Source organism: Pseudomonas sp. URMO17WK12:I6, assembly GCF_003253625.1.
Lineage (GTDB): Bacteria > Pseudomonadota > Gammaproteobacteria > Pseudomonadales > Pseudomonadaceae > Aquipseudomonas.
Genome location: NZ_QKYZ01000004.1, coordinates 301497 through 411211, shown reverse-complemented (window position 1 = coordinate 411211; position 109715 = coordinate 301497). Strand labels below are relative to the sequence as shown.

Here is a 109715-nt window from a genome sequence, read left to right as displayed (position 1 = left end):
CCGATTAATGTCACATTGACCGGGGATGGCACCACCACCTACTTTTGCGTGCAAAATTATGGCGAGCCCATTCCTCCCAGCGCATTGCCCACTCTCTTCGATCCGGAAGGACGTTATTCCAGATATACCGACAGTGAACCAGGAACCTCCTCTGGTCTGGGGCTTGGATTATTCATCGCCGCTCAGATTGTAGAGGGCCATGGTGGAAAGATGGAGGTCGAGTCGACGCTAGAGGACGGCACGATTTTCCGTGTGACTTTACCTGTTTGCCAATAATCGAGTTTCGACTGTAAATACCACAGAGCCTGTAACCCCTACGGCAGATTGATTGCTGCCCTCTGCGACAGGGAGCGCGATTTTCGTTCCAGTCCTGATTGTCAAACCTGCTCCAAAACTTTTTCACACAGCCTGGGCCAAAACGGAAGATCACGTTTCGCGTAATATGCAATGGAGCACTGGATAGTTGTAGAAAATATCCTCCCTTGTTGCTTCGACAAACCTTTTTTTACCGCAATGCGCGCCTTAGGGTTTGGCCCCCAACGAAACATATCGTTGTTTGCTCGGCGCGCATCACTCTTCATTTCGGACATGGATATTAGCTTTGTCGACACTTTATCTCAGAACAGTATCGTAAACGAAGGGTTTAGTTCCATAGAAAGAATGAATTTCTGTGGCCCAAGACTCGTCAGCCATATTAGGCCAACTGTCCTTGTCAAAACCTGGTGCATTTTCCAAGCGCTCTTTCTCTACATTGAGTACGAAGCGCTTGTTTACTGTATCCAGTGTCAATGCATTCCAGGGCACTGCAAACAGTTTTTCTCCCATGCCAAGAAACCCACCAAAAGATAGAACAGCATAACTCACTCTTCCGCTGCGAACATCTAGCATGATTTCCTTAATATCCCCCAAGTCTTCGCCATTATGGTTATAAACATCATTTCCAATGAGTGTGTCTGCCCCCATCAGGTCGGGGCCAGGCCCCTGTTCCTCGGAGCTGGTATCTCGCAGGAGGTTGGTTTTGTATATGCCATAGGTATCGCGATCTACGTAGTTCATTACTATCTCCTATCAGCAATCGTCAATCAATCAGAAAAATACACCCACCGCCTTGATGGTTGTATTAGTGGGAGTCACCCGCTTTCGAAAAAGTTGAATTTTTTTTCTGCATGACGACGAATGGTAAATTGGGGTAAAAAGTCAATCAATTCGCATCCATGTGTAATACTTGTTTTTATTTTAGGCATTAACCAGATCGATATCATAGAGACGTGAATGAAGCGATTTCTCATTATGGCAACTGACTTGCATATGACCTCATAAATATGACGATTAAGTTCGGATCGCTACTGCGACAAACTTATTTGAATGATAATTAATATAGGGGAAAGTCCGGCACAATCTGGAGCAGGACATAAAATTGGCAGGTGAATGTCTGCTTTTGGCCGTTACTTGCCTGTCACGACCGCAGCCGACTGCTGCTTGATGCGAAGAGCCACCCGAGCTTGTATTAATCGGAGATTGTTCATTAGCGATGTGCCCGCGCGAGGTCGACTGACTCACCGGCATCGCCCCACAAGCCCTCAAATCTGAAATGGCATTTAATTTTCTGTGCCTGCCTCTCATCTCTAAAATCATCGATTCTTTGAAAACACACCACCCATGTATTCATTTAAATCGCGCAGATCTTTAATCCTCCAAGCGTACGGCGATAGCTTTACACCATTCTCTCGCAACGTTCTTGGAATCAAGTCTCCATTTGGACGAAGTATTATCGATGATACAATTACGCCCGGATAATCATTTAATCGCTTTTTGAAAGCGGATGTTGTTAGATCAGGCGTAGGAGGATTGCTTTTATTAGCCAATGGTCCTGTTGCTTTAAGATCTACTCCGTGGCACATGCTGCATCGCTGTAAATAGAGATTTTTTCCATTAACATTATCCGCGAAGGATAGTGATGCTTGAATTAGCGATGCAATTCCTAGCGAAGCGATGAATAACACTTTCATTGTTTCTATCTTCCTTGATGGGATCAGCGCCGACTGGAGGCGATTTGGTGCGCAGGAAAGATATCAGCCATCGTGTCCGCACGCACCGTCATTTCTGATGCCCATTGAATCAACTCGTTTTCCAGGCGCATCCCGCTGACCGCTTCTGGCCGTTCTCTGCCGTACATGGTTGCAAAGCATGCTGCTCGAATCCGATGCAATCGGTGGTCAGAACGAATGCAAATGACTGGTCAGGTCGAATGATCATTCGCAACCACCATAAAATAACTCGGTCCCATAGCGATCCACAGAACCTTGCAGAGGTATTTCGCAAAGCCGATTGGATCGACGTCTCCCGCGGTGCGGTTGCTTTTGGACTCTCACGACAGAAGCGACGTGAGATATTCTCGGCCTTTCCAGATGCAGGATTTCACATTCGCTTAGTTCAGCTTTCGCTCAAACGACTGCTAACAAACCCACTGAGCCCACTGCCAATGATACGGCTCTGAATTTAGTGAGCCCACCCAGGCTGTGGTGATCACAATGCTTCCAGACATTGAGCGCTTTTTTTTTTGGGGGGGCCGCCCATACAGGAACACCCATACCACATAAATATAGGAATACCGACTTGCAAGAGTATGGGAGCGCCCGTAATACTTCGCGGATGGAATTTAAAGAAAGACTCAAAATCGCCCGTCGCCATGCCGGTCTAAACCAGACCGAGCTTGCCGAGCGCGCCGGCCTCACGCAGACATCAATTTCCGACCTTGAGCGCGGCAAATCGAAGGCGACAGCCTTTGCTGCTCAGATTGCTTCGGTCTGTGGTGTCTCCCCTATGTGGCTCGCTGAAGGCAGTGGCGACATGCTCAAAGGTGTTGCAGTAACCGCTGAGCGCACTCAACCAAACGTGGCAATGTCAGACATTGAGACATGGGATGACGAAACCCCGCTCGATGACGACGAGGTTTACGTGCCATTTCTCCAGGAAGTGGAGTTAGCAGCGGGCTCCGGCCGATTCGCGATTGCCGAAAGCGCCAGCGCCAGGCTGCGCTTCTTCAAGAAAGACCTTCGCCACAACAACGTTCAGTTCAGCAACGCGAAGTGCGTCGCGGTGAGCGGCAACAGCATGCTGCCGGTGCTGCGCGACGGCGCCACGGTTGGCGTGAACGTTGGCAAGAACACATTGAGCGATATCGTCGACGGCGAGATGTACGCGATCAACCACCACGGCCAGCTAAGGGTCAAACAGGTGTACCGCACGCCCACCGGAATTCGCCTGCGAAGCTTCAACCGAGACGAACATCCGGACGAGGACTACACGTTCCAGCAAATCCAGGAGCAGCAGATTTCGATTCTGGGACATGTGTTCTGGTGGGCGATGTATTCGCGTTGAAGGGCTGAGTTGGCTCCAACGGTTGCAGCCTTGGCAGAACAACGCTCTGCTGGACGCCACTCCTCAATGCCTGGACGAGCTTGAGGCGTTCGTCGTACTGCGCGTGGCTGCACTCCCAAGAAGAATTTCAGCGCATCCAATCTCACCAAATACAGACCCCCTCTCCATAGGAATGTGGGAGCGGCTGAATTATGGGAATGCCCATTGACATAAATTACGGGAATACCTATATTTCAATTCAAGCCAACGCATCACTGGCCCAGCAGCACCAAACGTAAGGCTCAACTGAGCAAAGGGTGACATCAAATGAAATAGGGAAATGACCATGACCGTAGACATCAGCAACTACACAATCGCTACACCGCTTCCAATCTCCGACACCAACCCGATCGCGCTTGAATTGATCGGCTGGCGGGCACTGCTTGAATGCCCGGAAGTTGTTTCGATGCTTCCAGATGGCTCGCTGCAAATGACGGCGCCGACGCTCGGTGCTTCGAGCAAGAGCACCCTGCGGACGCGCTGCGAGTGGAAAGAGCCGGGCTATTGGTTGTTCGCCAGCGCTGCTGACCACTGGAACCGACAAGAAATGCGAGTCACGAAGGTCAACTCGCTGCAGAAGGTTGTGATCAGCCAGATTCATGTTCAGGGTTCGGAAAGGCCACCTGTAAAAGTGTTTTGGAACAAAGGCCGAATCACGATGGGATTTCGGTCGAGCTATCTCCAGGAAGACCCGGTGAACACGACGATTCTGGAAGACGTGCCACTCGGTGCACTTTTCAAAATCAACATTCACGCCAATTCGAGCGGCGCTGTATCCGTCTCGGCGAGCTGTAATGGCGTCAAATCCACCTCTGCAATCATGCGCCTCGACAACACCTGGGACACGAAAACTCTCGCCTTCCACGGCGGTGTGTACAACCAGATCGATTACTCCGACACCACTGACCCGCAAGACGGTTCGGTCTGCATCATCAGCGACCTTTCCATCACCCACCTCTGAAATCGCGCATTTCGTGCGAGCAAGACAACCAGCGTCACGTCAGCCTGACGATAACTGCCCGCCCCTCTCAATGAGAGCGCATCGGAGTGTGATCTGTAGCAAAGCAGGCACCTGACCGGTAATCAGGCCAGCCACTGAGTACGCCGGGCAGAGACCGGCGCAGGCAGAGCCAGAGGTGACGACCTCGCGCAGATCACCCCGATGCGTACGGCACGGATGAGTGCAGCCGAGTAGATATCCGAGCGAAATGCTCAACACGTCTCGAACTAAACAGACCACAAAAAGACTGCCCGGATGGGTCAATCATCACGACCTTGAAAACGCAAACGGTATTGCCCCGGGCTCTCCCCCGTCCATTTTTTGAAGGCGCGGTGAAACGCACTCGGCTCCTGAAACCCCAACTGTTCGGCAATATCACTGATGTTCGCCTTAGTCTGGCGCAACCGTTCAAACGCCACCCCGCGCCGCACTTCATCCTTGATTTCCTGATACGAACAGCCTTCACGTCCCAGTTTGCGGCGAAAGGTACTGGGGCTCAGATGCTGTTCCAGGGCGAAGTCCTGCAAGGTCGGCCATTCGCTGTAATGGCTATGGCGCAGGCGCTGATGAACCTGCGATGCCAGCCCATGCTGGTTGCGGAAGCGGATCACCAGCCATTGCGGTGCGGTGCGCAAAAACACTTTCAGCGAGGCAAGGTCCTGAACCACCGGCAGCCGCAAGTAGTGACTGGCGAACTCGATTTCGGTGTGTTCGGTGCCAAAGGTCAGGTTGGGCCCCCAGAGCAAGGCATCATCACGCAGCGACAAACGCTGATGACGAAAGTCCGCACGATCGATGGGAATTCGCCGCCCGCCCAGCCAACACAGCAGACTGATCATCAACACCAGAAACGTTTCTTCGCCCAGCCGGCTGACCTCGCTGTTCTGCGAGCGGGTCTGCAAGCTGATGACCGCACGCTTGCCACGCACACTCAACGTGCCGCGAAAATCACGCAGGAACAAGGCGAAATTGGCCAGGCACTGACGCATGGCTTTTTCCAGCGTCGGCTCCTGAATCAATGCCCGACAGATCAAGGCAAAACTGCCCGGCGGCATACCATGGGAGTCCAACTGGAAAAACTCATCGTTCAACTCACGAATCTGTGCCAGCCACAACGCGGCGAAAGCCGTGGCCGGCACCCGTGCTGTCGGCTGATCCATCAGTGCCGGATCAATTCCCACCTGTTCAAGGAGTGACCGCAGACGCTGCGGCTTCTCACGCAACGCATGGATCATGGGATACATGAAGTAAACCGCCACCGAATCCGTTTCCCGCATTTGAATGCCTCTCTCGTCACATCTGAACATGGCAAAAAACGCCATCACCCTTGAACAGTTTTGGCATAGGCCAGCGGCGCTGCTGATTCTAGACTCGTGCTCAACAAAAAAGACCTGTTCAAGAGAGCCAACATGAACCATTCCGATATTTTTGTAGTGAGCGCCGTCCGCTCTGCCATCGGCAGCTTTGGCGGTTCACTCAAGGATGTACCGCCTATTCAGTTGGCAACCGATGTTTGCCGCGCTGCTATCGAACGATCTGGCCTGGCGCCCGAGCACATCGGTCATGCGGTGATGGGACATGTGATCCCGACCGAGGCACGCGATGCCTACATCTCCCGGGTCGTAGCGATGAATGCCGGCCTGACGAAAGAGACCCCCGCCTTCAACGTCAACCGCCTTTGCGGTTCGGGTTTGCAGGCGATTGTCAGTGCCGCGCAAAGTTTGATGCTGGGGGATGCGGGCGCTGCATTGGCCGGTGGCGTCGAGTCCATGAGCCGAGGCGCGTACCTGTTGCCGCAGGCGCGCTGGGGTGCACGAATGGGCGACATGCAGGCCATCGATTACATGCTTGGAGTACTGCAAGACCCGTTTGCCGGTTTCCATATGGGGATCACCGCTGAAAATATCGCCGAGCACTATGGCATCACACGTCAGGCGCAGGATGAATTGGCGCTTCTCAGCCAACAGCGTGCTGCCCGGGCGATTGCCGAGGGGCGTTTTTCCGGGCAGATCGTGCCGATCGAAGTCGCGACCCGCAAAGGGACGGTTTCGTTTGCGACGGATGAGCATGTACGGGCTGAGGTCAACGTCGAGCAATTGAGCCGCATGAAACCGGCGTTCAAAAAGGACGGTACCGTCACCGCCGGCAACGCGTCTGGTCTCAATGATGGTGCCGGCGCACTGATCATGGCCACCGGTCAAACTGTTCAGGAACGGGTCCTCAAGCCCATGGCTCGACTGGTGGGTTATGCCCACGCAGGCGTTGAGCCCTCAATGATGGGGCTGGGACCGATTCCCGCCACCCGTTTGGTACTCAAGCGCGCCGGCCTGACCGTTGCCGACCTTGACGTGATCGAGTCCAACGAAGCCTTCGCCGCCCAGGCCTGTGCCGTAGCACAAGAGCTGGGCTTCGATCCGCAGAAGGTCAACCCCAACGGTTCGGGCATCTCGCTGGGCCATCCGGTGGGCGCCACTGGCGCGATCATCGCCACCAAAGCCATTCATGAACTGCATCGCTGTCAGGGCCGTTATGCCCTGGCGACCATGTGCATCGGTGGCGGCCAAGGCATCGCCGTGTTGTTCGAACGGGTTTGATCACAAGGACATACGCATGAACCTACAGAACATTGGCGTTATCGGCGTCGGCACCATGGGCAATGGCATCGCGCAAGTCTGCGCCCTGGCCGGCTTCAACGTGACCTTGATCGACATTTCCGAGAGCGCTCTGCAAAAGGCAATCGCGACCGTCGATAAAAACCTTGATCGGCAGGTCGCCAAGGACGCGCTGACGCAGGAGCAAAAGCTCGCCGCCCTCGACAAGATTCGCACCAGTACCGATTACAACAGCCTGCAAAGCGTACAACTGGTGATCGAAGCCGCCACCGAAAACCTCGATCTGAAACTGCGCGTGTTGCAACAGATCGCCGCTCAGGTCAGCGCCGAGTGCGTGATTGCTTCCAACACGTCGTCGCTGTCCATCACCCAACTCGCCGCCAGCGTGAGCCAGCCTGAGCGTTTCATCGGCCTGCACTTTTTCAACCCGGTGCCGGTGATGGGCCTGATCGAAGTGATTCGTGGCCTGCAAACTAGCGATGCCACCCACGCCCTGGCGTTGGACATGGCAAAGACCCTCGGCAAGACCGCAATCACCGCGGGCAACCGTCCGGGCTTCGTGGTCAACCGGATTCTGGTGCCGATGATCAATGAAGCGATCCTGGTGTTTCAGGAAGGCCTGGCCAGCGCCGAAGACATCGACGCCGGCATGCGCCTGGGTTGCAACCAGCCGATTGGGCCACTGGCTCTGGCGGATCTGATCGGTCTGGACACGGTGCTGGCCATTCTTGACGCGTTTTACGACGGCTTCAATGACAGCAAATATCGCCCTGCACCGCTACTCAAGGAAATGGTCGCCGCCGGTTACCTGGGGCGTAAAACGGGACGTGGCTTCCATGCCTATGCCTGAGCGTTGCTCACGGTTTGCCGAGTACCGGGGCAAGGTGCTGGAGCTGTTTGCCAGCAAGGGTTTCGGTCAGGTCGGCATGCGTGAGCTGGCGACGAGCCTGGGGCTCACTCCAGGCTCGTTGTATCACCATTACCCCAGCAAACAGCACTTGCTGCTCGACTTGATCGAGGAGTTCTACGAAGAGCTGTTGGCAACCTTGGGGCGCCTTGAACAACAGGCGCCGGCAAAACGCGACAGGCTCAACAGCCTGATCCGCGCCCACCTGAATCTGCACCAGGAAATGCCCTGGCATTTTCGACTGGCGGAGCGCGACAGTGGCTGTCTCAACGAGGAGCAGCAAGAACAGGTTCGCCACTTGCGTGAGCAATACGAACGCAAATTGCTGCTGATGCTCGGAGCCAAACCCCGCGTGAGCGAACCGGCGCAACGGGCCGCGGGTCGAGCCATTGCAGCCTTGCTCAACAGCGCGCCCAGTTGGCTGATGCAACATTCGCTGGATGAACAAGAGCGCGATAATTTGATGGAAAACATGGTGAGTGGCGCCATCGAGCGATTATTGGCGCCAAAGACGCGTAATTGGGCGACGACTGCCAACGCGGGCGACAGTACGAAGCAGCCAACTACGAAATAACAAACCTGAGCGGCGCTTCCTCGAACTGCGTCGTCAGCAGATTCCGTACGACAAAGCCCCGATTATTCGGGGCTTTGTCGTTTCTGGGGATACCTGCTGGTTGAGCCGGCAGACGTCGGAACAGTCGAAGGCTGCGGTCTTTTGACCTTCCAGCGCCCTTTGTTTACTGGGTGACCACAATCTTCCCGATCATCTGCGGGTGCAGCGCACAAAAATACTCGAACTCTCCCGGCGTATTGAACACCCAGGAAAAACTGTCATTCGTATCCAGCGCCCCCGAGCGAAACACCTTGTGGGTTTCTGCCACCGTGTGCGGAATCTGGTCGTCATTCACCCACGTCACTTTGGTGCCCACGGCCACGGTCAAATCCTTGGGTGCAAACATGAACTCCTTGATATCGATCTTCACCTCCTGAGCCCACGCCGGCATCGACAGCATCAGGCACACCACCGCCAACAGTCGCGTTTTCATCTGACCGCCCTCCCCTAGACCAGTGTCGAATCAATCAGCGCCAGCGGATGATCGCCCTGTGTCGCTCGCACATCGGTGATCCCCAGGTAATTGCGCAATTGATCGGCGGCCACCGTCATCGGCCCCGGTGCCGGCGCCGCACCCGGTGCAGGTTGTGGGTAAGCCGTGCCACGAGCGGTGTGGAAGGTGATGTTGCCTTCGACCTTCTGGATGACTTGATGGATATGGCCGTTCAATACCGTCACTGAACCGTACTTGCGCAGCATCGCAATCGCTTGATCACCATCCTCGGTGCCCCAGCCCCACGGCTGATAAATCGTCCACAGCGGAATGTGGGTAAACACGACGATGGGTGTACTGGTCGTCACCGCCCGCAAATCATCGGCCAGCCAGGCCAGTTGATCGGCGCCAAGGGTGGCTTCGTGACCGGCCTGGAAGTTGAAGACGTTTACCAGTGCGATGAAATGCACGCCGTGGTCATCGAAGCTGTACCAGCCATTGCCTTTGGTGCCCTTGCCGTATCGCTCCAGGTAAAGCTTGCCGCCGCCCTCATCGAGGGTGTCGTGTTCACCCGGCACGTAATGCACGGTGGACGGCAGCCCCTTGAGCAACTGTGCCGCAGTGTCGAACTCCTCAGGCTTGGACAGGTGCGTGATGTCGCCGGTATGCAGAATCAGCGACGGTGGTTTTGGCAGCTTGATGACCTTGTCGATCGCCACCTGCAATGTCTTTGCCGGCTCCGGGTTGGCTTCCTTGTTGAAGCCGATGTGCGAGTCGCTGATCTGCACGAAGTGAAACGTGCTGGCCAGTGCCTTGGGGTCGGCGACGTTGCCTGCCTCATCCAGCGCAAAGGCCCGGGGAATGCCGCCGCTCAGGGCCCAGATAACCCCTGCCCCGGCCCACGCCGAGCACTTGAGCAGCGTTCGGCGGTCAGGGTTCAGCAAGTCGTCGGTGCGCAATGGGTGTTTTGATTGAATGTCCATCGGTATGTCCTCGCTGGCGGACTACAGTGATGTAGCTGACACGAGGTAAACCTTGCGGGATGAGTGTTTATTCCGTGCGGGAAAACAAATTCTTTTCAGGGAATAAAAGACCACGCACCACGGTTATAGGGGTGTGACAGTGCGGAAGCCACTATGAAGCGATTTGAGGATCTGATTGCGCCCCATCTGGACGCCGCTTACAACCTCGCGCGCTGGCTCACTGGCAACGACGCCGCCGCACGCGATGTCGTGCAGGAAAGTGCCCTGCGCGCCTTCAGGTTTTTGCAGCGTTTCGCCGATGGCAACGCCAAGGCCTGGTTTCTGACCATCGTGCGCAATGAAAGCTACACCTGGCTCAAAGCCTCGGCCGGGCGCCATTGGGTTGCTTTCGATGACGACATCGGCGATGACGAAGGCGCACTGAGCCACAGCCAGACCCCGGAATTGCTGGCTATTCACACCGAAAACGCGGCGCTGATCCAGCAAGCGCTGTGCGCCCTGCCGCCAGTGTTTCGTGAGGTGATTGTGCTGAAAGAACTCGAAGACATGCCTTACAAGGACATCGCTTTGGTGGTCGATATCCCCATCGGCACCGTCATGTCGAGACTGGCCCGGGGGCGCGCGATGCTCAAGCTCGAACTACTGAAGTTGCACGATCATGAATGAACTCGACTGCACGGTTTGCCAGACACGGCTGCATGGTTATCTGGATCACGAACTCGATCCTGCGACGGCTGCGGATGTAGCTGCGCATCTGGCCGCATGCCCCGAGTGCGCGCGGCTGCATGATGAAGTGAAACTGCTGAAGGTCAGTGTGAAGCGCCAGGCGCCGTATTACTCGGCGCCGGCATCGTTAGCGGCCAGCGTGTTTGCCGCGGGTGCTCCCGCGACTCGCGCCGTCGAACGCTGGCAGAAATGGTTCGCACCGACGTTTTCCGCGGCGGCGCTGGCCTTGGCGGCAGTGCTTTATGTGATGACGCCGGGCAGCGAGCAACCTCTGATGGACGAGGCTGTTTCCAGCCATGTCCGCTCGTTGATGGGCGAGCATCTGAACGATGTGGTGTCCTCCGACCGTCACACCGTGAAGCCCTGGTTCACCGGCAAACTCGACTTCTCACCGCCGGTGTTCGATTACTCGGCGCAGGGATTTCCATTACTGGGCGGGCGGCTGGATTATCTGCAACACCAGACCACGGCAGCGCTGAGTTATGGGAGGGCCAAACACATCATCAATGTGTTTATCCTGCCCGTGCCGGAGGCAGACAAGCCGCGGCAGACCCAGACGATTCGTGGCTTTAACGTGGTGTCCTGGCAAGCCAACCACATGCGCTTCGTGCTGGTTTCCGATGTGGAAAAAAGTGAACTGGAGGCGTTCAGCCAGTTGCTCAGGGACGGTGCCTGAAGGGAGCACGGTTTCGCGTGCGCCGCCATTCTCCCTGTCGAGAACAATCAAAAATGGGTGCTCGCCCAACCAAGGCCTAGCACTCCGTGCCTGGTAAAGAGCCGAAGCTGGGTGAGCGGTGAGAACTCTATCCAGAGTTGCGCCCTGTGTCCCGAACACAATTCTGAATAAACCTGAACAGCCCGCGTCCGGCATAATCAGGTTTTACTCACTGCCAGTGCGCGACCACTCATCATCCATAGCGCCTGCTGTGCTGGCGACTATCCACGCCACTGCACAAGCCACTAACGAGAACACGGCAAAAGCACCCATCACATGCAAGTAAGGCAGCACGTGATTCCACGCTCGAGCCACCCCCAGGAATGCAGCAAATGACCAGCCACTCATTGAGAGAGCGCCCAACAGGGCAAGGCGAGTCCGGGCGCAGCTGTTTAACAAAACAAAGGGAGCTTTCTGCAGCAGCGGAAAACCGATTCGATGCAACAAAGCGCCGTTGAGGCTAAGCAGCGCGACAACACTCACCTTGGCCCAGAGCTTTTGATTGAGCAGATACGTGGTCCCCTCATAGAGGTAACCCTGGAGCACCAGCAGCAAGCCACTTCCCCAAAGAGCCAATAGCGCGAGCATGACGATTTTTTGAGTCTCGTCGAGATACTCACGTTGCACTTGGCTCAACACCTCCTTGCGCCAGCTCCATAGCTTTTGATCTGCCTGCAGCACCCTCCCCAGAGCAATACAGGTGGCAATCAGATGACCGTACACGAGTAGCATTTTGAGCATTACCTGAACCTTATTTTTATGTGGGCAATGCACTCCCTCGCACCCTTGATTTGAAACTAAATGATACGGATTATTATTTGTATCGAGCAAGTTACAAACTCAACCATCCATCCGAAGCCGCCTGCCCTGCCGCACGTTTGCGGTGTTGCGCTGTTCCTTGAGCAACGCCGGAATACGAAAACGCCGCTCAATGAGCGGCGCTGGAGAATCCCGGTTCCCCACGATGACAAGCGGAGACAAAACATTCTGAACCCTGTACATCCCCTCCAAGTCGAAAATAGACAGTCAGTAATCACTGAAGCATCCCTTTAAAAGGAGTCTTTTTCATGAAGATCTCGGAAGTTATGACGAAAGATGTTTTAACAGCCAAACCAAGCCAGACGATCCAGGAGGCTGCAAGCATGATGGCCAGGATCGATAGCGGCGCCATTATGGTTGAAGAGCAAGAGCGCCTGATTGGCATGATCACGGACCGGGACATCGCCATCAGAGCAGTCGCCGAAGGACTCACCGGAACAACCCCTATCAGTAGAATAATGAGTGGCGGCATCCGCTATTGCTATGAGGATGAAGACATCGAGCATGTCGCTAGAAACATGGCGGACGTCCACCTCCGTCGCCTGCCCGTGCTTAACCGAGACAAGCGTCTGGTTGGCGTCGTATCGCTGGGAAACATTGCCAGCACACGATCTCAGTCCGCCGCCGCGACTGTTTTGTGCGGCGTGGCACAGGCTCATTAACCGATTGGATAATGAGCCGTTCAAGTGTTCATCAGGATTAAAGCCCCATGGATCCGACACGCTCGCCTGACCTGGAATCCGTTGGAAATTCGGCTTCAAGGCCAGGCGAGTCCTTCTGTAAATAGTCGCTGCCCCTTCCCCCACGCAACGCACCCTTCGCTGAACTGCATTCGCTTTGCGCGACACATTAGCCCGGCTCGATGAGTAGGTCTTTGTCTTCCGGGCCTAGCGCCGGCTCTTGATCCTCCAATTTGCCGGTTTCACGCTTCTTCTTCAGGCGGGTTCGAGCGCGCTCGGTGTCATAAGACTTTCCTTCAGCCAAGGCATGCAGGGTCGATGAAATTCGATAGAAACCACCACACGGTTCGCAATGAATGCGCAATCCGCCCCCGAACGAAAGATCTTCCAGCGCATTGGTATTGCCACACAGCGGACAGTTCATAGCCACCTCCTGAACATTCAGCTATAGCCGCTTTCAGCCCGCCATAAACGCTGGCAACCTGGACAGGTGTGATGACGAATAGCGCGGATATGTTTATATCGACACGGGCGATCCAAGGAGGTTGCTTGTTTTTACATGACAGTCGAACGTTAGGCGTCGCTCGGCAGCTGCAGCATCTCTTGGATCGTTCAGAAGCCGCTGAAGATCAAAAGATCGCAGCCTTGGGCAGCGCCTACCGAGGGTGGCGTTACAGCCGGGGCGGAATCTAATCCGAAGTCAGCGGCTGCCTGGAGCGACTCGGCGCGATGGCCGACTTCTCCCCGGTGTCGCGATGCAACAAGGCAACGTTGTAGTCATAGCGGGATATCAACGGCACCGGCTCGTCATTGCGGGACATCTTGAGCCATTGTCTTGTGCGCTCGATGTCAAAGGATTCGTTCCTGCCCTTCATGCTTTTAATCAGGTTGGCCGAGACCCTGAAGCGTCCACATCCAGCCGAGCATGCAACTTCTGACCAGTCTTCAGCCACATGAACAGTGTTAGAGACAGCGTGACAAATTAAGCACTTCATGTTCGATCTCCGTATCCATGAATTACCAACTGTAGACGATCCACGAACAAAGAACTCAGCGCCCAAAAAAACCGGGGCAGTCCATCGCGCCACCCAGTGACAGCCTGGCCAGGTGACCTGTCAAAGGGGCGATAAGTGAAGAGCCCGGCCGCAATGGCCGGGCTCCGTTTTATCTTCTGTTTTCAAGCATCTTGTCGGCGAGCGCTTTGGCTCTTTGGATCAGCATGTTTTGCCTGTCTTCGTGGGTGGTTTCTCCTACCACCGGTGCCGTCAGATGGCTTTCGGCAATCAGCGCAGCACAGAAATATTGGTCCCAAACAGTGCTTTGCTCCGACGCCTGTCTAATCGTTTGGTCGGCGATCATATGCGGCTCCTTTTGATGAGGTAGCCTTTTCAGTTTACGCCCGAATCACCAACAACCTACGTTGTGCAGGACAGTCGGCACTGCCAATCGCTGGCGACAAATCGTTTCCTCGACTAGGATCTTTATCGCACAGGACTTCGCCCACTGTGTTGTCGGGCGACTCACAAGGGAGAGATAGATGACGCCTACTCGTATTACCGAGCAAACCTATCGTGGCTGGTCCAGCCCCATCTTGCTTGAACTCAAGGAGAGAGAACATCAACTGGATCCTTCGGCACGCCAGGCCCTGCGAAATGTCCTGGTCGAGAGAAGGCTTATAAACACTGGCAATCCTTCTGGCAGTGATCGGCGCAAGGCTGATCCGGCCGGGTAACAACAGGTTTTAGCAATAGCGCTTACCCACCTCATCACCGACGCTGCTGGCGCTTTGCCGGCAGCGTGCTTGTAAGTCATCCCCAAATGCCAGGCAAAAAAAAGCCCAGGCAGCTGATGGACGCCTGGGCTTTAAAAATGCATAAACCGTGGTGGTGAACGCGGGGCAATATTACCCAATCAATTGATCTGTAACAAGATATTTTTACTCACCATCCAGTTACTAAATCTCGCAACCCATTAAATATCCACACTATTTTTGAGTAATCTACTGAAGAAACCGTTACAAACAATCCCGGACAGCCTTGCGCAGCGTTCCTGACTTGGCCCATGGCGGCCCTTGGTAAAGCGATACCCGGCTGCCATCCTTGGACTTCACGATATCCAGAATTTCGTCAGCTGTGATGACGCTCGGTGCAGTAATCCGATAGCCATTGGAAATCGCAGTTTGCGTCGTTCCAGCAATCTCCTGGCGCCACAATGGCAATACACACCCGGCATATTCCTTGGGCGCCTTATCGCTGTATTTGCTGACATTAGGCTCACCGGGCACCAGGGATGCGGGCAATGAACAGCCCGCCAACGCAGCCAACGCTACTCCCGCTATCAACATCCGCATGATGCTTCTCTATCCTGAAAAACGGGAAATGTAGCCTGTACTTGCGCAGACATCCAGCAAACGCTGGGGCTACGCCGCTATAAAGCAGCTTTTTATACAAAGGCTTCTATACAGAGGCTTCGCCCTGCCCCGGATCGACCCCCGAGCCGGAATCGGTATACGAACTCGCATTCAGATACTTCATCCACCGCTCGTACGCTTCATGCTGCCATTTCGTGACCCGTTCCCATTCCGGCCCAGTGAGCTGATGAGCTGAAATCAACTTCATCATTTCCGTTGTGGCCGCATCCAGGTCCGCGATCAGATCATGCGCATGGTGTCTGAAATCATCAGTCGCCGTCATTTGAGATACCTCGCCCCAGCGAATAGATCACTACCTCCATACGACAGCAGAGCTGTCCACTCCCGTTGATTTTCCCGACCAGCGGAATACCTCCCATCCCTACCCCTTCACGCACACCACCTGTCGCAACGTATGCAGCACTTCCACCAGATCACGCTGGGCGTGCATGACTTTGTCGATGTCCTTGTAGGCCATCGGGATCTCATCGATGACCGCCGCATCCTTGCGGCATTCCACATGGGCGGTCGCGCGGATCTGGTCGGCGACGGTGAAGGTGTTCTTGGCTTTGGTGCGGCTCATGGTGCGACCGGCGCCGTGGCTGCAGGAACAGAACGATTGCTCGTTGCCGAGGCCGCGAACGATGAAGCTTTTGGCCCCCATGGAACCGGGAATGATCCCCAGCTCGCCCTTCTTCGCCGACACCGCGCCTTTGCGGGTGACCAGGATGTCCTCGCCAAAATGCCGCTCTTTCTGCACGTAATTGTGATGGCAGTTCACGGCCTCCAGCGCAACCTCGAAGGGCTTGCGGATCACCTGCCGCGCCGCATGAATCACCGCTTGCATCATCAAGGCACGGTTCTGCCGGGCGAAGTCCTGAGCCCAGCCCACCGCTTCGACGTAGTCATCGAAGTGCCGGCTGCCCTCCTTGAAGTAGGCCAGGTCACGGTCCGGCAGGTTGACGATGTGCTGGCGCATGTCCGCCTGGGCCAATTGAATGAACAGAGTACCGATGGCATTGCCCACGCCGCGAGAGCCGCTGTGCAGCATGAACCACACGCGATTGGCCTCGTCCAGACAGACCTCGATGAAGTGATTACCGGTGCCGAGGGTCCCCAGGTGCTGGCGGTTGTTGGTGCTGGCGAGTTTCGGGTACTTGTCGGTGATCGCCTTGAACCGAGGGTTCAGCGCCGCCCAGGCCTGATCGGCCTGCTGCGGAACGCGCTCCCAGGCGCCTTCGTCACGGCGGCCATGGCTCAAGGTGCGGCCATGGGGCACGGCCTTTTCAATGGCAGTGCGCAGACCATGCAAGTTATCCGGCAAGTCGGCAGCGGTCAGCGAGGTGCGCGCGGCGATCATGCCGCAGCCGATGTCCACGCCCACGGCCGCCGGAATGATCGCGCCCACGGTGGGGATCACGCTGCCGATGGTGGAACCTTTGCCCAGGTGCACGTCCGGCATCACCGCCAGGTGCTTGAAGATGAACGGCATCTTCGCGGTATTGATCAGTTGCTGCCGGGCTTCGCTTTCAACCGGCACGCCTTCGGTCCAGAGTTTGATCGGCTTGCCGTTGGCGACTTCCAGCAGTTGGTAGGCAGGTTGTTGCATGATTTCGACTCTCTTTGGATCAGACGAACATAACGCTCCATCGAGGTAAATGGGATTACTATTTCGTAGCGGGGAATTGCAGGAGGTCATCATGTGGCTTAACGAATATGAACAGCAACTACGGCGCGACCTGCAAGGTGTGGCGTCGGATCTGAGGTGGTCGGCGGTAGAGCTTTTGCGCATCGCAGAGCAGTTGCGCCTGGCCGGCAATGATGTGGACGCAGAGGCGACGCTCAGGCTGTGCTCCTTGTTCCAGGGCGATGAAGAGCGGCTGGCGGGCTATGCTGAAGAAGTGAAAGCAAAAACCATCACGCGAACGAAAGTTCACTAGAGAGCATTGCCATGAACAAGCCTCTATGCGCGCTAATCGCCGTGCTGGCGGCGACAGGTGGCTGTAACACGGAATCGCATATCTACCGGGACCAACCGCTGGTCGCCAAGGTCGAAGCCGGCATGACCAAGGATCAGGTCGAGCAGATTGGCGGCAAGCCGCTATCGATCACCGATCGCACGGTGGAGCCAGGCGCTTGCTTTGATTACAAGTTGACCCAGGCCGGCAATCAGCAGCCGTACAGTGTCAGTTTTGATGGCAGGGGCCAGGTCGACCATAAAGCCTTCATGACCTGCGCCGAGTGGAGTCGCGTCCAACAAAAAGCCAGAGCGTATTCCCCGTCCACGGGCGGGATGGGTGGTGGTTACTGAGCCCACGACTTTAATAACGAGAAGCCCCGGCGTACCGGGGCTTCAGGCACACTATTTGTCTGATTTGTGGCTACGCGATGATCTGCCCGACCGGGCTCTGTAGGCGGGAAGCGCAGCCGCATAGGCCAGTGCTTCTTCTCGGCTGCCAAAGGATCCAAGCCGGTCACCTTTGGTGCACACCCGCCACGGGCCACTGTTCACGCTGAGTACGTCATAGCCGTTCATGTGCATTTTGGTCAGCATCGGAACGCTCATTAGTCACCTCCATTTCGGCAGTGATAGTCCAGGGTCCACTTAGCTACCTTACACCCGACCTTCACTGAAGTGCCGACCAGACGTCGCGTCAGGATTCCGGCATTCCATTGCACTTTCAACCGCCCTGTCGACTCTAACCCTTGAAGCAGACACGTCTGCGGATTGCGGTCTGAATATTGCATTTTTATGACTGTTTTATGACAACCGGCAGTCAGGTAATCCATGAAAGTACGCGCAACCGTCATTTGCGAGCAGGACCGGCACATTCTCCTGGTGCGCAAACCCAGGGGGCGCTGGACCCTGCCGGGTGGAAAAATCGAGCCTGGCGAAACCATCGCGGGCGCGGCCACAAGAGAGCTTTATGAAGAAACCGGGCTTGGGGTCGACAGCCTGCTGTACTTGATGGAGTTGGACACGACCAGCACCAGGCATCATGTCTACGAGGCATCGGTCATAAACGTGGCCGAGGCGCGGCCCCAGAATGAAATCTTCGACTGCATCTGGTACCCGCTGGACGCCGTCCAGAACCTGAACACAAGCGACGCCACACTCAGAATCGTCAGAGCATTTCAGCGTCGCTTGTAGCTCAACACAGCCGACGCCCTCCTGAAAGGTCAGCCCAGATCGCCGCCACCGACCGGCATGACCATGCCGGTGATATAGGAGGCTTCGTCGCTGGCCAGAAACAGGATAGCGCTGGCCTGTTCATCCAGTGTGCCGTAGCGCTTCATCAAACTGCTGTCGAGGGTCTGGTCGACGATCTGCTGATACCACAGCTTTTCCTGAGCGCTTTGTTCCGCGGTGTTGCGCGGGATCAGCCGCGGCGGCGCTTCGGTGCCACCGGGAGCGGTCGCGTTGACCCGTACCCCACGGCCGGCGGTTTCGAACGCCAGGCACGCGGTCAACGCGTTGACCCCACCCTTCGCCGCACCGTAAGGCACGCGATTGACGCTGCGGGTGGCGATGGATGAAACGTTGACGATGGCGCCGTTGCCTTGCTCAAGCATGAACGGCAGCGCGGCATGGCAACACCACAGCGTCGGGAACAATGAACGTCGGACTTCGGCCTCGATCTGCGACTCTTCATAGTGCTCGAAAGGCTTGGCCCAGATCGTGCCGCCGACATTGTTGACCAACACATCGAGGCGCCCGAAGCGCTCGACGGCGGTGCGCATCACCCGGCTGCATTCGCTGTATTGCTCAAGGTCGGCGGTCAGGGCGAGCACCTGGCTGTCCCGCCCCAGTTCTTTCTGCAACTCGAACACCAGATCGGAGCGGTCGACCAGAATCAACCGCGCACCTTCAGCGGCCATGCGTTCCGCCACACGCCGGCCGATGCCTTGGGCGGCACCGGTAATCAGCGCGATTTTTTCGTGGAATCTATTCATGTATCTCTCCCACAACAGCGCGGCTCAGGCCGCGCTGGCGGCAAATTTCTCGTAGTAGAAGTTCGCAGGCGCGATGCCTTGCTCGCGAATGAACTGGCTGACCGCTTCGACCATCGGCGGCGGGCCGCACAGATAGACATCGACGTCGCCATCGTTCAGATGCCGTGGCTCGATGTGCTGGGTCACGTAGCCCTTGAGCGGGTGCCGACTGTCGGGGTTGGCCACGCAGGCGCTGAAGCTGAAGTTCGGGATTCGTGCGGTAAAGGCTTCCAGTCGATCGATTTCCACCAGGTCGAAATCGTTGGTCACGCCATAGATCAAATGCAGCGGATGCTCGCTGCCCTGCTCGGCGATTTTTTCCAGCATCGCGGTAAACGGCGCCAGACCGGTGCCACCGGCCAGCAGCAACAACGGCCGGCGGATATCGCGCAGATAGAAACTGCCCAACGGTCCGGCCAGGCTCATGCTGTCGCCGGCCTTGGCCATGCCGGTCAGGAAACTGCTCATCAAGCCGCCGGGCACGTTGCGAATCAGGAAACTGACTTCGCCGTCACGCTGCAACGAGCTGAACGAATACGCGCGGGTCTGCTCGCTGCCCGGAACCCCGAGGTTCACATACTGCCCCGGCAAAAACGCCAGTTTGCTCAGGGCTTCGCCCTTGATCGACAGTGCGATGGTGCTGTCGGACAGCTGACGCACGGCGCTGATGGTCGCGTCGTAACTGGCCTGACGAGTACGGCAGACATCCGATGAAACCGGCACCTGCACCACGCAATCGCTCTGCGCACGCATCTGGCAAGTCAGGACAAAACCCTGCTGCGCTTCTTCGGCGCTGAGGGCGTCTTCGATGTAGTCCTCGCCCAGGTCGTAGCGCCCGGCTTCGGCGAAACACTTGCAGGTGCCGCAAGCGCCGTCGCGGCAGTCCAGCGGAATATTGATGCCCTGGCGGTACGCAGCATCGGCCACGGTTTCGCCGGCGTTGGCGTCGATGAACCGGGTGACGCCGTCTTCGAAATTGAACGCAATGGAATGAGTCATGACGGCCGCCTCAGAGGTGGTAAACATCAATGACCTGGCGAACGTAGTCGTTCTTCAGGATCACTTTCTTGGCCAAGATCAGCGGGTTCTCGCCGCGCACATCCAGGGTGTAGAAACTGCTGCCGAAATAGCTGTCGACGGTCTTGTAGCGAAAGCTCAGGGTGTGCCAGTTGAAGCGCACCTTGCACAGGCCGTCGGCCTGTTCGATCAGCTCGATGTTGCTGAGGTTGTGCGAGGTGCGGGTGTCCGGCACGCTGGCACTGGAACGCTCGGTCTTGATGCGGAAGATGCGATCTTCCAGGCCCGTGCGGTTGCCGTACCAGATCAGCGAGATTTCCCGCTGCGGATCGATGGTCAGCTCGTCGTTGTCATCCCAGGACGGCATCCAGAAAGTTGCGTCCGGCGCGTACAACTCCAGCCAGTCGTCCCATTGCTTGTCGTCGAGGTAGCGCGCTTCGCGGTAGAGAAAATCGCGCACCGCGTCATAGGTCATGGTCATTGCACGGCCTCCACTGCAATCAGTTCGGACTGTTCGGCGGCCAGGGCCTTGAGCATGGTCTGCTGCCAATATTTGTGTTGCAGCACGAACAGGCCTTCGTCTTCGGTACGCACCCCGCTGAGCAATGGGTGCAGGTCAATTTCCTTGGCCGCGTCATCGGCGCCTTCAATCCAGTGTTCGGCACCACGGGACATGTCGTTCCAGGTGGTGACGCTGCCCTGGTAACCGGTCTGGCAGGAGCGAAACTCTTCCAGATCGTCTGGAGTGGCCATGCCACTGACGTTGAAAAAGTCCTCGTACTGCCGAATGCGGCTCGAACGGGCGTGGTCGCTTTCACCTTTGGGGGCGATGCAGTAAATGGTGATTTCGGTGCGGTTGACCGAGATCGGCCGGGCGATGCGAATCTGCGAGCTGAACTGGTCCATCAGGTACACGTTCGGGTACAGGCACAGGTTGCGCGAGTTCTCGATCATCCAGTCGGCGCGAGCCTGGCCGAAGTCCCGGGCCAACTCGTCGCGACGCTCGTACAGCGGACGGTCCTCGGGGTTGGACCAACGGGTCCAGAGCAGCATGTGGCCCTTGTCGAAGGAATAGAAACCACCGCCCTGCTTGGCCCAGGTGCCGGCGCTCATGGTGCGGATGTCTTCGCCCGCTTCGCGCTGTTTGCGCTGATTCTGGGTGGCGGCGTAGTTCCAGTGCACGGAGCTGACGTGATAGCCGTCGGCGCCGTTTTCGGCGGTGAGTTTCCAGTTGCCTTCGTAGATGTAACTGGAGGAACCACGCAGCACTTCCAGGCCATCGGCGGACTGGTCGACGATCATGTCGATGATCTTCGCCGACTCGCCCAGGTGCTCCACCAACGGCACCACGTCGGCCTTGAGACTGCCGAACAGGAAGCCGCGATAGGACTCGAAACGCGCGACTTTGGTCAGGTCGTGGGAGCCTTCGCAATTGAAGCTCGCCGGGTAGCCGGCCGCCGCCGGGTCCTTGACCTTGAGCAGCTTGCCGGAGTTGTTGAACGTCCAGCCGTGGAATGGGCAGGTGTACGAACTCTTGTTGCCGGTCTTGTGCCGGCAGAGCATCGCCCCGCGGTGGCTGCATGCGTTGATAAAGGCATTCAACACGCCATCCTTGTTGCGCGCGATGAAGATCGACTGGCGCCCCATGGTGGTGGTGTAGAAATCGTTGTTGTTGGGGATCTGGCTTTCGTGCGCCAGGTACAGCCAGTTGCCTTCGAAGATGTGTTCCATCTCAAGGTCGAACAGCCGCGGGTCAGTGAACATCTCGCGCTTGCAGCGATAGATACCCTGTTCAGGGTTTTCTTCAAGCAGGGAGTGAAGGTATTCGGGTCGCAGGGACATGGCCGCCGCCTCCATTGTTTTTATTCAGGCAGGGCCATGCTAGGACGTGGGGATGGGGCGGACTATCCGCGGGGTGCAGACCTGTATCCGTTTTGTGCAAGGGGCGGTTGATGGTTGCCAATGTGGCGAGGGAGCTTGCTCCCGCTGGGCTGCGAAGCGGCCCCCGGCATTCTGTCAGGCACACCGCGTCGGCAGGATTTACGACTGCTGCGCAGCCGAACGGGGGCAAGCCCCCTCGCCACAGGTTATTCGTCAAACGTCTTGGCAATCAGTGACGGCGCTTGAGGGTGTCGGAAGGCAATTCGCCGAACTGTTTGCGGTAGCTGTCGGAGAATCGGCCCAGGTGCAGGAAGCCGTAATCCATGGCCACCTCCGTGACGTTGCGCACGTTGCAGGTCGGGTCGCTCAGGTTGGCGTGAATGCGCTCGAGCTTCTTCTGCCGGATGTAGTTTTTCGGCGTGTCCCCCGCATTGCGTTCGAACAGCCCATACAGCGAACGCAGGCTCATCCGCGCCTGGCGCGCCAGTTCTTCGCTGTCGATGTCTTGCTTGAGGTTACAGGCGATGTAATCGACCAGCGCCTCGAACGTGGCCGAGGCTGAGCCAGGGTCGGTGCGCATGACGTTGGTTTTCATCAGGCCCAGCATCTTGCTGACCACGATTTGCGCATAGTGCTCCTGCACGCGAGGAATCGGCTCGGAAGCCTCGGCTTCCTGGCAAATCATCGCCAGCAGACCGACGAAACCTTCCAGTTGATTGAGCTGATAACGGTTTTCCAGAAACCGCACGCCCTGCCCCGGATACCGCCAGCGCTGCTCCTCGCACACCGACTCCAGCAGCCGGGTGGGGACTTTCAGGATGAATTTTTCGCAATCACTGGAATAGGTCAGATCCACCGGATCGTCCGGGTTAATCAGCAGCAACTCCCCGGGCGCGAAGTAATGTTCCTGACCGTGGCCACGCCACAGGCAATTGCCGCGCAACAGCACTTGCAAGTGATAGATGCTGTCCAGCGCGCCAGAGGTAACCCGCACGCTGGCGCCATAACTGATGCGGCACAGATCAAGGCTGGCAAACTTGCGATGATCGAGGCTGGCCAGCGGCCGGCCGGCCCTGGGCATCTGCAGGCAATGGTTGCCGACATGCTGATTGACGTAGCCCGACACCGCATACGGGTCGGCATGGTCGAAGATTCTGCTGCGATGACTCAACAATTGCGCTTGCATCATCGGTTCACTCTCATTGTTGTTATCAGTGGCGCCGCCATTCTAGTGTCCTGCCCGAAACACAGAAGGCCACGAGATAAACGGTCGGTTATCTCGTGGCCCGGTTCGGCTGCTCGAGAGGTATCAGTCCTCGAGTGCGCGGACCCGTTCGTGGCGTTGCTGCTCCTCAGGCTGGGCGGACGACTGCAGGGTGAAGTCGAAATCGATTTCGGCAAAACGACCACTCACGCCATGAGCCGCCGCACGCTGCGGATCGTCGCTGAAGGTGATTTTGGCGATCAGTTCGTCACGGGTGGCGTAGGCGAAATCGTCATGCAGGTACTGATCGCCATCGAGGTTGATCTGGGTGGTCAGGTGACGATGATCCGGTGCCGAAATGAAGAAGTGAATGTGCGCCGGCCGCTGGCCATGACGGCCCAGTTGATTGAGCAGTTGCTGGGTCGGACCATCCGGCGGGCAGCCGTAGCCCGACGGCACGATGCTACGGAAGCGATAACGACCCTCGGCATCGGTGACGATCCGGCGACGCAGGTTGAACTCGGACTGGGTGGTGTCGAAGTACGAATAGGTGCCGCCGGTGTTGGCGTGCCAGACATCCACCACCGCCCCGGCCAGCGGTTCGCCAGCGGTGTTGAACACCCGGCCCTGCATGAACAGAGTCACACCCGGATCGACGCCGTCATCGAGACGCGCTTCGCCTTGCGACAGCGGCGCACCCGCCACATACAGCGGCCCCTCGATGGTTCGCGGGGTGCCGCCGGATTTGCCGGCCTGCTCGTCTTCGGCATCCATCAACAGGTCGAGGTAATGCTCAAGACCGAGCCCGGCAACCAACAGACCGGCCTCCTGCCGCGCGCCCAGCACGTTGAGGTAATTGACGGCTTTCCAGAATTCTTCCGGGGTCACGGCCAGGTCTTCGATGATGTTCACCGAATCACGCAGGATGCGGTAAACCAGCGCCTTGACCCGCGGATCGCCGGCTTCATTGAGCAGGCCGCTGGCTTCTTCGAGAAACTTCTGGACACTGGCGGTGTGGGAAATCTTGACGTTCATGGTGGATCCTCATCTTGTATTTATTAGCGTAGCGAACTGAACAGGCTGGATTCAGCGGTCATCCTCGCGAATGGAAGAAGGATGCCGGCACAGCGCGTTGACCTCGATCGCCATGTACGGGTACAGCGGCAATTGCATCAGTAGGTCGTGCAGTTCTTGAACGCTGTCGACATCGAACACGCTGTAATTGGCATAGAGCCCGGCAATGCGCCACAGATGACGCCACTTGCCTTGCTCTTGCAGGCGCTGGGCCAGGGCTTTCTCGTCGGCCTTGAGTTGAGCGGCGCGCTCCGGGTTCATGTCGACCGGTAAATTCACGGTCATTTTTACGTGAAACAGCATGATGCCCTCCTCAGGCTTGATGAACGACAGTGGAACTTTTGTCCCGACGGAAAAACGCCAGGCGTTCTTCATCCAGAACCAGGCCCAGCCCCGGTGTTGACGGGACGTGCAGTTGAAAATCGCGGTAGACCAATGGCTCGCTGAGGATGTCTTCGGTCAGCAGCAGTGGGCCGAACAATTCGGTATCCCAGCTCAAGGTATTCAGTGTGACAAAGGCATGGGCCGAGGCCAGCGTGCCGATTCCGCCTTCGAGCATGGTGCCGCCGTACAGGCCGATACCGGCCGCCTCGGCAATCGCGGCGGTTCGCAGCACGGCGCGCGGGCCGCCGTTCTTGGCGATTTTCAGAGCGAACACCGAAGCGGCGCCTTCCCGTGCCAGGTTAAAGGCATCTTCCACGCATTCGATGGATTCATCGGCCATGATCGGCGCCGGGCTCATGGCATTCAGGCGCACCATCCCGGCGCGGTTATTGCGCGAGATCGGTTGTTCGATCAGGTCGATGCCGTTGGTGCCGAGGATCCGGCAGGCCCGCAGAGCGACTGCTTCGTCCCAGGCCTGATTGACATCGACCCGCACGCTGGCGCGATCGCCCAAGGCCTTTTTGATCGCAATAACGTGAGCCAGGTCGCGGTTGACCTCTCCGGCGCCGATTTTCAGCTTGAAGATCCGGTGGCGGCGCAGGTCGAGCATTTTTTCCGCTTCGGCAATGTCCTTGGCGGTGTCGCCGCTGGCCAGGGTCCAGGCCACCGGCAATGCATCGCGAACCCGTCCACCCAACAGTTCGCTGACCGGCAGGCCAAGGCGCTTGCCCTGGGCGTCGAGCAAGGCGCTTTCGATACCCGATTTGGCGAAGGTGTTGCCACGAATGCTGCGCTCCAGGCGCAACATCGCGGCATTCACATTGCCGCAGTCCTGGCCGATCAGCAGTGGCGCGAAGTGTTTGTCGATGTTGGTCTTGATACTGTCCGGGCTTTCGTTGCCGTAGGCCAGGCCGCCAATGGTGGTCGACTCACCGATACCTTCAATGCCATCGGCACAGCGCACCCGAATGATCACCAGAGTCTGGTTCTGCATGGTGTGCATCGCCAGCTTGTGTGGGCGAATGGTCGGCAGATCGACGATGATCGTCTCGATCGATTCAATGGCTGTTGCAAGCATGTCGCGATACCCGTCAGGTTCTTAAAGTTCTGGAACCGATTCTGGTACGGCTTTTTTCGGGAAGCCAATATAGAATTGGTCTGACTCGATACCTTAAAGGTATTTAACAGATCGACGTCCGGAGGCCCCATGGAACTGCGTCACCTGCGATATTTTCAGGTGTTGGCTCAAACCCTCAACTTCACCCGCGCCGCTGAACTGCTGCACATCGCCCAACCGCCGCTGAGCCGGCAGATCCAGCAGCTGGAAGACGAACTCGGGGTACTGCTGCTGGAGCGCGGCCGACCGTTGAAGCTGACCGACGCCGGGCGTTTTTTCCATGAACACTCCACCGCCCTGCTCGAACAACTGGGCAAGGTCTGCGACAACACGCGGCGGATCGGCCTGGGCGAAAAGACCTGGCTGGGCATCGGCTTTGCGCCCTCGACCCTCTATGGCGTGCTGCCGGAACTGATTCGCCGGTTGCGCAGCGGCGAGCCTCTGGCGCTGGAATTGGGGCTCTCGGAAATGACCACGTTGCAACAGGTGCAGGCGCTCAAGGCCGGGCGTATCGATATCGGCTTCGGGCGCATCCGCATCGACGACCCGGCCATTCTGCAGACCGTGCTCACCGAAGACCGACTGGTGGCCGCCCTCCCCGCCGGCCACCCGCTCCTCGCCAGGCCCATCAGCCTTCGGGAACTGGCCAAGGAACCCTTTGTGCTCTATCCCGGCAACCCGCGCCCGAGTTACGCCGACCACGTGATCGCATTGTTCGAAGCCAGTGGCGTGCACATCAAGGTGGCGCAATGGACCAACGAGCTGCAAACGGCGATTGGTCTGGTGGGGGCGGGAATCGGGGTGACGCTGGTACCGGCCTCGGTGCAGTTGCTGCACCGCGACGACATTGGCTTCACTCCAGTGCTGGAAGACAACGCGATCTCGCCGATTATTCTCAGCAGGCGCGTGGGCGATGTGTCGCCGGGGTTGAATCATTGCTTACAGATGATTGATGAACTGCTGCCGCGCGACAGTTGAGCCGTAAATGCAATCCGTAGCAGCTGTCGAGCCCCAGCGAGGCTGCGTAGCGGTCGTGAATCCGGCTAATGCGGTCTGCCTGATGTATCGCGATCTCCGATTTTACGACTGCTACGCAGCCGAACGCAGCCTTCGGCAGCTGCTACAAGAAGTCGCGGTTAGGCCACGACACCGGCGAACGCTCGGCGACCGGCACGCATTTCTGTACGAAGTTCGCCAATCAGGTTGGAAATATCGCGAACACTGATCAGTTTGTCGGGGGATACGCCGGTGATCAACAACTCAATCCGCCCGGTGCTCTGATCGAAAACCTTGATCCGCAAGGTTTCATCATGGTTCACGGTGCATTCGCAGGAGAGCGGCTTGAAGCCGGACTCGACAATCTGGCAAAGCTGCTCAATAGGAACCATGACAGACGCCCCTCCATGGACGGTTTTCCGATTGGATCCACTGAGATTAGTTCAGCTTGCGCAATGCGCCAGCGGGTTCAGTGAGCATCCCCATCCCATATCCAATTCCAGATCCCCGGCAAACGAACAGGCTCGGAACTCTGCTTGACGGTGCGCGCCATGGCCGCCCGCTGTAGCGCTGCCGTGTCGTCGTAAAACGGTTTTTGCGCCATGGCCAGACCGGTGGCGTTGGCACTGTCGAGGAGGATTTGCAGGTATTCGCGGGCATGCCGGGCGGTGTAGCGGTTGAGGTCGTGAAAGGTCACCACCACCGGGATCACCCCGTCCACCGTCGGCAACTCGCCAAGGGCGATGCGCTCGCGGACTTCGGACAGCTGCCGCAGCATATTGGCCCGCCGCCGAGGGCTGGCGTTGAAGCCCCAGATCTTGCCGTCATTGGCGCTCAGGTCGGTCAGCAGTACATGCATGCCGTGCTGCTGATAGGCCGCGAAAGTGCGCTTGTCATAATTCCAGAACGGCGGACGCACCAGAATCGGCGAGGCGCCAGTGATCGCAGCGATGTCTGCGCTGCCGTTGGTCAGCGACTGTTCCAGTTGTTCCGGCTCCAGGGAGCGATGGTTGGTGTGGTGGGGAGTGGCCGTGTGAAAGCCCAGTAGATGCCCTTCGGCCTGTTCGCGCCGCATGAGTTGGCGCCCCACGTCACTGCCGCCGGCGCCCGAGGCGCGGGTCTGCACGAAGAACACGGCTTTGATGTCCGGTTGCAGCGGATTGTGCGCCAGGCTGTCGAGTACAGTGGCGGTCGGGTTGTAAAAACCGGACGCGCTGGGCCCGTCGTCGAAGGTCAGCAGAAAGCGGATCGGCGCCTGCGCTTGCAGACGCTGTTGCGTCTGCGGCGTCATCTCAATGGGCGCGGCGATGCAGCCAAACAGGCCGACGGCGATGGCGAATACGGATAGAACCTTGATCAACTGCTTCATGTTTTGCCTTGGGCCAGACCTTGCGACCGTCACGTTTAATGGCAAAAACCCCTCGCCCATTCATCCTTCGACCGACCCGCCAATCGCTGCGAGCCGAGGTTGGATAAGGGTACACAGTGTTTGGTTCCAGCGCCTGCTCCCCAGGTGATTGCATTTCAAGCTACAAGAACTAAAAAGCCCCGCCATCAATTGGCGGGGCTTTGGGGATGTGCAAACCGATCAGGGCTTCAGCGGGTGTTCCTGGTCGCGGTCCGACAGCTCTTTGCCGTCGTCGGGGTGCTTCCAGTCCGGCGTCGAACGCTTCTGCCGCTCGATTTCTTCCTCCGTCGGTTCATCGGTCTCATCATCCAGGTCCGGACGCTTTGGTTCAGTGGCCATGTCCACCTCCCGTCCTCAAGGGATCATCCGTTAAGCGTAGAACAGTTTCGCCTCGGACGACTCAGAGCCACCAGCGCAGCAAAAAGAAAAAGCCCATGCTCAACAACATGCTGAGCAGAGTATTGCGGGTGTAAAGCACCAGGCCCACGGCCACCAGCGAACTGATCAGGTAGGGGTTGTCCCACTGCAGGTTCAACTGTTTGTCGGGCATGAACACAATCGGCCCGCAGATCGCGGTGAGCATGCCCGGCACCGCAAAACCGAGGAACTGCCGGGCATTGCTGCTCAAGCGCACCGGCAGCCGAGGTTCGAGAAAGACGTAGCGGTTCAGGAACACCAGCAGGCCCATCCCGATAATCACAGCCCAGACCATCATGTGCGCCCCACGTAGAGTTTGTTGCAGATAAAGCCCGCCGTCATGCCCGCCAACCCCGACAGCACCAGCGCCGAGCCCCATTGCCAATAGCTGAACAGCACCGAACAGAACAGCGAGACCGCCACGCAGACCACCGTCGGAACGTTGCGCACCACCGGCGTGATCAAGGCGATAAACGTCGCGGCGATGGAGAAATCCAGCCCCAGGTGTTCGAGGCCCGGAATGCTGCTGCCCAGCACAATGCCCGCCAGGGTGAAGAGGTTCCATGCGATGTAAAACGTCAGGCCCACGCCGAGGGCGTACCAGCGGTTGAACTGCTGTTTGTCATGCTGGCTGGTCAGGGCGAACAACTCGTCGGTGAGCAAAAAGCCCAGCCCGATACGCCAGCGGCCCGGCAACGGGGAAATCACCGAACGCATGCTCATTCCGTACAGCAAATGCTGGGAGGTCAGCAGCAATGTGGTCAACAGAATCGAAAAGACCCCGGCGCCGCCCTTGAGCATGCCGATAGCGACCAATTGCGCCGCGCCGGCAAACACGATGCTCGACAGCCCCTGGCCTTGCAGGGGCGTGAGGTTGGCCTCGATGGCCATGGAACCGGCCAGCAATCCCCAGGGCGCGGTCGCCAGGGACAACGGCATGATGGCCGCGGCGCCACGAAGGAATGCAGTACGCGGCATGAATGAGTTGGACATAACGCTCTACAACCAGGAAAAGTCTTCAGACTGTGCCAGCAGTCATGGCCGATGGCTTGAACAATCTTGCGCACTTGCAACGACTTCACGATTGACAAATACCCCGTCGGCTTTTAAAACTGGGCGCCTCATTCAGGGTGTAAGCAACCATGTCCGCAACCTTCAACCTCAACACTGTCGTCATTGGCTTGATTGCCAAGGCGCAAGGTTGCGTTGCGCACGCCCCTAAATCGAAGAAACAGTCGCTCATGTGACCGGGGCGCGCTGTCCCGTCAGATGAGCTGACAGGACATTGAGCGCGACGGACACCCCTCCTCTTGCTGACTTCCTTCTACGCTTCTGACGGTGACGAAATCGGTCAACCTTCAGGAGAAAGTGCATGTCATCGTTTCAAGGTATCTGGGTTCCCATCGTTACGCCGTTTCACAACGGTGCGATCGACTTTGCCGGATTGCGGCGGCTGGTCAGTCATCTGCTGGAAAAAGGCGTCGATGGCATAGTGGTCTGCGGCACCACCGGGGAAGCCGCGGCGCTGGCCAAACATGAACAACTGGCGGTGCTCGATGCGGTGCTGGAACAGGTTCCACCAGAACGCGTGGTCATGGGCCTGGCCGGCAACAACCTCACCGAGTTGCTGCAATTTCAAAGCGAAATCCTGAAGCGTCCCCTGGCGGGCTTGCTGGTGCCGCCGCCCTACTACATCCGCCCTTCCCAGGCCGGCCTCGAAGCCTTTTTCAAGACCGTCGCCGATGCGTCCAGCGCCCCGATTATTCTCTACGACATCCCCTATCGCACCGGCATAGCCTTCGAGCAGGCGACCCTGCTCCGGATCGTCGCCCATGAGCGGATCGTCGCGATCAAGGACTGCGGCGGCAACCCAGCCAACACCTTGGCACTGCTCTCCAGCGGTAACGTCGACGTGCTGTGCGGCGAAGATAATCAGATCTTCGGCGCGCTATGCCTGGGGGCCAAAGGCGCAATTGCCGCCTCGGCCCATGTTCATCCCGAGCTGTTCGTGACGCTGTATCAACAGCTTCGCGACAACCGCTTAGCGGCCGGCCGAACGACCTTCTTCCAGTTGCTGCCACTGATCCACAGCCTGTTCATCGAGCCCAATCCCGCCCCGGTGAAAACTGCCCTGGCCCTTGAAGGATTTATCCGCGACGAGCTGCGAGCGCCGATGCAACGCAGCAGTGAAAGCACGACGGTGCGTTTGAAAGAAGTACTGACAGCGCTTGAAGGCGGCAATCGATAGAGCACAAGCGTCCAGCCCGAGTACCATGGAGCGATTCACCCAACACGTCAGGGAATCGACATGCTTTACCGAATCGCCGCCGACGGGCTGGTGCTGTCTCACTTGTTGTTCATTCTGTTCGTGCTGTTCGGCGGGCTGCTGGTGCTCAAATGGCGCCACCTGATCTGGTGGCACCTGCCCGCCGCTGCATGGGGTGTGATCGTGGAAATCTTCCACCTGGCGTGCCCACTCACCGAATGGGAAAACCGCATGCGCCACGCGGCCGGGCAAACCGGTTACGGTGGCGGTTTTATCGAGCATTACGTGTGGCCGATTATTTACCCGGCCGGGCTGACGCCCACGATTCAACTGGCACTGGGCAGCGTGGTGTTGGCGCTCAACGTGCTGATCTATGCGCGGCTGTTCCGGCAATGGAAGCATCCGACCCGTTCAGGCAGTAACCACCGGTCCGGTTGAACTCAGTTGGCGATAACACTCATGTTCCGGCCACTGGCCTTGGCCACATACAGCGCCTTGTCCGCGGCGCCGACAATGTCGTCGGGCTGGGCTTGCGAGGCCGGGTCGTAGGCGCAGACACCCACGCTGACCGTGACCACGCCCTCCACACCCTCAACGTGTTTGATGCCGGCCTGCTGAACCGCACGGCGGATGTTTTCTGCTACCAGAAACGCCCCCACGTAGTCGGTACCGGGCAGCACCACCGTAAACTCCTCACCACCGAAGCGAGCCGCGAGATCGCCGGGGCGCTTGATGTTTTCGGTGATGATCGTGCTGATTTTGCGCAAACACTCATCGCCCGCCAAATGACCGTAGTGATCATTGAAGTTCTTGAAGTGGTCGACATCGATCATCAACAGCGCAAGATGGGTCTGGCTACGCCTGGCGCGGCCCATTTCCGCGAGAATGAACAGGTCGAATTGACGCCGGTTGGAAAGCCCGGTCAGTGCATCCTCCAGCGCCAGCAACTCCAGGCTGCGGTTGACCTCAATGAGTTTGTCCTGAGTCTCCAACAGATTGTTCTGAATATGATTCTGCTGCTTCATGAGGCGGATCAGGCGATAACCGAGAGCCCCCAGAAACCCCAGCAGCAACAGGACGATGCCCGCACTGAATATTGATTCCTGCCGCCAACTGGCCAGGACTTCATCCTTGTCGAGCCCGGCAAAGACGACAAGCGGATACCCCTCGACCCGTCGAAACCCCACGACCCGCACCACCCCGTCGACAAAGGACCTGACCGTTGCCGTACCGGAATCGCCCTTGGGCAACAGCTGGGTAAACAGCGGCCCTTTGGCAACACTGGTGCCGATATCGGCTTCGTTGAACGGGCGCCGAACGACGATGGTGGCGTCATCGGAGATCAGGTTGATCACGCCGTTATTGCCCATGTCGATGCTGTTGTACAAATCCAGGAAATGCTTGAGGTAGATCGAAGCCACCACCACGCCGGCAAACCGGCCATCAGGGTGATTGATCCGGCGTGACACGGTCATGATCCACTCACCGGTCGAGCGACTTTTTATCGACGGACCGATATGAGGGCCGCGGTCGGGATGATCACGGTGGTAGATGAAATATTCACGGTCGGAATTATTGGCATTGGGCGGTATGACGTTAATGGCGTTGGCGAGCCAGCGTCCTTCTTCATCGAACACGAACAGCCCATGGATCTGTACCAACTCACTGCGCTGAGCCTGGAGCAAACGTTGCAGTCGGGGAAATTTTTCCGGTTGCATGCCATCGATTTCGAGGCGGTCCACCAGGGAGAACAGTAGCGTGTCGGCCTGTTTGATCGATGCCTGCGCCTGCGAGGCCAGGGTTTGCGCCAGGTTGGACATCGCCACTTCGCTCTCACGCAGATGGTACTGACGCGAGTTCCAGCTTTCACCGATCACAATGGCCATCAAGGACAGGCACACCGAAATCAGCAGAGAAACCGCGTATCGAACCTTGAGCGTTGTCTCAACCGGCTCGGGCACCCAAGGCGTGGCGAACCGGGTGTGTTCAATACGATCTTTGACGGACGGATGCCCCATGACGCTCCCTGAATCCCTTATGACATGGCGAATTTTCCCGTTCGCCCTTTTAGCGCCAGCCAGCCGTGACCGGCGCTCAAACCATTACAACCCGATACCGATACGATAGGTGATTTGCACAAAAACGCTCATTGCCAGCGATCGTAATCGCTACATCGGCGTCTGTTTGATCGCCTCAAACCAGGCCGGATTCAATCGCCTCTGTTCGGTATCGATGCCCAACGCTTCCATCCGTGCCTTGTGCTGGTCCATCTCTCGGGCCAGCTGACTCTGGTCGCTGGAATTGCCGTCCAACTGGTGCATCTGGCTCAGCCCCAAGTGATAAAAGCGCAGCAGCTTCATGGCGCTCGGATCGCTCTGCTCCACCGCCGTCGTCACCTGGTGCATGACGTTGGTGACGCTCATCAGGCTGCGCTTGAGCTGCCAACCATAGACCGCTGGCGCCATCCACTCCTGCCTCCAGAACTTGCCGCGCATCAGCGCCACCGTCAGCAACAATGCGGCAAACACACCCCCCACGTTGAACCGCAGATTATCGCCACCGGGTTCACCGAACAACGTCACCGCCGCCGTCGACAGCACCATCGCCAGCGCCAGGAACATCAGGGCGATGATCACCGTGCTGCGCCGCGTCTGGCGTCGATAGGTTTCGGCATTCATTGGCTGGATTTCGAACATCGCGACGGGGTTCCTTGCATCGATGGTAAAAGGCGCTGTGACAAAAAGACTGCGAGGCATTATCGCCTCCCCGAAGGATTTAGCTATGCTGGAGCTCCTTTTCATCTTTTCATCGTCAAACGGGAGCATGGCGATACAGCGCAGTTCGTGCCATCTTCATCATGGATACACACTATTCGGATGCCATGCGCCGTTGCTGGCGGGTGACATCGTTTTAAGGATCATTGAATGACCCAACGACATGTAATCAACGCCTCGGTCAGCCCTAAAGGCAGCCTGGAAACGCTCTCCCAGCGTGAAGTGCAGCAACTGAGCGAAGCATCATCCGGCATCACCTACACCCTCTTCCGCCAGTGCGCCCTGGCCATCCTCAATACCGGCGCCCACGTCGATAACGCCAAGACCATCCTGGAAGCCTACAAAGACTTCGAAATCCGCATTCACCAGCAAGACCGTGGCGTACGCCTGGAACTGCTGAACGCCCCCGCCGACGCTTTCGTCGATGGCGAAATGATTGCCAGCACCCGCGAAATGCTCTTCAGCGCCCTGCGCGACATCGTCTACACCGAAAACGAACTCGACGCCTTGAGCATCGACCTGAGCACCTCCCAAGGCATCAGCGACTACGTCTTCCACCTGCTGCGCAACGCCCGCACCCTGCGCCCCGGCGTCGAGCCGAAAATCGTGGTGTGCTGGGGCGGCCACTCGATCAACACCGAAGAATACAAATACACCAAGAAAGTCGGCCACGAACTCGGCCTGCGCAGCCTGGACATCTGCACCGGTTGCGGCCCTGGCGTGATGAAAGGCCCGATGAAAGGCGCGACCATCGCCCATGCCAAGCAACGCATCCACGGCGGTCGCTACCTCGGCTTGACCGAGCCGGGGATCATCGCCGCCGAAGCACCGAACCCGATCGTCAACGAACTGGTGATCCTGCCGGACATCGAGAAACGCCTGGAAGCGTTCGTGCGGGTTGGCCACGGCATCATCATTTTCCCGGGTGGCGCGGGCACGGCCGAAGAGTTCCTGTACCTGCTCGGCATCCTGATGCATCCGGACAACCAGGACCTGCCGTTCCCGGTGGTCCTTACCGGGCCGAAAAGCGCCGCGCCGTATCTGGAGCAACTGCACGCCTTCGTCGGCGCAACCCTCGGTGAAGAAGCGCAGCAGCACTACGAGATCATCATCGACGACCCGGCCGAAGTAGCGCGGCAGATGACTCAGGGCCTCAAAGCGGTCAAACAGTTCCGCCGTGAGCGCAACGACGCGTTCCATTTCAACTGGCTACTGAAGATCGACGAAGGCTTCCAGCGCCCGTTCGACCCGACCCACGCCAACATGGCCAACCTGCAACTGAGCCGCAACCTGCCGCCCCACGAACTGGCCGCCAACCTGCGCCGCGCGTTCTCCGGCATCGTCGCCGGCAACGTCAAGGACAAGGGCATCCGCCTGATCGAAGAACACGGGCCGTACCAGATTCGCGGTGATGCCGAGGTCTTGCAGCCGCTGGACCATTTGCTCAAAGCCTTCGTTGCCCAGCACCGGATGAAACTGCCGGGTGGCGCGGCGTATGTGCCGTGTTACCAAGTGGTGGCTTGATACGCGAAACCCTGTGGAAGCAGGCCCGCGATGGCCCGCTTTCCCGAACCACCGGAAACAAGAAACCCCGCGTGATGCGGGGTTTCTTGTTTTTGGGGACTGAGTCAGTGGAGCCCACTGTGGCGAGGGAGCTTGCTCCCGCTGGGTTGCGAAGCGACCCCAAATCCAGCAACCGCATTTTTCTGGCACACCGCATATGCCGGTTTTGCGACTGCTGCGCAGCCGAGCGGGACGGTGCGGCGATCCGACAAGCTCCCTCGCCACAATGGGTCACTCAGTTCTGAGGATCGAGGTTATCCAGCACCCGGTTCACCGCCAACTCCCCAAGCATGACCACCGATTGAATCCCCAACATCACATTGCGATGTGGCATGTCCATCAACCCGACGAACTCACTGAGCATCATGCTCGCTGACGCCAGGGATTCGCAGGCATTGACCAGCAGGGTTTCGTTATCGACCTTCGCACCCACATGGTAAATGGTACTGAGTTTGCGCTTGGTGGCTTTGGGGATGGGTGGTTTGAGGTAGTGGTCGAGGGCGCGGTCGGCGGCTTCGTGGAGTTTTTTCGAATCGAGGGATTCGTAGGGGGAAACGTCGTCGGTTTCCGGAGGATTTGGTGTTGGTTTGAACATAAATGAAGCTCCTTGATCAGTGGAGCCGACATCTATCGCTGCTAAACGAAGAAGGTGGCGGCTGTACGCGGGTTAGCAGACCAGGGATCAAGGAACCCGGCGCACCGAAGTGCCCCACGCATAGCCGCCATAACGCGAATGGCGACACTGACGTGCCTTGATATTCATCGAGCTGCTAAACCCGATCGCTGATTCTTCAGCGACCCGGAAACGATAGAGCCCGGCCTCAAGGCGCACAAGCCGGCGGATTCTGGCGTAGTCGTAGGCAGCGGCGCAAGGCTGTGTAGTCTGAGTGAGTATCAGGAGATGTCGATTAAACATCGCCTGTTTATTGGTCTTACTGTGGATTTTGCGGTGGATGGGCTGGCCTCTTCGCGAGCAAGAGACTTGGCCTGCCCGTAGCAGCAGCCTCGCGGGCTCGGCAGCTGCTACAACAGATCGCTGACTAATCGCGCCGCAAGAGACTTGGCCTGGCTCGCCACATCAGTTACCGCCGTGCTCTCCCACCACATGCCGCGCAACGGCGGCCCCATGGCGAACAAACGGCTGGCGACCTGCCCGTCGGCGCTGAGTACCGCGCCATCCACCGCCGCAGCAATGCCCAACGCCAATGGCCCCGGACGCACCAGCCCGCGAGCGAGCAATTGCTGGGGCAACGGCCGCGCCACCCGGCGCCAGTCGTATTCGATGCCGCTGGAGTTGATCAGCGCCGCGCCATGCACCACGCAGGTTTGCGCCTCACCACGACGACGAATGCGGATGCTGACCTCACCGTCCGACGCAGGCTCGAGCCCCTTGAACGATGCGGCATGAATCCGCAACCGCCCTTCCCCGTGTAGCTGCGCCACCAACTCGGCACTCAGCGGCGGCGAGCGATGGTGATGGCTTTCCCACCATGGCCGTACATGCCGCACAAATTGCCGGCGTTGCACATCGGTCGCCTGACTCCACAACCGCCCGATATGCGCCCGAACGGTATCCAACGGCGCTTGCCAGTCGATGCCCTGAGCGATGGCATCGCGGCAATGCCGGCGCAGTTCGCGCACCAGCTGACGCGGTGTGCGAATACTGTGGTCCTCGGCGAGAAAATCCACCCACGCCGGCGGCTGCCTGCGCACATGCGGCAGCAGGCCATGACGGGAAAAGACTTCGATCGGCCCACGATGCCCGGCTTGCTCCAGCGACACCACGGCATCGACCATGGTCAGGCCCGAGCCGATGATCAGTACCGTCGACTGCGGATCGAGTTGACGCATGGCGGCCACATCCCACGGGTCGAGTGCAGCCGCATTCAAACCGCTGGACTCGGTCTGCGGCGTGCGTGCTGCCGGGAACATGCCGGTAGCTAGCACCGCGAATGCGCCTTGCAGACGCTGGCCATCGTTCAAGGTCAGTTGCACAGAGTCGGCAGAGGTCTGCAGGTCCACCACCTCGGCCCGCACATGTTCGACACTCGCCCCCTTCAATGCGCCCACCGCCTGCGCTTCAGCCAGACGCTGCTGCACATAAACGCCAAACAACCCGCGCGGCGGAAACAGTTCGCTGACCGGCACATGCTGCTCATCCGACTCCGGCCAGCCACCGGCGGCGATGTGTTCGGTCAGCCATTGGGTCAGGTCATCGGCGTTGTCCGGGTCGACGCTCATCCGCGCCGCGTTGCCATTGAGCGTATGCCCCAGTTCCACCGCGCTATAGGCTTCGCCACGGCCCAGTTCTGCCCGCGGCTCGATCACCAGAACCCGGCGCTGACCGGGCAAACGCAACAACTGCGCCGCCAGCATCGCGCCACTCAGGCCGCCACCGATGATCAGGATGTCAGCGTGACGGATGGCGTCGGTCGCCTGTCCGCTTGGGGTGTCAGTCATGGCGTTCTCATCGATCAATGTTTACCTGAATAGAAGTCGTGCGGATCGCCCCGTGTCAGTCACTCACCGGACGCTAGCCTGTGAAGCGTACTTGAGTGCCACGTTAATATTTTGCTCGGCCATCAGGAAGCTCACCTGCACGTCTCGATGCCATCCCCACTGTTTTCCAGGAGCCGAACCTGAATATAGTTTTCTTTTATTTCAACAGGTTGAATAATTATTCAAGAAACACTTGCAGCTTTAAAACAGCAAAGTGTTTATCCAGTGTTAGCCGGTAAACAGTCAAATCACCACATTACGCACAAACCGCGCCGCCACGTCCCCATCATTGCGATAAGAATGCGGTTGATGACTGGCAAACATAAAGAACTCGCCAGCCGCAATTTTCTGCGGCTGACCGCCAAGCATCAGGGTCAGGCAACCTTCGAACACATAAAGCTGTTCGCTGTAGCCTTCGGCATCCGGCTCCGAGGGGTAATGCTCGCCCGGTTCCAGGCGCCATTCCCAGAGTTCTACTTCGCGGGTGGCGGTGGCTTTGGCCAGCAGCACCGCTTTACTGCCCGGGATCGTACCGGCCCAGGCCAGTTCGTTGATGCGGCTCGGGTCGCGAGCGTCGGGGGCCTGGATCAGGTCGCTGAAGGCCACGTCCAGCGCTTCGGCCACGCGGTCGAGGGTGGTCAGGCTGACGTTCTTCTCGCCGGCCTCGATGGCCACCAGCATCCGGCGGCTGACCCCGGACTTTTCGGCCAGAGCGCTCTGGCTCATGTCGGCGGCGTGGCGCAGACGTCGCACGTTCAGGCTGACGTGCTGGAGGACCGAAGCCCGTTGGGTGGAATCTTTGTGCACTATATTGCTCACTGGGTGGCGTTGCGCAGTATACTGCCCAACTTCGGGCGCATTGTGCGTCTCCCTCAGATGGCGCGCAAGGTCATGACGTCAATGAACGCTTCTCATACTTCCCCCCGTTTCTCCCGGTTCAGCAAGGCCGAGTGCGTGCTGGTGCTGATTACCATGGTCTGGGGCGGGACCTTTTTGCTGGTGCAGCATGCGATGACCGTCAGCGGGCCAATGTTCTTCGTCGGCCTGCGTTTTGCCGCGGCGGCGAGCCTTGTTGCGCTGTTCTCCTGGCGCCATCTGCGCGAACTGACCCTGTTCGAACTCAAGGCCGGGGCGTTTATCGGCGTGGCGATCATGCTCGGTTATGGCTTGCAGACCGTGGGTTTGCAGAGCATTCCCAGCAGTCAGTCGGCGTTTATTACCGCGCTGTACGTGCCGTTCGTGCCGTTGCTGCAATGGCTTGTGCTGGGGCGTCGTCCGGGGTTGATGCCGAGCATCGGGATCATGCTGGCCTTTACCGGGTTGATGTTGCTGTCGGGGTCTTCCGGCGCGTCGCTCAATTTCAGCCCCGGTGAAATCGCTACATTGATCAGCGCCGTGGCGATTGCCGCGGAAATCATTCTGATCAGCACCTATGCCGGCCAGGTCGACGTGCGGCGGGTGACGGTGGTGCAATTGGCGGTGACGTCGGTGCTGTCGTTCCTGATGGTGGTGCCGACCCAAGAAGTGATTCCCGACTTCTCGTGGTTGCTGTTGTGCAGCGCTTTGGGCCTGGGCGCGGCGAGTGCGGCGATCCAGGTGGCGATGAACTGGGCACAGAAGAGTGTTTCGCCGACCCGGGCGACGTTGATCTATGCCGGGGAGCCGGTGTGGGCCGGGATTGCCGGGCGGCTCGCCGGGGAACGCTTGCCGGCGATTGCGCTGGTTGGGGCGGGGTTGATTGTGGCGGCGGTGATTGTCAGTGAGTTGAAGACCAAGGGGAAAGTTGTTCCCGAGATCGAAGAAGATTCGGTACAGGAAACCGAACACTGATCGTTCCCACGCGTGGGAACGATCGCGATCTCCTTTGAAACAATGATAAACAGGGTTTCTGCGTCTATCTTGTAGGATTCTGCGACAGCTTGGCGTTTGGTGATCGGGGAGCTGGCACGTATGATGCTTCACAAACTTCCGCAGATTAGAAGCCTATGTCCCTGATAGTTCTACTGCTTCTGCCTTTTATCGGCAGCTGTCTGGCAGCCTTGCTGCCGCACAACGCGCGTAATACCGAATCGCTGTTGGCTGGTCTGGTTGCCTTGATCGGCACCGTCCAGGTCGCCCTCTTGTACCCGCAAATCGCCCATGGCGGCGTGATCCGTGAAGAGTTCTTCTGGCTCCCCAGCCTGGGCCTGAACTTCGTGCTGCGCATGGACGGTTTCGCCTGGCTGTTCTCGATGCTGGTGCTAGGCATCGGCACGCTGGTTTCGTTGTACGCCCGTTATTACATGTCACCAGACGATCCGGTGCCGCGCTTCTTTGCGTTTTTCCTGGCGTTCATGGGCGCCATGCTGGGGTTGGTGATTTCCGGCAACCTGATCCAGATCGTGTTTTTCTGGGAGCTGACCAGCCTCTTCTCGTTCCTGTTGATCGGCTACTGGCACCACCGCGCCGATGCGCGACGGGGTGCTTATATGGCACTGATGGTCACCGGCGCGGGCGGTTTGTGTTTGCTGGCAGGGGTCATGCTGCTCGGCCATGTGGTGGGCAGCTATGACCTGGACAAGGTCCTGGCCGCCGGCGATCTGATTCGCGCGCATGCCCTCTACCCTGTTCTGCTGCCCCTGATCCTGATTGGCGCCCTGAGCAAAAGTGCGCAATTTCCCTTCCACTTCTGGTTGCCCCACGCGATGGCGGCACCGACACCGGTCTCGGCGTATCTGCACTCGGCGACCATGGTCAAGGCCGGGGTGTTCCTGCTCGCGCGCCTGTGGCCGTCGCTGTCCGGCAGTGAAGAATGGTTCTACATCGTCAGCGGGGCCGGCGCCTGCACCCTGTTGCTCGGCGCTTACTGCGCGATGTTCCAGAACGACCTCAAGGGCCTGCTGGCCTACTCGACCATCAGCCACCTGGGCCTGATCACCCTGCTGCTGGGCCTGAACAGTCCGCTGGCCGCCGTGGCCGCGGTGTTCCACATTCTCAACCACGCCACGTTCAAGGCCTCGCTGTTCATGGCCGCCGGGATCATCGACCACGAAAGCGGCACCCGGGACATTCGCAAACTCAGCGGCCTGGTCAAACTGATCCCGTTCACCGCCACCCTGGCCATGGTTGCCAGCGCCTCCATGGCCGGCGTGCCGCTGCTCAACGGCTTCCTGTCGAAAGAGATGTTCTTCGCCGAAACCGTGTTCATCAACGCCACGGCCTGGATCGAGATGACCCTGCCGATCGTCGCGACCATCGCCGGGACGTTCAGCGTCGCCTACTCCCTGCGCTTCACCGTTGACGTGTTCTTCGGCCCGACCGCCACCGATCTGCCGCACACCCCGCACGAACCGCCGCGCTGGATGCGCGCGCCGGTGGAGTTGCTGGTGCTCACCTGTCTGGTGGTGGGGATTTTCCCCGCTCAAGTGGTCGGCTCGCTGCTCGCCGCCGCCGCATTGCCGGTGGTGGGCGGCACGCTGCCCGAGTACAGCCTGGCGATCTGGCACGGCTGGAACGCACCGATGTTCATGAGCCTGATTGCCATGTCCGGCGGCATCGTGCTTTACCTGTTGCTGCGTAATCAACTCAAGCAAGGACGCTTCACGCACCCGCCGGTGATCAGCCGTTTCAATGGCAAGCGGCTGTTCGAGCGCAGCCTGGTGGTCATGATGCGTCTGGCCCGACGGCTGGAGCGGCGGATCAGCACCCGGCGCCTGCAAACCCAACTGTTTCTGGTGGTGCTCGCCGCCGTACTGGCCGGGGTGATCCCGATGCTGCACAGCAGCCTGAGCTGGGGTGACCGGGCGAAAATTCCGGGCTCGATCGTGTTCGTGATCCTCTGGCTGCTGGCGATTGCCTGTGCCCTCGGCGCGGCGTGGCAAGCCAAGTATCACCGGCTCGCGGCCCTGACCATGGTCAGTGTCTGCGGCCTGATGACCTGCGTGACCTTCGTCTGGTTCTCGGCGCCGGACCTGGCCCTGACGCAACTGGTGGTCGAAGTGGTGACCATGGTGCTGATCCTGCTCGGCCTGCGCTGGTTGCCGCGACGGATCGAAGAGGTGTCACCGTTGCCGAGCAGCCTGCGCAAGGCGCGGGTACGGCGGGTTCGCGACTTGCTGCTATCGACAGCGGTCGGTGGCGGCATGGCGCTGTTGTCCTACGCGATGCTGACCCGCCAGACGCCCAACGACATTTCTTCGTTCTACCTCAGCCGCGCCCTACCCGAAGGCGGTGGCAGCAACGTGGTCAACGTGATGCTGGTGGATTTCCGTGGCTTCGACACCCTCGGCGAAATCACCGTGCTGGTGGCCGTGGCCCTGGCGGTGTTCGCCCTGCTGCGACGCTTCCGCCCTCCGAAAGAAAGCCTGCAACTGCCGGCCCAACAGCGTCTGCTGGCGCCCGATGTGGTCACCGATCTGGTCAACCCGCGTCACGCCAGCGACACCGCGCTCGGTTTCATGATGGTGCCGGCGGTGCTGGTGCGCCTGCTGTTGCCGATCGCCCTGGTGATCTCCTTCTATCTGTTCCTGCGCGGGCACAACCAACCGGGTGGCGGTTTCGTCGCCGGACTGGTGATGTCGGTGGCGTTCATCCTGCAATACATGGTCGCCGGCACCCAGTGGGTCGAGGCGCAAATGAGCTTGCGGCCGCTGCGCTGGATGGGCACCGGGCTGTTGTTCGCCACCGTTACCGGGCTCGGGGCGATGGCGGTCGGGTATCCGTTCCTGACCACCCACACCTGGCATTTCGAGCTGCCGCTGCTGGGTGACATTCATATCGCCAGCGCGCTGTTCTTCGATATTGGCGTGTACGCCGTGGTGGTCGGTTCGACGCTGTTGATCCTCACCGCCCTCGCCCACCAATCGGTACGCGGTCATAAAACCAGCGCGCAAATCAGGCCCGCGGCCAAAGCCGTTGCCACCCAAGGAGCCATCTGATGGAAGAAGTCATCGCAATCGCCATCGGTGTGCTGGCCGCGTCCGGCGTATGGCTGATCCTGCGGCCACGGACGTTCCAGGTGGTCATGGGCCTGTGCCTGCTGTCCTATGGCGTCAACCTGTTCATCTTCAGCATGGGCAGCCTGTTCATCGGCAAGGAGCCGAACATCAAGGACGGCGTGCCTCAGGATTTGCTGCACTACACCGACCCGCTGCCGCAGGCGCTGGTGTTGACCGCAATCGTCATCAGTTTCGCCATGACCGCGCTGTTCCTGGTGGTGCTGCTCGCCTCCCGGGGCCTGACTGGCACCGACCATGTGGATGGCCGGGAGCCTAAAGAATGATGGCGATGACTCACCTGATCGTTGCACCGATTCTGCTGCCGCTGCTGACCGCCGCCATGATGCTGATGCTGGGCGAGAAACACCGCCCGCTAAAGGCCAAGATCAACCTGTTCTCCAGCCTGCTGGGACTGGGCATTGCCGTAATGCTGCTGCAATGGACGCAGACCACCGGTGTGCCCGGCTCCATCGGCGTGTACCTGCCGGGCAACTGGCAGGCGCCGTTCGGTATCGTGCTGGTCGTCGATCGCCTGTCGGCGTTGATGCTGGTGCTGACCGGGATCATCGGCGTCAGCGCCCTGCTGTTCGCCATGGCCCGCTGGGACGGCGCCGGTTCGAGTTTCCACGCACTGTTCCAGATTCAGTTGATGGGCCTGTACGGCGCCTTCCTCACGGCGGACCTGTTCAACCTGTTCGTGTTTTTCGAAGTGCTGCTCGCCGCCTCTTACGGGCTGATGTTGCACGGTTCGGGCCGGCCGCGGGTGTCGTCGGGGTTGCATTACATCTCGATCAACCTGCTGGCCTCGTCGCTGTTCCTGATTGGCGCGGCGCTGATTTACGGCGTCACCGGCACGCTGAACATGGCCGACCTGGCGCTGAAAATCCCGCTGGTGCCGGAAGCCGATCGCGGCCTGCTGCATGCCGGCGCGGCGATTCTGGCAGTGGCGTTCCTGGCCAAGGCTGGCATGTGGCCGCTGAACTTCTGGCTGGTGCCGGCGTACTCCGCAGCCAGCGCGCCGGTAGCGGCGATGTTTGCGATCATGACCAAGGTCGGCGTCTACACCCTGCTACGCCTGTGGACGCTGCTGTTCTCCGGCCAGGCCGGGGCCTCTGCGTACTTCGGCGGCGACTGGCTGATCTACGGCGGCATGGCGACCATCGTCTGCGCCGCCGTGGCGATCCTCGCCGCGCAACGCCTGGAGCGCATGGCCAGCCTGAGCATCCTGGTGTCGGCAGGCATTTTGTTGTCGGCCATCGGTTTCGCCCAGCCGAACCTGATCGGCGCGGCGCTGTTCTATCTGGTCAGCTCGACCCTGGCCTTGAGCGCGCTGTTCTTGCTGGCGGAGTTGATCGAACGTTCGCGTTCGGCCAACGAAATGCCACTGGACGATGACGGCGAGCTGCTGCCACGGCCCCTGGAATCCTTGCAGCCGCCCAAAGGCTTCAACCTCGATGACGACCAGAAAGCCGTGGTCGGTCAGGTGATTCCCTGGACCATGGCCTTCCTCGGCCTGAGCTTCATCGCCTGCGCTTTATTGATTATCGGCATGCCGCCGCTCTCCGGCTTTATCGGCAAACTCAGCCTGCTCAGCGCCCTGCTCAACCCGCTGGGCCTGGGTCATGGCAGCGACGAGCCGGTATCGAACGGCGCGTGGGGGTTGCTGGCGTTGTTGATCCTGTCCGGATTGGCCTCGTTGATCGCTTTCTCGCGTGTGGGTATCCAGCGTTTCTGGACCCCGCAAGAGCGGCCATCGCCCTTGCTGCGTCGTCTGGAATGCGTGCCGATCATGGTTCTGCTGGGGCTGAGCATTGCGCTGACGTTCAAGGCTGAACCGCTGTTGCGCTACACCCAGGCCGCCGCTCAAGCATTGAATAACCCTCAGCAATACGTGATGGCGGTGCTCGGCACCCGTGCGGTGCCGAGCCCTGAAGCCAGGGCAGCACTGGTGGAGGTGCAACCATGAAGCGTCTGTTTCCTGCGCCGTGGTTGTCACTGTCCTTGTGGCTGCTGTGGCTGCTGTTGAACCTGTCGATGAGCCCCGGCAATGTGCTGTTGGGCGCGGTATTGGGCCTCTGTGCCCCACTGATGATGCGCAAGCTGCGGCCGTTGCCGATCCGCATTCGTCGCCCCAGGGTGATTTTGCGTTTGTTCTTGCTGGTCGGGCGCGATGTGCTGGTGTCCAACCTCGCCGTGGCCTGGGGCGTGCTCAATGCCGGGCGGCGTGCGCCTCGCTCGCGGTTCATCAAGGTGCCGCTGGACTTGCGCGATGCCAACGGTCTGGCGGCGCTGTCGATCATCTGCACGGTGATTCCCGGCACGGTCTGGTCGGAACTGGCGCTGGATCGCAGCATTCTGTTGCTGCACGTTTTCGATCTGGATGACGAAGGCCCATTCATCCAGCACTTCAAGGCGACCTACGAGCGCCCCTTGATGGAGATCTTCGAATGAGCGCATTGCTGTCGAACGCGATCCTGCTGAGCCTGTTCATCTTTTCGCTGGCGATGATTCTGACCCTGATCCGCCTGTTCAAGGGCCCGTCAGCCCAGGACCGGGTTCTGGCCCTGGATTACCTGTACATCATCGCCATGCTGATGATGCTCGCGCTGGGCATTCGTTATGCCAGTGACACTTACTTCGAGGCGGCGCTGCTGATCGCCCTGTTCGGCTTCGTCGGCTCGTTTGCCCTGGCCAAATTCCTGTTGCGTGGCGAGGTGATCGAATGAACGCTGAACTGTCTTTGTGGGTGGAAATACCGGTGGCGATTCTGCTGGTGCTCAGCAGTCTGTTTGCACTGATCGGCGCGGTCGGGCTGCTGCGGATGAAGGATTACTTCCAGCGCATGCACCCACCGGCGCTGGCCTCGACTTTGGGCGCGTGGTGTGTGGCTCTGGCTTCGATCATTTACTTTTCGGCGCTCAAGTCGGGGCCGGTGTTGCATGCCTGGCTGATTCCGATTCTGTTATCGATCACGATGCCGGTGACCACGCTGCTGCTGGCCCGGGCGGCGCTGTTCCGCAAGCGCATGGCGGGGGATGATGTGCCGGCGGAAGTGAGTAGTCGGCGCACGGAACCCGGGAGTTAGTTCAGGGATTTGTGTTGATTGGCGGGATCTCTTCGCGGGCTTGCTCGCGAAAGCGATTGACCGCCCCCCTCAGATCCAGGCCACTGCCAGCAACCCGGCCCCCAACACCAAGCACAACGGCGAATACGCCCAAGTGTCGAGCCGGGCAAACTTCGAACCCTTGACCTGCTTGAAGAACCCCACCAGATTCGAATCGCCGATCGCCCGAGCGAACATCAGCAGCGCAATCGCGCTAATCACCCATTGCAACGACCAGTGATGCACCGTGGGCAGATACAGCCCGACCCGCAGGCACACCAGCATCGCAATCAGCAGCAAACCCACCGCCACCAGCAGCGTGCCAAAGCCCGATGGCTTGAACGCCGGCCTTGATGCCTCACCGCCCTCCCCGGGTACGCTCGGTACCACCGCCTCGCTACCCCACTTGCCACCCGCCGCCCAATACAGGTGGATCAGACTGATGACCAGAAAGATTGCAGCAATCCATTGCGCGACCAAAAGGCTCATATTCAGACGTCCCGTGTGAAATGTTGCAGCAGAATGAACTTCCTTGCGCGATTTTAAAAGCACCCGGCACAAGCTGGCGAAGCCTGCAATCTTTTGACTTTGCTTCCAACGGCAAAATCAAAAGATCGCAGGCTTCTACGGGTTTTATGTACACCCGAGCAGTTTATTTCAGCTGGGCAGCGACTTTATCCGCCACATCCTTGGGCACCCAGGCCTGCCACACCTGCGGGTTCGCCTTCATGAACGCCTCGGCCGCTTGACGTGGCGGAGTGTGTTTTTCACTCATCTCCGCCAGGGCCTTGTTCAACGCTTCGATCGGTAAATCGACCTTGCTGAAGAACTCGGTGAGCTGTGGGTACTGTTTCTGGAACGGCGCGGACACACCGATGGACAGCTTCGAGGGCAGTGAGCGAGTCGGCTTCGGATTAGGGTTGTCGGCCTCGGTCAGGGTTTTCCAGGCTTCGGCGTCGAATGGCGGCTCTTGCAGTTGAATCAGCTTGAAACGGCCGAGCAATGGCGTCGGTGACCAGTAATAGAACAGGACTGGTTTGCCGCGACGAATCGACGAACTGATCTCTGCGTCCAGCGCCGCCCCCGAACCACTGCGAAAGTTCACGTAGCTGTCGTTCAGCCCATAGGCCTTGAGCTTCTGCTTGTTGACCACCTCCGACGTCCAGCCGATCGGGCTGTTCAGGAAGCGTCCCTTGCTCGGGGTTTCCGGGTCTTTGAACACATCCTTGTAGCGCGGCAGATCACTGACACTGCGCAGCCCCGGCGCCAGCGGCTTGATGCCCTTGGCCGGGTCGCCCTTGATCACGTATTCCGGCACCCACCAGCCCTCGGTGGCGCCCTTGACCGTATCGCCCAGGCTCGCGACTTTGCCCTCGGCCTCAGCCTTGACCCAGACCGGACTGCGGCCCGCCCACTCTTCGCCAATGACCTGAATGTCATTGTTGGCCAAGGCGGTTTCCAGGGTAATGGTCGTTCCGGGCAAGGTATCGGTCGGCAAGCCGTAGCCCTGCTCGACGATGATCCGCAGAATCTCGGTGATCAGGCTGCCACTTTCCCAATTCAGGTCGGCAAAGTGAATCGGTGCCTGGGCAGCGAATACCGGAACGGGTGAAACCAACAAGCCGAACGTGGCCAGGGTAGCGGCCAGTAACCGTCGTAATCCCTTCATGCTCTTGCACCTCGTGCTGTTCACAGCAATAGCAGGATGGCCTGACAAAGAAGACCACAAGCCTCTGAATACTCAGTCAACTGACTGTAGTAGAGGTTTCTGCTTTCGAGGGGCGAGGATTATTTTTCGGAAGGTTCCTGCAAGCGCGCAAGCTCTCTTCTGACCATGCTGGCGTACGCCGCCGGGCGCAACATATAAATCTGTGACGCTACCCAACTCAGCCAGGCTCCCTGCAGAACGGCCTTTTCAGCCAACAGGCGCTGGGCCTCGGCGTGTGCACTGGCCTGGTTCTGTTCATGGAAATCGGCGCGGGTCTGGGTCATTAGTCGCTGGCCTTGAAGGTCACCAGTTCGCCTTTGCGCCACTTGGCGGCCTTGGCAGTCACGGCTTTCAGTGTCTTGGTCAGGCCTTCCTGCAATTGTTGGTGGGCCGCAAACACCATCACCACGCTATGACCTTCCTTGAACACAATGCCGTGGCCGTCTGCGGTGGTCACGAACGCGTAATCCCCCAGTCCGTACACCGTCAATTTGATTTCGCGGAACTTGATATCCAGTTTTCCGCCTTCGCGGCTGGGCAATACGGAAGCGCTGAAATGATCGCCGACCTTGAGTTTCAGCCCGGGCTTGTCGTCTACCACCAGCGCGGCTTCGGTGTCGATCTCGGCAATGTAAATGCCTTCAGCGTTCTGTTCGGTGATGTAGACGAAACGTGACTGAAACTGTTTAACCAGCTTTGCGCGCAAATCACCCAGTACGAACAAAGCATGCATATCGAGATTACTTACTGCCAAGGAAACATCCCCACATCTGAAAATGATGCCGCACGCAGGAAACGCGCACAGCAGAAAAAAGCGGCAATGCCGAGGTTTAGCCAAATGACCCGGGTCGTAATCCTGGAACGAGCAGAGGGCTCATTCATCGCGAGGTTTGGGAAGATTACTGGAACATCCCCCGCATCGTCTTGCCTGGCGGTCGTCAGAGGTTGAAGGAAAACGCCCTTCTGACGGCCAGAAAAACCGGATCACCAACTTTAGGGAAAAATCTCTTTAAAAAAAGCACTTTTCTGACATATCGCCAGTAAAAAATTGCTTTAGATGGGCAGCAATCGCCAACCAGTGAGAGCGATTCTAGAGCAGCCATGCTCACCGAGACTACCCAAAACAACGTACGCACGTCGGTAAAACCACGAAAAGGACTTCATATGTGCACACTGACTCACTTCGCCCAGCCTCACACACACCACACAAACGGCTCGTCACTTCTGCAATCGATAGTACTCCGCCAGCAGGATTTCCTCCCTGAAGCGCATCTGCTCCCGCGTTTTCAGGTGGTATTGGCCGGCAACGCCTTTTTCCACATCAGGGAAATATCCACCGGACGTGTCAGAGGTTTCCGCGCCGACCATAACGAAGCCTGCGCCCTTGCCCGCTCGCTCGAGTCTCGCAACTGACTCATCTTGCGGCATTCACATTTATAGACGTTTCGTCACGCCGGCGACTTAACTCAGCCGCCGGCAGGCAACTACTGCCATACTGCCCGCCCCATGAAACCCGTCTCCAGGGTGGACGGCGCTCAATACAAACATAATATTTCAAAGGGAAGACTGCTACGTGACGGAATTTGATATCGGTGAATTTTTTATCCGGGGCGAAGCCAGAGAGGTCGACGGTGAATTCCAGGCAGTCATTATCATGCGCGCCAAACCACCGTTGACCACGGTGTCGTATCACCAGGTCGAAAAGGATCGCTGGTTCAAGACTGCGGAAGTCGCGACGATTGCCGCCCAGGAGTCCGCCAAAGCCCTGAAGCTTGCCGTCGATGAGGGTGCGTTGAAGGGCTGACCATCGGGTTTACAGTCTATGCTCATCCCTGCTTTGAACATCGTTATCGAACTCCCTGGCGCGCGGCCCCCTCAGATGCAATGAAGCCGCACCTCAGACCTCACGCCCGAGGCGATTGATTATCTGCAAGGAGATGAAGATGGATTCACCCACACATGACTTGAAAGGCTTGTTCGACCAGCTCGGCCTGGACTCCAGCGAAAAGGCCATCGACGATTTCATTGCCCTGCATTCACCGTTGCCCGATGACAAGAAACTCATCGATGCCGAGTTCTGGACTCCGCAACAAGCCGGCTTCCTCAAGGAACAACTGCGTGAAGACGCCGATTGGGCGCACGTGGTCGACGACCTGAACCTGCGCATGCACCAGATTCACTAGCTGAGGCTCAATGCAGGCTGTCGGGCATTTCGACGTTCAATTGTGCCAACCAGGCAGCCCTGCACTCCTCGGCTTCATTACGACTGGAGAACACCGTCCCCCGGCGCTCACCGTTGAGCAGCACCACCCAACAGACGCTCTGCCCCATCGCTCGCAAACTGGCGGGCACGCCGCTGCCAATCATGACCGCGACATCGACTTTGCTTTGCATGCTGACCTCTCGAATTTCATTAGCGACCTAACTATGCAGGCATGTTAATGAGTTCATCCTCGAGGAAACAGCAACAGCGCTGCACAGCTTCGTTGCATATGCGGTAACAATTGCCAGGCTATCAGCGAGGCTTTTCCGGTTTGTAGCCCAACCGCAATCCACCCCAATGACGACCCTTGAGCATGATCGGCACCGAGAGGTCGTGCATCAGTTCACCGGTGTCGCGGGTGTAGGTCTGCAACAGTACGGCCTGCTGGTGGCTGCCACAGCGAATCCCGGTGCGGTCGGCGAACTTGCGCTTGGTGCGGTTTTGCAGGGTATCGACTTGCACGTCGCCGGTCAGTGGCTGGCTGAACACCGTGTTGTGGGTCGGCACATACCCCTGCTGCGTGCAGGCAATGGCGAACACCAGGCCTTCGTGACGCGGCAGCAACGGTTCCTGAATCGCCGGCAAGACCTGATCGGTGTAACGGTCGAAGCGGGTCTGGTATTTGGTCGGGCTGGTGTTGGGGATCGTCTGATAATTGCGATCAAACAGGTCGTCGAGGCTGATCCGGCCCTGGTCGATATCCGCCTCGAAACGCGCCGCAATCTGACTCGCCCCTTCGCGGGCCAGGTCGTAAATCCGCTGATGATAGTCATCCAGCCCGACTTCGGCGAGACGTTCACTGATGGTTTCGGCCTGCCCTTCCATTTGCACCGCCGCCTGGGCCAGGCGCTGGGTTTGCTGGTCACTGATCGCCAGGTCGCTGCGCATTTGTTCGATGGCGTGGAACAGGCTGTCGAGTTGTTCGCGATTAGTGTCTGCACCCAGAGCGATTTCCCCGACCTGCCTTTCAACACCGGCGGCCAGGCGCGCGATGTTTTCCAGGTGCTGCCCCGTGTGCTCGACCTGCGCAACGCCAGTATTGAGGTCGCTGGCCAACTGACGAATCTGCTCCACCACTTGCGCCGTGCGTTGTTGAATGTCAGCGACCATCTCCCCGACTTCGCCGGTCGCCGTCGCCGTGCGCGCGGCCAGGCCACGAACCTCATCGGCCACCACCGCAAACCCGCGACCGTGTTCCCCGGCCCGCGCCGCTTCGATGGCTGCGTTCAACGCCAACAGATTGGTCTGGCTGGCGATGGACTGGATCACCAGCGTGACCCGCTGGATATCGTCACTGCGCAGGCTCAGGGCTTCGATCAACTCGCGGCTGCTGCTGGCACGCTGACTGAGTTGATGCATGCGCGCGATGGACTCGATCAGTTCCGTACGCCCTGCCGCGCTGCTCTGATGGGCTTCGCTCGCCGCGCTCAAGGCTTCCCGGCTGAGTGTCGAGGTAGCCTGTTCGGTGGCGATCATCACTTCAGCGCTGCTGACAATCTGTGCTGCGGCGCCGAGTTGCGATTGCAGCTTGTCGGCCAGTTGCTTGACCGAAAAGGCCACGCCGGCCGCCGACAAGGCGTTATGACTGGTGGTGTAGGAAAGATCGCGAGTCAAACCGGCGATGGCGCTGGCGTTGTCAGCCGGGGTTGCCTGCGGCAGCGTGCGCGAGCGCAGGCGCGGCAGCCAGATAATCAGCACAGCCAATGGCAGGCCAAGGTAAAGCGACCAGCCAGCCAATGCCATGCCACACAGCAAGAGCATCAGGGCGATGCTTTGCAGAGTCGGCGTGAGCCACTGGTTTTTCGGCAAAAGTACGGCTGCGGGCACTGCCCCAGCCAGAGACCCGTCTCGCATCATCGTTTGTCACCCCAGGCATCTTCTAATTGTTGTATCCGCATTAAACGCCACCACAAGGCCATTATCTATGGTCCGTTAGTAGTGGGGGGTTGCAGCAGATCAATAGAAGTGCACGGGTGTTTTCGCAGACGTCGAAAAGCAAAGATCGCAGCCTTCGGCAGCTCCTGCACGGGTTCACATAAACCTGTAGGAGCTGCCAAAGGCTGCGATCTTTTCAAGGCAGCCAGTTATTAGCTGGCTGCCTCACAGAATCAGGCCTGACGCTGGTGCTTGTCGATCTGCTCGTGACGTTCTTGAGCTTCGATGCAGTACTTGGTGGTCGGGCTGATCAGCAGGCGCTTGAGGCCAATTGGCTCGCCGCTGTCATCGCACCAGCCGAAGCTGTCTTCCTTGATGCGTTCCAGGGCCTGTTCCAACTGAGGCAGCATGCGCTGGTCGCGATCGATCGCGTTCACCAGCCAGGTGCGCTCTTCTTCGACAGAAGCTGCGTCAGCCGGATCGGCCGGGGTGTCCAGGCTCTCGATGGCGATGCGATTCTGTTCGATGCGCTCATGGGTTTCGACTTTCATGTTCTGCAACAGCTCAGAGAAAAAAGCATGTTGCTCGGCATTCATGTAGTCATCCGCCGGCATGGCCAGCAACTTGTCCTTTGTCATTGATATCTCTATAAAAAAACGTGCATTAAGGCGAATTAGGGAGCGTTCCGTTGAGCCTTGTGCGGTCATTGGAACGGCGCCGTTTATTCCAAGCGCCACCCGGCACTCAATTTACGAGGGGCGGCAGTCTAAGGCCGACTTGAGGCCTCAGCAACTGAAAAGACAGCAAATCTGTCCGACAAAGCCCTGAAAGTGCTCTATGGCGAGCTTTGAGGCGCTTATCGGAGTGCGTTTATAGCAAGAAATTCAGTCCAGCGGCTGTATATAGAAGACAAACGGCTGCGCCACGCGGGTCAGGCGTGGCGCAGTTTCGTCTTTCGTGTGGTTTAGCGCTTGAGTTTGCGCTTGTTGCGGTACTGGTCGATGACCACCGCCACCACAATAATCAGCCCCTTGATAATGTCTTGAATATAAGCGTCAACACCGACAAAGGTAAAGCCGCTGGCCATGACCCCGAGAATCAATGCCCCGATTACGGTGCCAGTGATGCGCCCAACGCCACCGGCCAGGCTGGTGCCGCCGATGACCGCCGCGGCAATCGCGTCCAGTTCATAAGACATGCCCATCCCGGCCTGCCCCGTCGCGGCCCGTGCCGACGCCACCACCCCGGCCAGGCCGGCAAGCAACCCGGCGATGCTGTAGACAATCACCAGATGCCGCTTGACGTTGATCCCGGAGGTACGCGCCGCCTGCATGTTGCCGCCAATGGCGTAGGTGTATTTACCGTACTTGGTGTAGCGCAGGGCAATGTGAAAGATCACCGCCACCACCAGAAAGATGATCACCGGCATCGCGCCATGCCCAATGGCCGTGTAGGAATCCGAGAGCATGCTCACCGGCTGACCTTCGGTGTAGTAGCGCGCCAGACCGCGCGCCGAGACCATCATGCCGAGGGTGGCAATGAACGGTGGAATCCCGGTGATTGCAATGATGCTGCCGTTGATCGCCCCCGCCAGCAATCCCACCCCCAGCCCGGTGATCACTGGAATCCACACCGGCAAGTCAGTCAGGGACGGAAACACCGCCCGGGCAAAGTCCGAGGTCTGGGCCAGGCTGGCGGCAATCATCGCCGACAGCGCCAGCACCGAACCCGAGGAAAGGTCGATACCGGTGGTGATGATGACCTGGGTCACCCCGATCGCCAGCAGGCCGATGATCGACACTTGCAGGATCATCAGCACCAGGCGCTGAGAGTTCATCAGGAAGCTCTGGTCCCGCACGATCCAGCCGAACAGCTCGAAGACCAGACCGATGCCGATCAGTACCAGGAAGATACTCAGCTCAGTCGGGAAGCGCCGACGACTCTTGACCGGTGCCATTGCAGGCTTGTTTTCCAGTATCGCGTTCATAACCACTCTCCCTTCTATTGCGTCGTCGACGGCGGCCACGGCCACCGCCGGCATCCATTAGTGAACCGCGGACATGCCCGAGGCCAGTTGCATCACTCGTTCCTGGGTCGCTTCGCTGCGGTCGAGGGTGCCCATCAGGTCGCCCTCGTGCATGACCATGACCCGGTCGCTCATGCCCAGCACTTCCGGCAGTTCCGAAGAAATCATGATCACCGCCATGCCTTCGCTGGCCAGGTACGAGATCAGCCGGTAGATCTCGGCCTTGGCGCCGACATCGATGCCCCGGGTCGGCTCGTCGAGAATCAGGATTCGCGGGTTGGTCATCAGCCAGCGCGCCAGCAAGGCCTTCTGCTGATTACCGCCGGACAAGGTATCGATGCACTGCTCCAGCGACGGCGTTTTCACCCGCAGCTTCTTGCACATGTCTTCACACAACGCGCGCAGGGCTTTCTGCTGGATGAAGCCGTTGCCGACGTAATGGGGCAATACCGCCATTTCCATGTTTTCCAGCACCGACAGGCACGGGAACAGGCCGCTGAGCTTGCGATCTTCGGTCAACAACGCGAACCCCTTCTCGATGGCCATGTGCGGATCAGTGATGCGCACCACCTCGCCGTCGAGCCGGATCTCGCCACCGTCACTCGGAGTGATGCCGAAAATCGCCTCGGCGACATTGGTCCGCCCCGAGCCCATCAACCCGGCAATGCCCAGGATCTCCCCGGCATGCAGGTCGAAGGAGACATCCTTGAAAATGCCGTCCAGCTTGAGATCGCGTACCGACAGCAACAGATCGCCGATCGGCTTCTCGCGCACCGGGAACAACTGGCTCAGTTCGCGACCGACCATCATCGAAATCAGGCTGTCGCCGTCCATGCTGTCGGCCCGTTGCAGGCCGATGTAGGCGCCATCGCGGAACACCGCCACTTCATCGGCGATGCTGAACACTTCGTTCATTTTGTGAGTGATGTAGATGATGCCTTTGCCCTGGCTCTTGAGGTCGGCAATGATCGAGAACAGGTGGGCGACTTCCTTATCGGTGATAGCCGAAGTCGGTTCGTCCATGATCAGGATGTCGGAGTCGTAGGACACCGCCTTGGCGATCTCGACCATCTGCCGTTCGGCGATGCTCAGGTTGCCCACCTGCTCTTCCGGGTCGAGATTGATCCGCAGCCGCTCCAGCAGTTTGGCGGTGCAGCGGTGCATTTCGCGGTGATCGATCATGTGCAGGCCGTTGAGCTGCTCCCGGCCGATCCAGATGTTCTCGGCGATGCTCATGTGTGGCATCAGGTTGAGTTCCTGGTGGATCATCGCAATCCCGGCCTGGAGCGCGGCCAGTGGCGTTTCGAAGACCACCGGCTTGCCCCGCAGGCGCAACTCGCCAGCGTCCGGCTGGTAGATGCCGGCAATGATTTTCATCAGGGTGGATTTGCCGGCACCGTTTTCGCCCATCAGCGCCAGCACGGAACCGGGACGCACCCGCAGCTGTACGTCGGACAAGGCCACCACACCGGGAAAACCCTTGCTGACGTTGATGATCTCCAGCAGGTACGGCTCATCGACAGGTGTTGCGGTTGGCTGGATACCCACCAACGGGGTGCTCGAAGCAGTCGCTGAAGCGAACATGATCAGGTACTCCATCAGCAAGGTCGCGTCGCAACCTTGCGTGCTTATTGTTGTTATCGAACGGACGGACTATTTGAACTGGTCAACGTTTTGCAAAGTGATCAAGCGATACGGCACCCACACGGCCTGCTCCACCGGTTCGTTCCTGGCCATTTTCACCGCCGTGTCGACCGAACCATCAGCCTGCCCCTTGGCGTCCTGGAACACCGAAACCAGCAGAGAGCCCTTCTTCACCGCGTTCAAACCGTCGGGCGTACCGTCAACACCGGCGATCAGCACACTGCCTTTGGCGACACCCGCCTGTTGCAGGGCCATGGCCGCGCCAATCGCCATCTCGTCGTTATTGGAGACGACCGCGTCGAACTTGCGGCCCTGGGTCAGCCAGTCGTTGACCAGGGTCATGCCCTTGTCCCGCGACCAGATGCCGCTCTGCTCTTGCTCGATCTTGATGTTCGGGTACTTGGCCAGCACCTCTTTTACGCCCTTGGTGCGGTTGGTGGTGGAGTTGTTGGCCAAATCACCGAGCAGAATCACGATGTCGCCCTTGCCGCCCATTTTTTCCGCCAGGTACTGCATCTGCATCTGACCGGCCTCCAGATCGTTGGAGGCGACAGTGACCACGCCTTTGGGCAGGTTCATGTCGTCGGGACGACGATTGACGTACACCAGCGGAATACCGGCCTTGACCGCTGCTTCAGTGATTTTCTTGGTGGCGGCGGTATCCACCGGGTTGACCACAATGGCGTCGACCTTCTGGCTGATGAAGCTTTCTACCTGGCTCAACTGCCTGACCACGTCGCTGCGCGCATCCTCGAACTGCAGCTTGACGCCATCGGGATAGGACTTGGCTTTGGTGTCCATGGATTCGCGCAGGTAGGTCAGCCAAGTGTCATCGAACTGGGCCATGCTGACGCCGATCTTCATGTCAGCGAGTGCGGCACCGCTGGCGAGCATCAGGGACAAGGCGAGCGAGGCGAAACGGATCTTGGTCTTCATGAAAGGTCTTTCTCCACATTCTTGTTGGTTTTATGGATAAGGCGTGACGATTTCAGTAAGCGGGCAAGCGGACTATCGGCGCTCCCGGAATGCAGCAGACCAGGGCGCCCTTGCGTTCGACGCAAAGCAAGCGAGAGACGGAATGAAACGAGACGCGAGGCAGGTCGCGAGAGAGGTGCAGCGCGGAACGTAAAGCATGCAGAGTAGAGTTGAAGGTTTTCATCGACGGTACCTGGCTTTGTTTCTTGTTTTTGGTGCGTCCTTCACTCGTTCAAGGCCTGCTTGAGCGTGATCGGACGTTGATAGTCGGCAACCTGGAAACGACTTTATTGGAAAATAATTTCTATATCAACTCATTTTAGAATTTTATTCTGATTTTGTTCCATGGCTTTCAAATGCGCTCAAAGTCACCACTTGATGGCGCTCGAAACTGAGCCGCGCAGCGTCTAGCACGCGGGTGGTCGCCAGTGCATCACGGGCCTCGACCGGCAGTGGGCCACCGCTCTGTAACGCGGTTTGTAGCTGCAAATAGAACTGGTTCCAGCAGCCTCGCTCGGACGGCACCCGCTCGCGCACCTCGCCCTGTTCGAACCAGCCCCAGCGACGATGCTCTTCGACGCCCCAGCGCTCGCCCTCGGATTTGGGCGTGAGCCCGGCCAGGGCCGACGCCTCTTGCCCGTCCAGACCGTCGACGCTGTAGCAGCCCTGGGTGCCGGTCACGCGAAAACGCGGGCCCGGGGTGTTTTGCAGGCAACTGCCACTCAGGTGCGAGATCACGCCACTGGCATGGGTCAGGGACATAAAGAAGCCGTTGTCGAAGGTCTGGCCTTTTTCGAGGTAATCCAGTTCGGCGTAAACCCGGGTGACGGGGCCAAACAACAGCAACGCCTGATCCACCAGATGGCTGCCCAGATCGCGCAGGAAACCACCGCCGCTGCCGTTGTTCACCGACTGTGGCGAGTAGCGTTCGATCCGCGACTCGAAACGGGTGATCTGGCCCAGGGCACCGGACTCGATGAGTTTGCGTACGGTGAGGAAATCCGAATCCCAGCGCCGGTTCTGGTAGACGCTCAAATGCACGCCCTGACGCTCGGCCATGGTGATCAGGGTTTGCGCCTGCTGCGTATCGGCGGCGAACGGCTTGTCGCTGACCACCGCTACCCCGTGTTCGATGGCGTCGAGCACCAACGCCGGACGACCTTTGAGCGGCGTGGACACCACCAGCACATCAACCCCAGCTTCGACCAGTTGGCCAATGCTGTCGAAGGCCGGCACGCCGGGATGTTCCGTGGCCAGCAGTTGTCGGCGCTCGGCGGAACGGGTGACCACGCCCACAAACGTCGCCGCCGGCAAACTGCTGATCAGCGGAGCATGGAAAAACCGGCCGCCATGGCCGTAACCGACAAGTCCGATACGCATGAAAGTATTCTCCTTATAGAACGCGGCCCCTGTGGGAGCGGGCTTGTGTATGCCGCGGTTATTGGCAGAGTTCGCGGGTCACGCGTTCGAGCATCATTCGGTTGGACTCGTCCGGCCGGTCTTCCCAGGCGAATACCGAGACGGTGGCGATGCCATCGAACTTGATCTCGCGCAAGGTGCCGAAAAACGCTTCCCAGTCGACCTCGCCCTGGCCGATGTCCAGGTGCTGGTGCACTGTGGCGGTGACGCCCGGCGGGTTGACGATATAGCGCAAGCCCGAAGAAGCCTTGTGGTTGTAGGTGTCGGCGATGATCAAGTGACTCAGCTTCGAGCCGGCGTACTTGAGCATCGAGGCGATGTCACCCACGCCATCGTCATAGAAAAACGTGTGCGGCGCGGCGTAGAGGTAGTTGATCCAGTCGCGGTCCAGACCGCGAATGATGTCCACCGACTCGTTGTTGCGCTCGCAGAAATCATAAGGATGGGCCTGGATATCGAGCTTGATGCCTTCGCGTTCGAACTCGGGGATCAGTTCGTCCATGGAACGCATGAACTGGTTCTCGCAGACCAACGGGTTGTCCGACTGGCCGGTGAACTCGGTGTTGACCAGTTCGCAGTCCATCTCCACGGCAATCTGGATCGCCCGCTTCCAGTTGCGCACGGCGGCCACGCGCAAACCTTCATCGGCGGCGGCCCAGTGGTACATGGGTAATAAAGAAGAGAGTTTGACCCCGGTGTCGCTCAGGGCTTTGCGAAATTCCTTGATCCGCGCCTTGTCGACTCGCGGGGCTTTATAGAACGGCAGGAAATCTTCTCGGGGCGACAGCTCGATGTGTTCGTAACCGAGCTCGGCGACCTTGTCGACCATCTTGCCCAGGGACAGGTTGCGGTACATGTAGGGGTCTAGTGCGATGCGCACTTTTTTGTTCTCCATCACCTTGAGCTGATCGTTCCCGCGCTCTGCGTGGGAACGCCACCATTGACGCTCTGCGTCCGTTTTGTGACGCGGAGCGTCACGGGATGCATTCCCACGCTGAGCGTGGGAACGATCGATCAGCCGTAGAATCGAGGGCGATCTGGCAGGCCGACTTTGACGATCTGGCCGCTGTTCTGCGCCTCGATGCAAGCATCCGCAGCGACGGCGGCGGCGAAACCGTCCCACGCCGATGGCCCACCGACCTGCCCGGCGCGCACGCCATCGATGAACGCCTGCAACTCGACGTCGTACGCGGCGATGAACCGATCCTTCCAGTCCATCAGAATCGCATTGGACAGTTTCGCTCCGCTGCGCAGTTGAACCTGCGACGGCTCCGGCAGTTTGGCGATGCCCGTTTCCCCTACCACTTCGCACTGGATGTCGTAGCCGTACTGACAGTTGACGAACACTTCCACGTCGATGCGCGTGCCCTTGGCGGTTTCCAGCAACACGATCTGCGGGTCTTTCAAATGGGCGTGGGCCTTACTGGTCTTGCGCGGGAACACCACTTGCACCGACACATAATCGTCGTCGAGCAACCAGCGCAACACGTCCAGCTCATGGATCAGCGTGTCGGTGATCGCCATGTCGGTCTTGTAGTTTTCACCTACGGTCGGATTGCGGTGTGCGCAGTGCAGCATCAGCGGCTCGCCGATCTGGCCACTGTCGATCACCGATTTCAATGCCCTATAACCTTCATCGTACGGGCGCATGAAACCAACCTGCACCAGTCGCTTGCCGTGGGCCACTTCGGCCTCGACGATCTTGCGGCAGCCTTCGGCGGTGACCGCCAGCGGTTTCTCGCAGAACACCGGTTTGCCCGCCGCAATGGCCGCCAGCACGAACTCTTCGTGGCTCGGGCCCCAGGAGGTGACGAGGATTGCGTCGACGTCCGGTGCCTTGATCAACGCGTGGCCATCGGGATAGACCTCGGCGGTCAGCTTCAGATCGGAGACGACCTTGGCCGCTTGCTGCAAATTGATGTCGGTGACCGCGACAACCTGACTGTTGAGCAAGGTCTGGCTGCAACGACGGATATGGTCCTGGCCGATGGCCCCGGTGCCGATGACGCCGATACGCAACGAATTGGAAAGCGAAGACATATAAACACTCCTGTTGTTCGTTTCAGGGCAATCAGTATTGACGGGCCTTGGCCAATCGTTCGTTGAGGGTCTTGGCCACTGCGTCAGTGCGCGCGCTGGTGGAGACTTGCGCCACGCCGACCCGCCACCACGACAGGTATTTGTGAATCATGGTTTTGGGCAGGACCTTGATGTCGATCAGCGTCGACACCGTCTGCAACCGCGCATCCGCCAACGCGGCTCGCAGCTCTTCAACCGTGTTCACCTTGTAGGTCTTGCAGCCGTAAGCCGCCGCGCTCATGGCGAAATCCACCGGCACGAAACCGCCATCGAGCTTGCCGGTTTCAGGATTGCGGAAACGGAACTCGGTGCCGAAGCTGTCCATGCCGTGTTCCATTTGCAGGTTGTTGATGCAGCCGAAGGTCATGTTGTCCAGCAACACCACGTTGATCTTGCGGCGCTCCTGAATCGAGGTTGCCAGCTCCGAGTGCAGCATCATGTAGGAGCCGTCGCCCACCAGCGCATAGACCTCGCGCTCAGGCTCGGCGAGCTTCACTCCCAGTGCCGCGTTCACCTCATAACCCATGCACGAATAACCGTATTCGACGTGATAGGTGTTCACACCCTTGCTGCGCCAACTGCGCTGCAAGTCGCCGGGCAGGCTGCCGGCGGCGGCGACGATCACCGCATCATCGGCCAGGGTTTCATTGAGCACACCGAGCACCCGGCTCTGGGTCAGGCAGGAACCGGTCAGCTCGATGAATTCGCGCAGCACCGCCGGGTCCAGGTGGTCGTTGATTTCCGGCACGAAGTCTTGAGTCTGGTACTCGACCTGATAGAGGCGGTCGACTTCCTCGTCCAGCTGCGCCCGGGCCTGTCGGGGTTGATCGCCCCAGCCGGAGCGATAGTCGCCCAACACAGCGGCCAAGGCGTTCAAGCCGGTTCTGGCGTCCGCCAGCAGTTGCACGCCATCGAGTTTCAGGGCGTCGCAAGGGCTGATGTTGAGGTTGAGAAATTGCACGTCCGGGTGTTTGAACAAGGATTTCGACGCGGTGGTGAAATCGCTGTAGCGGGTGCCGACGCCTATGATCAAATCAGCGTCCCTGGCCAACAGGTTCGCCGCCAGGCAACCGGTTTCGCCGATCCCGCCGACGTTCAGTGGATGGCTGGACACCACCGCGCTCTTGCCGGCCTGGGTTTCGGCGAAAGGAATATCGAAGCGCTCGGCAAAGGCCTGCAACGCTGCATTGGCACCGGAATACTTGACCCCACCGCCGCAGATGATCAGCGGTTTGCGCCTGCCTTTGAACAACGCCACGGCATCGCCGAGCATCGCTTCGGTGGCCGGACGGCGCTCGATGCGGTGCACGCGCTTTTGCAGAAAGTAATCGGGATAGTCGTACGCCTCGGCCTGCACATCTTGCGGCAGGGCCAGGGTCACGGCGCCGGTTTCGGCGGGATCGGTGAGCACGCGCATGGCGTGGATCGCCGCGGTCATCAGTTGCTCGGGACGGTTGATCCGGTCCCAGTATTTGCTCACGGCCTTGAACGCATCGTTGGTGCTGATGCTCAGGTCGTGGAACTGCTCGATCTGTTGCAACACCGGGTCTGGTTGGCGGCAGGCGTAGACGTCGCCGGGCAACAGCAGCAAGGGAATACGGTTGGCGGTGGCCGTCGCGGCAGCAGTCAGCATGTTCGCCGCGCCCGGACCCACCGATGAAGAGCAGGCGTAGATCTTGCGCCGCAGGTGTTGCTTGGCAAAACCAATGGCCGCGTGGGCCATGCCTTGCTCGTTGCGGCCCTGATGGACGATCAGGTCGCCGCTGTCCTGTTCCAGGGCTTGCCCCAGACCCAGCACATTGCCGTGGCCAAAAATGGTAAAGATCCCGGCGACGAATTTGCTCTGAATCCCATCGACCTCGATGTACTGGTTATCGAGGAATTTCACCAGGGCCTGGGCCATGGTCAGTCTTGTTGTGGTCATGCTCGCACCTTTTCCGTATGCAAATCCGATGTCAGCTCAGGGATTTCTGCAGGTGATCCATACTCGCGCCGATCGCCGTCTGGATATCCGCCAGGTCATGGACGCTGTCGGCAAACGGTTCGAACGACAGGTAGCCGCTATAGCCGCTACTGAGCAAGGTGTCGATCTGCGCCGCATTGCCGAGGATGTCGCCCTCGCCCACCAGCACCCGATGGCCGTCACGAATGGTCGCCAGTGGCGCCTCGGCATCTTCGACGCCGGAGATGTGCACCAACCCGGTCAGTTCAGGGAAGAATTCATGCTCGCTGGCCAGGTGATGGTGGAAGGTGTCATGCACCAGACGAAACACATCCAGCCCTCCGATGGCCTTGATCGCATCGACTGCCGTGCGTTTGCGCCGCAGCGAGCATTCTTCGAAACCCAGCGGTTCGATGAAGCCGAGAATGCCGTGATCGCGCAGGATCGGTGCCAGTTCACTCAACGCCGTGCGCAGGCCGGACGCACGCTGCGCTTCGGTTCGTGGATCGGCGCGGTCGTTCAATGGGCACATCACCAAGCCCCGTGCGCCACAGTCACGGGCATAAGCGGCAAGCTTCAGGGCGTGTGCGCGGCGCTCGTCATTCCAGACATCGAACGGATACAGCGCGTTGATCGACAGCACAGTGATGCCTTTGGCCGCGCACAGCTCACGGACGTGTTCGGGTGCGGTGCCATCCTCGATCTCGACGCCTTTGAGGTCGTTGCGAATCTCGATGGCGTCGGCCTTGAGGGTCACCGCCAACTCGATGAACGCCGGCAGGGACAAACGTGGGGCGACCATACGGTTCAAGGCGAAACGCAGGGGTTTGCTCATTTTTTGTTGTTCTCCGCACACGTGAATTATTTGGCTGTCGGCATGCTGAATTCAGGGCCCTTGGCGATGCTGTCGGGCCAACGCTGCATCACGCTTTTGTAGCGGCTGTAGAAGCGAATGCCTTCTTCGCCATAAGCGTGGTGATCACCGAACAGCGAGCGCTTCCAGCCGCCGAACGAGTGCCAGGCCATGGGCACCGGAATCGGTACGTTGATGCCGACCATGCCGACCTTGATGCTGCGGGCAAACGAGCGGGCGATGCCGCCGTCGCTGGTGAAACAGGACACGCCGTTGCCGAATTCATGGGCGTTGATCAGCGCCACGGCGCTGGCGAAGTCCGGCACGCGCACAATGCCCAGCACCGGTCCGAAGATCTCTTGCTGGTAAATGCTCATCTCGGTCGTGACCTTGTCGAACAGCGTCGCACCGACGAAGAAACCGTTCTCGGCGCCTGGCACCTTGAAGTTGCGCCCGTCGACAATCAGCTGCGCGCCCTGGGCCACGCCTTCGCCGATAAAACCCTCGACCTTGGCCTTGTGTTCGGCAGTCACCAGCGGCCCCATGTCGCTGTCACCCTGCATGCCGTTGCCGACCTTCAGTTGATCGATGCGCGGCAGCAGTTTGGCAATCAACTGGTCACCGACATCACCCACGGCCACGGCAATCGAAATCGCCATGCAACGCTCACCGGCCGAGCCGTACGCCGCGCCGATCAGCGCGTCCGCCGCCTGGTCCAGATCGGCATCGGGCATGACGATCATGTGGTTCTTCGCCCCGCCCAGCGCTTGTACACGCTTGCCGCGCGAGGTGGCTTGCTGGTGGATGTACTCGGCAATCGGCGTCGAGCCGACAAAGGAAATCGCCTCGATGTCCGGGTGTTGCAGCAAGGCATCGACCGCCGCCTTGTCGCCCTGGACCACGTTGAACACACCGTCCGGCAACCCGGCTTCGGTGAGCAAGCGAGCCATCAACAAACTGGCGGATGGATCACGTTCAGACGGTTTAAGGATGAAGCAGTTGCCGGTGACCAGCGCCAACGGGATCATCCAAAGCGGCACCATCACCGGGAAGTTGAACGGCGTAACGCCGGCGCAGACGCCCAATGGCTGGCGCAGGTTCCAGTTGTCGATGCCACCGCCGATGTTGTCGCTGAAATCGGTTTTCAGCAGGTTCGGCGCACCGCAGGCGTATTCGACGATTTCGATGCCACGGGTCACTTCGCCCTTGGCGTCGGAGAACACCTTGCCGTGTTCGCGGCTGATGATTTCGGCCAGTTCGTTGTGATGGCGGTCGAGCAATTCCTTGAACTTGAACATCACCCGCGAACGGCGCAGGGACGATTGCTCGGACCAGGCCGGGAACGCCTTCATGGCCGAAGCGACGGCCTCGTCCACGGTCTTCTGGCTGGCCAGCCCGACCCGCGCCTGAACGCTGCCGGTGGCCGGATTGAAGACATTGCTGAACCGCTCGCTACCGCTGTCCTGCACCTGACCGTCGATGTAATGACCTATGACCGGGGCGTCGCTCATTGTTCTTGTTCTCCCTTTGAATGTTGGAATTTAGAGATCCAGTAGCCAGCTGTGCTGCGGATCGTTATGGAACTGCCAGACGCGTTTCGGGCCGGCCATCACGTTCAGGTAATACGACTCATAGCCGTAGGGCACGCTGACCGGGTGATAACCCTTGGGCACCACCACCAGGTCGCTGTTTTCCACCGCCATGGCCTGATCGATACTGCGATCGTCGGTGTAGACCCGCTGGAACACGAAGCCCTGGGGCGGGTTGATCTGGTGGTAATAGGTTTCTTCGAGAAAGCTCTGGTGCGGCAGATCGTCGGTGTCGTGCTTGTGCGGTGGGTAGCTCGACGAGTGACCGGACGGCGTACGCACTTCCACCACCAGCAGCGAATGGGCGGGCTCGGTGTCCGGCAAAATGTCGCAGACACAACGGGTGTTGGCACCCTTGCCGCGCACGCTGCGTTTCATGCTGTCGGGTTTGATCAGCCTTGGGACGAGGTTTTCGGTCGTCGAACCGGGGGCCGCGCACACGGCGATTTGCACGTCGCTCAACGCCACCACCTGGGCCTGGCTGCCGGGTGGCAAATACACGGCGAACGGTGATTTGTCTTCGAACACCGACTGACGATCGCCGATGTTGTCCCAGTCGAACGCGCCCTGCCCCGGTGCTTCGCCTTTGATGCCGACCCGACCGCTGAGCAGTACCAGGCACAATTCCTTGTCGCCCGCGCTGACCGGTAGGGTTTCGCCAAGACTCAGGCGGTAAGCGGCAAAACCGACGTATTCCAACTCATCCTGACCCAACTCGACCATGGTCCGGCCGCGGGCATTGCTCTTGACCAACAGGCTCATCGCGCGGTCCTCTCGTCGAGCAAGGCACGCAAGGTGTCGTAGCCTTTTTTCGCGTAGACGTAACTTGGTGCCACCGCCGGATCCTGCTCGGCTTCCACCACCAGCCAGCCGTGGTAGTCGGCGCCCAGCAGCACGTCGAGCAAGGCGCCGAAGTCGATGTCGCCATCGCCGGGCACGGTGAAGGTGCCGTTGATGATGCAGTCCGGGAAGCTCCACAGGTTGTTGCGCGCCAGTTGCACCACCGGTTTGCGCACGTCCTTGAAATGCACGTGGCAAACCCGTTCGATATGTTTGCGTAGCACCTGCAACGGCTCGCCGCCGCCCATGTAGCAGTGGCCCGAATCGAACAGCAGTCCGACTTCGCTGCCGGTCAACGCCATCAGTTTGTCGATGTCGGCCGGGGATTCGACGTAGGCCCCCATGTGATGGTGATAGGCCAGACGCACGCCCTGGGACAGGGTGAAGCGCGCCAGTTCGGTGAGTTTGTCGGCATATTCTTGCCAGGCCTGCTCGGTGTGGAAACGTGGGCGCTCGACCAGTGGAATGCGCTGGCCTTGAATGGAGTCGGCGACTTCGCCATAGACCAGCACCTTGGCGCCGTTCTTCGCCAGCAGCTCGACATGGCTGCCGATGGCGTCGATTTCCTCGGCCACGGAACGGCGGGCCAGACGGCTGGAATACCAACCGGACACCAGCGCCAGGTCGTAAGGCCGCAGCACATCGCCGACGCCCTTGGCGTCCTTGGGGAACTTGCCGTTGAGTTCGAAGCCTTCGTAGCCAATGTCCTTGCCTTCGCTGAGAGCGGTGCTCAACGGCGTTTCACCACCGAGGGACGGCAGGTCGTCGTTGCTCCAGGAGATCGGGTTGATGCCAATTCGGATAGCGGGCATGGCTGCACCTTTTATTGTTTTCTAAATTACCGTTGAGTCTGAGGCCGCCTTCGCGGTGTGACGTCAAGCGCGGGCCGTGCGCCAGGCATCGATCAGTTCGACGAAGGTGCCCTGCACCTGGCGAATCAGTGCCTCGTCGTCGATTTCACCGGCCAGCCACGCGCGGCTCGGTTCCTGGAAGATCGTCCGGCCCACGGCGAAACCACGGCAGGTCTGGCTCTGGCTGGCCTGTTGGAACCCTTCGGCCAAGGTCGCCGCCGGGGCATTCAGGCCCAGCAGCACCACGCCACGGCAATACGGGTCGCGTTCCTGGATCAGCTCGTCGAGTTGTTTCCACTCCTCGGCGCTTTGCGCTTCGATCTTCCACCACGCCGGGTAGATGCCCAGGTTGTAGAGGCGTTTGAGGGCGCGATAGAGCACGTCTGGATGCGGTGATGGGTGATCCTTGGGCGGAATGATCTCCAGCAGCAATTCATGCCCGCTGACCTGCGAGGCCTGGTACAGGCCCTTGATCTGCGCCTCCTGCTCCAGACGCAGCAGAGGCTCGTCGTCGGGATGGAATTGCACCAGGCATTTGATGATCTGTTCTTGCGGCCAGGCGATCAGGTTGCTGCCGATCGAGCGCCCGTGTTCGAACGCCAATGGCCGCGAACCCTGCACTTCCACCGGCCGCGCCACCCACCAGCCACGACCGGTGGCGGCGTTCAGCGAGTCCTGGCCGAAACGTTGATCGGCCAGCAAGCCGACATCGGCGTCGACGCCCTGCTCACGCAAATCCGCCTCGACCCGTTCCACGGCTTTGATAAAGAGTTGTTTGAGTTCGCAGATAGCGTTCAGGTCGCGCCCGCCCTTGTGGGCCAGCTCCACCAGCTGCCCGCGATGATCGAAGGCAAAGATGAACAGCTGCTTCCACTGTTTGCGCGGCACGCTGACCTGATGCAGGCGCTGCAATGTCACGTCCTGATCCGGCCGGGTGATCGGCACCGGGCTGCTGAACAGGTAGTCGAGTTCGGCGCGGGTCGGCATCGCCGGGGCGCAGGCATGGCGCGACACCACCAGACCGCCGCAGGCATTGGCCAACTGGCAGCAGCGCTCGTCGCTGGCGTCCTCCAGCCAGCCACTGAGGAAACCCGACATGAAGGCATCGCCGGCCCCCAGCACATTCAGCACTTCGACGCGCACACCGGGATAGATCGCGCCGTCTTCGAGACGCGCCGGGATCGCCCCGTGAATCACCGTGCAACCTTGCGGGCCGAGCTTGACCACCAGGGTTGCCGCGCTCAGGCGCCGGACATTGCGCAGCGCGGTGAGCAGATCCTCGGAGCCGCCGGCGATCAGGAATTCTTCTTCAGTACCGACGATCAGGTCGAAACGCGGGAGGATTTTCTGCACGTGCTGGCTGACGTTCTGGTCGGCGACGAAACGGGTTTCGCCGTCCGCCTTGCCGGCCAGGCCCCAGAGCACCGGGCGGTAGTCGATGTCCAGGACCCGCTTGACGTTGTGCTTTTCGGCGTAGTCCAGCGCCTGAATGCTCGCCTTGTAGACACCGTCGGTGGAGAAATGGGTGCCGGTGATCAGCAGGGCTTTGCTGGAAGCGATAAAGGCTTCGCTGATGTCTTCGGCGCGCAACGCCATGTCGGCGCAGTTTTCGCGGTAGAACACCAGGGGAAAGGTTTCGCGATCCTTGAGGCCCAGCAGGACCATGGCGGTCAGGCGTTCCGGATCGACCTTGATGCCGCTGACGTCGCAGCCTTCACGGACCAAGGATTCAACGAGGAAACGGCCCATGTGGTCGTCCCCTACCCGGCTCAACATCGCCGACTTCAGCCCCAGTCGCGCGGTGCCGAAGGCAATGTTGGCGGACGAACCGCCCAGGTACTTGGCGAAGCTGCTCACATCCTCCAGCCGCGCCCCGACTTGTTGCGCATAAAGATCGACGCCAAGGCGTCCGAGGCAAATCAGATCCAATTGACGCCCACTGGCAAAACGAGTCTGGCCCATGCTGGCTCCTGTTATTTTTATCAGCCTGCGTCCGGGGCGATGAAGGCGCCGAACACTCTTGGTGGATGCAGACTAAAACGACCGGGGCCGAACAATCAATATTTATTCTATATATTTTTTACGTGGAATATTTTTTCCAATAAACTTTGATACAAGCGTTCCAGACACCGTGCATCGTTTCAGCAGGCCCCAGGCCGATTGCAAGCTCAAGATTTTATTCCGGCCTACCCTGTAGACTGCGCACAGCCAACCTATTGTCAGGGGATGACGAGAACCGTCATCCCTATAAGAACAAGCCAGAAGGATTTCTTATGTCCCGCACCGATCAGCCGGCTACGACCGAGAGCTCGCCCGACAGCGATCTCGCCAGCCCTCCGATCAATGCCGAGCGTCTGTTGCAGCTGATCACCGAGGAGTACGAAAGTCTACCGCGCCAGCTCAAACGCATCGCCAGTTACATGAGCCAGCAGAGCGACCGGATCATGGTCGACCGCATCAGCGACATCGCCCGCGAATGCGAAGTGCACCCGTCGGCCATCGTGCGCTTTTCCCAGCGCTTCGGCTTCAGCGGGTTCAGTGAAATGCAGGCGCTGTTTCGCGAGGCCTACACCCACAAGACCACGCCGGTGCAGAACTACCAGCAACGCATCCGCAGCATGATCGCCAACAAGTCGCAGAAGGCCAGCGGCGGCGACCTGGCGCGCGAATGCATCAACGCCACCCTGTCAGGCATCGAACGATTGGGGCTGGAACTCGATGACCAGGCTTTCGACAAGGCCGTGGACCTGGTGGTGAATGCCGACAACATCTACGTGGTCGGGGTGCGCCGCTCGTTCGCGGTGGCCGATTACCTGGTCTACAACCTGCAGCACACCAACAAGCGCATCCACCTGGTGTCGGGCCTTGGCGGCAGCTACCGCGAGCAGATGCGCAGCGTGCGCGCCAACGACCTGGTGATCGCCATCAGCTTCACGCCCTATGGCAAGGAAACCCAGCACTGCCTGCGCATCGCCCAGCACCATCAGGCGAAAACCCTGATCATCACCGACAGCAACCTCTCGCCATTGGCCAAGCGCGCCAACACCGTGCTGCTGGTCAACGAGGGCAGCTCGTTTGCCTTCCGTTCATTGAGTGCCACCTTGTGCCTGTGCCAGGCGCTGTTCATCGCCGTGGCTTATCGACTGGAATTGAAGGTCGATGAGATTCATGAGCAGGCAGGCTTTGAGGATTAGCCTTCGAGGATGAACAATAGGCCTGAGGATCAGCGCGAAATCGTTTGCACGTCGCTGAACCTCGGCTAAGGTTGTCCATCCCCAAGGACCGTCTGTAAGGAGAGGCTCAATGAAACTGATCGGCATGCTGGATTCGCCCTACGTGCGGCGCGTCGCCATTTCCGCCAAATGCCTGGGCATCCCGCTGGAACACGCGTCGGTTTCGGTGTTCAGGCACTTCGAGCAGTTCCAGCAGATCAACCCGGTGGTGAAGGCGCCGACGCTGGTGCTGGATGACGGTGAGGTGTTGATGGATTCAACGCTGATCATCGATTACCTCGAAGCCCTGGCCGCTCCGGGTAAAAGCCTGATATCCGACAATCCGGCTCAACGCTTGCGCTCGCTGCGGCTGATCGGCCTGGCATTGGCGGCGTGCGAGAAGTCGGTACAGCTTTACTACGAACGCAACCTGCGGCCAGCGGAGATTCAGTACGCGCCTTGGGTGGAACGGGTCGAGGGGCAATTGGCGGCGGCGTATTCGGCGCTTGAGCGGGAGCTGGAAAAGCAGCCGCTGAAGACCGATGGCTCGATTGCTCAGGATGGGATTAGCCTGGCGGTGGCCTGGAGTTTTACCAACCTGGTGGTGCCGGATCAGGTGGATGCTGCGCAGTTTCCACTGATCAACGCGTTCACGGCGTATGCCGAAGGGCTTGAGGTGTTTATCGATACACCGATCGAGTAGGCAATACGCAGTAAGCCCAAACACTGAAAATCCCTGTGGGAGCGGGTTCCGCATTGGGCAATGCTCACCACAGGGGCCTGACGATCTGGCTGATTACCGCTTGGCCAATTCCATAATCATCCGCGACAGCAAATAAATCCGCGGCGCCACGCTTTCGACCTCGGCGTACTCTTCAGGCGTATGGATATTGCCGCCGACAATCCCGAACCCGTCCAGCGTCGGCGTACCAACACCCGCGGACAAACTCGCATCTGCCGCCCCGCCGCTGCCTTCTTCCGTCAACTTGCGGCCAATTTCGCCGTAAATGCCTTGAGCCATGGCCATCAAGCGATCCGATTCCGCCGTTTGCGGCATCGGTGGCAAGCCGCGCTTGAGGCTGGTGGTGACTTGCGTATCGGCAATCAGTTTGTCCTTCGACACCCGCGCCAGGTCCTTTTCGATCCGGTCGAATTCCTCCGGCACCGCCGCCCGCACATCAGCCTTGGCCGTAGCCTGATCCGGAATCACGTTGGTGCGGTCGCCGGCCTTGAGCACGGTGAAGTTGATGGTGGTTTTCTTCGCTTCATCGCCCAGTTTGCCGAGTTGCAAAATCTGGTGCGCGGCTTCCATGGCAGCGTTACGCCCCAATTCCGGGGCAACGCCCGCATGCGCAGCCTTGCCTTTGACCTCGACCACGGCGGTGGCGCTGCCTTTGCGCCAGACCACCAGGCCATCGGCCGGGCGCCCCGGTTCGAGGTTGAGGGTCACGTCGTGGGCCTTGGCGGTTTTCTTGATCAGGTCGGTGGCGACGTCCGAGCCGGTTTCTTCACTGGCATCGAGCAGGAAGGTGATCTGCGCGTAGTCCTTGAAGTCGAGGTTCTTGAGGATTTTCAGCGCGTAGATCCCGGCGACGATGCCGCCCTTGTCGTCCATCACGCCCGGCCCATAGGCGCGGCCGTCCTTGATGTGGAACGGACGCTCGGCGGCGGAGCCTTCCTTGAACACAGTGTCCATGTGCGCCATCAGCAGGATCTTCGCCTTGCCGGTGCCTTTGAGGGTAGCCAGCACATGGTTGCTCTCGTCCGGGGTGTTGGGCACCAGTTCGATGGTGGCACCCAGTTTTTTCAACTCTTCGATGGCGATGTCGCTCACCTGGGTCAGGCCCGGTTCATAGCCGGAGCCGGAGTCGATGTTCACCAGCCGTTCCAGCAGTTTCAGGGCTTCAGCCTTGTACTGTTCAGCATCGGCGAGGACTTGTTTGTGGGGTTCGGCGAAGGCTGCGGGGGTGAAGGTGCCGAGGGCGAGGGTCAGGCCAAGACTGGTGGCCAGGAAGGAACGCGGGAGCTTGAACGTCATGAATCGATCCTTGTTTCGTGTCGGGGGTCTTTAGACCCTACCTGACTACGACGCAAGGCTCTACACCGGATGCGACACATACAAACCTGCATGACCACACATTCCCTGTGGGAGCGGGCTTGTGTGGTTATTGGGTTACACAGAATCCAGCAACTCTTTACGCGGCTTGCCGTCGCCATGGCAAATGACGCGGTTACGGCCGGTGCTCTTGGCTTCGTAGAGCGCCTGGTCGGCGTCGTTGAGCCACAGGGTCGCTTCGTCGTGGGCCGGGTTGAAGGCCGCCAGGCCGATGCTCAAGCTGACCTTCAGCGCCGGGTTCTGCTCGTAACCCAACGTGGCGAAACGAGCACGCAGCGCATCCATCGCCACGGCGGCACGCTCCAGCGGCAGGTCCGGCAGCAGCACGCAGAATTCGTCGCCACCATAGCGCCCGGCGACATCGGCTGCCCGCAGGTTCTGCTTGAGAATTTTGCTCAGCTGACGCAAGACGATGTCCCCGGCGACATGGCCGTAGGTGTCGTTGATGGTCTTGAAATGGTCGATGTCGATCAACGCAATCGCCCCACCCTTCTGCTGGCGCCGGCAACGCTGAAACTCGATTTCCAGCTGGTCTTTCCAGGCGCCGTGATTCAGCAAGCCAGTCAGGCTGTCGGTGCGGCTCAGGGCCAGCAACTCGCGCTTGTGTCGGCCCAGAGTGTGGGCCTGACGGAAACAGACCCAGCCCAGGGACATCGGATAAATCGACAGTAAAGGTAAACAGGCGTATAGCTGAAATGGACTGGTTTGCGGGACAAAAGCCGGCATGAACACCAGCAGCCCGAGGCCGATCCCGAGGATCTGCGCGACGGCGCCCGCCAACAGAAAACGCAAGCCACCGATGGCCACGTTGTGCATCGCCATCATCGACAGCGTAGCTGCGCTGGGCAGCGGATTGAACTGCATGGCGGCCACCCAGAAACCGCCGAGAAACGCGTCCACCAGAATGTTGCGGTGTTCGGCGTGATAAGGAATTTTCGCCCGACGCGCCCATTGATAGGCCACATGCGGCCAGATGACGCCGTTGAACAGCATCACCACCCAGACCCAGGGCGCGGGGTCGAGTGGATACATCCCTGCACCGACACACAATAGTCCAAGGGCCAGACCCAGGATGCGCGACCCATAAAGCCTCCTGGCCAATGAAAGTCCCTTTCCTCCCTTTTTTTCCATAGAGGCCTCTGTACTACTGAACCGAGCCTGACATCACATGGGTGAAAGTGATTGAAGTCTATCAGGGGAACGGCGAATAGCCATCACCGGATGACGGTCTGACAGCTGGTAGCTCCAATAGTGTGGTATCGCGATGAGGCGAGTGCCCAATGTTTGTCTATACATGAAGTAAGGGATCGATAAACCACGATAAACAGGAGGCCGCTGCAGAGGCTCCGCCAACCACCTTCCGTCCTGATCACTGCAAAAGGAATAGCCTGATGCTTTTGTTGGTTGTCGTTATCGCCGTTTTCGCGGCCTGGAGCTGGTTGAGCTACCCGGCCATCGGTTACTGGCTCTATGACTTGAACATGGCGCTGGAGGCCCGGCTGTATCGGTTGCACAAGCTTATCGTGCCGATCACCGAAATGACCGTCTCGACCTGGCAAGGCGGCCCCTACGAAGCCTCCAGCAACATACTGATGCTGCACGGCTACAGCGCCGACAAGAATATCTGGCTGCGCTTCGCCCGGCATTTTGTCAACGACTACCGGGTGATCATCCCCGACCTCGCCGGCCATGGCGAAACTGGTTTCAAGGCCGGTGGTGGCTACGACATTCCGGTCCAGGCCAAGCGGTTGATCCAGTTGCTCGATGTCTGCGGGGTCGAGAAGGTGCATGTGATCGGCAACTCCATGGGCGGCTACATCGCGGCATGGCTGGCGGCCAATTACCCCGAGCGTATCGTCTCGCTGGCGCTGCTCGACCCGGCTGGCGTCACTGCCCCGGAACCCAGCGACATGGAGCGCCACCTGGCTCGCGGCCATAACCCGTTCCTGATTCATTCCCGTGAAGAGTTTCAGCATTTCTACGCCATGACCATGGCTTCGCCGCCATGGGTACCGGGGATCGTGCTGGACGCTGTCGCCCAGCGCTATGAACAGCAGCGCGACGAGCTGGAAGAAATCTTCAGGGACTTCCGGGCCAGCCCGCCGATGGAGCCAAAACTGCCCGATATCAAATGCCCGGCGCTGCTGCTGTGGGGGCGCAAGGACCGCTTGATCGACGTCAGCAGCGTGCCCGTCTGGAGCAAGGGCATCGCCGATCTGCGGGTGGAAATCTGGGACGGTGTCGGCCACATGCCGATGGTTGAGCAGCCGACCAAAACCGCACGCTTGTACCGGGAGTTTTTGCGGGCGCATCACATGACCCCCACAGCCTCATAGCAGCTGCTACGGGTTGGCAGATAATTCGGGGGGATGCTCGGCGATTCATACGAGGCGCGATTGATGAACATTCTTTACGACGAACGCATCGACGGCGCCCTGCCCAATGTCGACAAGGCCGTGTTGCTCAAGGCCTTGCAACAGGAGGTGCCGGACCTGGACATCCTCTGGCGCGAGGAAGAACTCAAGCCCTACGAATGCGACGGTCTCTCGGCCTATCGCACCACGCCGATGCTGGTGGCCCTGCCCCGGCATCTTGAACAGGTGCAGGCACTGCTCAAGCTCTGCCATGCCCGGAACGTGCCGGTGGTGGCGCGCGGGGCCGGCACCGGGTTGTCCGGCGGTGCGCTGCCGCTGGACAAAGGCGTGTTGCTGGTGATGGTGCGATTCAACAACATCTTGCACATCGACCCCGCCGCCCGCACCGCACGGGTCCAGCCAGGGGTGCGCAACCTGGCGATTTCCCAGGCAGCGGCGCCCTTCGGTTTGTATTACGCACCGGACCCGTCCTCGCAAATCGCCTGTTCCATCGGCGGCAACGTCGCGGAAAACGCCGGTGGCGTGCATTGCCTCAAGTACGGCCTGACCGTGCACAACCTGCTGAAACTCGAAATCCTGACCCTTGAAGGCGAACACCTGACCCTCGGCGCCGACTCGCTGGACGCGCCGGGGTTTGACCTGCTGGCGCTGTTCACCGGCTCCGAAGGCTTGCTGGGGATCATCACCGAAGTCACGGTCAAACTGCTGCCCAAGCCTCAGGTCGCCAAAGTCCTGCTGGCCAGTTTCGATTCCGTGGAAAAGGCCGGTCGCGCGGTGGCCGAAATCATCGCCGCCGGGATCATACCCGGTGGCCTGGAAATGATGGACAACCTGGCGATCCGCGCCGCCGAGGATTTCATCCACGCCGGTTACCCAGTGGATGCCGAAGCGATCCTGCTGTGCGAACTGGACGGCGTCGAAGCCGATGTCCATGACGATTGCGAGCGAGTCCGCGAGGTGTTGCAACAGGCCGGCGCCAGCGAGGTGCGCCAGGCCCGGGACGAGGCCGAGCGCGTGCGGTTCTGGGCCGGACGCAAAAACGCCTTCCCGGCCATCGGCCGCCTCTCGCCGGATTACTACTGCATGGACGGCACCATCCCCCGTCGCGAACTGCCCGGCGTACTCAAGGGCATCGCCAACCTGGCGCAAGAATACGGCTTGCGGGTGGCCAACGTGTTCCACGCCGGTGACGGCAACATGCACCCGCTGATCCTGTTCGACGCCAACCAGCCCGGCGAACTGGAACGGGCCGAAGCCCTCGGCGGCAAGATCCTCGAACTGTGCGTGAAAGTCGGCGGCAGCATCACCGGCGAGCACGGCGTGGGCCGGGAGAAAATCAATCAGATGTGCGCGCAGTTCAACAGTAACGAGTTGACCTTGTTTCACGCGGTGAAAGCCGCGTTTGACCCGCAGGGGCTGCTCAACCCCGGCAAGAACATCCCGACCCTGCACCGCTGCGCGGAATTCGGCGCGATGCACATCCACGCAGGAAAACTGCCGTTCCCTGAGCTGGAGCGTTTCTGATGGCGGATTTCGATGCCAGTGAAGCCCTGCTCGACCAGGTCAGGCAGGCGCTGGAAAACGCCACGCCGCTGCGCATTCAGGGAGGGAACACCAAGGCCTTTCTCGGCCGTGAAGTGGCCGGCGAAGTGCTCGACACCCGCGCCCACTGCGGCATCGTCAGCTATGACCCGACGGAACTGGTGATCAGCGTTCGCGCCGGCACACCGCTGAGCGAACTGTTTGCCGCGCTGGATGCCGCGGGGCAAATGTTGCCCTGCGAGCCGCCGTCGTTCGGCGAAGGCGCCACGGTCGGCGGGATGATCGCGGCGGGGCTGTCCGGGCCACGGCGCCCGTGGGCCGGCTCGGTGCGGGACTTTGTCCTCGGTACGCGGGTGATCAGCGGTCTGGGCACTCACCTGCGCTTTGGCGGCGAAGTGATGAAAAACGTCGCCGGTTATGACCTGTCGCGCCTGATGGTCGGCAGTTACGGCTGCCTCGGCGTGCTGACTGAAGTCTCGCTCAAAGTGCTGCCCAAACCCCGGCAATGCCTGAGCATCAGCCTGGACATCGACTGCGCCCGCGCCTTGGCCAATCTGGCGCAATGGGGCCAGCAACCGCTGCCCATCAGCGCCGCCAGCCACGACGGCCAGCGTTTGTACCTGCGCCTGGAAGGCGGCGAAGGCTCGGTCGCGGCGGCCCATCAACGGCTCGGTGGCGAACCGTTGGACTCGGCCTATTGGTCCGACCTGAACGAACAACGACTAGACTTTTTCAATGAAGGCCTGCCGTTGTGGCGCTTGTCATTGCCCAATAACCTCGGGCCACTGGACTTGCCCGGCGAGCAGTTGATCGACTGGGGTGGCGCGCAACGCTGGTTGAAATCAGCAGCCGATAACATTCAATCACTGGCTCAGCAGCACGGCGGCCATGCCACCTGTTTCAGCCATGGCGTCACAGAAATGCCTTTCCAGGCCCTGGCCCCGGCGCTGCTGCGCTATCACCGGCAACTCAAGGCGCAACTGGACCCGCAAGGGTTGTTCAACCCCGGCCGGATGTACGCGGAGCTGTAAGATGCAAACCAATCTCAGCGAAGAGGCCCGCCAACTGCCCCGCGCCGAAGAAGCGGACAAGATCCTGCGCACCTGTGTGCACTGCGGGTTTTGCAACGCTACATGCCCGACCTATCAACTGCTCGGCGACGAACTGGACGGGCCGCGTGGGCGCATCTACCTGATCAAGCAAGTGCTCGAAGGCGCCCCCGCCACGGCCCAGGCCCAATTGCACCTGGATCGCTGCCTGACCTGCCGCAACTGCGAAACCACCTGCCCGTCCGGGGTGGATTATCACAACCTGCTGGACATTGGCCGCGCCGTGATCGATCAAGCGGTGCCACGCCCGGCCAGTCAACGGCTGTTGCGTCAGGGCCTGCGGGCATTGGCGCCAAACCCGATCCTGTTCAAGACCCTGCTGCAGATCGGCGCCACTTTCCGGCCGTTGCTGCCACGGGGGGTTGAGGCGAAGTTACCCCACGACCTCCCTGCTCCGGGCGAACGCCCCGTCCCTCGGCATGCGCGCCAGGTGTTGATGCTCGAAGGCTGCGTACAACCCGGTCTGTCACCGAACACCAACGCCGCGACGGCGCGGGTGCTGGATCGGCTGGGAATCAGTGTGATTGCGGCGCTGGAAGCCGGCTGCTGCGGCGCGCTGGACTATCACCTCGACGCCCAAGCTGTGGGCCTGGACCGCGCCCGACGCAACATCGACGCTTGGTGGCCGTACCTGGAAAGCGGCGCCGAAGCCATCGTGCAAACCGCCAGCGGCTGCGGCGCATTCATCAAGGACTACGGGCATCTGCTGGAGCGCGACCCGATTTATGCGGCCAAGGCACGGCGAGTCAGCGAAATGGCCCTGGACCTGGTGCAAGTGCTGGCCGATGAACCGTTGGAACGGGTCTGCGCCGCCACCGACCGGCGGATCGCCTTTCACTGCCCCTGCACCTTGCAGCACGCACAGAAACTCGGCGGCGCGGTCGAGGCCGTGTTGACGCGGTTGGGCTTCAATCTCACAGCTGTACCCGACAGTCATTTGTGTTGCGGCTCGGCGGGCACCTATTCGATCACCCAGCCGGAGCTGGCCCGGCAACTGCGCGACAACAAACTCAACGCCCTGGAAAGCGGCCACCCAGAGGTCATCGCCACCGCCAACATCGGCTGCCAGAGCCACCTCAACAGCGCCGGGCGCACCCCAGTCAGGCACTGGATCGAATTGGTGGACCAAGTGCTGCGTTAACCGAACACTTCCGCGTTGCAAGAACAGTCCTTGGCAGAATGAAGTTCGTCAGAAACTTCGTTTGTCGGCGCCGCCGAAGGCTGCGATCTTTTCCGGCATCCGTTACGTCACTGCGCCAGGAATTTTTTTCATGAGCCACCCGAATTTCGTCAGCCCTGACCTGATCCGCCAACGCTTCTCCAAAGCGATGTCCGACATGTACCGCGAAGAAGTGCCGCTGTACGGCGCGCTGATGGAACTGGTGGAACAGACCAACCGCCACGTGCTGGACAGCGACCCGCAAATCGCCCGCCAGCTGCACAGCACCGGGGAAATCCAGCGGCTGGACCTGGAGCGCCACGGTGCAATCCGCGTCGGCACCGCCACTGAACTGGCAACCCTCGCCCGCCTGTTCGCGGTGATGGGCATGCAACCGGTGGGCTATTACGACCTGACCCCGGCCGGCGTGCCGGTGCATTCCACTGCATTTCGTGCCGTGCATGAGGCGGCGTTGCAGGTCAGCCCGTTCCGGGTGTTCACCTCGCTACTGCGCCTGGAACTGATCGAAGACACCGAACTGCGGGCCTTTGCCCAATCAGTGCTGGACCAGCGTTCAATCTTCACCCCGGCTGCGCTGACGCTCATCGAACGCGCCGAAACCCAGGGCGGCCTGACCGAATACGAGGCGCAAGACTTCGTCGCACAAGCCCTGGAAACCTTCCGCTGGCACCACAGCGCCACCGTCACCGCCAAGCAGTACCAGCAACTCAGCGCCCAGCATCGACTGATCGCCGACGTGGTGGCGTTCAAAGGCCCGCACATTAACCACCTGACGCCGCGCACCCTGGACATCGACATCGTCCAGGCACAAATGCCCGCCCACGGCATTACCCCCAAAGCGGTGATCGAAGGCCCACCCCGCCGCCAATGCCCGATTCTGCTGCGTCAAACCAGCTTCAAGGCGCTGGACGAGCCTGTCGCTTTTACCGATCAAGCCGAGATGCGTGGCAGCCACAGCGCCCGCTTCGGTGAAATCGAACAGCGCGGCGCGGCGCTCACGCCTAAGGGCCGGGCGCTTTACGACCGTTTGCTCAACGCTGCCCGGGATGAGCTCAAGGAGTTTCCCAACGAAGCCAATGCCGCACGCTACAACGCGCTAATGACGCAGCACTTTGGCGAATTCCCTGACACCGTTGAGGATATGCGCCAACAGGAACTGGCGTACTTTCGCTACTTCGTGACAGAAAAAGACCTGTCTGCGGATGGGCTGAAAGGCGCGTCGCTGGAGGATTTGCTCCGTGACGGGTATGTGCGGGTAGAACCACTGGTGTACGAAGATTTCCTGCCGGTCAGTGCGGCGGGGATTTTTCAGTCGAACCTGGGGGACGCGGCGCAAACCCACTATGGCGTGCATTCGAACCAACAGGCGTTCGAAAAGGCGCTGGGACGGTCGACGATTGATGAGTTGGGCTTGTATGCCGAGACGCAGCGGCGATCGATCGAAGAGTGTTTTGCAGCATTGGGCTTGAAGGTTACCGATTAGGCGTTATGGCCGCGAAAAGATCGCAGCCCTGCGGCAGCTCCTGCAGAAATACGTATTTCATGCAGGAGGGGCCGCCCCGTCGTTCGTCGCGTCGTTGCCGGCACGGCACGTTTTCGACCTTTTAAGCCGCACCGCCCTTGGCCTGTTGCTCCAGGTGCAGTTGCAGCTCTGGATCGATCTTCAGCGCAGCGGCCAGTTCGTCCAGATAATTGCGCTCGGCATCCTGCTGATCGTCCACCAGCATCACGCTGGCCAGGTACATCTCGGCGGCCATGCCCGGGTCCTGGGCGGACTGCGCCACATCGGCGGCATCCAGCGGCCGGGCGACTTCGTCATCGAGCCATTGTTGCAGTTGCGGGTCGTCGGTATGGCGGCCGATTTCAGTGCTGATCATTTGTTTCTCGGCGTCGTCGATACGGCCGTCGGCCTTGGCGGCGGCGATCAAGGCGCGAAGGATGGCGTGGCTGTGGTCTTCGATTTCCGGACCGGACAACAGATCAACGGTACGCGGCGCCTGTTGGGGTGCCGAGGCCTGGCTGCGTTGCCATGCCTGATAGGCCTGGAACGCCATCATCCCCAAAGAGGCCAACGCCGCATAGTTGGTGCCGCCCGAACGCGTTTGGCTTGAACCGCCCAAAGGGGAACCGCCGCCCAACAGACCACCGAGCAAACCTCCCAAACCTCCGCCGCCAGCACCTCCACCCGCGCTGCCGCCCAACAGGCCACCGAGCAAGCCACCCAAGCCGCCCAAGCCGCCTTGAGTCGACGCCGCACCACCACCTTGTTGCGACAACGAGCCCTGGCCGGCCCGCAGTAATTGCTCAAGCAAATCGCTGGTGTTCATGACGACGTCCTCATTGATGGGCAGAAACCAAGTCAGGCAACGATAGTCCTCGCCGGACATTCCGCCAACTCTGTCTGGCTGACGTCAAATGGTGCCCCTTCACACTCCTGACAGAAACTGACAGCGCCTCCTTTTATGCTGCGCCCACCTTCTAATGGAGCAACCCCATGATCACTCCCCGTTTCATTTTGCTTTTCGTGGACAACCCCGCCGTCAGTGCACGGTTTTATGAGTTTCTGCTGGAGCGCAAGCCCGTGGAAGAATCGCCGACCTTCGCCCTGTTTGTCCTGGACGACGACTATAAACTGGGGCTTTGGTCGCGGCATACCGCCGAACCTGCAACGACTGTAACGGGCGGCGGGACCGAGCTGGCGTTCCCGGTGGAGTCTGCCGAACAGGTCGATGCACTGTTTGCCAAGTGGAGCGCCCTGGGGCTGACCATGCTGCAAACACCGACCGAACTCGACTTCGGTCGCACCTTCGTCGCCCTTGACCCGGATAGCCATCGGCTGCGTGTGTTCTTTCCTCATTAAGCTGACAACACTGGCATACAACGCTCATCACGTACCCCGGATATTTCCGGGGTATTTTTTTGCGCGGCGTCTAAGATTCAAAGGTGGTGAACCTTATCCCCGAAAATCCGGTCGATACCTGCAACCCGATCCGGTTTGCCGACGCCCTCAATAGCAGGGTGATAACTGGCTTGCTTCATTTTCTGGAGAACGCCCCCGTGATATCCACCGTACACATCGCCAGGCTCAAAGCATGGGGCGCCCATGGTTTTACCGCCACCGGCGTGGTCACTGCTTTCCTCGCGACCCTCGCCTTGCTGGAGAACCAGCCCACCCATTGCCTGCTGTGGCTGGGCGTGGCGCTGATCGTCGACGGGCTGGACGGCGCGCTGGCACGCAAGGTCAATGTGCAATCGGTGCTGCCAAGTTTCGACGGCTCGATCCTCGACCTGGTGATCGACTACCTGACGTATGTGTTTATCCCGGCGCTGTTCATCTACCGTTACATCCCGTTGCCGGACTACACCCTGCTGCTGACCGTGTCGCTGATTCTGGTGTCGTCGCTGTTCTGCTTCTGCAACGTCAACATGAAGAGCAAGGACAACTACTTCCAGGGCTTCCCGGCCGCGTGGAATGTGGTTGCGTTGTGCCTGTACATCATCGGTCCGTCGCCGTGGATCACGTTGCTCACCGTGATCGGCCTGGCGCTGTTGACCGTGACTCGAATGAAATTCCTGCACCCGTTCCGCGTGCGCCGCTTCATGCCGATCAACATTGCCGTGACGGCCATCTGGTTGCTGTGCAGCTTGTCGCTGGTGCTCAACCATCCGGTCATCAATCCACTGGTGATGGGCCTGTGGCTGCTGATGTCGGCGTACTTCCTGGGGATCTGCATCTGGCGCACGGCGCTGGAGTGGTTCGACGGCTCGCGGCTCAAATAGGCACTGCATTCATGCCCATCCATATCGTGCGACTCGGTTCACCTCGCACCGCAAATGAAGGCCTGCGCCTGGGCACGGTACGCCGCCCGCCCCGTGGCGTACCGAAGGCCGAATTCGCCAGCCGTGATTTCTATGATGTGTGGCAACCGCTGCTGTCCCCCAGCCCCGAACTGGTGGCCGAAGCCAAAGCGGCAGAAGATGCCAAAGCCTGGGAGACCTTCAAGCGCAAGTTCAAGGCCGAGATGAACCATCCCGCGCCCAGTCAGCTGCTGGACCTGCTGGCCGCCCTCTCCCATCAAACCTCACTGGCCGTGGGGTGTTATTGCGAAGACGAAGCGCACTGCCATCGCTCCGTATTACGGGAGTTGCTGGAGGCACGGGGCGCAAAAATTGTTTAGCCAAGATGCAAATTTGATCGCTCGCCCGAATGTTCACCGGCAAGCTGAATACACTTCATAGCCAGAATGGTCGTCGGGTCGATCAATGCCACTTGATGCCCCTTGATCATGAAGGCCTCGCCGTGCTGCAACACCAGCGGCAACTCCGTGCATCCCAGGATAAGCACATCGGCGCCCAGTTCACACAAGTGCTCGGCGGCGATCAGGAGTTGGTCCCTGCAAAGACCCTCGGTGAACCCGGCCTTGATCCCGAGCGCCCCATAAATCGCATCCATGACCAACGCCTGGTAATCCACACCGGGGGCGATTATGTGCAGCCCGGCCCGCCGGGCGGCCTCGTGGTAGACCTGACTCTTGATCGTGCCCGACGTCGCCAGCAGCCCCACTGTTTTCCCGGCGCCATACCGCTGAACGATGGCCTCTACCGTCTCGGCAAGCATGTTCACAATGGGTACGCGCAAGTGTGCCTGGATGCGCTCGACGAATGCGTGGGCGGTGTTGCACGGGATCGCAATCGCATTGGCTCCTGCGCTTTCAAGCCGCTTGCAGGTGGCATACATCGCCATCGTCGGATCAGTTTCGTCATTCAACAAATTGGCGGTGCGATCAGGAATCTGGGGGTTTTGTTCGACCACCATCTTGATGTGCTCCTGGTCACGGCCGGCCGGTGTATGCGCAACCACCTTGCCCATGAAATCGACCGTTGCCGCAGGCCCCACCCCGCCTACGATCCCAAGCTTGAAGGGTGGGCGATTCGACTGACCTTTCTGCTGAGTCGCGAAGCCGGCATAAATCTCATTGATATCCAGCACCGTGATGCCCCGACGCTGCAGGTCGCCGCAGACCAACGAGAGCTCGGTCATGCCCGGCAAGACCATCGTGGCCCCCTGCTCCTGAAGTGACAGGCAGGCCTGATACACGCATTCCAGCGGTACACCGTCAAGGTAGCCATCCTTGATGCCGTTGACGCCATACATCGCTTCCATCAACCCCGATTGTTCGTCGGCACCTGGATAAACGAGTTTGAAGTCGGAGCCGAAGTAGCGTTCGAACAAACCGGCGTGACGAACATAGTCTGAGGCGAGAATGCCCAATACCGTGCCGGGTTCAACAACATGGTCGATGTGCCTGCGCAATGCGGCCATCATGTCCAGAACCGGTATGCCTATCTCCTCCTGTATCTCTTCGCGGAAAGTGTGACTGGCAAAACACGGCAGTACGATCGCGCTGACCCCGCTGGCCTCGAAAGTCTGACAGACCTGGAAAACATAGAACTTTCTGGAGGTCATGCTCGCGCCCCGATCCAACGGCATCAGCACATCTTTGAACGGGTGCTGCTCGAACAGGAAGTGATAGCGGCCTTGATCCTCCAGTACCGCCCTGGACTTCACCAACTTATAGAAAAGATCGCCGCCGGCCAGTGAGCCAAGCCCGCCGACGATGCCCAGTTTGTGTACCAATGAAGACTCACGGGATGGCTTCGATTTCGTTTTCATGGTGATAGCGCTCAGACGGTGGCTACAGAGCGAACAGGCAGTGGGGACACCTCGGTTTGCGGCACGTCGTCCGGCTCTTCGAGAGGCTCGGATTTAGCGATCACGGCTGTTGCGATGCTGTTGCCCACCACATTGGTGGCCGTCCTGGCCATATCGAGGAACTGATCAATACCGATGATCAGCAAAATGCCAGCCTCTGGCAGATTGAACATGGGCAACGTCGCCGCCACGACCACCACCGAAGCCCGGGCAACACCCGCCATGCCCTTGCTGGTAATCATCAGCGTCAGCAAGATCAGCAGCTGCTGCGTAAAGCTCAAATCAATGTTGTAGGCCTGAGCGATGAACATAATGGCGAAGGCTTGATACATCATCGAGCCGTCGAGGTTGAATGAGTACCCCAGTGGCAGTACGAAGCTGGATACCCGCTTGGGTGCGCCGAACTTCTCCAGGGCTTCCATGGTTTTTGGATAGGCGGACTCACTACTGGCCGTCGAGAATGCCAGCAAAATGGGTTCGCGGATCAACTTGCCCAGGGTAAAGACTGAACGCCCCAGAAACAGGTAGCCGGCAGCGAACAACACACCCCATAGAATCACAATGCCCAGGTAGAACTCGGCAATCAGTTTTCCATAATCGACCAGCAAGCCGAGACCTTGGGTGGTGATGGCCGAAGCGATGGCGGCAAAGACACCGACTGGCGCAAAGGCCATGACATAGTCAGTGATCTTGAACATCACCTTGCCCAGTTCTTCAATGCTGTCGGTGATCTTCGTGTAGCCAGCGCGCTTGATGCCTGCCAGCGCAAAGCCGAAAAACAAAGAGAACACTACAATTTGCAGAATCTCATTGTTGGCCATGGCTTCTGCGATGCTTCGAGGAAACACGTGACTGATGAATACCTTGAGGCTGAAGTCACCCGTGCTGACAACGGCCGGCGCCGCTGCGCCTTGAGTCACCTGCAGATCCAGACCCGCGCCTGGCTGGAACACATTCACCAGCAACATGCCAATGAACAGCGAAATGATTGAGGCCGACACGAACCAGATCATCGCCCTCGCGCCGATCCGCCCTACGGAACGGGAATTACCCATGCTGGCAATACCACCGACCAGTGTGGCGAACACCAAAGGCGCGATGATCATCTTGATCAACCGCAGGAAAATGTCCGTCACCATCGAGAAGTAGGAGGCGATCTCCCTGGCGGCTTTCTCATCCGCTGCGAAATGATGGCAGGCCCAACCTGCAAGGACGCCCAAGGCGATAGCCATCGCAATCTGGCGGGGTAGTCTGTTTCTTTTCACGGTGCATTTCCTCAAGTGGTTTTGTAGGTCTTTTTACTTGGCAGGAGACAAGATTGAAGTGCCCCGATGTTCTGCGGCAGCGGGGTTGTGGCACCGATTCTAAGGACGCCCTTCACGCCGGATGATGAGTAATCACCATAGGCTGATGCGTTTTTGGAATAGTTTGCGAAATTCCCTTAATGGCGCCATTGCACCGCAGTAAACTCTTCGCCAGAGACGCAATGAGGTGCCAGCATGCAAACCAAATGGTTGGACGATCTTCTGGCGATTGCCGAATGGAAGAACTTTTCCCGAGCGGCGGAAGTGCGTTGCGTCACGCAGTCCGCGTTGTCCCGGCGGATTCGTTCACTTGAAGAATGGGTGGGCGCCGAACTGGTGGATCGCGGCACTTATCCTGTCCAGCTGACTCAAGCGGGCCGCAGCTTCTGTGAAGAGGGGCGCGAGGCGCTGTCGGCATTGCTGCAATTGCGCCTGGCCCTTCGCGAAGGCGAACGAATGCCGGGGCGCTCGATTCAGGTCACCGCCGGGCACAGTCTTTCAATGACCTTCCTGCCTAAATGGCTCACCCAGTTTCAACAGCAGAATGAGCCCTTCAATGCTCGCGTGGTGGCCGCGAACATCCACGATGCGGTGATTGCGCTGGAGGAAGGCTGCTGCGATTTGATGATCGTCTACCACCATCCCCTCGCCCCGATCCAGCTCGACCCCGAGAAGTTCGGCAGCTTGACCCTGGGGCATGATTCGTTCGTTCCACTGTGCGCGCCGGACAATAACGGCAAACCGGTGCATCGGCTGCCGGGGACGGCCGCCAAACCAGTGCCGCACCTGGCCTATACCGCGACCACTTTTTTGGGCCGCGTGGCTGATATCGTCATCAAGAATGCACCGACTGCTTGCGTGCTTGATCGTTGCTTTGAGGCGGACATGGCCATGTTGCTGATGAGAATGGCGATCGAGGGCTACGGCGTTGCCTGGCTGCCCCTGAGCGCCGTGACCGATGAACTGGAGCGAGGGCAATTGGTGCTGGCCGGCGGCGATGAGTGGAAGACCCGGCTGGAGATACGTTCGTATTGTTCAATCGCCAATCAGAACCCGACGATGCGCGAGCTTTGGAAGACGCTTGAGAGCGCATCGCGAGCAAACCCGCTCCCGCATTAGAAGCGGACGAGGGGTTGATCATGGTCAATAATGAAAGATGTATTGAACGATCACCGTCAGCTCGCTTACCCACGGGAGGTTTGTCATGTCTGGTGAATCACGCTTCATGCTGGTCGCCTCACCGCTGATGGAACACAGCCCCGCCTTCGACCGGGCCGCGATGCTGGCCAAGGCCGAGGGGGCGGCCCTGCACATCGTGGCCTTCGACTATCTGGAAGGTCTGGCGACCGCCAGCCTGGTCAACGAAAAAGCCCTGGAACAGATGCGCTTGGGCTACATCGAGCGTCACCGCCAGTGGCTTGAGGAACAGGCCCATCCCTTGCGCAAGATCGGTGTACACGTCACCACCGAGGTGGCCTGGGTCGAGCATCCGCTGGAGGAAATCCTGATTCACCTCAAAGAGCAGCCGATGGATGTGCTGATCAAGGCGCTGGAGCATCAATCGCGGCTGTCGCGACTGGTGTTTACGCCCCTCGACGTGCATTTGCTGCGCGAATGCCCGGTGCCGCTGCATTTCGTCAGCCATGCCACTCGCGCGTTGCCGCGCAAGATCGTCGCCGCGGTCGACCCGCTTCATCGCGATGATCACTACAAAAGTTTCAACGACCGAATCCTTCACGAAGCATCGAAACTGGCGAGCGCCTGCAATGCCGAGCTCGATGTGGTCTACGCCTGCGACCTTTCAGCCATCAGCGCGGATGAGTTCAACTTCTATAACGGTTCGGCGCTTTTCTCTTCGGGCCAGATCAAGACCCTGTTCGACCTCCAGGAGGATGCGTTCAACGAACTGGCCGCGCGCAACGGCATCGCGCCGGAGCAGCGGCACATGATCATGGGCAACCCCACCAAGGTACTGACCCACTACACCGAGACCCATGATGTGGATGTGATCGTCATGGGCCGGATCGGCCATCGCGGCATGGGCCGGTTGATCGGCAGCACGGTGGAGCATGTGCTGTACAAAATGCCATGCAGCGTGTGGGTGGTGTACACCGAATCACTGGATGAGTGACTGGGCGGGTTGAAATCCCTCGCCACAGGTGGTTGCTCCCACAGTTTTTTTTGCACTACCGGTTCAACGCCGGGTGATCACCACCTCCAGGTATTCACCGGGCACCACCAGCGACCGCTCCCCCGCTCGGTTCAGGCGCTTGAGCAGTTCCGTCAGGTCGTTTTCCAGGGCGGCGGCCCCTTCAGGTGGCAGGGTCGCAAAGGCCTTGTGAACCGGGCCGTACCAGGTGCGGAAGGTGTCGATGAAATGGGCGGCCGAACGATAGCGGAAGTTGAATAAGCGTCGTGTCACCTGAAGCACGAAGTCGCGCTGATCGAAATGCGAGTGCAACCACGCTTCGGAGCCCCAGTTTGAAGGTGGTTGAGCCCCTACGGGTGGCGGCATGTGGCGCCCCAGGACCTTGAACATCTGGCCGACAAAGCCCTCGGGCGTCCAGTTGGCAAGGCCAATCCGGCCTCCCGGACGACACACCCGCGCCAGTTCCGCAGCCGCCTTGGGTTGATCCGGAGTAAACATCACCCCAAAGGTTGAGAGCACGGCATCGAAACTGGCATCCTCGAAAGGTAGCGCCTCGGCATCGGCCACCTGAAAGGTCACGTTCAGGTGTTCCGCCCGCGCCCGGTCTTCGCCGCGCTCAAGCAGCTTGGCCACATAGTCGGTGGACGTGACCTTACAGCCCCGGCGCGCAGCGGCAAGCGTGGCATTACCGTTGCCCGCAGCGACGTCCAGCACCCGCTCATCGCAGAGCAGGTCGCAGGCTTCAGCCAGTTGTTCGCCGACGATCTGTAAAGTGGTGCCGATCACGGCGTAGTCGCCGCTGGCCCACGCAGTCATCTGACGGTTTTTCAGGGCGGTGAGATCAATGGGTGTGCTCATGAAGTCTGCTCCGCTGCGGGTTGGAACGCGTCCCGGCTTACTCCGCCGTGGTGGGGTCGATGATGCTCATGACTCGGGAAACGCTGTTGATCGGAAAGCCACCTTGTTTGGCATGCTCCCTGATGAGTTCCTCACTCGGCGCGATATACACGCAGTAAATCTTGTCGCCCGTGACGTAACTCTGCTGCCATTGCACTTCTGGCCCCAACCCGCGCAACACATCGCAGGATTTTTGCGAGATCGCTTTGAGTTCCTGCGGCGGCAGTGCGCCGGCTCCCGGAAGCTCGCGTTCAATAATGAACTTAGGCATAACCCTCTCCCTTTCATGATGGTGATGGCAGGGTCGCAAGTGACCCCGTCCACAAACTAAAGCTCCCGGACAGGTATCCGTCCTGCCCGGTCGTCCGGCAGACTCACGAAATGCGCCGGTCTCCGATGCATGGTCATGCGTTTGTAACGCAGGATTAACACCCGGCCCCCGGGATTGCCGATGCGCCATGAATCAGCTCTTATGGGCCACCGTCTTTTGAAAGGATTCCCCCATGCCTCGCCTGGACTGGCTCGCTCACCACATGCACCACAGCGACATCTTTGCTTCATGGATTCACCAACAATTCCACTATGAATACGCCGACCAGCCCTTGCCTCAGTGGCAACGGGAATTCGCTGACGGCCAATTCGACGGCACATGGCAATGTTTGATCGCCCTGGATGAAGACCGCCTGCTGGGTGGTGCGGCACTGGCCGCCGCCGACCTGGCTCACCGGCCTGACCTGGGTCCTTGGCTGGCTTGTGTGTTCGTCACACCCCAAGCAAGGGGAAAAGGATTGGCGGAGCGTTTGATTGAGGGGATATGCGCGCAGGCCAGGGAACGTGGCGTGGCGAAGATCTATTTGCACACCCGGGACCAAAGCGATTACTACGCCAGACGCGGATGGACAGTGCTGGAGCGTTTTCAGGCCTGGGAAAACGACCAATGGCTCATGGTGCGCAACCTGTGAGCCATTGATTGGAAAGGTTACGCAGCAGGCGCCTTGGCCTCTTCCAACAGCTGCCGGATCATCTGCTCCTGAGTCTCGTAGCGACCCTCGCCAAAATGGCTGTAACGCACCTGCCCCTTGGCATCGATCAGGTAGTGAGCCGGCCAGTATTGGTTGTCGAAGGCGCGCCAGATCGCGTAGTTGTTGTCGATCGCCACCGGGTAGGTGATACCGAGTTTTTTCACCTGATCGCGAACATTGTCGAGGATGCGTTCGTAACCGTATTCCGGGGTGTGCACGCCGACCACCACCAGGCCGTCCTTTTCATATTTTTTCGCCCAGTCCTTCACGTAGGGCAAGGTGTGCTGGCAGTTGATGCAGTCATAGGTCCAGAAATCCACCAGCACCACCTTGCCGCGCAGGGAGTCGTTGCTCAGCGCTGGCGAGTTGAGCCATTCGACCGCGCCGGAGAGTGACGGCATCGCACCTTTGGCCGCGTCCATCGGGTCGGCCTTGACCTTGCTGACCAGGTAATCGACCACTTTCGGTACGGTTTCCAGCACCTGCTGTTCAACGGTCGTGACGCCTTCGGACGAAGTGCCGGCGAGCAGCCTGTTATCGGTTCCAGTGGCAATGACCGCCGCCGCGACCAACACCCCAGCACCCGCGCCGCGACGCAGCCAACCGGTGACCGGAATCGACGGTTTCAAGCGATTGACCAGGCCGCGACCGGCGAAGATCAAGGTGCCCAGTGACAACGCGCTGCCCAGGCCATACGCCACCAGCAGCAGACTGGTCTGCGCGTTGGCGCCTTGCAGCATGGCGCCGGTGAGGATCACCCCGAGGATCGGCCCGGCACACGGAGCCCAGAGCAGACCGGTGGCGACGCCAATCATCACCGAGCCCAGCGGGCCGGACATTTTGCGAGTGTTGGGGTCGAGGCGATTGCCCAGCAACACGAACGGTCGCGCCAGCCAGCCGCCGATGCGCGCGGAGATCAGCGACAGCGCAAACAGCACCATCACGATCAGCGCCACATGGCGGCCGGTATTGTTGGCTTGTATCACCCAATCGCTGCTGACCACGGCCAGGCTGGAGATCAGGGCGAAGGTCAGGGCCATGCCACCGAGGGTGAGCAGGATCGAGGTGCGTGTGCGTTTAACACCGGCAAACAGAAACGGCACGACCGGGAGGATGCAGGGGCTGAGGACGGTCAAAATGCCGCCCAGGAATGCGATGAGAAACATGGGTTCACCTTGAGAATACGAGTCCCATGTGGGGGCTAGCCTGCTCCCACACTGGGAATATTGAGTTCATCGGAACAGTGCCTGGCTTCAAGCCATCTGGTTTTCCAACTGCTGGCCCTGTGGCGTCCGGCTGGAGCCGTTCTCTGCAACCAATTGCCCCTGCGGTGTGCGGCTGGAACCATCCTCAGCCACCAGCGGCGTCAGTTGGAAGCAGGTGCTGCTGCCACCGCTGCTCTGTTCAACAGCTGCGTTGGCATGAGCGGCGACGCCGGCTACGGAGAAGACGATGGCGGTCAAAAAGCGGGTGACGTTGTTCATGGGGTTCTTCCTGTTTCAAAAAAGGGATTGATAACGGGTGAGCAAAAGACTCAGTTGTCTTCGTTGCAGTTGTCAGCGAATTTGCGGTAATCAAGGGCCTGGGTTTTGCCTTGGGAATCCAGGTAGGTCATCCGCGCATTCACGATCCCGCAGGAAGGCGTGGCGTCCTCTTCCATCGACAGCACTTTCTGGATGTCCAGGTGCGTGCCATAGGTGTAGGTTCGCGGGGTGACATTGGCTTCAGCCCGGGCCGACAAGGTGCAGATGTTCAGGGCGGCAAACAGGCAGGCGGCGTAGACGGCTTTGGTATTCATGGTGGTTTCCTCGGGGCTTCAATGGGTCAATCGTTGCCAAATCGTTGATGGGGCCGAGGCGGTTTGGGTTTGCCTCGATGGAAGCCATTAGAAGCCCGCGAGGTATCCCGTCTGTGTCTGGAACAGGCGCGAGTAAATTGCTATGTATCAACACCGGCCGGCGATACACAGCGATACAAAACCCCTGAAACCGGCTGTTTTTGCGTCCCCGTGTATCCGCCGACAGGCCAGATACACTGCAATACAAACCGCTGCGGGCGAGCGAGCCTTGACTCGGTAGACTGCGCGAAAACTCCTACTCAAGAGGCATGGCGACCATGGAACACGTCGATCACATTCTCATCGTGGACGATGACCGCGAGATCCGGGAACTGGTAGGCAATTACCTGAAGAAGAACGGCCTGCGCACCACCGTGGTGGCGGATGGACGGCAGATGCGCGCGTTTCTGGAGACCACGCCGGTGGACCTGATCGTGCTCGACATCATGATGCCGGGCGACGATGGCCTGCTGCTCTGCCGCGAGCTGCGCGCCGGCAAACACAAGGCCACGCCGGTGCTGATGCTCACCGCGCGCAACGATGAAACCGACCGCATCATCGGCCTGGAAATGGGCGCCGACGACTACCTGGTCAAACCGTTCGCCGCCCGTGAACTGCTCGCCCGGATCAACGCCGTACTGCGCCGTACGCGGATGCTGCCGCCGAATCTGGTGATCACCGAAAGCGGTCGCCTGCTGGCGTTCGGTCGCTGGCGCCTGGACACCTCGGCCCGGCATCTGCTGGACCAGGACGGCACCATGGTCGCCCTCAGCGGCGCGGAATATCGTTTGCTGCGGGTGTTCCTCGATCATCCTCAGCGGGTGCTCAATCGCGACCAGTTGCTCAACCTGACCCAGGGTCGCGACGCCGATCTGTTTGACCGCTCCATCGATTTATTGGTGAGCCGCTTGCGTCAGCGTCTGCTGGACGACGCCCGGGAACCGGCCTACATCAAGACCGTGCGCAGTGAAGGCTATGTGTTTTCCCTGCCGGTGGAAGTGCTCGGTGCGCCGTCATGAACCTTGCGTTGCACTGGCCCCGCACGCTGGCCTCGCGGCTGTCGCTGATTTTCCTGATCGGCCTGATCCTCGCCCAGGCGCTGTCCTTTGGCGCGCAGTACTACGAGCGTTATGAAAGTGCGAAAAATACGATGTTGGGCAATCTGGAAACCGACGTTTCGACCTCCCTCGCCATCCTCGACCGCTTGCCCGCCAACGAACGAGCGAGCTGGCTGCAGCGCCTGGAACGCACCAACTATGGTTATCTGCTGAATGAAGGTTCGCCCGGCACACCGATGGCGCCCAGCGATGTGCCGATTGCCGTCCCCTCGATTCAGGACGCCATCGGCCATGAATATCCGCTGACTTTTACCGACATCCCCGGCCCGAAGAAACACTTCCAGGCCCATCTGAAACTGAAGGACGGCAGCCCCGTCACCATCGACGTGCGCCCCGCGATGGTGCCTTTGTCCCCGTGGTTACCGGCGGTATTACTGGGGCAACTGGCGCTGCTGATCGCCTGCACCTGGCTGGCCGTGAGAATCGCCATCCGCCCGCTCACCCGCCTCGCCCAAGCCGTGGAAACCCTCGACCCCAACACCCACGCCGTGCACCTCGACGAAAAAGGCCCGACCGAAGTCGCCTACGCCGCCAGGGCGTTCAATGCGATGCAAGCGCGTATCGCGGCGTATCTCAAGGAGCGCATGCAACTGTTGGCGGCGATTTCCCACGACCTGCAAACCCCGATCACGCGCATGAAACTGCGTGCCGAATTCATGGACGACTCCAGCGAAAAGGACAAACTGTGGAATGACCTCGGCGAGATGGAACACCTGGTGCGCGAAGGCGTGGCCTACGCCCGCAGCATCCATGGCGCCACCGAGGAAAGTCGCCGCACCGATCTGGACTCGTTTCTCGACAGCCTGGTGTTCGACTATCAGGACATGGGCAAAGACGTGCAGCTGGGCGGCAAAAGCGCCGCAGTCATCGACACCCGGCCCCATGCCTTGCGGCGAGTGCTGGTGAACCTGGTGGACAACGCGCTGAAATTCGCCGGCGCGGCTGAGTTGTGGGTGGAAACGAAGGCGGACGGCAGCTTGTCGGTGAAGGTCATGGACCGAGGGCCGGGGATTGCCGAAGAGCAATTGGCTCAGGTGATGCAGCCGTTCTACCGCGTCGAAAACTCACGCAACCGCAGTACCGGCGGGACCGGGTTGGGGTTGGCGATTGCCCAGCAATTGGCGCTGGCGATTGGCGGGGCGCTGACCTTGAGCAATCGCGTGGATGGTGGGTTGTGTGCGGAGCTCAAGTTACCGAAGCCCCAATAAGCACCGCCCATCCAATGTAAGTGTGGTGTTTGGGGGATTGTGTGCAGTCAGGCCCTTGTGGCGAGGGAGCTTGCTCCCGCTGGGATGCGCAGCAGCCCCAAAACCTACACCACGGATTAGCCAGACACACCGCAGAATTCGGTTTACGACTGCTGCGCAGCCGAACGGGAGCAAGCTCCCTCGCCACAAAAGCCACTCGACATTATTCCGAAGGCCGAGCCCGCAACCGCCGTCCAATGACATCCAGCACATCGCACCCATCCCGTAACGGAATAGCGCAGAGCAAGGCAAAGTCACTGAGAATGAAGGATTCGCACTCGACTGAACCGCGCATCGACATGTTCTCCAGCACCTGAGTAACTGCGCGAATTCGATAGCTGGCAGTGTCATACAAAACATCGATCGGCGCGTGGGTATCGACGAACAGGGTGGGCATGTCGGTGCAGTTGCCGGTGAGGGCCATGAAGCGGTTTTCGGGGTGGGGGATTGGTTTTTCGTAGGGTGGATCGGGTGTAAGCGTCTTCATTGATTTAAGTCCTAACGTATGGATTGATGCCGCCAGAAATCACTTCCACACGAATAGGTGGCGGCTGTACGCAGGTGTGGAAGACCGGGACGTTAGGCACCCGGCGCACTCGAAAGCGCCCCGCGCACAGCCACCATGAAACACAGACGATAAAAAACGCCGAACTGGTGGCGCTTGATGCGCCTAACGATAGAAGGGCTTCCACGCCCTGTCACTGAATTTGCAGTGACCGCCCAAAGACTATCGATGAGGCGCGCTGCGCACCAGTTCATGGAAACCGCTACAACTTGAAGGAAACTTCCGACGACTTTGCCCAGAAATTTCGCACCTCCGTAAGAAATGATCTATTCAGACACCGGTGGGAAATAAGGTAATTTTCTTAAATTCCAGATCTAGAAAGTCATCGTCGCTGCTGCCGACAACGGTGCTGGCATTGCCGAACCTGATGATTCGGTCCATGTCCATCAGCGAAGGCAAATCAGTAGCGCGGCTGGCCGTGTCCGCCGCCTGGTTGAACCAACGCTTGAGTTGTTTGCGATAGAGCCTCAGGGTCTCCGTAAAACCGTCGAGCTCCTGCTCAATGCGGGCGATATGCTCCATCAACGCACCGAACGGTATGGAGTGGAATGAAAAATCGGGTCAAACATGTGCAATCCCTCGCGCAGGAAATTCGGCGCGCGAGACTTTGCGGGGGATCGATCAGGAAAGAAGTCAGGAAAGGTGGAAATGGATGTAGGGTGATTCGCTGATTGTCAGCGACTAAAGGCCGCTATACCGACTACCCCTTCCCTGTGCATCTGCCGCAACAACGCCATTCCACTGTTGATAAAGGCCTGCGACCCCGCCATCCCTGCCTCCACCGCCAGCCCTTCCAGTTGCGACCGGCCATCGAGCTCAGGAAATTCCCCGATCCGCTGCAACAACCGCCACGCCAGCGGGCTCAGTTCGGAAAACTTCACACTCCAGTCTTCAGCCCGACGCACCAACAGCAACGTCGGCTGAGTCGGTGGCACTTGCGGCCGATAATCCGGCCCCACTTTTTGCACCGGCCAGCCATAGGCCAACGGCCAGGCCAGTGGCGAAACCTGCAACGGTTGATCCAGCAGCAGCCCTGCATCGCTGGCGGCTAGCGGCTCGGCGTCAGATTGTTGCAGGGCCATTTCGACCCATTCGTAATGCGCCAGCTCGACCATGAACGGTGGCCACGGCCCATCGTTCAGCGCCTGAGGCATCGATGCGAGGAACTCGACGAACTCCTGGGCAATCTCGCCGAATTTGGGCGTTTGAGCGCGGTAGTCCCGCAGGAAGATCCGCACCAGAGAACGCCAGTCACTGTCGCCCAGTATTCTCACCAACACCGGAAAGGTGCCGCTGAGCAACGACGACAGGTTCGAGAACACCAGGTCGCGATAAACCTGCGCCCGTGCCACGTCCATCCCGGCGGGTGGAGCACAGTGCTCAGGGTCGCGCAGGTAGCGAGTCAATGTGTCTTGCTGCTGGTGCAGCGTCGGCTTATCCACGGTTCGCCTCCTCGTCTTGCAGTCGGCGGATGGTCTGCAACTCGCTGACCAATTCAGAGAACGCCGGGTAGTTGAAGTCCCGTTCAAGCAGCGTCGGCTGTACGCCGAACCGCGCATACGCCTCGGCCAGCAAAGCCCAGACCACCGGTTTGACCGAGGCGCCGTGAGTGTCGATTTTCAGGGTGTCGGATTCGTCGAAATGCCCCGCCACATGCATCGCGACCACTCGCCCCGTGTCGATGCCCGCCAGAAACGCTTGCGGATCAGAACCGTGATTGATCGAGTTGACGTAGACATTGTTGACGTCCAGCAGCAGGTCGCAATCGGCTTCGCGCAGCACTGCGTTGGTGAACGTCAATTCGTCCATGTCCTGCTGCGGCGCGGCGTAGTAGGAGACGTTTTCCACTGCCAGGCGCCGACCGAGAATGTCCTGTGCCTGACGAATTCGGGCGGCGACGTGATGCACCGCTTCCTCGGTAAACGGCAACGGCAGCAGATCGTAAAGATGCCCGTCATCGCTGCAGTAGCTCAGGTGTTCGCTGTACAGCGGCACTTTGTAGCGATCGAGGAAAACCCGCACTTCTTGCAGGAAGCCTACGTCCAGCGGCGCCGGCCCGCCCAACGACAAGGACAAGCCGTGGCAGGACAACGGATAACGTTCGGCCAGGGCACGAAACGCCGCGCCATGCGCGCCGCCGATGCCAATCCAGTTTTCCGGCGCGACTTCCAGAAAGTCGAAAGCGCCCGCCGAGGCTGCTTGAAGGTCCTTCATCAAACCGCGGCGCAAGCCTAGCCCGACGGTCGCCTGCGCAGATGTGAGGGGAATTTGCATGGTGTCGATCTCATCCTGGGATCCGGTCTCCAGCGCCTGAACACTCAGTGCCGGCCGGCAGGCCCAGTCAAGCGCCTCGGTGTGTCGGGTCTGTGTGCGCAAACACCCCTATTCTCAGCGCACTGTATCGGACAGGCAGCCAGATACAGAGGGATACACGAACTAGACTTGTTGATTACCCCCCGCGGGGGGAGCCAGGACGCGGTTATCGTCCTGTTCATTCCCACGATCACCGCCCACAGGCGCATGCCTCGACAAACAATGCCTGCGGGCCGTGATCCTGCTGAAGGAGCACACAAGATGGACGAGGCCAGACTCAATGATTTCATGGGCAAACTGGTGAGCGACATGGGGGGCGCGGCGATGCTCGCCAACGTCATCCTCGGCGAAGAACTCGGCCTGTACCGGGCCATGGCCGACAGTCAGCCCGTCACCCCCGAAACACTCGCCGCGAAGACCGGCTGCAACACCCGCCTGCTGCGTGAATGGCTCAGCGCCCACGCGGCCTCCGGTTACATGGAACACCGCGACGGCCAGTTCCGCCTGCCTGAAGAGCAAGCCCTGGCGCTGGCGATCGAAGACTCACCGGTCTATGTGGCCGGCGGTATGGCGGTGGTTGCGTCGTTTTTTCATGACAAGGACAAACTGGTCAACGCCATGCGCGGCAACGGCGCCCTGCCCTGGGGCGATCACCATCCGTGCATGTTCAGCGGCACCGAGCGGTTCTTCCGCCCAGGCTACAAGGCGCATCTGGTCAGCGAGTGGCTGCCGGCCCTCGACGGGGTGGTCGCCAAACTGGAGGCTGGCGCGAAAGTGGCAGACATCGGCTGCGGCCACGGCGCCTCGACCGTGATCATGGCCCAGGCTTTCCCCGAGTCGCGGTTCGTCGGTTTCGATTACCACGCGCCTTCGATCACCGTCGCCACCCAGCGCGCCGAAGAAGGTGGCGTGTCCGGTCGGGCGCGGTTCTTCCAGGGCAACGCCAAGAGCTATCCGGGCGACGACTATGACCTGATTTGCTATTTCGATTGCCTGCACGACATGGGTGACCCGGTCGGTGCCGCAAAGCATGCCTATGAATCGCTCAAACCCGACGGTACGGTGCTGCTGGTGGAGCCCTTCGCCAACGACACGCTTGACGAGAACACCAACCCGGTGGGACGGCTGTTCTACGCCGCCTCGACCTTTATCTGCACACCCAACTCGCTGTCCCAGGAGGTCGGCCTCGGGCTCGGTGCCCAGGCGGGCGAGGCACGGTTGCGCAAGGTCTTCACTGAGGCGGGGTTCACCCAGTTCCGGCGAGCCACGGAAACGCCGTTCAACCTGATTCTGGAGGCGCGTAAATAAGGGCAGGCGCATCACCCAGGCAGGCTAAACCCAATCCCTGTCGGGGTGGGCTTGTGTGGCAAGGGGGCTTGCCCCCTCGCCGCAGTCCATTTCCACAGGCGACCGTGATCAGCTCAGACGCTCACCCAAGTTTTCAGCCTTGAGAATATCGAACAACGCCTGCGCCGCTGCCGACAGTTCTTGCCCCGTCGTCAGCACCCCGATCGCCCGTTCCACCACCGGGTCGCGCAGGGTGATGCAACGCGCGCCCAGCTCGCGCATCTGCCCGGCGCACAACGCTGGCACCGCGCTCACGCCCAGTCCGCTGGCCACCATCCGCCCGACCGTTGCCAACTGATGACTTTCAAACTCCACCGGCAATTTCATGCCCCGCGCTTGCAAATGCTCTTCGAGCATCACCCGCACCGTGGACGGTCGCTGCAAGGTAATGAACGGTTCCTTGAGCAAGGTCTGCCAATCGATATCGCCCAGGTCCGCCAGCGGTGAATCAAGCGGCACCACCGCCACAAACCGGTCGATGTACAACGGGGTAAATTGCAGCGACGAACTCTGGGTCGGCTCAAACGCCACGCCCAGCTCCACCTGGCGGTCGCGGACCATTTCCAGCACCTGCTCGTTGATCACGTCGTTCACCGTGACGTTGACCTTGGGATAACGCGCGCGGAAGGTCTTGAGGATCGGCGGCAGCAGGTTGCCGGCAAACGACGGCATCGCCGCCAGCGTCACGCGACCACGCTGAAGGGTGAAGCGTTGGCGCAGCTCATCCTCGGCATTGTCCCAGTCCGCGATCAGCCGACGGGCCAGTGGCAGCAGTGATTCACCCTCGGCGGTCAGTGCGACGTTGCGGGTATTGCGGGTGAACAGGCGCCCGCCCAGGCCCTCCTCCAGCGCCTTGATGGTCAGGCTCAACGCCGACTGGGACAGGTGCAATCGCTCGCAAGCCACGGCAAAGCTCAAACTCTGGGCCACGGCCAGGAAGGCGCGGATCTGTTTAACGGTCATGGCCACTGTCTCCAACGTAGCGCGCACTAATTGGTGAGTTTTATCTATTAATCAACCTTAAAAATCAACTTAACAAATAAATCCTGCGGCGAGACACTCCCTCCCCATCCGGCTAGCCAGCCGCCCACAAAGAATAAAAGAGGTGCATATGGCAGGGTTCGACAAGCGCGTGTATTCCTATGAGGAAGCGATGGCCGGTCTTGAAGACGGCATGACCGTGATCTCCGGCGGCTTCGGCCTGTGCGGGATTCCGGAAAACCTCATCGCCGAGATCCAGCACCGGGGCACCCGTGACCTCACCGTGGTCTCCAACAACTGCGGCGTCGATGGGTTCGGTCTCGGCGTGCTGCTGGTGGACCGGCAGATCCGCAAAGTGGTGGCCTCCTACGTCGGCGAGAACAAACTGTTCGAAGACCAACTGCTTAAAGGTGAAATCGAAGTCGTCCTGACCCCCCAAGGCACCCTCGCCGAGAAAATGCGCGCAGGCGGTGCCGGCATCCCGGCGTTCTTCACCGCCACCGGCGTCGGCACTCCAGTCGCTGAAGGCAAGGAAGTGCGCGAATTCAAGGGCCGCCAGTACCTGATGGAAGAATCCATCACCGGTGACTTCGCCATCGTCAAAGGCTGGAAAGCCGACCATTTCGGTAACGTGGTCTATCGCCACACCGCCCAGAACTTCAACCCGCTGGCCGCCACCGCAGGCAAGATCACCGTGGTCGAAGTCGAAGAAATCGTCGAACCCGGCGAGCTGGACCCGTCGCAGATCCACACCCCTGGCATCTACGTCGACCGGGTCATTTGCGGCACGTTCGAAAAGCGCATCGAACAGCGCACCGTGCGTAAGTGATCCCCTGCCCCCGGACCGAATGAAGGAATAACAACAATGGCACTTTCCCGCGAACAAATGGCTCAGCGCGTCGCCCGCGAAATGCAGGACGGCTACTACGTGAACCTCGGCATCGGCATTCCGACCCTGGTCGCCAACTACATCCCCGAAGGCATGGAAGTCATGCTGCAATCGGAAAACGGCCTGCTCGGCATGGGCGCCTTTCCGACCGATGCCGAAGTCGACGCCGACATGATCAACGCCGGCAAGCAAACTGTGACCGCGCGTATCGGCGCGTCGATTTTCTCCTCCGCCGAATCGTTCGCGATGATCCGCGGTGGCCACATCGACCTGACCGTGCTCGGTGCGTTCGAAGTGGACGTCGAAGGCAACATCGCCTCCTGGATGATCCCCGGCAAACTGGTCAAGGGCATGGGCGGCGCGATGGACCTGGTGGCCGGTGCGGACAACATCATCGTCACCATGACCCACGCCTCCAAGGACGGTGAGTCGAAACTGCTGCCCCGCTGCAGCCTGCCGCTGACCGGCGCCGGTTGCATCAAACGCGTTCTGACTGATCTGGCCTACTTGGAAATCCACAACGGTGCGTTCATTCTCAAGGAACGCGCACCAGGCGTGAGCGTTGAGGAAATCGTCGCCAAGACCGCCGGCAAACTGATCGTGCCTGACCACGTCCCGGAAATGCAGTTCGCTGCCCAGTGAGGAATCCGTCCATGCAAGACGTTGTGATTGTTGCTGCCACTCGCACTGCCATCGGCAGTTTCCAGGGCGCGTTGGCCAATGTGTCCGCGGTGGACCTCGGTGCTGCGGTGATCCGCCAGTTGCTGGCGCAAACCGATCTGGACCCGGCGCAGGTCGATGAAGTGATCATGGGCCAGGTATTGACCGCCGGCGCCGGGCAAAACCCTGCGCGTCAGGCTGCGATCAAGGCCGGCCTGCCCCACGCCGTACCGGCCATGACCCTGAACAAGGTCTGCGGCTCGGGCCTCAAAGCGCTGCACCTGGCGGCGCAGGCGATTCGCTGCGGCGATGCCGAGGTGATCATCGCCGGTGGCCAGGAAAACATGAGCCTGGCCAATTACGTGCTGCCGGGCGCCCGCACCGGTCTGCGCATGGGCCACAGCCAGATCGTCGACACGATGATCAGCGACGGTTTGTGGGATGCGTTCAACGATTACCACATGGGCATCACCGCCGAGAACCTGGTGGACAAGTACGGCATCAGCCGTGAAGCCCAGGACGCCTTCGCTGCCGCCTCGCAACAAAAAGCCGTGGCCGCCATCGAAGCCGGGCGTTTCGTCGATGAAATCACCCCGATCCTGATCCCCCAGCGCAAGGGCGATCCACTGGCCTTCGCCACCGATGAACAGCCGCGTGCCGGCACCACCGCCGAGTCTCTGGGCAAGCTGAAACCGGCCTTCAAGAAGGACGGCTCGGTGACCGCCGGCAACGCCTCTTCGCTGAACGACGGCGCCGCCGCGGTGATTCTGATGAGTGCAGAGAAAGCCAAGGCCCTCGGCCTGCCGGTGCTGGCGAAAATCGCCGCGTACGCCAACGCGGGCGTCGACCCGGCGATCATGGGCATCGGCCCGGTCAGCGCCACCCGTCGTTGCCTGGACAAGGCCGGCTGGTCCATCGATCAACTGGAGCTGATCGAGGCCAACGAAGCCTTCGCCGCGCAATCCCTGGCGGTGGCCAAGGACCTGGAATGGGACCTGAGCAAGGTCAACGTCAACGGTGGCGCGATTGCCCTGGGCCATCCGATTGGAGCCTCGGGTTGCCGGGTGCTGGTGACCTTGCTGCACGAGATGATCAAGCGTGACGCCAAAAAAGGCCTGGCCACCCTGTGCATTGGTGGTGGTCAGGGCGTGGCATTGGCGATCGAGCGCTAGCCCGAGACCGCGTTGTCGTTCATCGCGAGCAGGCTCGCTCCCACAGGTGACCGCATTCTCCCGAGAGCACTCGGTTACCTGTGGGAGCGTGGCTTGCCCGCGACGACGGCGGCACAGTCAACATTGATGTCGCCTGACACACCGCTTTCGCGGGCAAGTCCCCTCACCACAACGGCTGGAAACCTCTGGCCCTCAGGCAAATTTCACCAGGTTCAAGACCGGCAACGGACCGCCCGGGAACTGCACCAGCCGCGCCCCGACACTCAGTTCGCCCAGATCGATTCCAAAGAAGCCCAATCGCTCGATCAGCGCTGCCACTTGAGCCTTGGCCTCGGCATCGTCACCAGAAAGAAACAACACTCGCCGCCCACCCTCCGCCGCCGGATCACTCTCAAGCAGATGCGCTTGAAGGTGATTGAAGGCCTTGACCACCCGCGCGCCAGGTACCCATTCGGCAAACACTTCACTGGACGGACGGCCCTGCAAATCCACCGCTTTGAACGATGGCGCCTCGATCGAATTGTTCGCGTCGATGACAATCCGCCCGCCGAAATCCGGCAATCCGGCCAGTGCCGTTGGCAATTTCGACCAGTTCACCGCGACCAGAACGATCGGCTGCGCGGCCGCTTCTTCACGGGTGCCGGCCCGCGCCGTCGGCCCGAGTTCTTCCACCAGTGAGGCCAGGGTTTCCGGGCCGCGGCTGTTGGCGATGACGACTTCAATGCCCTGACGGGACAATGCTTTGGCGAAGGCTGTGCCGATGGCGCCGGCGCCGATGATTCCGATAGTGCTCATGGTGTTCACTCCGTAGTGGGTTGGTGGAGTGAATACTGCGCTTGCCATTACTACTTTATTAGACGGTAATGAGTTGAATGATCTTCAAGTATTAATATCAGGTGTCTGAGATGGAAACACTCGCCAACCTCGAATCTTTCGTGCGCAGCGCTGAAACCGGCAGCTTCTCCGCCGCCGCACGGTTGCTCGCACTGACGCCCGCCGCCGTCAGCCGCAACGTGGCGATGCTTGAACGCAATATCGGTGTGCGGCTGTTCCAGCGCTCGACCCGCAAGCTGTCACTGACCGAAGCCGGCGAACGCTTTCTGGCCAGCATCGGCGGCAATCTGCAGGCGCTGCAGACGGCGATCAGTGCGGTGTCCAGTGATCGCGGGGAGCCGGCGGGGGTGCTCAAGGTCAGCTTGGCGCCGACGTTCGGCATTGACCACGTGTTGCCGCTGTTACCGGAATTTCTGGCGCGCTACCCGCTGATTCGCTTGGAATGGCACTTTGAAAACCGCCAGGTCGATCTGATCGCCGAAGGGTATGACGCCGCCATCGGCGGCGGTTTCGAGCTGACACCCGGGGTCGTCTCGCGGACGTTGGCAGCGGCGGATGTGGTGGCGGTGGCCTCACCGGCGTACATGGCCGGACGCACCCTGCCCAGCAGCCCGGCGGACCTGGCTCAGTACAACGGCATTGTGATGCGCGGCATTCGCACCGGGCGGGTGCGCCAATGGGTGATGCGGGATAGCGTGGGCAATGAAGCCAGCGCCGAGCTGAGTGAAAACATCGTGCTCAATGACCCTGCCGCCATGCGTGAAGCGGCCCTGCTCGGCCTTGGTGTGACGCTGCTGGTGTCGCCCGATGTCATCGCCCATATCCAGCACGGCGAACTGCTGCGCTTGTTGCCGGACTGGCATGCCGACGCGGGATCGATCTCGCTGTATTACCCGAGCCGCACGTTGATGCCGGCCAAGACCCGGGTGTTTATCGATTATCTGGTTGAGGCGTTTGAGCGGGGGTGAAGATCAAAAGAATGACTCAGCCCACAAACTGCAAAATCAACCAGCTGTTGGCCGCACTGATTACCGTAAACAATCCCCACGCCAACACCCGAGTTGGCAGCGGATTCACAAACGGCCCCATGAGCGTCTGATCGTTGGTCATGCGAATCAACGGGTACAACGCGAACGGCAGTTGCAGGCTGAGTACCACCTGACTCAACACCAGCAGTTTGCCGATTGCCCCGTCGCCCATCAGCCACACGCCGATAAACGCCGGGATCAGCGCCAGCCCGCGAGTGATCAAGCGCCGTTGCCAGCAGGGTAAGCGCAGGTTCAGGTAGCCCTCCATGATCACCTGGCCCGCGATGGTGCCGGTGAAGGTCGAACTCTGCCCCGACGCCAGCAACGCCACACCAAACAACACACTGGCCAACGCCCCGCCCACCAATGGATCGAGCAAGTGATAGGCGTCCTGGATGTCCACCACGTCGGTGTGCCCGGTCTTGTGGAAGGCCGCGGAAGCAAGAATCAGGATCGCCGCGTTGACCAGCAGTGCCAGCGCCAGGGAGCCGATGGTATCGATGCGCGCCAGTTTGACCGCGTCCTGCTTGCTGGCCAGGTCTTTGCCGATCATCCGCGTCTGCACGATCGAGGTATGCAGGAACAAGTTATGCGGCATCACCGTGGCCCCGAGAATGCCGATGGCCAGGTACAACGGCGCCGCATCGCCGATCACCGAAAGTGACGGTGTGAAACCGCGAGCGACATCCGGCCAATAGGGTTTGATCAGCCACAGTTCGACGAAGAAACACACGCCGATCGTGCCCACCAGCACCAGCATGATCGCCTCCAACCGGCGGAAGCCGCGGTTTTGCAGGGCCAATACCAGCAACGTGTCGAACGCGGTGAGCGCAATGCCAAACGTCAGCGAACAACCCAGCAGCAAGTGGAACGCCAAGGCGCAGCCGAGCACTTCGGCAAGGTCGGTGGCGATGATCGAAATTTCCGCCAGCAGCCACTGGGTCCGTGCGGTCCGCGTGCTGTAGCGCTCCCGGCATAACTGCGCCAGGTCGCGCCCGGTGGCGATACCCAGACGCGAGCACAAACACTGCACCACCATCCCCGCCATGCTCGCCAGCAACACCACGAACAACAGGCTATAGCCAAACCGCGAACCGGCCTCGATGGCCGTGGCCCAGTTGCCCGGGTCCATGTAGCCGATGGACACCAGCAAACCGGGGCCGGCAAAACGCAGAACGCGCTTGTAGAACAAAGCACCAGGGTCAACGGCAACCGTGCCGGCCACTTCCGGTGGGCAAAACGGCGCGGTGCCGACTTTGGGCAAACTGAATTTCACGCAAGCATCCGTCAACAGGTGGGAGCGCGCAGCTTAGACGTTTCGCGCACCCGGGTGTAGGCGCTCAATGCTTGCGCAGAGACCGCCTTAAGCAATCCATCGCCCGCAATGCTAACGTGACCGGCACACACAAATGGAGATGCGTGCGTGCTGATGCTCAAGCTGCTGGTGATTCCGGGGTTTCTGTTGCTGATTTCCCTGGCCGGTAAACGCTGGGGACCAAGCGTGGCCGGTTGGCTGTCGGGGTTGCCGGTGGTGGTCGGGCCGATTCTGTTGTTCCTCGCCATCGAGCAAGGCCATGTGTTCGCCGCTCAGGCGGCAACGGCGGCGCTGTCAGCCATGTTCGCGATGATTGCCTTCTGCGTGACGTATGCCCAGGTCGCACAACGCTTGAGCTGGCCGTGGGCGCTAACGATGGCGCTGCTGGTCTGGACGTCGGTGGCTGTTGTGCTGTCGCTGATCCCGCCATCGCTGGCGCTCTCGGTGATCGCCGCCGCCACCGCGTTGCTGGCCGCGCCGTACCTGTTTCCCTCGGTGCAACCCGTCGTTTCAGGCCCGGCGCCCAAATCCGACAAACTGCTGCTGCGCATGATGGCTGGCGCCCTGCTCACGTTGGCCGTGACGGTGCTGGCCAGCACCGTCGGCGAGCGCTGGAGCGGATTGCTCGCAGTGTTCCCGGTGCTGGGCAGTGTGATGGCTGTGTTTTCCCAGCAGACTCGCGGTCCGGCGTTTACGGCGGCGTTGCTGCGGGCTACAGCTACCGGGATGTATTCGTTCGCGGCGTTTTGTCTGGTGCTGGCGTTGGCGTTGCCGAGGTTCGGCTGGACGGGATTTGCATTGGGGATAGGCGCCTCGCTCGGGATGCTGTTGGTGACTAAACAACGGGCATTGCGCCCAGCGCCTTATCGTTTCAACGAACGGCAACGATGATCACCCTGCACCCTGTTCGCGATCCATGGGATGATCGCCGTCATAGCGCGACCACCCTACGGAGAGTTTGAATGTCATTGTTGAGTAAAAAAGCCGTTGTTCTGCTGCTGACAGCGGCTGCCAGCCTGGGGGCCTTGAATGCGCAGGCGGCCAAGGCCACTTCCAGCGACAAAGCGCCGACCCAGAAGGTCTCGATGCTCGGCGGCAAGTTCACCTTCACCCTGCCCAAGGGCTTCATCGCCAATCCGCTGCCGGCCGGCGACGCGGCCACCGGCACCGCCGGGGCGACGGGCACGATGTACACCAACCAGACCACTAAAACCGTAGTCATCGCCGCTGAAAACACCATTCCCGGCGGCGCCAACGTCAAGGACAACGACGGTGAGTTCCTCGACGCCACCGTGTCCGCCTTCGCCACCGAGCAACGCAACGCCTTGCCGGACTTCAACAAGCTGAGCGAAAAAAGCCTGACCCAGAAAAGCACGGGGCTGGGCCTGCGACAGATCGACAGCACCGCCACCCAAGGCGGCGGCATGACCCTCGACACCTCGCTGATGGCCGCCTCTGGCACTCGCATGGCCATCATTCAGGTCATCTCCCGCCCCAACGACAAAACCGGCCACGAAACGCTGGTGAACCAGATCATCACCGGCAAATAAACCCGACCGGCTCAGGGATTGAGGCGCTGCAACCAGGCGCTCAAATCCTGCATCTCGGTGGCGCTGATGCTGTGGCCGACACCTTCGTAGGCATGGAACTCGGGCTTGAGTGACAGGCGTTGCAACAGGCTGTCGGCCTCAGTGCCGTCGGTGTAGGGCAGGCGTTTGTCGGCGGTGCCATGACCGATGAAAATCGCCAGCGACTGGCGTTTTTCATCCGGTTTGAGTTCGGACTTGAGCACCGGCAGGATGCGCCCGCTCAACGCCGCAATGCCGCCCACCGCCTCGGGATGACGCAACGCGACTTCATAGGACATGATCGCGCCCTGGCTGAAGCCCACCAGGAAAACCTTGTCCGTTTCGGTGTGATATTTCTTTGCCGCTTGTGCCACGAAATCCAGCAGCACCTGGCCGCTAGCCTTCAGGTCGTCCGTCTCGCCGTTATAGGCGCCCTCGCCCTTTTTGCGAAACCACTGGTAACTGCCCTCTTCCAACGTCATCGGCGCCCGCACCGACAGGTAGGTGTACTGCGGCGGCAATTCATCCTTGATGCCGAACAGGTCCTGCTCGTTGCTGCCGTAACCGTGCAGGAAAATCACCAAGGGCTGGTTACGGGATTCAACGTTGGCCTGTTCCAGGTACTTGAGCGGCAGATCGGTGTGTAGCGGGATTTCAGCGTGGACGGCGGTGGACGCCAGGAGCGTGAGCAGAGCGAGAAACTTCAACATAAACCTTCCTTCACAGCGCGCAGGATTCGGGGCAGAGCCTAACATCTCTTCCCGCCGATGCACCGTTTCCCTCTGATGCACCGCGCCCCCGCAGGAGGCAGCGCCTACATGTTGAATCGCGTCGGGACGTCAGTCGTTGACCAGTTTCCCGACCCGGATCGGCTCACGTCCGGCGACTTTCGCCTGCCAGGTGCCCGGTTGCGTGTAGCGTCCGCGATCGATGGCAAACAGCACGCCGCTGGTTCCGGCGCACACGGTGGTGGCCCGGTCGCTCAATGGATCGACTACTTCAAACAACGCGTCGCCCCGCTCCACCCATTCACCTGAATTGCGCAGGAAACTGACCACCCCGTGATGCGGTGCAAACAGGTACTCGGTGCCTTCGAACGGCAGGCCCTCACAGCATTCGCTTGGCGCTGACGGCCAGGTGCCGGTGATGAAACCCTGTTCGGCGAGGAACCCCAGGATCGCCTCGCAGTTGGCCTGGGCCTGATCGACCCGTGTATCGCCCATGCTACCCAGCTCCAGCGTGGTCGCCAGGTTGGCCGGCGGGATCGCTGCCTCGGGAAAGGCCCGTGCCAGGCGCAACCACGGCGTAGAGCACGACTCATCGAAAGAGCTGCCGCCGGAATCCTCACACAACAACGCCACCCCGGCCTTCAGGCGAGCCGCCAGGGAGCGCCATTGCGGCCAATGCTGCGGCAAGGCATACAGGTGAATCGCCGCGTCGAAATCGCAATGCAAGTCGAGGGTGATGTCGGCCTCGCAGGCGTGGCGCAGCAGCAAGCGGTGCATGGCTTCCAATTGCGAAAGCGGTGCCGGCAAACCATCGAGCACCTGCCCCATGGTCTGGCGAATCAGTACGATGTTGGCCTGGGCGTCACCACCCAATTGATCGCCGATCAACTCAGCCACCGGTGCGCTGAGTTCAACGAACGAGCGGTTGAAGTTCTTGCCGCTGCCCAATTCGAAGCGACCCATGTGGCTGCCTTGCAGGTGCTGATCGAGGCCGATGGGATTGGCCACCGGCACCAGTTCGATGATGCCCTGAAGTTGCCCCTGGGCTTCGAGCTCGGCCAGACGCTTCTTCAGTTCCCAGGCGGTGCGCATGCCCGGCAGTTCGTCCGCGTGCAGGCTGGCCTGGATGTAAACCTTGCGAGTACCCGCGCCATAACGAAACACGCTGAGCGTGCGTTCAGTCCCCAGATGGCTCCAGGGCAGTGAATGATCGATGCGTTGCATGGGGACTCCTGAATATCTGTGCGATGAGGCCATTCTTGTGGGAGCGAGCCTGCCCGCACCCACAAAGTCCAGCATGAAAAAATGGCCACCGCATCCACGGTGGCCACTTCTCTACGGCGTATTAATGGCCGTAAACATCGAAGTTGAAGTACTTGTCCTGCACTTGCTTGTACTTGCCGTTGGCGCGAATTTCAGTGATGGCGGTGTTGAATTTGTCTGCCAGCTCTTTATCGCCCTTGCGCACGGCAATACCGGCACCACCGCCGAAGTACTTGGCGTCTTCGTAGGTCGGGCCGACAAACGCGAAGCCTTTACCGGCATCGGTTTTCAGGAAACCGTCGTCCAGGTTGACCGAGTCGGCCAGCATCGCGTCAAGGCGACCGGCAACCATGTCCAGGTTGGCTTCCTGCTGGGAACCATAACGCACCAGGTCGATGCCGGCCGGCACCAGCACTTCGGTGGCGAAGCGGTCGTGGGTACTGGCGCGCAGTACACCCACTTTCTTGCCCTTGAGCTCGGTCAGTGGATCCTTGACGTTGGTGCCTTCCTTCATCACGAAGCGCGCCGGGGTGTGGTAGTACTTGATGGTGAAATCGACGTTCTTCTTGCGGTCGTCGGTGATGGTCATGGACGACAGGATCGCGTCGATTTTCTTGACCTTCAGGGCCGGGATCAGGCCATCGAACTCTTGCTCGACCCAAGTGCACTTCACTTTCATCTGTTCACACAGCGCGTCACCGATGTCCACGTCGAAACCGGTGAGTTTGCCGTTGGGGGTTTTCATCGAGAATGGCGGGTAACCGGCTTCGATCCCGAGGCGAATCGGTTTGGCGTCTTCGGCCACGGCGGTCAGGGACAACATCGACAGTGCCAGGGCACCGAACATCACTCGCTTCTTCATTTATAACTCCTGTGTGCGGAGGCTTTTATTGGCAGCTTTCGATTGGCAACTTTCGGCTAGTGAAGACCGAAGTGGCCGGCAGTCTAGAGCGGCTACAGGAGGGCAAATTGTGTTTAGGCGACAAATACTTATAAAAAAGAAGCCGAGGGATTCGAGGCACTTGAAGTGTGCTCCGAGGTGGTGCAAGGACTGTAGGACAATCCTTTGCTTGAGACAAAACCTACACGTTTTCGGGTACTGATCCGATCGAAGAGTCGCACTGGCGATGAACCATTTTTTGCCTCACATTGACCCGCCAACCGCCCCCACAAGAGAAACGTGATGCCCGCGCTGAATCTGATCCAGCACCATCCTGCCGAAGGCCCCGGCGCCATTGCCGAATGGGCCCGGTCCCGAGGCATTACCCTGAACGTGTTTCGCGCCGACCTCGGTCAGTTGCCGTCGGTGAGCGCGACACCGCTGATTCTATTGGGTGGGCCTTATGAATCAGGTGCCGGGCCGGTATGGCTGGAAACAGAGCGTCAGTGGCTGGCGGGCAGCCTGGATCAGGGCGCGGCGGTGTTCGCGATTTGCCTGGGGGCGCAGTTGCTGGCGCTGAGCCTGGGCGGCAATGTGCGGCGGATGGCTCACACCGAAACCGGCTGGACTACCGTGACCTTTGCCGATGGCCAGACGCTGAAGGTGCTGGAATGGCACGAAGACGCGATCGATCTGCCGCCCTCTGCGCAGTTGCTGGCCAGCAGCGAGGTTTGTGAGCAGCAGATGTATCGCGTTGGCCCGACGCGGGTGGGGTTGCAGTTCCACCCGGAATGGAATGCTGAATCGGTGGCGATCCTCAATGAGCACTTTGGCGAGGAATCACCGTTGCCCCGGGAGCCGCAAGACAGCGTCGCCTATGCAGCTGTGTTTGACTGGTTGCGGGTGACGCTGGATGGATGGTGGAGCGCTTCATCAGCTAATCGCCACACCTAGTCAGCATTCACACCTAATGGTCAACGCAACGGCGGGTTGCACCGCAACACTCAACTCAAACCCTTCATCCAGCCACCCGGTCACCCCGCCGATCATCTCCTTGACCGGGTAACCCAGCGCCGCCAGTTTCACCGCAGCCTTGTTGGCGCCGTTGCAGTGAGGTCCGGCGCAATAGACCACAAACAGCGTGGACTTCGGATAGGCCGCCAAGCCATCAGCTGTGATCAATCGACTCGGGATGTTGATCGCGCCTGGCACATGTCCGCGTTCGAACGCCAACGGTCCGCGCACGTCCACCAGAACAAAATCCACCTCGCCGGCCTCTTGGCTGCTGTAGACGTCG

General features: G+C 59.7%; 121 protein-coding genes and 1 pseudogene (2 of these 122 cut by a window edge). 50 read left to right on the top strand and 72 right to left on the bottom strand.

The window, feature by feature from the left end; genetic code table 11:
* Nucleotides 1-276: the final stretch of a sensor histidine kinase gene (locus tag F475_RS31015; RefSeq protein WP_111453854.1), read on the top strand. Its footprint begins 852 nt before the window's first position; the window shows 276 of its 1128 coding nt (coding positions 853-1128); the start codon falls outside the window, past its left edge; it ends in the stop codon at nucleotides 274-276.
* Between the two features lie 336 nt (nucleotides 277-612).
* Here the strand turns inward: F475_RS31015 and F475_RS10275 are convergent, their stop codons facing one another.
* Together F475_RS10275 and F475_RS10270 are read right to left on the bottom strand one after the other, a co-directional pair.
* Nucleotides 613-1056: a PRC-barrel domain-containing protein gene (locus F475_RS10275; RefSeq protein ID WP_111453853.1), complete on the bottom strand. Its 444-nt coding sequence runs from the start codon at nucleotides 1054-1056 to the stop codon at nucleotides 613-615.
* 575 nt (nucleotides 1057-1631) lie between these two features.
* Entirely contained in the window at nucleotides 1632-2009 is a 378-nt protein-coding gene (locus F475_RS10270) for a c-type cytochrome (RefSeq protein ID WP_111453852.1), read from the bottom strand.
* 643 nt (nucleotides 2010-2652) lie between these two features.
* On the opposite strand from F475_RS10270, the gene F475_RS10260 reads away from it, so the two are divergent.
* Together F475_RS10260 and F475_RS10255 are read left to right on the top strand one after the other, a co-directional pair.
* On the top strand, nucleotides 2653-3381 hold the full coding sequence (locus tag F475_RS10260) for a helix-turn-helix transcriptional regulator (RefSeq protein ID WP_064617062.1): 729 nt from the start codon (nucleotides 2653-2655) through the stop codon (nucleotides 3379-3381).
* Nucleotides 3382-3706: 325 nt separating this feature from the next.
* Nucleotides 3707-4381: a polysaccharide lyase family 7 protein gene (locus F475_RS10255; RefSeq protein ID WP_026286569.1), complete on the top strand. Its 675-nt coding sequence runs from the start codon at nucleotides 3707-3709 to the stop codon at nucleotides 4379-4381.
* Between the two features lie 299 nt (nucleotides 4382-4680).
* Here F475_RS10255 and F475_RS10250 read toward each other — a convergent pair whose 3' ends face one another.
* A complete protein-coding gene (locus F475_RS10250) occupies nucleotides 4681-5697 on the bottom strand; it encodes an AraC family transcriptional regulator (protein WP_019582775.1) in 1017 nt (338 codons plus the stop codon).
* Nucleotides 5698-5829: 132 nt separating this feature from the next.
* Between F475_RS10250 and F475_RS10245 the strand changes: the two genes are divergently transcribed.
* The 3 genes from F475_RS10245 to F475_RS10235 are packed head-to-tail and all read left to right on the top strand — an operon-like array spanning nucleotide 5830 to nucleotide 8513.
* Nucleotides 5830-7014: an acetyl-CoA C-acyltransferase family protein gene (locus F475_RS10245; protein ID WP_111453851.1), complete on the top strand. Its 1185-nt coding sequence runs from the start codon at nucleotides 5830-5832 to the stop codon at nucleotides 7012-7014.
* A gap of 16 nt (nucleotides 7015-7030) precedes the next feature.
* Nucleotides 7031-7882: a 3-hydroxybutyryl-CoA dehydrogenase gene (locus tag F475_RS10240; RefSeq protein WP_111453850.1), complete on the top strand. Its 852-nt coding sequence runs from the start codon at nucleotides 7031-7033 to the stop codon at nucleotides 7880-7882.
* Nucleotides 7869-8513, top strand: coding sequence for a TetR/AcrR family transcriptional regulator (locus F475_RS10235; protein WP_111453849.1), 645 nt, complete (start codon nucleotides 7869-7871; stop codon nucleotides 8511-8513). Before F475_RS10240 ends, F475_RS10235 begins: the two co-directional genes overlap by 14 nt.
* 163 nt (nucleotides 8514-8676) lie before the next feature.
* Here F475_RS10235 and F475_RS10230 read toward each other — a convergent pair whose 3' ends face one another.
* Together F475_RS10230 and F475_RS10225 are read right to left on the bottom strand one after the other, a co-directional pair.
* A complete protein-coding gene (locus F475_RS10230) occupies nucleotides 8677-8985 on the bottom strand; it encodes a cupredoxin family copper-binding protein (protein WP_007941931.1) in 309 nt (102 codons plus the stop codon).
* A gap of 14 nt (nucleotides 8986-8999) precedes the next feature.
* Nucleotides 9000-9968 carry a metallophosphoesterase gene (locus F475_RS10225; protein WP_018927975.1) on the bottom strand — a complete coding sequence of 323 codons (969 nt, stop codon included), beginning with the start codon at nucleotides 9966-9968 and terminating at the stop codon, nucleotides 9000-9002.
* A 153-nt stretch (nucleotides 9969-10121) separates the two neighbouring features.
* Here F475_RS10225 and F475_RS10220 point away from each other — a divergent pair, with 153 nt between their 5' ends.
* Nucleotides 10122-10634, top strand: a complete 513-nt coding sequence (locus tag F475_RS10220) for a sigma-70 family RNA polymerase sigma factor (protein WP_007941935.1) — start codon at nucleotides 10122-10124, stop codon at nucleotides 10632-10634.
* Nucleotides 10627-11370: an anti-sigma factor gene (locus F475_RS10215; RefSeq protein ID WP_111453848.1), complete on the top strand. Its 744-nt coding sequence runs from the start codon at nucleotides 10627-10629 to the stop codon at nucleotides 11368-11370. The genes F475_RS10220 and F475_RS10215 overlap by 8 nt, the downstream gene beginning before the upstream one ends.
* Nucleotides 11371-11574: 204 nt before the next feature.
* Here F475_RS10215 and F475_RS10210 read toward each other — a convergent pair whose 3' ends face one another.
* Complete coding sequence (locus F475_RS10210; protein WP_111453847.1) at nucleotides 11575-12150, bottom strand: hypothetical protein; 576 nt, start codon at nucleotides 12148-12150, stop codon at nucleotides 11575-11577.
* Between the two features lie 326 nt (nucleotides 12151-12476).
* Here F475_RS10210 and F475_RS10200 point away from each other — a divergent pair, with 326 nt between their 5' ends.
* Entirely contained in the window at nucleotides 12477-12890 is a 414-nt protein-coding gene (locus F475_RS10200; protein WP_111453846.1) for a CBS domain-containing protein, read from the top strand.
* Nucleotides 12891-13077: 187 nt separating this feature from the next.
* Here the strand turns inward: F475_RS10200 and F475_RS10195 are convergent, their stop codons facing one another.
* From F475_RS10195 to F475_RS10185, 3 genes are all read right to left on the bottom strand, one after another.
* Nucleotides 13078-13332, bottom strand: coding sequence for a hypothetical protein (locus F475_RS10195; protein ID WP_018927980.1), 255 nt, complete (start codon nucleotides 13330-13332; stop codon nucleotides 13078-13080).
* A gap of 265 nt (nucleotides 13333-13597) precedes the next feature.
* Nucleotides 13598-13729 (bottom strand): hypothetical protein, encoded by a 132-nt coding sequence (locus F475_RS30705; RefSeq protein WP_256597093.1) that lies wholly within the window; start codon nucleotides 13727-13729, stop codon nucleotides 13598-13600.
* Between the two features lie 343 nt (nucleotides 13730-14072).
* Nucleotides 14073-14267, bottom strand: coding sequence for a hypothetical protein (locus F475_RS10185; RefSeq protein ID WP_018927982.1), 195 nt, complete (start codon nucleotides 14265-14267; stop codon nucleotides 14073-14075).
* Between the two features lie 178 nt (nucleotides 14268-14445).
* On the opposite strand from F475_RS10185, the gene F475_RS10180 reads away from it, so the two are divergent.
* The gene (locus F475_RS10180) at nucleotides 14446-14640 is read left to right on the top strand and encodes a hypothetical protein (protein WP_081625797.1); all 195 of its coding nucleotides are present in this window, start codon (nucleotides 14446-14448) and stop codon (nucleotides 14638-14640) included.
* A 282-nt stretch (nucleotides 14641-14922) separates the two neighbouring features.
* Here F475_RS10180 and F475_RS10175 read toward each other — a convergent pair whose 3' ends face one another.
* From F475_RS10175 to F475_RS10165, 3 genes are all read right to left on the bottom strand, one after another.
* Entirely contained in the window at nucleotides 14923-15258 is a 336-nt protein-coding gene (locus F475_RS10175; protein WP_064617054.1) for a hypothetical protein, read from the bottom strand.
* 106 nt (nucleotides 15259-15364) lie between these two features.
* Entirely contained in the window at nucleotides 15365-15601 is a 237-nt protein-coding gene (locus F475_RS10170; protein ID WP_111453845.1) for a hypothetical protein, read from the bottom strand.
* A gap of 99 nt (nucleotides 15602-15700) precedes the next feature.
* Nucleotides 15701-16927, bottom strand: coding sequence for an RtcB family protein (locus F475_RS10165; RefSeq protein ID WP_111453844.1), 1227 nt, complete (start codon nucleotides 16925-16927; stop codon nucleotides 15701-15703).
* A 91-nt stretch (nucleotides 16928-17018) separates the two neighbouring features.
* Here F475_RS10165 and F475_RS10160 point away from each other — a divergent pair, with 91 nt between their 5' ends.
* Complete coding sequence (locus F475_RS10160) at nucleotides 17019-17258, top strand: hypothetical protein (RefSeq protein ID WP_018927986.1); 240 nt, start codon at nucleotides 17019-17021, stop codon at nucleotides 17256-17258.
* An 11-nt stretch (nucleotides 17259-17269) separates the two neighbouring features.
* Nucleotides 17270-17629, top strand: a complete 360-nt coding sequence (osmE, locus tag F475_RS10155; RefSeq protein WP_018927987.1) for an osmotically-inducible lipoprotein OsmE — start codon at nucleotides 17270-17272, stop codon at nucleotides 17627-17629.
* A 51-nt stretch (nucleotides 17630-17680) separates the two neighbouring features.
* Here osmE and F475_RS30700 read toward each other — a convergent pair whose 3' ends face one another.
* Nucleotides 17681-17884: a hypothetical protein gene (locus F475_RS30700; protein WP_007941550.1), complete on the bottom strand. Its 204-nt coding sequence runs from the start codon at nucleotides 17882-17884 to the stop codon at nucleotides 17681-17683.
* Between the two features lie 222 nt (nucleotides 17885-18106).
* Here F475_RS30700 and F475_RS10145 point away from each other — a divergent pair, with 222 nt between their 5' ends.
* Entirely contained in the window at nucleotides 18107-18469 is a 363-nt protein-coding gene (locus F475_RS10145) for an NUDIX hydrolase (RefSeq protein ID WP_018927988.1), read from the top strand.
* A gap of 29 nt (nucleotides 18470-18498) precedes the next feature.
* Here F475_RS10145 and F475_RS10140 read toward each other — a convergent pair whose 3' ends face one another.
* The 8 genes from F475_RS10140 to F475_RS10105 form a co-directional block, all read right to left on the bottom strand.
* Complete coding sequence (locus tag F475_RS10140; protein ID WP_064617053.1) at nucleotides 18499-19272, bottom strand: 1,6-dihydroxycyclohexa-2,4-diene-1-carboxylate dehydrogenase; 774 nt, start codon at nucleotides 19270-19272, stop codon at nucleotides 18499-18501.
* A gap of 24 nt (nucleotides 19273-19296) precedes the next feature.
* Nucleotides 19297-20310, bottom strand: a complete 1014-nt coding sequence (benC, locus tag F475_RS10135) for a benzoate 1,2-dioxygenase electron transfer component BenC (protein WP_111453843.1) — start codon at nucleotides 20308-20310, stop codon at nucleotides 19297-19299.
* Between the two features lie 10 nt (nucleotides 20311-20320).
* Nucleotides 20321-20809 (bottom strand): benzoate 1,2-dioxygenase small subunit, encoded by a 489-nt coding sequence (gene benB, locus F475_RS10130; protein ID WP_018927991.1) that lies wholly within the window; start codon nucleotides 20807-20809, stop codon nucleotides 20321-20323.
* The gene (gene benA, locus F475_RS10125; protein ID WP_019649241.1) at nucleotides 20806-22170 is read right to left on the bottom strand and encodes a benzoate 1,2-dioxygenase large subunit; all 1365 of its coding nucleotides are present in this window, start codon (nucleotides 22168-22170) and stop codon (nucleotides 20806-20808) included. The genes benB and benA overlap by 4 nt, the downstream gene beginning before the upstream one ends.
* A 268-nt stretch (nucleotides 22171-22438) precedes the next feature.
* Nucleotides 22439-23398 carry an AraC family transcriptional regulator gene (locus tag F475_RS10120; protein WP_018927993.1) on the bottom strand — a complete coding sequence of 320 codons (960 nt, stop codon included), beginning with the start codon at nucleotides 23396-23398 and terminating at the stop codon, nucleotides 22439-22441.
* Between the two features lie 120 nt (nucleotides 23399-23518).
* Nucleotides 23519-24448, bottom strand: a complete 930-nt coding sequence (gene catA / locus F475_RS10115; RefSeq protein ID WP_018927994.1) for a catechol 1,2-dioxygenase — start codon at nucleotides 24446-24448, stop codon at nucleotides 23519-23521.
* 51 nt (nucleotides 24449-24499) lie between these two features.
* Complete coding sequence (catC, locus tag F475_RS10110) at nucleotides 24500-24790, bottom strand: muconolactone Delta-isomerase (RefSeq protein ID WP_007936026.1); 291 nt, start codon at nucleotides 24788-24790, stop codon at nucleotides 24500-24502.
* 10 nt (nucleotides 24791-24800) lie between these two features.
* The gene (locus F475_RS10105) at nucleotides 24801-25949 is read right to left on the bottom strand and encodes a muconate cycloisomerase family protein (protein ID WP_111453842.1); all 1149 of its coding nucleotides are present in this window, start codon (nucleotides 25947-25949) and stop codon (nucleotides 24801-24803) included.
* A gap of 129 nt (nucleotides 25950-26078) precedes the next feature.
* Here F475_RS10105 and F475_RS10100 point away from each other — a divergent pair, with 129 nt between their 5' ends.
* Complete coding sequence (locus F475_RS10100) at nucleotides 26079-26966, top strand: LysR family transcriptional regulator (protein ID WP_111453841.1); 888 nt, start codon at nucleotides 26079-26081, stop codon at nucleotides 26964-26966.
* A gap of 158 nt (nucleotides 26967-27124) precedes the next feature.
* Here the strand turns inward: F475_RS10100 and F475_RS10090 are convergent, their stop codons facing one another.
* The 5 genes from F475_RS10090 to F475_RS10075 form a co-directional block, all read right to left on the bottom strand.
* Nucleotides 27125-27376 (bottom strand): DUF1652 domain-containing protein, encoded by a 252-nt coding sequence (locus tag F475_RS10090; RefSeq protein ID WP_111453839.1) that lies wholly within the window; start codon nucleotides 27374-27376, stop codon nucleotides 27125-27127.
* Between the two features lie 77 nt (nucleotides 27377-27453).
* Entirely contained in the window at nucleotides 27454-28353 is a 900-nt protein-coding gene (locus tag F475_RS10085) for a polysaccharide deacetylase family protein (protein ID WP_064617047.1), read from the bottom strand.
* Nucleotides 28354-28572: 219 nt separating this feature from the next.
* The gene (locus F475_RS30445; protein WP_018927999.1) at nucleotides 28573-28731 is read right to left on the bottom strand and encodes a hypothetical protein; all 159 of its coding nucleotides are present in this window, start codon (nucleotides 28729-28731) and stop codon (nucleotides 28573-28575) included.
* Nucleotides 28732-28792: 61 nt separating this feature from the next.
* Nucleotides 28793-29104: an AzlD domain-containing protein gene (locus tag F475_RS10080; protein WP_162830927.1), complete on the bottom strand. Its 312-nt coding sequence runs from the start codon at nucleotides 29102-29104 to the stop codon at nucleotides 28793-28795.
* The gene (locus F475_RS10075; RefSeq protein ID WP_018928001.1) at nucleotides 29104-29802 is read right to left on the bottom strand and encodes an AzlC family ABC transporter permease; all 699 of its coding nucleotides are present in this window, start codon (nucleotides 29800-29802) and stop codon (nucleotides 29104-29106) included. The genes F475_RS10080 and F475_RS10075 overlap by 1 nt, the downstream gene beginning before the upstream one ends.
* Before the next feature lie 379 nt (nucleotides 29803-30181).
* On the opposite strand from F475_RS10075, the gene dapA reads away from it, so the two are divergent.
* Nucleotides 30182-31057: a 4-hydroxy-tetrahydrodipicolinate synthase gene (dapA, locus tag F475_RS10070; protein ID WP_111453838.1), complete on the top strand. Its 876-nt coding sequence runs from the start codon at nucleotides 30182-30184 to the stop codon at nucleotides 31055-31057.
* 60 nt (nucleotides 31058-31117) lie between these two features.
* Nucleotides 31118-31513: a DUF2784 domain-containing protein gene (locus F475_RS10065; protein WP_111453837.1), complete on the top strand. Its 396-nt coding sequence runs from the start codon at nucleotides 31118-31120 to the stop codon at nucleotides 31511-31513.
* 2 nt (nucleotides 31514-31515) lie between these two features.
* Here F475_RS10065 and F475_RS10060 read toward each other — a convergent pair whose 3' ends face one another.
* Both F475_RS10060 and F475_RS10055 read right to left on the bottom strand, forming a co-directional pair.
* On the bottom strand, nucleotides 31516-33093 hold the full coding sequence (locus F475_RS10060; protein ID WP_111453836.1) for a sensor domain-containing diguanylate cyclase: 1578 nt from the start codon (nucleotides 33091-33093) through the stop codon (nucleotides 31516-31518).
* Between the two features lie 150 nt (nucleotides 33094-33243).
* Nucleotides 33244-33771 (bottom strand): DUF3087 domain-containing protein, encoded by a 528-nt coding sequence (locus F475_RS10055; RefSeq protein ID WP_111453835.1) that lies wholly within the window; start codon nucleotides 33769-33771, stop codon nucleotides 33244-33246.
* A 228-nt stretch (nucleotides 33772-33999) separates the two neighbouring features.
* Here F475_RS10055 and ppnN point away from each other — a divergent pair, with 228 nt between their 5' ends.
* Nucleotides 34000-35373: a nucleotide 5'-monophosphate nucleosidase PpnN gene (ppnN, locus tag F475_RS10050; protein ID WP_018928007.1), complete on the top strand. Its 1374-nt coding sequence runs from the start codon at nucleotides 34000-34002 to the stop codon at nucleotides 35371-35373.
* 274 nt (nucleotides 35374-35647) lie between these two features.
* Here the strand turns inward: ppnN and F475_RS10045 are convergent, their stop codons facing one another.
* The 4 genes and pseudogenes from F475_RS10045 to F475_RS10030 form a co-directional block, all read right to left on the bottom strand.
* Entirely contained in the window at nucleotides 35648-36007 is a 360-nt protein-coding gene (locus F475_RS10045) for a DUF6124 family protein (RefSeq protein ID WP_111453834.1), read from the bottom strand.
* Between the two features lie 428 nt (nucleotides 36008-36435).
* Nucleotides 36436-37872 carry an FAD/NAD(P)-binding protein gene (locus F475_RS10040; protein WP_111453833.1) on the bottom strand — a complete coding sequence of 479 codons (1437 nt, stop codon included), beginning with the start codon at nucleotides 37870-37872 and terminating at the stop codon, nucleotides 36436-36438.
* A 59-nt stretch (nucleotides 37873-37931) separates the two neighbouring features.
* Nucleotides 37932-38022: pseudogene (locus tag F475_RS31010) on the bottom strand (ABC transporter ATP-binding protein); the annotation flags it as partial.
* 132 nt (nucleotides 38023-38154) lie between these two features.
* Nucleotides 38155-38718, bottom strand: coding sequence for a helix-turn-helix domain-containing protein (locus tag F475_RS10030; protein ID WP_018928010.1), 564 nt, complete (start codon nucleotides 38716-38718; stop codon nucleotides 38155-38157).
* On the opposite strand from F475_RS10030, the gene F475_RS10025 reads away from it, so the two are divergent.
* From F475_RS10025 to F475_RS09995, 7 genes are all read left to right on the top strand, one after another.
* A complete protein-coding gene (locus F475_RS10025) occupies nucleotides 38713-39741 on the top strand; it encodes a DMT family transporter (protein ID WP_111453832.1) in 1029 nt (342 codons plus the stop codon). The two genes, F475_RS10030 and F475_RS10025, sit on opposite strands and share 6 nt — an antisense overlap.
* 155 nt (nucleotides 39742-39896) lie before the next feature.
* Nucleotides 39897-42827, top strand: a complete 2931-nt coding sequence (locus tag F475_RS10020; RefSeq protein ID WP_111453831.1) for a monovalent cation/H+ antiporter subunit A — start codon at nucleotides 39897-39899, stop codon at nucleotides 42825-42827.
* On the top strand, nucleotides 42827-43171 hold the full coding sequence (locus tag F475_RS10015; RefSeq protein ID WP_007935994.1) for a Na+/H+ antiporter subunit C: 345 nt from the start codon (nucleotides 42827-42829) through the stop codon (nucleotides 43169-43171). The genes F475_RS10020 and F475_RS10015 overlap by 1 nt, the downstream gene beginning before the upstream one ends.
* Nucleotides 43168-44853, top strand: a complete 1686-nt coding sequence (locus tag F475_RS10010; protein WP_111453830.1) for a monovalent cation/H+ antiporter subunit D — start codon at nucleotides 43168-43170, stop codon at nucleotides 44851-44853. Before F475_RS10015 ends, F475_RS10010 begins: the two co-directional genes overlap by 4 nt.
* The gene (locus tag F475_RS10005; RefSeq protein ID WP_111453829.1) at nucleotides 44850-45338 is read left to right on the top strand and encodes a Na+/H+ antiporter subunit E; all 489 of its coding nucleotides are present in this window, start codon (nucleotides 44850-44852) and stop codon (nucleotides 45336-45338) included. Before F475_RS10010 ends, F475_RS10005 begins: the two co-directional genes overlap by 4 nt.
* Entirely contained in the window at nucleotides 45335-45613 is a 279-nt protein-coding gene (locus tag F475_RS10000; protein ID WP_008151692.1) for a K+/H+ antiporter subunit F, read from the top strand. The genes F475_RS10005 and F475_RS10000 overlap by 4 nt, the downstream gene beginning before the upstream one ends.
* Entirely contained in the window at nucleotides 45610-45972 is a 363-nt protein-coding gene (locus F475_RS09995; RefSeq protein WP_018928015.1) for a Na+/H+ antiporter subunit G, read from the top strand. The genes F475_RS10000 and F475_RS09995 overlap by 4 nt, the downstream gene beginning before the upstream one ends.
* Nucleotides 45973-46041: 69 nt before the next feature.
* Here the strand turns inward: F475_RS09995 and F475_RS09990 are convergent, their stop codons facing one another.
* From F475_RS09990 to F475_RS09975, 4 genes are all read right to left on the bottom strand, one after another.
* Nucleotides 46042-46479 (bottom strand): DUF3995 domain-containing protein, encoded by a 438-nt coding sequence (locus tag F475_RS09990; RefSeq protein ID WP_111453828.1) that lies wholly within the window; start codon nucleotides 46477-46479, stop codon nucleotides 46042-46044.
* Between the two features lie 163 nt (nucleotides 46480-46642).
* Nucleotides 46643-47659, bottom strand: coding sequence for an ABC transporter substrate-binding protein (locus F475_RS09985; protein ID WP_064617035.1), 1017 nt, complete (start codon nucleotides 47657-47659; stop codon nucleotides 46643-46645).
* A 119-nt stretch (nucleotides 47660-47778) separates the two neighbouring features.
* A complete protein-coding gene (locus F475_RS09980; RefSeq protein ID WP_007935975.1) occupies nucleotides 47779-47982 on the bottom strand; it encodes a hypothetical protein in 204 nt (67 codons plus the stop codon).
* Nucleotides 47982-48452 (bottom strand): hypothetical protein, encoded by a 471-nt coding sequence (locus F475_RS09975; RefSeq protein WP_111453827.1) that lies wholly within the window; start codon nucleotides 48450-48452, stop codon nucleotides 47982-47984. The genes F475_RS09980 and F475_RS09975 overlap by 1 nt, the downstream gene beginning before the upstream one ends.
* Nucleotides 48453-48862: 410 nt before the next feature.
* Here F475_RS09975 and F475_RS30695 point away from each other — a divergent pair, with 410 nt between their 5' ends.
* The 3 genes from F475_RS30695 to F475_RS09960 all read left to right on the top strand — a co-directional run bounded on the left by F475_RS30695 (nucleotide 48863) and on the right by F475_RS09960 (nucleotide 49881).
* A complete protein-coding gene (locus F475_RS30695) occupies nucleotides 48863-49111 on the top strand; it encodes a hypothetical protein (RefSeq protein WP_081626538.1) in 249 nt (82 codons plus the stop codon).
* A gap of 160 nt (nucleotides 49112-49271) precedes the next feature.
* Nucleotides 49272-49502 (top strand): hypothetical protein, encoded by a 231-nt coding sequence (locus tag F475_RS09965; protein WP_018928020.1) that lies wholly within the window; start codon nucleotides 49272-49274, stop codon nucleotides 49500-49502.
* A gap of 139 nt (nucleotides 49503-49641) precedes the next feature.
* Nucleotides 49642-49881 carry a DUF2789 domain-containing protein gene (locus F475_RS09960; RefSeq protein WP_018928021.1) on the top strand — a complete coding sequence of 80 codons (240 nt, stop codon included), beginning with the start codon at nucleotides 49642-49644 and terminating at the stop codon, nucleotides 49879-49881.
* A gap of 7 nt (nucleotides 49882-49888) precedes the next feature.
* Here the strand turns inward: F475_RS09960 and F475_RS09955 are convergent, their stop codons facing one another.
* The 15 genes from F475_RS09955 to iolC form a co-directional block, all read right to left on the bottom strand.
* Nucleotides 49889-50092, bottom strand: coding sequence for a hypothetical protein (locus F475_RS09955; protein ID WP_064617034.1), 204 nt, complete (start codon nucleotides 50090-50092; stop codon nucleotides 49889-49891).
* Between the two features lie 121 nt (nucleotides 50093-50213).
* The gene (locus F475_RS09950) at nucleotides 50214-51437 is read right to left on the bottom strand and encodes a methyl-accepting chemotaxis protein (RefSeq protein WP_371924287.1); all 1224 of its coding nucleotides are present in this window, start codon (nucleotides 51435-51437) and stop codon (nucleotides 50214-50216) included.
* A gap of 632 nt (nucleotides 51438-52069) precedes the next feature.
* Entirely contained in the window at nucleotides 52070-52474 is a 405-nt protein-coding gene (locus F475_RS09945) for a TraR/DksA C4-type zinc finger protein (RefSeq protein WP_007935965.1), read from the bottom strand.
* Between the two features lie 326 nt (nucleotides 52475-52800).
* Nucleotides 52801-53823 carry an ABC transporter permease gene (locus tag F475_RS09940; RefSeq protein WP_018928024.1) on the bottom strand — a complete coding sequence of 341 codons (1023 nt, stop codon included), beginning with the start codon at nucleotides 53821-53823 and terminating at the stop codon, nucleotides 52801-52803.
* A 57-nt stretch (nucleotides 53824-53880) separates the two neighbouring features.
* Nucleotides 53881-55446, bottom strand: coding sequence for a sugar ABC transporter ATP-binding protein (locus tag F475_RS09935; RefSeq protein WP_018928025.1), 1566 nt, complete (start codon nucleotides 55444-55446; stop codon nucleotides 53881-53883).
* Between the two features lie 69 nt (nucleotides 55447-55515).
* Nucleotides 55516-56442 (bottom strand): sugar ABC transporter substrate-binding protein, encoded by a 927-nt coding sequence (locus F475_RS09930; protein WP_111453825.1) that lies wholly within the window; start codon nucleotides 56440-56442, stop codon nucleotides 55516-55518.
* 366 nt (nucleotides 56443-56808) lie between these two features.
* The gene (locus tag F475_RS09925) at nucleotides 56809-57861 is read right to left on the bottom strand and encodes a Gfo/Idh/MocA family protein (protein WP_111453824.1); all 1053 of its coding nucleotides are present in this window, start codon (nucleotides 57859-57861) and stop codon (nucleotides 56809-56811) included.
* Nucleotides 57862-57919: 58 nt separating this feature from the next.
* Nucleotides 57920-58780: a sugar phosphate isomerase/epimerase family protein gene (locus tag F475_RS09920; protein ID WP_007939382.1), complete on the bottom strand. Its 861-nt coding sequence runs from the start codon at nucleotides 58778-58780 to the stop codon at nucleotides 57920-57922.
* A gap of 134 nt (nucleotides 58781-58914) precedes the next feature.
* Nucleotides 58915-59940, bottom strand: coding sequence for a Gfo/Idh/MocA family protein (locus F475_RS09915; RefSeq protein WP_064617029.1), 1026 nt, complete (start codon nucleotides 59938-59940; stop codon nucleotides 58915-58917).
* Between the two features lie 31 nt (nucleotides 59941-59971).
* The gene (gene iolD, locus F475_RS09910; RefSeq protein WP_111453823.1) at nucleotides 59972-61903 is read right to left on the bottom strand and encodes a 3D-(3,5/4)-trihydroxycyclohexane-1,2-dione acylhydrolase (decyclizing); all 1932 of its coding nucleotides are present in this window, start codon (nucleotides 61901-61903) and stop codon (nucleotides 59972-59974) included.
* Between the two features lie 31 nt (nucleotides 61904-61934).
* A complete protein-coding gene (locus F475_RS09905; protein WP_086945492.1) occupies nucleotides 61935-62756 on the bottom strand; it encodes a TIM barrel protein in 822 nt (273 codons plus the stop codon).
* 26 nt (nucleotides 62757-62782) lie between these two features.
* Nucleotides 62783-64285 carry a CoA-acylating methylmalonate-semialdehyde dehydrogenase gene (locus F475_RS09900; protein WP_105341515.1) on the bottom strand — a complete coding sequence of 501 codons (1503 nt, stop codon included), beginning with the start codon at nucleotides 64283-64285 and terminating at the stop codon, nucleotides 62783-62785.
* A gap of 30 nt (nucleotides 64286-64315) precedes the next feature.
* Nucleotides 64316-65125 carry a 5-deoxy-glucuronate isomerase gene (gene iolB, locus F475_RS09895; protein WP_111453822.1) on the bottom strand — a complete coding sequence of 270 codons (810 nt, stop codon included), beginning with the start codon at nucleotides 65123-65125 and terminating at the stop codon, nucleotides 64316-64318.
* A complete protein-coding gene (gene iolE / locus F475_RS09890) occupies nucleotides 65122-66015 on the bottom strand; it encodes a myo-inosose-2 dehydratase (RefSeq protein WP_019649283.1) in 894 nt (297 codons plus the stop codon). Before iolE ends, iolB begins: the two co-directional genes overlap by 4 nt.
* 63 nt (nucleotides 66016-66078) lie before the next feature.
* Nucleotides 66079-68016, bottom strand: coding sequence for a 5-dehydro-2-deoxygluconokinase (gene iolC / locus F475_RS09885; protein ID WP_111453821.1), 1938 nt, complete (start codon nucleotides 68014-68016; stop codon nucleotides 66079-66081).
* Between the two features lie 311 nt (nucleotides 68017-68327).
* On the opposite strand from iolC, the gene F475_RS09880 reads away from it, so the two are divergent.
* Nucleotides 68328-69248 carry a MurR/RpiR family transcriptional regulator gene (locus tag F475_RS09880; RefSeq protein WP_007939390.1) on the top strand — a complete coding sequence of 307 codons (921 nt, stop codon included), beginning with the start codon at nucleotides 68328-68330 and terminating at the stop codon, nucleotides 69246-69248.
* Between the two features lie 109 nt (nucleotides 69249-69357).
* Entirely contained in the window at nucleotides 69358-69969 is a 612-nt protein-coding gene (locus tag F475_RS09875; RefSeq protein WP_019649285.1) for a glutathione S-transferase, read from the top strand.
* A gap of 93 nt (nucleotides 69970-70062) precedes the next feature.
* Here F475_RS09875 and F475_RS09870 read toward each other — a convergent pair whose 3' ends face one another.
* Nucleotides 70063-71304 carry a M20/M25/M40 family metallo-hydrolase gene (locus F475_RS09870; RefSeq protein ID WP_018928036.1) on the bottom strand — a complete coding sequence of 414 codons (1242 nt, stop codon included), beginning with the start codon at nucleotides 71302-71304 and terminating at the stop codon, nucleotides 70063-70065.
* Between the two features lie 135 nt (nucleotides 71305-71439).
* A complete protein-coding gene (locus tag F475_RS09865) occupies nucleotides 71440-72513 on the bottom strand; it encodes a diguanylate cyclase (protein ID WP_026286574.1) in 1074 nt (357 codons plus the stop codon).
* 260 nt (nucleotides 72514-72773) lie between these two features.
* Here F475_RS09865 and F475_RS09860 point away from each other — a divergent pair, with 260 nt between their 5' ends.
* The 5 genes from F475_RS09860 to F475_RS09840 all read left to right on the top strand — a co-directional run bounded on the left by F475_RS09860 (nucleotide 72774) and on the right by F475_RS09840 (nucleotide 79071).
* On the top strand, nucleotides 72774-73718 hold the full coding sequence (locus F475_RS09860; protein ID WP_111453820.1) for an alpha/beta fold hydrolase: 945 nt from the start codon (nucleotides 72774-72776) through the stop codon (nucleotides 73716-73718).
* 63 nt (nucleotides 73719-73781) lie between these two features.
* Complete coding sequence (gene glcD / locus F475_RS09855) at nucleotides 73782-75281, top strand: glycolate oxidase subunit GlcD (RefSeq protein ID WP_111453819.1); 1500 nt, start codon at nucleotides 73782-73784, stop codon at nucleotides 75279-75281.
* Nucleotides 75281-76330 carry a glycolate oxidase subunit GlcE gene (gene glcE / locus F475_RS09850; protein WP_111453818.1) on the top strand — a complete coding sequence of 350 codons (1050 nt, stop codon included), beginning with the start codon at nucleotides 75281-75283 and terminating at the stop codon, nucleotides 76328-76330. Before glcD ends, glcE begins: the two co-directional genes overlap by 1 nt.
* Nucleotide 76331: 1 nt before the next feature.
* Nucleotides 76332-77549, top strand: coding sequence for a glycolate oxidase subunit GlcF (gene glcF / locus F475_RS09845; RefSeq protein WP_111453817.1), 1218 nt, complete (start codon nucleotides 76332-76334; stop codon nucleotides 77547-77549).
* 130 nt (nucleotides 77550-77679) lie between these two features.
* On the top strand, nucleotides 77680-79071 hold the full coding sequence (locus F475_RS09840) for a VOC family protein (RefSeq protein WP_111453816.1): 1392 nt from the start codon (nucleotides 77680-77682) through the stop codon (nucleotides 79069-79071).
* A 121-nt stretch (nucleotides 79072-79192) separates the two neighbouring features.
* Here the strand turns inward: F475_RS09840 and F475_RS09835 are convergent, their stop codons facing one another.
* Entirely contained in the window at nucleotides 79193-79975 is a 783-nt protein-coding gene (locus tag F475_RS09835) for a tellurite resistance TerB family protein (RefSeq protein ID WP_111453815.1), read from the bottom strand.
* A gap of 107 nt (nucleotides 79976-80082) precedes the next feature.
* Between F475_RS09835 and F475_RS09830 the strand changes: the two genes are divergently transcribed.
* From F475_RS09830 to F475_RS09820, 3 genes are all read left to right on the top strand, one after another.
* Complete coding sequence (locus tag F475_RS09830; RefSeq protein WP_111453814.1) at nucleotides 80083-80448, top strand: VOC family protein; 366 nt, start codon at nucleotides 80083-80085, stop codon at nucleotides 80446-80448.
* Between the two features lie 197 nt (nucleotides 80449-80645).
* Entirely contained in the window at nucleotides 80646-81368 is a 723-nt protein-coding gene (pcsA, locus tag F475_RS09825; protein WP_018928045.1) for a phosphatidylcholine synthase, read from the top strand.
* Between the two features lie 11 nt (nucleotides 81369-81379).
* A complete protein-coding gene (locus tag F475_RS09820) occupies nucleotides 81380-81766 on the top strand; it encodes a DUF488 domain-containing protein (protein ID WP_018928046.1) in 387 nt (128 codons plus the stop codon).
* On the opposite strand, the gene F475_RS09815 is transcribed toward F475_RS09820, so the two are convergent.
* Both F475_RS09815 and F475_RS09810 read right to left on the bottom strand, forming a co-directional pair.
* A complete protein-coding gene (locus F475_RS09815) occupies nucleotides 81763-83262 on the bottom strand; it encodes an amino acid racemase (RefSeq protein ID WP_111453813.1) in 1500 nt (499 codons plus the stop codon). The genes F475_RS09820 and F475_RS09815 overlap by 4 nt on opposite strands.
* An 11-nt stretch (nucleotides 83263-83273) precedes the next feature.
* Nucleotides 83274-84566: a dicarboxylate/amino acid:cation symporter gene (locus F475_RS09810; protein WP_064617014.1), complete on the bottom strand. Its 1293-nt coding sequence runs from the start codon at nucleotides 84564-84566 to the stop codon at nucleotides 83274-83276.
* Between the two features lie 234 nt (nucleotides 84567-84800).
* Here F475_RS09810 and F475_RS09805 point away from each other — a divergent pair, with 234 nt between their 5' ends.
* Nucleotides 84801-85724 (top strand): LysR substrate-binding domain-containing protein, encoded by a 924-nt coding sequence (locus F475_RS09805; protein ID WP_111453812.1) that lies wholly within the window; start codon nucleotides 84801-84803, stop codon nucleotides 85722-85724.
* 85 nt (nucleotides 85725-85809) lie between these two features.
* Nucleotides 85810-86736: a universal stress protein gene (locus F475_RS09800; RefSeq protein WP_018928050.1), complete on the top strand. Its 927-nt coding sequence runs from the start codon at nucleotides 85810-85812 to the stop codon at nucleotides 86734-86736.
* Between the two features lie 63 nt (nucleotides 86737-86799).
* Here the strand turns inward: F475_RS09800 and F475_RS09795 are convergent, their stop codons facing one another.
* The gene (locus F475_RS09795) at nucleotides 86800-87612 is read right to left on the bottom strand and encodes a class I SAM-dependent methyltransferase (RefSeq protein ID WP_111453811.1); all 813 of its coding nucleotides are present in this window, start codon (nucleotides 87610-87612) and stop codon (nucleotides 86800-86802) included.
* 37 nt (nucleotides 87613-87649) lie between these two features.
* Nucleotides 87650-87922, bottom strand: a complete 273-nt coding sequence (locus F475_RS09790) for a DUF4242 domain-containing protein (RefSeq protein WP_019649301.1) — start codon at nucleotides 87920-87922, stop codon at nucleotides 87650-87652.
* Between the two features lie 232 nt (nucleotides 87923-88154).
* On the opposite strand from F475_RS09790, the gene F475_RS09785 reads away from it, so the two are divergent.
* Nucleotides 88155-88613, top strand: coding sequence for a GNAT family N-acetyltransferase (locus F475_RS09785; RefSeq protein ID WP_018928053.1), 459 nt, complete (start codon nucleotides 88155-88157; stop codon nucleotides 88611-88613).
* Between the two features lie 17 nt (nucleotides 88614-88630).
* On the opposite strand, the gene F475_RS09780 is transcribed toward F475_RS09785, so the two are convergent.
* The 3 genes from F475_RS09780 to F475_RS09770 all read right to left on the bottom strand — a co-directional run bounded on the left by F475_RS09780 (nucleotide 88631) and on the right by F475_RS09770 (nucleotide 90471).
* Nucleotides 88631-89839, bottom strand: coding sequence for a cytochrome c biogenesis protein DipZ (locus tag F475_RS09780; RefSeq protein ID WP_111453810.1), 1209 nt, complete (start codon nucleotides 89837-89839; stop codon nucleotides 88631-88633).
* An 87-nt stretch (nucleotides 89840-89926) separates the two neighbouring features.
* Nucleotides 89927-90157 carry a hypothetical protein gene (locus F475_RS09775; RefSeq protein WP_111453809.1) on the bottom strand — a complete coding sequence of 77 codons (231 nt, stop codon included), beginning with the start codon at nucleotides 90155-90157 and terminating at the stop codon, nucleotides 89927-89929.
* Nucleotides 90158-90207: 50 nt separating this feature from the next.
* Nucleotides 90208-90471 (bottom strand): DUF2790 domain-containing protein, encoded by a 264-nt coding sequence (locus tag F475_RS09770; protein WP_111453808.1) that lies wholly within the window; start codon nucleotides 90469-90471, stop codon nucleotides 90208-90210.
* 317 nt (nucleotides 90472-90788) lie between these two features.
* Here F475_RS09770 and F475_RS09765 point away from each other — a divergent pair, with 317 nt between their 5' ends.
* Both F475_RS09765 and F475_RS09760 read left to right on the top strand, forming a co-directional pair.
* Nucleotides 90789-91529 (top strand): response regulator, encoded by a 741-nt coding sequence (locus tag F475_RS09765; protein ID WP_026286577.1) that lies wholly within the window; start codon nucleotides 90789-90791, stop codon nucleotides 91527-91529.
* A complete protein-coding gene (locus F475_RS09760) occupies nucleotides 91526-92836 on the top strand; it encodes an ATP-binding protein (RefSeq protein WP_018928058.1) in 1311 nt (436 codons plus the stop codon). Before F475_RS09765 ends, F475_RS09760 begins: the two co-directional genes overlap by 4 nt.
* 202 nt (nucleotides 92837-93038) lie before the next feature.
* Here the strand turns inward: F475_RS09760 and F475_RS09750 are convergent, their stop codons facing one another.
* The 4 genes from F475_RS09750 to F475_RS09735 form a co-directional block, all read right to left on the bottom strand.
* On the bottom strand, nucleotides 93039-93362 hold the full coding sequence (locus F475_RS09750) for a hypothetical protein (RefSeq protein WP_028941042.1): 324 nt from the start codon (nucleotides 93360-93362) through the stop codon (nucleotides 93039-93041).
* Nucleotides 93363-93710: 348 nt separating this feature from the next.
* Complete coding sequence (locus tag F475_RS09745) at nucleotides 93711-93962, bottom strand: hypothetical protein (RefSeq protein ID WP_111453806.1); 252 nt, start codon at nucleotides 93960-93962, stop codon at nucleotides 93711-93713.
* A gap of 152 nt (nucleotides 93963-94114) precedes the next feature.
* Nucleotides 94115-94882 carry a DUF2063 domain-containing protein gene (locus tag F475_RS09740; protein WP_111453805.1) on the bottom strand — a complete coding sequence of 256 codons (768 nt, stop codon included), beginning with the start codon at nucleotides 94880-94882 and terminating at the stop codon, nucleotides 94115-94117.
* Nucleotides 94875-95714, bottom strand: coding sequence for a DUF692 domain-containing protein (locus F475_RS09735; protein ID WP_111453804.1), 840 nt, complete (start codon nucleotides 95712-95714; stop codon nucleotides 94875-94877). The genes F475_RS09740 and F475_RS09735 overlap by 8 nt, the downstream gene beginning before the upstream one ends.
* 300 nt (nucleotides 95715-96014) lie before the next feature.
* On the opposite strand from F475_RS09735, the gene F475_RS09730 reads away from it, so the two are divergent.
* Entirely contained in the window at nucleotides 96015-97061 is a 1047-nt protein-coding gene (locus tag F475_RS09730; protein WP_064617006.1) for a class I SAM-dependent methyltransferase, read from the top strand.
* Nucleotides 97062-97169: 108 nt separating this feature from the next.
* Here the strand turns inward: F475_RS09730 and F475_RS09725 are convergent, their stop codons facing one another.
* On the bottom strand, nucleotides 97170-98063 hold the full coding sequence (locus F475_RS09725; protein WP_019649313.1) for a LysR family transcriptional regulator: 894 nt from the start codon (nucleotides 98061-98063) through the stop codon (nucleotides 97170-97172).
* Nucleotides 98064-98211: 148 nt separating this feature from the next.
* Between F475_RS09725 and F475_RS09720 the strand changes: the two genes are divergently transcribed.
* The 3 genes from F475_RS09720 to F475_RS09710 are packed head-to-tail and all read left to right on the top strand — an operon-like array spanning nucleotide 98212 to nucleotide 100802.
* Nucleotides 98212-98910 carry a CoA transferase subunit A gene (locus tag F475_RS09720; protein ID WP_018928063.1) on the top strand — a complete coding sequence of 233 codons (699 nt, stop codon included), beginning with the start codon at nucleotides 98212-98214 and terminating at the stop codon, nucleotides 98908-98910.
* 36 nt (nucleotides 98911-98946) lie between these two features.
* On the top strand, nucleotides 98947-99612 hold the full coding sequence (locus tag F475_RS09715; RefSeq protein ID WP_018928064.1) for a CoA transferase subunit B: 666 nt from the start codon (nucleotides 98947-98949) through the stop codon (nucleotides 99610-99612).
* An 11-nt stretch (nucleotides 99613-99623) separates the two neighbouring features.
* On the top strand, nucleotides 99624-100802 hold the full coding sequence (locus F475_RS09710) for an acetyl-CoA C-acetyltransferase (RefSeq protein WP_018928065.1): 1179 nt from the start codon (nucleotides 99624-99626) through the stop codon (nucleotides 100800-100802).
* Between the two features lie 192 nt (nucleotides 100803-100994).
* On the opposite strand, the gene F475_RS09705 is transcribed toward F475_RS09710, so the two are convergent.
* Nucleotides 100995-101597, bottom strand: coding sequence for an NADPH-dependent F420 reductase (locus F475_RS09705; RefSeq protein WP_018928066.1), 603 nt, complete (start codon nucleotides 101595-101597; stop codon nucleotides 100995-100997).
* 110 nt (nucleotides 101598-101707) lie between these two features.
* On the opposite strand from F475_RS09705, the gene F475_RS09700 reads away from it, so the two are divergent.
* Nucleotides 101708-102604: a LysR family transcriptional regulator gene (locus F475_RS09700; RefSeq protein WP_018928067.1), complete on the top strand. Its 897-nt coding sequence runs from the start codon at nucleotides 101708-101710 to the stop codon at nucleotides 102602-102604.
* A gap of 16 nt (nucleotides 102605-102620) precedes the next feature.
* Here the strand turns inward: F475_RS09700 and F475_RS09695 are convergent, their stop codons facing one another.
* Nucleotides 102621-103940, bottom strand: coding sequence for an Nramp family divalent metal transporter (locus F475_RS09695; protein WP_111453803.1), 1320 nt, complete (start codon nucleotides 103938-103940; stop codon nucleotides 102621-102623).
* A gap of 147 nt (nucleotides 103941-104087) precedes the next feature.
* Here F475_RS09695 and F475_RS09690 point away from each other — a divergent pair, with 147 nt between their 5' ends.
* Nucleotides 104088-104870 (top strand): hypothetical protein, encoded by a 783-nt coding sequence (locus tag F475_RS09690; RefSeq protein WP_111453802.1) that lies wholly within the window; start codon nucleotides 104088-104090, stop codon nucleotides 104868-104870.
* Between the two features lie 71 nt (nucleotides 104871-104941).
* Nucleotides 104942-105529 (top strand): hypothetical protein, encoded by a 588-nt coding sequence (locus tag F475_RS09685; protein WP_111453801.1) that lies wholly within the window; start codon nucleotides 104942-104944, stop codon nucleotides 105527-105529.
* 11 nt (nucleotides 105530-105540) lie between these two features.
* Here F475_RS09685 and F475_RS09680 read toward each other — a convergent pair whose 3' ends face one another.
* The 3 genes from F475_RS09680 to F475_RS09670 form a co-directional block, all read right to left on the bottom strand.
* A complete protein-coding gene (locus F475_RS09680; protein WP_064617002.1) occupies nucleotides 105541-106257 on the bottom strand; it encodes an alpha/beta hydrolase in 717 nt (238 codons plus the stop codon).
* Between the two features lie 129 nt (nucleotides 106258-106386).
* Nucleotides 106387-107499, bottom strand: coding sequence for a succinylglutamate desuccinylase/aspartoacylase family protein (locus F475_RS09675; protein WP_111453800.1), 1113 nt, complete (start codon nucleotides 107497-107499; stop codon nucleotides 106387-106389).
* Nucleotides 107500-107620: 121 nt separating this feature from the next.
* Nucleotides 107621-108400 (bottom strand): ABC transporter substrate-binding protein, encoded by a 780-nt coding sequence (locus tag F475_RS09670; protein ID WP_111453799.1) that lies wholly within the window; start codon nucleotides 108398-108400, stop codon nucleotides 107621-107623.
* 321 nt (nucleotides 108401-108721) lie between these two features.
* Here F475_RS09670 and F475_RS09665 point away from each other — a divergent pair, with 321 nt between their 5' ends.
* Complete coding sequence (locus F475_RS09665; protein WP_111453798.1) at nucleotides 108722-109372, top strand: type 1 glutamine amidotransferase; 651 nt, start codon at nucleotides 108722-108724, stop codon at nucleotides 109370-109372.
* On the opposite strand, the gene F475_RS09660 is transcribed toward F475_RS09665, so the two are convergent.
* Nucleotides 109373-109715: the 3' portion of a rhodanese-like domain-containing protein gene (locus F475_RS09660; protein ID WP_018928075.1), read on the bottom strand. Its footprint extends 92 nt past the window's final position; only the last 343 of its 435 coding nucleotides appear in the window; its start codon lies off the right edge, out of view; the stop codon is at nucleotides 109373-109375.

What these genes read in the sequence shown, in the direction of transcription:
- F475_RS10275 (WP_111453853.1), bottom strand. Translation starts at nt 1,056, where the DNA reads ATGAACTACGTAGATCGCGATACCTATGGCATATACAAAACCAACCTC.
- F475_RS10270 (WP_111453852.1), bottom strand. Translation starts at nt 2,009, where the DNA reads ATGAAAGTGTTATTCATCGCTTCGCTAGGAATTGCATCGCTAATTCAA.
- F475_RS10260 (WP_064617062.1), top strand. Translation starts at nt 2,653, where the DNA reads ATGGAATTTAAAGAAAGACTCAAAATCGCCCGTCGCCATGCCGGTCTA.
- F475_RS10255 (WP_026286569.1), top strand. Translation starts at nt 3,707, where the DNA reads ATGACCGTAGACATCAGCAACTACACAATCGCTACACCGCTTCCAATC.
- F475_RS10250 (WP_019582775.1), bottom strand. Translation starts at nt 5,697, where the DNA reads ATGCGGGAAACGGATTCGGTGGCGGTTTACTTCATGTATCCCATGATC.
- F475_RS10245 (WP_111453851.1), top strand. Translation starts at nt 5,830, where the DNA reads ATGAACCATTCCGATATTTTTGTAGTGAGCGCCGTCCGCTCTGCCATC.
- F475_RS10240 (WP_111453850.1), top strand. Translation starts at nt 7,031, where the DNA reads ATGAACCTACAGAACATTGGCGTTATCGGCGTCGGCACCATGGGCAAT.
- F475_RS10235 (WP_111453849.1), top strand. Translation starts at nt 7,869, where the DNA reads ATGCCTATGCCTGAGCGTTGCTCACGGTTTGCCGAGTACCGGGGCAAG.
- F475_RS10230 (WP_007941931.1), bottom strand. Translation starts at nt 8,985, where the DNA reads ATGAAAACGCGACTGTTGGCGGTGGTGTGCCTGATGCTGTCGATGCCG.
- F475_RS10225 (WP_018927975.1), bottom strand. Translation starts at nt 9,968, where the DNA reads ATGGACATTCAATCAAAACACCCATTGCGCACCGACGACTTGCTGAAC.
- F475_RS10220 (WP_007941935.1), top strand. Translation starts at nt 10,122, where the DNA reads ATGAAGCGATTTGAGGATCTGATTGCGCCCCATCTGGACGCCGCTTAC.
- F475_RS10215 (WP_111453848.1), top strand. Translation starts at nt 10,627, where the DNA reads ATGAATGAACTCGACTGCACGGTTTGCCAGACACGGCTGCATGGTTAT.
- F475_RS10210 (WP_111453847.1), bottom strand. Translation starts at nt 12,150, where the DNA reads ATGCTCAAAATGCTACTCGTGTACGGTCATCTGATTGCCACCTGTATT.
- F475_RS10200 (WP_111453846.1), top strand. Translation starts at nt 12,477, where the DNA reads ATGAAGATCTCGGAAGTTATGACGAAAGATGTTTTAACAGCCAAACCA.
- F475_RS10195 (WP_018927980.1), bottom strand. Translation starts at nt 13,332, where the DNA reads ATGAACTGTCCGCTGTGTGGCAATACCAATGCGCTGGAAGATCTTTCG.
- F475_RS30705 (WP_256597093.1), bottom strand. Translation starts at nt 13,729, where the DNA reads ATGTCCCGCAATGACGAGCCGGTGCCGTTGATATCCCGCTATGACTAC.
- F475_RS10185 (WP_018927982.1), bottom strand. Translation starts at nt 14,267, where the DNA reads ATGATCGCCGACCAAACGATTAGACAGGCGTCGGAGCAAAGCACTGTT.
- F475_RS10180 (WP_081625797.1), top strand. Translation starts at nt 14,446, where the DNA reads ATGACGCCTACTCGTATTACCGAGCAAACCTATCGTGGCTGGTCCAGC.
- F475_RS10175 (WP_064617054.1), bottom strand. Translation starts at nt 15,258, where the DNA reads ATGCGGATGTTGATAGCGGGAGTAGCGTTGGCTGCGTTGGCGGGCTGT.
- F475_RS10170 (WP_111453845.1), bottom strand. Translation starts at nt 15,601, where the DNA reads ATGACGGCGACTGATGATTTCAGACACCATGCGCATGATCTGATCGCG.
- F475_RS10165 (WP_111453844.1), bottom strand. Translation starts at nt 16,927, where the DNA reads ATGCAACAACCTGCCTACCAACTGCTGGAAGTCGCCAACGGCAAGCCG.
- F475_RS10160 (WP_018927986.1), top strand. Translation starts at nt 17,019, where the DNA reads ATGTGGCTTAACGAATATGAACAGCAACTACGGCGCGACCTGCAAGGT.
- osmE (WP_018927987.1), top strand. Translation starts at nt 17,270, where the DNA reads ATGAACAAGCCTCTATGCGCGCTAATCGCCGTGCTGGCGGCGACAGGT.
- F475_RS30700 (WP_007941550.1), bottom strand. Translation starts at nt 17,884, where the DNA reads ATGAGCGTTCCGATGCTGACCAAAATGCACATGAACGGCTATGACGTA.
- F475_RS10145 (WP_018927988.1), top strand. Translation starts at nt 18,107, where the DNA reads ATGAAAGTACGCGCAACCGTCATTTGCGAGCAGGACCGGCACATTCTC.
- F475_RS10140 (WP_064617053.1), bottom strand. Translation starts at nt 19,272, where the DNA reads ATGAATAGATTCCACGAAAAAATCGCGCTGATTACCGGTGCCGCCCAA.
- benC (WP_111453843.1), bottom strand. Translation starts at nt 20,310, where the DNA reads ATGACTCATTCCATTGCGTTCAATTTCGAAGACGGCGTCACCCGGTTC.
- benB (WP_018927991.1), bottom strand. Translation starts at nt 20,809, where the DNA reads ATGACCATGACCTATGACGCGGTGCGCGATTTTCTCTACCGCGAAGCG.
- benA (WP_019649241.1), bottom strand. Translation starts at nt 22,170, where the DNA reads ATGTCCCTGCGACCCGAATACCTTCACTCCCTGCTTGAAGAAAACCCT.
- F475_RS10120 (WP_018927993.1), bottom strand. Translation starts at nt 23,398, where the DNA reads ATGATGCAAGCGCAATTGTTGAGTCATCGCAGCAGAATCTTCGACCAT.
- catA (WP_018927994.1), bottom strand. Translation starts at nt 24,448, where the DNA reads ATGAACGTCAAGATTTCCCACACCGCCAGTGTCCAGAAGTTTCTCGAA.
- catC (WP_007936026.1), bottom strand. Translation starts at nt 24,790, where the DNA reads ATGCTGTTTCACGTAAAAATGACCGTGAATTTACCGGTCGACATGAAC.
- F475_RS10105 (WP_111453842.1), bottom strand. Translation starts at nt 25,949, where the DNA reads ATGCTTGCAACAGCCATTGAATCGATCGAGACGATCATCGTCGATCTG.
- F475_RS10100 (WP_111453841.1), top strand. Translation starts at nt 26,079, where the DNA reads ATGGAACTGCGTCACCTGCGATATTTTCAGGTGTTGGCTCAAACCCTC.
- F475_RS10090 (WP_111453839.1), bottom strand. Translation starts at nt 27,376, where the DNA reads ATGGTTCCTATTGAGCAGCTTTGCCAGATTGTCGAGTCCGGCTTCAAG.
- F475_RS10085 (WP_064617047.1), bottom strand. Translation starts at nt 28,353, where the DNA reads ATGAAGCAGTTGATCAAGGTTCTATCCGTATTCGCCATCGCCGTCGGC.
- F475_RS30445 (WP_018927999.1), bottom strand. Translation starts at nt 28,731, where the DNA reads ATGGCCACTGAACCAAAGCGTCCGGACCTGGATGATGAGACCGATGAA.
- F475_RS10080 (WP_162830927.1), bottom strand. Translation starts at nt 29,104, where the DNA reads ATGGTCTGGGCTGTGATTATCGGGATGGGCCTGCTGGTGTTCCTGAAC.
- F475_RS10075 (WP_018928001.1), bottom strand. Translation starts at nt 29,802, where the DNA reads ATGTCCAACTCATTCATGCCGCGTACTGCATTCCTTCGTGGCGCCGCG.
- dapA (WP_111453838.1), top strand. Translation starts at nt 30,182, where the DNA reads ATGTCATCGTTTCAAGGTATCTGGGTTCCCATCGTTACGCCGTTTCAC.
- F475_RS10065 (WP_111453837.1), top strand. Translation starts at nt 31,118, where the DNA reads ATGCTTTACCGAATCGCCGCCGACGGGCTGGTGCTGTCTCACTTGTTG.
- F475_RS10060 (WP_111453836.1), bottom strand. Translation starts at nt 33,093, where the DNA reads ATGGGGCATCCGTCCGTCAAAGATCGTATTGAACACACCCGGTTCGCC.
- F475_RS10055 (WP_111453835.1), bottom strand. Translation starts at nt 33,771, where the DNA reads ATGTTCGAAATCCAGCCAATGAATGCCGAAACCTATCGACGCCAGACG.
- ppnN (WP_018928007.1), top strand. Translation starts at nt 34,000, where the DNA reads ATGACCCAACGACATGTAATCAACGCCTCGGTCAGCCCTAAAGGCAGC.
- F475_RS10045 (WP_111453834.1), bottom strand. Translation starts at nt 36,007, where the DNA reads ATGTTCAAACCAACACCAAATCCTCCGGAAACCGACGACGTTTCCCCC.
- F475_RS10040 (WP_111453833.1), bottom strand. Translation starts at nt 37,872, where the DNA reads ATGACTGACACCCCAAGCGGACAGGCGACCGACGCCATCCGTCACGCT.
- F475_RS10020 (WP_111453831.1), top strand. Translation starts at nt 39,897, where the DNA reads ATGTCCCTGATAGTTCTACTGCTTCTGCCTTTTATCGGCAGCTGTCTG.
- F475_RS10015 (WP_007935994.1), top strand. Translation starts at nt 42,827, where the DNA reads ATGGAAGAAGTCATCGCAATCGCCATCGGTGTGCTGGCCGCGTCCGGC.
- F475_RS10010 (WP_111453830.1), top strand. Translation starts at nt 43,168, where the DNA reads ATGATGGCGATGACTCACCTGATCGTTGCACCGATTCTGCTGCCGCTG.
- F475_RS10005 (WP_111453829.1), top strand. Translation starts at nt 44,850, where the DNA reads ATGAAGCGTCTGTTTCCTGCGCCGTGGTTGTCACTGTCCTTGTGGCTG.
- F475_RS10000 (WP_008151692.1), top strand. Translation starts at nt 45,335, where the DNA reads ATGAGCGCATTGCTGTCGAACGCGATCCTGCTGAGCCTGTTCATCTTT.
- F475_RS09995 (WP_018928015.1), top strand. Translation starts at nt 45,610, where the DNA reads ATGAACGCTGAACTGTCTTTGTGGGTGGAAATACCGGTGGCGATTCTG.
- F475_RS09990 (WP_111453828.1), bottom strand. Translation starts at nt 46,479, where the DNA reads ATGAGCCTTTTGGTCGCGCAATGGATTGCTGCAATCTTTCTGGTCATC.
- F475_RS09985 (WP_064617035.1), bottom strand. Translation starts at nt 47,659, where the DNA reads ATGAAGGGATTACGACGGTTACTGGCCGCTACCCTGGCCACGTTCGGC.
- F475_RS09980 (WP_007935975.1), bottom strand. Translation starts at nt 47,982, where the DNA reads ATGACCCAGACCCGCGCCGATTTCCATGAACAGAACCAGGCCAGTGCA.
- F475_RS30695 (WP_081626538.1), top strand. Translation starts at nt 48,863, where the DNA reads ATGTGCACACTGACTCACTTCGCCCAGCCTCACACACACCACACAAAC.
- F475_RS09960 (WP_018928021.1), top strand. Translation starts at nt 49,642, where the DNA reads ATGGATTCACCCACACATGACTTGAAAGGCTTGTTCGACCAGCTCGGC.
- F475_RS09955 (WP_064617034.1), bottom strand. Translation starts at nt 50,092, where the DNA reads ATGCAAAGCAAAGTCGATGTCGCGGTCATGATTGGCAGCGGCGTGCCC.
- F475_RS09950 (WP_371924287.1), bottom strand. Translation starts at nt 51,437, where the DNA reads ATGATCGCCACCGAACAGGCTACCTCGACACTCAGCCGGGAAGCCTTG.
- F475_RS09945 (WP_007935965.1), bottom strand. Translation starts at nt 52,474, where the DNA reads ATGACAAAGGACAAGTTGCTGGCCATGCCGGCGGATGACTACATGAAT.
- F475_RS09940 (WP_018928024.1), bottom strand. Translation starts at nt 53,823, where the DNA reads ATGAACGCGATACTGGAAAACAAGCCTGCAATGGCACCGGTCAAGAGT.
- F475_RS09935 (WP_018928025.1), bottom strand. Translation starts at nt 55,446, where the DNA reads ATGTTCGCTTCAGCGACTGCTTCGAGCACCCCGTTGGTGGGTATCCAG.
- F475_RS09930 (WP_111453825.1), bottom strand. Translation starts at nt 56,442, where the DNA reads ATGAAGACCAAGATCCGTTTCGCCTCGCTCGCCTTGTCCCTGATGCTC.
- F475_RS09925 (WP_111453824.1), bottom strand. Translation starts at nt 57,861, where the DNA reads ATGCGTATCGGACTTGTCGGTTACGGCCATGGCGGCCGGTTTTTCCAT.
- F475_RS09915 (WP_064617029.1), bottom strand. Translation starts at nt 59,940, where the DNA reads ATGTCTTCGCTTTCCAATTCGTTGCGTATCGGCGTCATCGGCACCGGG.
- iolD (WP_111453823.1), bottom strand. Translation starts at nt 61,903, where the DNA reads ATGACCACAACAAGACTGACCATGGCCCAGGCCCTGGTGAAATTCCTC.
- F475_RS09905 (WP_086945492.1), bottom strand. Translation starts at nt 62,756, where the DNA reads ATGAGCAAACCCCTGCGTTTCGCCTTGAACCGTATGGTCGCCCCACGT.
- F475_RS09900 (WP_105341515.1), bottom strand. Translation starts at nt 64,285, where the DNA reads ATGAGCGACGCCCCGGTCATAGGTCATTACATCGACGGTCAGGTGCAG.
- iolB (WP_111453822.1), bottom strand. Translation starts at nt 65,125, where the DNA reads ATGAGCCTGTTGGTCAAGAGCAATGCCCGCGGCCGGACCATGGTCGAG.
- iolE (WP_019649283.1), bottom strand. Translation starts at nt 66,015, where the DNA reads ATGCCCGCTATCCGAATTGGCATCAACCCGATCTCCTGGAGCAACGAC.
- iolC (WP_111453821.1), bottom strand. Translation starts at nt 68,016, where the DNA reads ATGGGCCAGACTCGTTTTGCCAGTGGGCGTCAATTGGATCTGATTTGC.
- F475_RS09880 (WP_007939390.1), top strand. Translation starts at nt 68,328, where the DNA reads ATGTCCCGCACCGATCAGCCGGCTACGACCGAGAGCTCGCCCGACAGC.
- F475_RS09875 (WP_019649285.1), top strand. Translation starts at nt 69,358, where the DNA reads ATGAAACTGATCGGCATGCTGGATTCGCCCTACGTGCGGCGCGTCGCC.
- F475_RS09870 (WP_018928036.1), bottom strand. Translation starts at nt 71,304, where the DNA reads ATGACGTTCAAGCTCCCGCGTTCCTTCCTGGCCACCAGTCTTGGCCTG.
- F475_RS09865 (WP_026286574.1), bottom strand. Translation starts at nt 72,513, where the DNA reads ATGGAAAAAAAGGGAGGAAAGGGACTTTCATTGGCCAGGAGGCTTTAT.
- F475_RS09860 (WP_111453820.1), top strand. Translation starts at nt 72,774, where the DNA reads ATGCTTTTGTTGGTTGTCGTTATCGCCGTTTTCGCGGCCTGGAGCTGG.
- glcD (WP_111453819.1), top strand. Translation starts at nt 73,782, where the DNA reads ATGAACATTCTTTACGACGAACGCATCGACGGCGCCCTGCCCAATGTC.
- glcE (WP_111453818.1), top strand. Translation starts at nt 75,281, where the DNA reads ATGGCGGATTTCGATGCCAGTGAAGCCCTGCTCGACCAGGTCAGGCAG.
- glcF (WP_111453817.1), top strand. Translation starts at nt 76,332, where the DNA reads ATGCAAACCAATCTCAGCGAAGAGGCCCGCCAACTGCCCCGCGCCGAA.
- F475_RS09840 (WP_111453816.1), top strand. Translation starts at nt 77,680, where the DNA reads ATGAGCCACCCGAATTTCGTCAGCCCTGACCTGATCCGCCAACGCTTC.
- F475_RS09835 (WP_111453815.1), bottom strand. Translation starts at nt 79,975, where the DNA reads ATGTCCGGCGAGGACTATCGTTGCCTGACTTGGTTTCTGCCCATCAAT.
- F475_RS09830 (WP_111453814.1), top strand. Translation starts at nt 80,083, where the DNA reads ATGATCACTCCCCGTTTCATTTTGCTTTTCGTGGACAACCCCGCCGTC.
- F475_RS09820 (WP_018928046.1), top strand. Translation starts at nt 81,380, where the DNA reads ATGCCCATCCATATCGTGCGACTCGGTTCACCTCGCACCGCAAATGAA.
- F475_RS09815 (WP_111453813.1), bottom strand. Translation starts at nt 83,262, where the DNA reads ATGAAAACGAAATCGAAGCCATCCCGTGAGTCTTCATTGGTACACAAA.
- F475_RS09805 (WP_111453812.1), top strand. Translation starts at nt 84,801, where the DNA reads ATGCAAACCAAATGGTTGGACGATCTTCTGGCGATTGCCGAATGGAAG.
- F475_RS09800 (WP_018928050.1), top strand. Translation starts at nt 85,810, where the DNA reads ATGTCTGGTGAATCACGCTTCATGCTGGTCGCCTCACCGCTGATGGAA.
- F475_RS09795 (WP_111453811.1), bottom strand. Translation starts at nt 87,612, where the DNA reads ATGAGCACACCCATTGATCTCACCGCCCTGAAAAACCGTCAGATGACT.
- F475_RS09790 (WP_019649301.1), bottom strand. Translation starts at nt 87,922, where the DNA reads ATGCCTAAGTTCATTATTGAACGCGAGCTTCCGGGAGCCGGCGCACTG.
- F475_RS09785 (WP_018928053.1), top strand. Translation starts at nt 88,155, where the DNA reads ATGCCTCGCCTGGACTGGCTCGCTCACCACATGCACCACAGCGACATC.
- F475_RS09780 (WP_111453810.1), bottom strand. Translation starts at nt 89,839, where the DNA reads ATGTTTCTCATCGCATTCCTGGGCGGCATTTTGACCGTCCTCAGCCCC.
- F475_RS09775 (WP_111453809.1), bottom strand. Translation starts at nt 90,157, where the DNA reads ATGAACAACGTCACCCGCTTTTTGACCGCCATCGTCTTCTCCGTAGCC.
- F475_RS09770 (WP_111453808.1), bottom strand. Translation starts at nt 90,471, where the DNA reads ATGAATACCAAAGCCGTCTACGCCGCCTGCCTGTTTGCCGCCCTGAAC.
- F475_RS09765 (WP_026286577.1), top strand. Translation starts at nt 90,789, where the DNA reads ATGGAACACGTCGATCACATTCTCATCGTGGACGATGACCGCGAGATC.
- F475_RS09760 (WP_018928058.1), top strand. Translation starts at nt 91,526, where the DNA reads ATGAACCTTGCGTTGCACTGGCCCCGCACGCTGGCCTCGCGGCTGTCG.
- F475_RS09750 (WP_028941042.1), bottom strand. Translation starts at nt 93,362, where the DNA reads ATGAAGACGCTTACACCCGATCCACCCTACGAAAAACCAATCCCCCAC.
- F475_RS09745 (WP_111453806.1), bottom strand. Translation starts at nt 93,962, where the DNA reads ATGGAGCATATCGCCCGCATTGAGCAGGAGCTCGACGGTTTTACGGAG.
- F475_RS09735 (WP_111453804.1), bottom strand. Translation starts at nt 95,714, where the DNA reads ATGCAAATTCCCCTCACATCTGCGCAGGCGACCGTCGGGCTAGGCTTG.
- F475_RS09730 (WP_064617006.1), top strand. Translation starts at nt 96,015, where the DNA reads ATGGACGAGGCCAGACTCAATGATTTCATGGGCAAACTGGTGAGCGAC.
- F475_RS09725 (WP_019649313.1), bottom strand. Translation starts at nt 98,063, where the DNA reads ATGACCGTTAAACAGATCCGCGCCTTCCTGGCCGTGGCCCAGAGTTTG.
- F475_RS09720 (WP_018928063.1), top strand. Translation starts at nt 98,212, where the DNA reads ATGGCAGGGTTCGACAAGCGCGTGTATTCCTATGAGGAAGCGATGGCC.
- F475_RS09715 (WP_018928064.1), top strand. Translation starts at nt 98,947, where the DNA reads ATGGCACTTTCCCGCGAACAAATGGCTCAGCGCGTCGCCCGCGAAATG.
- F475_RS09710 (WP_018928065.1), top strand. Translation starts at nt 99,624, where the DNA reads ATGCAAGACGTTGTGATTGTTGCTGCCACTCGCACTGCCATCGGCAGT.
- F475_RS09705 (WP_018928066.1), bottom strand. Translation starts at nt 101,597, where the DNA reads ATGAGCACTATCGGAATCATCGGCGCCGGCGCCATCGGCACAGCCTTC.
- F475_RS09700 (WP_018928067.1), top strand. Translation starts at nt 101,708, where the DNA reads ATGGAAACACTCGCCAACCTCGAATCTTTCGTGCGCAGCGCTGAAACC.
- F475_RS09685 (WP_111453801.1), top strand. Translation starts at nt 104,942, where the DNA reads ATGTCATTGTTGAGTAAAAAAGCCGTTGTTCTGCTGCTGACAGCGGCT.
- F475_RS09680 (WP_064617002.1), bottom strand. Translation starts at nt 106,257, where the DNA reads ATGTTGAAGTTTCTCGCTCTGCTCACGCTCCTGGCGTCCACCGCCGTC.
- F475_RS09675 (WP_111453800.1), bottom strand. Translation starts at nt 107,499, where the DNA reads ATGCAACGCATCGATCATTCACTGCCCTGGAGCCATCTGGGGACTGAA.
- F475_RS09670 (WP_111453799.1), bottom strand. Translation starts at nt 108,400, where the DNA reads ATGAAGAAGCGAGTGATGTTCGGTGCCCTGGCACTGTCGATGTTGTCC.
- F475_RS09665 (WP_111453798.1), top strand. Translation starts at nt 108,722, where the DNA reads ATGCCCGCGCTGAATCTGATCCAGCACCATCCTGCCGAAGGCCCCGGC.